Source organism: Pseudomonas tensinigenes (assembly GCF_014268445.2).
Classification (GTDB): Bacteria; Pseudomonadota; Gammaproteobacteria; order Pseudomonadales; family Pseudomonadaceae; genus Aquipseudomonas; species Aquipseudomonas tensinigenes.
On sequence record NZ_CP077089.1, the window covers coordinates 1,846,643 to 1,961,985 of the forward strand.

Annotated in this window: 92 protein-coding genes and 1 pseudogene (2 of these 93 running past the window's edge); 43 read left to right on the plus strand and 50 right to left on the minus strand. The window is 59.1% G+C overall.

The window, feature by feature from the left end; all coding sequences use genetic code 11:
- The 4 genes from HU718_RS08190 to HU718_RS08205 form a co-directional block, all read left to right on the plus strand.
- Nucleotides 1-13, plus strand: the 3' portion of a protein-coding gene (locus HU718_RS08190) for an MFS transporter (RefSeq protein ID WP_175555078.1). The gene continues 1,274 nt to the left of window position 1, outside the view; 13 of the gene's 1,287 nt are visible here — the last part of the coding sequence; the start codon falls outside the window, past its left edge; its stop codon occupies nucleotides 11-13.
- Between the two features lie 62 nt (nucleotides 14-75).
- Nucleotides 76-828 (plus strand): 5-oxoprolinase subunit PxpA, encoded by a 753-nt coding sequence (locus HU718_RS08195; RefSeq protein WP_186612714.1) that lies wholly within the window; start codon nucleotides 76-78, stop codon nucleotides 826-828.
- On the plus strand, nucleotides 825-1,529 hold the full coding sequence (gene pxpB / locus HU718_RS08200) for a 5-oxoprolinase subunit PxpB (protein ID WP_095119083.1): 705 nt from the start codon (nucleotides 825-827) through the stop codon (nucleotides 1,527-1,529). Before HU718_RS08195 ends, pxpB begins: the two co-directional genes overlap by 4 nt.
- Nucleotides 1,526-2,449 carry a 5-oxoprolinase subunit C family protein gene (locus HU718_RS08205; protein WP_095119082.1) on the plus strand — a complete coding sequence of 308 codons (924 nt, stop codon included), beginning with the start codon at nucleotides 1,526-1,528 and terminating at the stop codon, nucleotides 2,447-2,449. The genes pxpB and HU718_RS08205 overlap by 4 nt, the downstream gene beginning before the upstream one ends.
- A gap of 93 nt (nucleotides 2,450-2,542) precedes the next feature.
- Here the strand turns inward: HU718_RS08205 and HU718_RS08210 are convergent, their stop codons facing one another.
- The gene (locus tag HU718_RS08210; RefSeq protein ID WP_007911295.1) at nucleotides 2,543-3,721 is read right to left on the minus strand and encodes a vWA domain-containing protein; all 1,179 of its coding nucleotides are present in this window, start codon (nucleotides 3,719-3,721) and stop codon (nucleotides 2,543-2,545) included.
- 12 nt (nucleotides 3,722-3,733) lie between these two features.
- A complete protein-coding gene (locus tag HU718_RS08215; RefSeq protein WP_038358424.1) occupies nucleotides 3,734-4,579 on the minus strand; it encodes an AAA family ATPase in 846 nt (281 codons plus the stop codon).
- A 201-nt stretch (nucleotides 4,580-4,780) separates the two neighbouring features.
- On the opposite strand from HU718_RS08215, the pseudogene HU718_RS08220 reads away from it, so the two are divergent.
- Together HU718_RS08220 and HU718_RS08225 are read left to right on the plus strand one after the other, a co-directional pair.
- Nucleotides 4,781-5,001: pseudogene (locus tag HU718_RS08220) on the plus strand (DUF4160 domain-containing protein).
- Entirely contained in the window at nucleotides 4,989-5,486 is a 498-nt protein-coding gene (locus tag HU718_RS08225) for a helix-turn-helix domain-containing protein (RefSeq protein WP_186612716.1), read from the plus strand. The pseudogene HU718_RS08220 and the gene HU718_RS08225 overlap by 13 nt, the downstream one beginning before the upstream one ends.
- Here the strand turns inward: HU718_RS08225 and HU718_RS08230 are convergent.
- On the minus strand, nucleotides 5,483-6,559 hold the full coding sequence (locus HU718_RS08230) for an AsmA family protein (RefSeq protein WP_186612718.1): 1,077 nt from the start codon (nucleotides 6,557-6,559) through the stop codon (nucleotides 5,483-5,485). The two genes, HU718_RS08225 and HU718_RS08230, sit on opposite strands and share 4 nt — an antisense overlap.
- A gap of 127 nt (nucleotides 6,560-6,686) precedes the next feature.
- Between HU718_RS08230 and cysK the strand changes: the two genes are divergently transcribed.
- Together cysK and HU718_RS08240 are read left to right on the plus strand one after the other, a co-directional pair.
- The gene (cysK, locus tag HU718_RS08235; RefSeq protein WP_095119080.1) at nucleotides 6,687-7,661 is read left to right on the plus strand and encodes a cysteine synthase A; all 975 of its coding nucleotides are present in this window, start codon (nucleotides 6,687-6,689) and stop codon (nucleotides 7,659-7,661) included.
- A gap of 184 nt (nucleotides 7,662-7,845) precedes the next feature.
- Nucleotides 7,846-8,784, plus strand: coding sequence for an aspartyl/asparaginyl beta-hydroxylase domain-containing protein (locus HU718_RS08240; protein ID WP_038358439.1), 939 nt, complete (start codon nucleotides 7,846-7,848; stop codon nucleotides 8,782-8,784).
- Nucleotides 8,785-8,839: 55 nt separating this feature from the next.
- Here HU718_RS08240 and HU718_RS08245 read toward each other — a convergent pair whose 3' ends face one another.
- Nucleotides 8,840-9,040, minus strand: coding sequence for a hypothetical protein (locus tag HU718_RS08245; protein WP_127926226.1), 201 nt, complete (start codon nucleotides 9,038-9,040; stop codon nucleotides 8,840-8,842).
- Nucleotides 9,037-9,564 (minus strand): hypothetical protein, encoded by a 528-nt coding sequence (locus HU718_RS08250; RefSeq protein ID WP_186612720.1) that lies wholly within the window; start codon nucleotides 9,562-9,564, stop codon nucleotides 9,037-9,039. The genes HU718_RS08245 and HU718_RS08250 overlap by 4 nt, the downstream gene beginning before the upstream one ends.
- Nucleotides 9,565-10,014: 450 nt before the next feature.
- Between HU718_RS08250 and HU718_RS08255 the strand changes: the two genes are divergently transcribed.
- Entirely contained in the window at nucleotides 10,015-10,878 is an 864-nt protein-coding gene (locus HU718_RS08255) for a DMT family transporter (RefSeq protein ID WP_150708180.1), read from the plus strand.
- A 133-nt stretch (nucleotides 10,879-11,011) separates the two neighbouring features.
- Here HU718_RS08255 and HU718_RS08260 read toward each other — a convergent pair whose 3' ends face one another.
- Together HU718_RS08260 and HU718_RS08265 are read right to left on the minus strand one after the other, a co-directional pair.
- On the minus strand, nucleotides 11,012-11,920 hold the full coding sequence (locus HU718_RS08260; protein ID WP_186612722.1) for a DMT family transporter: 909 nt from the start codon (nucleotides 11,918-11,920) through the stop codon (nucleotides 11,012-11,014).
- A gap of 85 nt (nucleotides 11,921-12,005) precedes the next feature.
- Nucleotides 12,006-13,631, minus strand: coding sequence for a methyl-accepting chemotaxis protein (locus HU718_RS08265; RefSeq protein ID WP_150708182.1), 1,626 nt, complete (start codon nucleotides 13,629-13,631; stop codon nucleotides 12,006-12,008).
- Between the two features lie 398 nt (nucleotides 13,632-14,029).
- On the opposite strand from HU718_RS08265, the gene aceK reads away from it, so the two are divergent.
- The 5 genes from aceK (at nucleotide 14,030) to HU718_RS08290 (ending at nucleotide 22,372) form a co-directional block, all read left to right on the plus strand.
- Nucleotides 14,030-15,751, plus strand: a complete 1,722-nt coding sequence (gene aceK, locus HU718_RS08270) for a bifunctional isocitrate dehydrogenase kinase/phosphatase (protein ID WP_186612724.1) — start codon at nucleotides 14,030-14,032, stop codon at nucleotides 15,749-15,751.
- Nucleotides 15,752-16,028: 277 nt separating this feature from the next.
- Nucleotides 16,029-19,940: an ATP-dependent RNA helicase HrpA gene (hrpA, locus tag HU718_RS08275; protein WP_186612727.1), complete on the plus strand. Its 3,912-nt coding sequence runs from the start codon at nucleotides 16,029-16,031 to the stop codon at nucleotides 19,938-19,940.
- Between the two features lie 328 nt (nucleotides 19,941-20,268).
- Nucleotides 20,269-21,390: a beta-ketoacyl-ACP synthase III gene (locus tag HU718_RS08280; RefSeq protein WP_186612729.1), complete on the plus strand. Its 1,122-nt coding sequence runs from the start codon at nucleotides 20,269-20,271 to the stop codon at nucleotides 21,388-21,390.
- A 137-nt stretch (nucleotides 21,391-21,527) separates the two neighbouring features.
- The gene (locus tag HU718_RS08285; protein WP_102900295.1) at nucleotides 21,528-22,139 is read left to right on the plus strand and encodes an RNA polymerase sigma factor; all 612 of its coding nucleotides are present in this window, start codon (nucleotides 21,528-21,530) and stop codon (nucleotides 22,137-22,139) included.
- Complete coding sequence (locus HU718_RS08290) at nucleotides 22,133-22,372, plus strand: anti-sigma factor family protein (RefSeq protein ID WP_110720049.1); 240 nt, start codon at nucleotides 22,133-22,135, stop codon at nucleotides 22,370-22,372. Before HU718_RS08285 ends, HU718_RS08290 begins: the two co-directional genes overlap by 7 nt.
- 271 nt (nucleotides 22,373-22,643) lie before the next feature.
- On the opposite strand, the gene HU718_RS08295 is transcribed toward HU718_RS08290, so the two are convergent.
- Complete coding sequence (locus HU718_RS08295) at nucleotides 22,644-23,966, minus strand: putative porin (protein WP_186612731.1); 1,323 nt, start codon at nucleotides 23,964-23,966, stop codon at nucleotides 22,644-22,646.
- Nucleotides 23,967-24,249: 283 nt separating this feature from the next.
- Here HU718_RS08295 and HU718_RS08300 point away from each other — a divergent pair, with 283 nt between their 5' ends.
- Nucleotides 24,250-25,374 carry a GNAT family N-acetyltransferase gene (locus tag HU718_RS08300; protein WP_186612733.1) on the plus strand — a complete coding sequence of 375 codons (1,125 nt, stop codon included), beginning with the start codon at nucleotides 24,250-24,252 and terminating at the stop codon, nucleotides 25,372-25,374.
- Nucleotides 25,375-25,486: 112 nt separating this feature from the next.
- Here the strand turns inward: HU718_RS08300 and aqpZ are convergent, their stop codons facing one another.
- From aqpZ to HU718_RS08325, 5 genes are all read right to left on the minus strand, one after another.
- Nucleotides 25,487-26,182 carry an aquaporin Z gene (gene aqpZ, locus HU718_RS08305; RefSeq protein ID WP_064586473.1) on the minus strand — a complete coding sequence of 232 codons (696 nt, stop codon included), beginning with the start codon at nucleotides 26,180-26,182 and terminating at the stop codon, nucleotides 25,487-25,489.
- Nucleotides 26,183-26,463: 281 nt separating this feature from the next.
- Nucleotides 26,464-28,296, minus strand: coding sequence for an ABC transporter ATP-binding protein (locus HU718_RS08310; RefSeq protein ID WP_134177693.1), 1,833 nt, complete (start codon nucleotides 28,294-28,296; stop codon nucleotides 26,464-26,466).
- 88 nt (nucleotides 28,297-28,384) lie between these two features.
- The gene (locus HU718_RS08315) at nucleotides 28,385-28,942 is read right to left on the minus strand and encodes a peptidylprolyl isomerase (RefSeq protein WP_095119068.1); all 558 of its coding nucleotides are present in this window, start codon (nucleotides 28,940-28,942) and stop codon (nucleotides 28,385-28,387) included.
- A gap of 3 nt (nucleotides 28,943-28,945) precedes the next feature.
- Nucleotides 28,946-29,749 carry an alpha/beta fold hydrolase gene (locus HU718_RS08320; protein WP_186612735.1) on the minus strand — a complete coding sequence of 268 codons (804 nt, stop codon included), beginning with the start codon at nucleotides 29,747-29,749 and terminating at the stop codon, nucleotides 28,946-28,948.
- A gap of 14 nt (nucleotides 29,750-29,763) precedes the next feature.
- The gene (locus HU718_RS08325; protein ID WP_007914443.1) at nucleotides 29,764-30,687 is read right to left on the minus strand and encodes a PA3225 family LysR-type transcriptional regulator; all 924 of its coding nucleotides are present in this window, start codon (nucleotides 30,685-30,687) and stop codon (nucleotides 29,764-29,766) included.
- Nucleotides 30,688-30,736: 49 nt separating this feature from the next.
- On the opposite strand from HU718_RS08325, the gene HU718_RS08330 reads away from it, so the two are divergent.
- The 4 genes from HU718_RS08330 to HU718_RS08345 all read left to right on the plus strand — a co-directional run bounded on the left by HU718_RS08330 (nucleotide 30,737) and on the right by HU718_RS08345 (nucleotide 33,556).
- Nucleotides 30,737-31,051, plus strand: coding sequence for a 3-phosphoglycerate kinase (locus HU718_RS08330; RefSeq protein ID WP_150708189.1), 315 nt, complete (start codon nucleotides 30,737-30,739; stop codon nucleotides 31,049-31,051).
- Between the two features lie 229 nt (nucleotides 31,052-31,280).
- Nucleotides 31,281-31,880, plus strand: a complete 600-nt coding sequence (locus tag HU718_RS08335) for an FMN-dependent NADH-azoreductase (protein WP_150730644.1) — start codon at nucleotides 31,281-31,283, stop codon at nucleotides 31,878-31,880.
- Between the two features lie 270 nt (nucleotides 31,881-32,150).
- Nucleotides 32,151-32,573 carry a hypothetical protein gene (locus HU718_RS08340; protein ID WP_186612737.1) on the plus strand — a complete coding sequence of 141 codons (423 nt, stop codon included), beginning with the start codon at nucleotides 32,151-32,153 and terminating at the stop codon, nucleotides 32,571-32,573.
- A gap of 116 nt (nucleotides 32,574-32,689) precedes the next feature.
- Nucleotides 32,690-33,556, plus strand: coding sequence for a carboxylate/amino acid/amine transporter (locus HU718_RS08345; protein WP_150708190.1), 867 nt, complete (start codon nucleotides 32,690-32,692; stop codon nucleotides 33,554-33,556).
- Between the two features lie 106 nt (nucleotides 33,557-33,662).
- Here the strand turns inward: HU718_RS08345 and HU718_RS08350 are convergent, their stop codons facing one another.
- Nucleotides 33,663-34,961 (minus strand): mechanosensitive ion channel family protein, encoded by a 1,299-nt coding sequence (locus tag HU718_RS08350; protein WP_077571581.1) that lies wholly within the window; start codon nucleotides 34,959-34,961, stop codon nucleotides 33,663-33,665.
- A 191-nt stretch (nucleotides 34,962-35,152) separates the two neighbouring features.
- On the opposite strand from HU718_RS08350, the gene HU718_RS08355 reads away from it, so the two are divergent.
- Complete coding sequence (locus HU718_RS08355; RefSeq protein WP_007914470.1) at nucleotides 35,153-36,493, plus strand: DEAD/DEAH box helicase; 1,341 nt, start codon at nucleotides 35,153-35,155, stop codon at nucleotides 36,491-36,493.
- Between the two features lie 55 nt (nucleotides 36,494-36,548).
- Here the strand turns inward: HU718_RS08355 and HU718_RS08360 are convergent, their stop codons facing one another.
- The 4 genes from HU718_RS08360 to HU718_RS08375 form a co-directional block, all read right to left on the minus strand.
- A complete protein-coding gene (locus HU718_RS08360) occupies nucleotides 36,549-37,148 on the minus strand; it encodes a hypothetical protein (protein WP_150730646.1) in 600 nt (199 codons plus the stop codon).
- Nucleotides 37,149-37,160: 12 nt separating this feature from the next.
- Nucleotides 37,161-37,745, minus strand: coding sequence for a papain-like cysteine protease family protein (locus tag HU718_RS08365; protein WP_186612739.1), 585 nt, complete (start codon nucleotides 37,743-37,745; stop codon nucleotides 37,161-37,163).
- Between the two features lie 262 nt (nucleotides 37,746-38,007).
- Nucleotides 38,008-38,283, minus strand: coding sequence for a hypothetical protein (locus HU718_RS08370; RefSeq protein WP_186612741.1), 276 nt, complete (start codon nucleotides 38,281-38,283; stop codon nucleotides 38,008-38,010).
- Nucleotides 38,284-38,357: 74 nt separating this feature from the next.
- Nucleotides 38,358-39,092, minus strand: coding sequence for a DUF899 domain-containing protein (locus HU718_RS08375; protein ID WP_186612743.1), 735 nt, complete (start codon nucleotides 39,090-39,092; stop codon nucleotides 38,358-38,360).
- A gap of 175 nt (nucleotides 39,093-39,267) precedes the next feature.
- On the opposite strand from HU718_RS08375, the gene HU718_RS08380 reads away from it, so the two are divergent.
- A complete protein-coding gene (locus HU718_RS08380) occupies nucleotides 39,268-39,660 on the plus strand; it encodes a transcriptional regulator (protein ID WP_095119060.1) in 393 nt (130 codons plus the stop codon).
- A gap of 122 nt (nucleotides 39,661-39,782) precedes the next feature.
- On the opposite strand, the gene HU718_RS08385 is transcribed toward HU718_RS08380, so the two are convergent.
- From HU718_RS08385 to HU718_RS08395, 3 genes are all read right to left on the minus strand, one after another.
- Nucleotides 39,783-40,652 carry a DUF6279 family lipoprotein gene (locus HU718_RS08385; protein WP_186612745.1) on the minus strand — a complete coding sequence of 290 codons (870 nt, stop codon included), beginning with the start codon at nucleotides 40,650-40,652 and terminating at the stop codon, nucleotides 39,783-39,785.
- Between the two features lie 78 nt (nucleotides 40,653-40,730).
- Nucleotides 40,731-41,447: a TorF family putative porin gene (locus HU718_RS08390; RefSeq protein ID WP_122600180.1), complete on the minus strand. Its 717-nt coding sequence runs from the start codon at nucleotides 41,445-41,447 to the stop codon at nucleotides 40,731-40,733.
- Between the two features lie 207 nt (nucleotides 41,448-41,654).
- Nucleotides 41,655-41,843 carry a PFL_1563 family small protein gene (locus HU718_RS08395; protein ID WP_016985943.1) on the minus strand — a complete coding sequence of 63 codons (189 nt, stop codon included), beginning with the start codon at nucleotides 41,841-41,843 and terminating at the stop codon, nucleotides 41,655-41,657.
- A 341-nt stretch (nucleotides 41,844-42,184) separates the two neighbouring features.
- Here HU718_RS08395 and HU718_RS08400 point away from each other — a divergent pair, with 341 nt between their 5' ends.
- The 3 genes from HU718_RS08400 (at nucleotide 42,185) to HU718_RS08410 (ending at nucleotide 44,646) form a co-directional block, all read left to right on the plus strand.
- Nucleotides 42,185-43,021 (plus strand): CvfB family protein, encoded by an 837-nt coding sequence (locus HU718_RS08400; RefSeq protein ID WP_095119057.1) that lies wholly within the window; start codon nucleotides 42,185-42,187, stop codon nucleotides 43,019-43,021.
- 46 nt (nucleotides 43,022-43,067) lie between these two features.
- Nucleotides 43,068-43,472, plus strand: coding sequence for a DUF2177 family protein (locus HU718_RS08405; RefSeq protein WP_150708195.1), 405 nt, complete (start codon nucleotides 43,068-43,070; stop codon nucleotides 43,470-43,472).
- A 241-nt stretch (nucleotides 43,473-43,713) separates the two neighbouring features.
- The gene (locus HU718_RS08410; protein ID WP_186612778.1) at nucleotides 43,714-44,646 is read left to right on the plus strand and encodes a DMT family transporter; all 933 of its coding nucleotides are present in this window, start codon (nucleotides 43,714-43,716) and stop codon (nucleotides 44,644-44,646) included.
- Here the strand turns inward: HU718_RS08410 and HU718_RS08415 are convergent.
- Nucleotides 44,591-45,772: an MFS transporter gene (locus tag HU718_RS08415; protein ID WP_186612747.1), complete on the minus strand. Its 1,182-nt coding sequence runs from the start codon at nucleotides 45,770-45,772 to the stop codon at nucleotides 44,591-44,593. The two genes, HU718_RS08410 and HU718_RS08415, sit on opposite strands and share 56 nt — an antisense overlap.
- Nucleotides 45,773-45,876: 104 nt before the next feature.
- On the opposite strand from HU718_RS08415, the gene ptrR reads away from it, so the two are divergent.
- Together ptrR and HU718_RS29800 are read left to right on the plus strand one after the other, a co-directional pair.
- Nucleotides 45,877-46,770, plus strand: coding sequence for a putrescine utilization regulator PtrR (ptrR, locus tag HU718_RS08420; RefSeq protein ID WP_186612749.1), 894 nt, complete (start codon nucleotides 45,877-45,879; stop codon nucleotides 46,768-46,770).
- A gap of 142 nt (nucleotides 46,771-46,912) precedes the next feature.
- Nucleotides 46,913-47,041, plus strand: coding sequence for a PA1414 family protein (locus tag HU718_RS29800; RefSeq protein WP_007914492.1), 129 nt, complete (start codon nucleotides 46,913-46,915; stop codon nucleotides 47,039-47,041).
- A 104-nt stretch (nucleotides 47,042-47,145) separates the two neighbouring features.
- On the opposite strand, the gene HU718_RS08425 is transcribed toward HU718_RS29800, so the two are convergent.
- The 6 genes from HU718_RS08425 to speB all read right to left on the minus strand — a co-directional run bounded on the left by HU718_RS08425 (nucleotide 47,146) and on the right by speB (nucleotide 52,724).
- A complete protein-coding gene (locus tag HU718_RS08425) occupies nucleotides 47,146-47,394 on the minus strand; it encodes an acyl carrier protein (RefSeq protein ID WP_150692142.1) in 249 nt (82 codons plus the stop codon).
- Between the two features lie 43 nt (nucleotides 47,395-47,437).
- Complete coding sequence (locus HU718_RS08430) at nucleotides 47,438-48,163, minus strand: MBL fold metallo-hydrolase (RefSeq protein ID WP_186612751.1); 726 nt, start codon at nucleotides 48,161-48,163, stop codon at nucleotides 47,438-47,440.
- 86 nt (nucleotides 48,164-48,249) lie between these two features.
- Complete coding sequence (locus HU718_RS08435) at nucleotides 48,250-49,629, minus strand: sodium:solute symporter family protein (protein ID WP_150708201.1); 1,380 nt, start codon at nucleotides 49,627-49,629, stop codon at nucleotides 48,250-48,252.
- Between the two features lie 152 nt (nucleotides 49,630-49,781).
- Entirely contained in the window at nucleotides 49,782-51,284 is a 1,503-nt protein-coding gene (locus tag HU718_RS08440; RefSeq protein ID WP_186612753.1) for a purine-cytosine permease family protein, read from the minus strand.
- 56 nt (nucleotides 51,285-51,340) lie between these two features.
- Entirely contained in the window at nucleotides 51,341-51,763 is a 423-nt protein-coding gene (locus HU718_RS08445) for a YybH family protein (protein WP_016985932.1), read from the minus strand.
- Between the two features lie 10 nt (nucleotides 51,764-51,773).
- Entirely contained in the window at nucleotides 51,774-52,724 is a 951-nt protein-coding gene (gene speB, locus HU718_RS08450; RefSeq protein ID WP_003222717.1) for an agmatinase, read from the minus strand.
- Nucleotides 52,725-53,121: 397 nt separating this feature from the next.
- Here speB and HU718_RS08455 point away from each other — a divergent pair, with 397 nt between their 5' ends.
- A complete protein-coding gene (locus HU718_RS08455) occupies nucleotides 53,122-54,015 on the plus strand; it encodes a LysR family transcriptional regulator (RefSeq protein WP_007914510.1) in 894 nt (297 codons plus the stop codon).
- An 18-nt stretch (nucleotides 54,016-54,033) separates the two neighbouring features.
- Complete coding sequence (locus tag HU718_RS08460; protein ID WP_186612755.1) at nucleotides 54,034-54,630, plus strand: tRNA-uridine aminocarboxypropyltransferase; 597 nt, start codon at nucleotides 54,034-54,036, stop codon at nucleotides 54,628-54,630.
- Between the two features lie 114 nt (nucleotides 54,631-54,744).
- Here HU718_RS08460 and HU718_RS08465 read toward each other — a convergent pair whose 3' ends face one another.
- The 3 genes from HU718_RS08465 to HU718_RS08475 all read right to left on the minus strand — a co-directional run bounded on the left by HU718_RS08465 (nucleotide 54,745) and on the right by HU718_RS08475 (nucleotide 59,792).
- Nucleotides 54,745-56,106, minus strand: coding sequence for an HlyD family type I secretion periplasmic adaptor subunit (locus HU718_RS08465; protein ID WP_095119047.1), 1,362 nt, complete (start codon nucleotides 56,104-56,106; stop codon nucleotides 54,745-54,747).
- A gap of 10 nt (nucleotides 56,107-56,116) precedes the next feature.
- Nucleotides 56,117-58,276: a type I secretion system permease/ATPase gene (locus HU718_RS08470; RefSeq protein ID WP_186612757.1), complete on the minus strand. Its 2,160-nt coding sequence runs from the start codon at nucleotides 58,274-58,276 to the stop codon at nucleotides 56,117-56,119.
- Nucleotides 58,277-58,433: 157 nt separating this feature from the next.
- Nucleotides 58,434-59,792, minus strand: a complete 1,359-nt coding sequence (locus tag HU718_RS08475) for a TolC family outer membrane protein (protein ID WP_095119045.1) — start codon at nucleotides 59,790-59,792, stop codon at nucleotides 58,434-58,436.
- Nucleotides 59,793-60,324: 532 nt separating this feature from the next.
- Here HU718_RS08475 and HU718_RS08480 point away from each other — a divergent pair.
- The 4 genes from HU718_RS08480 (at nucleotide 60,325) to HU718_RS08495 (ending at nucleotide 76,021) form a co-directional block, all read left to right on the plus strand.
- Nucleotides 60,325-68,940, plus strand: coding sequence for a retention module-containing protein (locus HU718_RS08480; protein WP_186612759.1), 8,616 nt, complete (start codon nucleotides 60,325-60,327; stop codon nucleotides 68,938-68,940).
- 465 nt (nucleotides 68,941-69,405) lie between these two features.
- Entirely contained in the window at nucleotides 69,406-71,442 is a 2,037-nt protein-coding gene (locus HU718_RS08485; protein WP_225936845.1) for a hypothetical protein, read from the plus strand.
- Nucleotides 71,443-71,572: 130 nt separating this feature from the next.
- Nucleotides 71,573-73,507: a hypothetical protein gene (locus HU718_RS08490; RefSeq protein WP_186612761.1), complete on the plus strand. Its 1,935-nt coding sequence runs from the start codon at nucleotides 71,573-71,575 to the stop codon at nucleotides 73,505-73,507.
- Between the two features lie 225 nt (nucleotides 73,508-73,732).
- Entirely contained in the window at nucleotides 73,733-76,021 is a 2,289-nt protein-coding gene (locus tag HU718_RS08495; RefSeq protein WP_186612763.1) for an autotransporter outer membrane beta-barrel domain-containing protein, read from the plus strand.
- A gap of 85 nt (nucleotides 76,022-76,106) precedes the next feature.
- On the opposite strand, the gene HU718_RS29615 is transcribed toward HU718_RS08495, so the two are convergent.
- The 7 genes from HU718_RS29615 to HU718_RS08530 form a co-directional block, all read right to left on the minus strand.
- On the minus strand, nucleotides 76,107-80,636 hold the full coding sequence (locus HU718_RS29615; protein WP_225936847.1) for an immunoglobulin-like domain-containing protein: 4,530 nt from the start codon (nucleotides 80,634-80,636) through the stop codon (nucleotides 76,107-76,109).
- A gap of 464 nt (nucleotides 80,637-81,100) precedes the next feature.
- Nucleotides 81,101-81,460 (minus strand): DUF6124 family protein, encoded by a 360-nt coding sequence (locus HU718_RS08505; protein WP_102900463.1) that lies wholly within the window; start codon nucleotides 81,458-81,460, stop codon nucleotides 81,101-81,103.
- Nucleotides 81,461-82,013: 553 nt separating this feature from the next.
- The gene (locus HU718_RS08510) at nucleotides 82,014-86,060 is read right to left on the minus strand and encodes an immunoglobulin-like domain-containing protein (protein ID WP_217868264.1); all 4,047 of its coding nucleotides are present in this window, start codon (nucleotides 86,058-86,060) and stop codon (nucleotides 82,014-82,016) included.
- Between the two features lie 289 nt (nucleotides 86,061-86,349).
- Nucleotides 86,350-86,709 carry a DUF6124 family protein gene (locus HU718_RS08515; RefSeq protein WP_217868267.1) on the minus strand — a complete coding sequence of 120 codons (360 nt, stop codon included), beginning with the start codon at nucleotides 86,707-86,709 and terminating at the stop codon, nucleotides 86,350-86,352.
- Between the two features lie 612 nt (nucleotides 86,710-87,321).
- Complete coding sequence (locus HU718_RS08520; RefSeq protein WP_217868269.1) at nucleotides 87,322-91,305, minus strand: immunoglobulin-like domain-containing protein; 3,984 nt, start codon at nucleotides 91,303-91,305, stop codon at nucleotides 87,322-87,324.
- Between the two features lie 121 nt (nucleotides 91,306-91,426).
- Nucleotides 91,427-91,822 carry a YbaN family protein gene (locus HU718_RS08525; protein WP_102901778.1) on the minus strand — a complete coding sequence of 132 codons (396 nt, stop codon included), beginning with the start codon at nucleotides 91,820-91,822 and terminating at the stop codon, nucleotides 91,427-91,429.
- A 10-nt stretch (nucleotides 91,823-91,832) separates the two neighbouring features.
- Nucleotides 91,833-92,420: a UPF0149 family protein gene (locus HU718_RS08530; protein ID WP_016984205.1), complete on the minus strand. Its 588-nt coding sequence runs from the start codon at nucleotides 92,418-92,420 to the stop codon at nucleotides 91,833-91,835.
- Nucleotides 92,421-92,797: 377 nt separating this feature from the next.
- Between HU718_RS08530 and recQ the strand changes: the two genes are divergently transcribed.
- The 3 genes from recQ (at nucleotide 92,798) to HU718_RS08545 (ending at nucleotide 97,760) form a co-directional block, all read left to right on the plus strand.
- Nucleotides 92,798-94,927, plus strand: a complete 2,130-nt coding sequence (gene recQ / locus HU718_RS08535) for a DNA helicase RecQ (protein ID WP_186616395.1) — start codon at nucleotides 92,798-92,800, stop codon at nucleotides 94,925-94,927.
- 501 nt (nucleotides 94,928-95,428) lie between these two features.
- Nucleotides 95,429-95,863: a MarR family transcriptional regulator gene (locus HU718_RS08540; protein ID WP_016984207.1), complete on the plus strand. Its 435-nt coding sequence runs from the start codon at nucleotides 95,429-95,431 to the stop codon at nucleotides 95,861-95,863.
- 127 nt (nucleotides 95,864-95,990) lie between these two features.
- The gene (locus HU718_RS08545; RefSeq protein WP_186616394.1) at nucleotides 95,991-97,760 is read left to right on the plus strand and encodes a motility hub landmark protein FimV; all 1,770 of its coding nucleotides are present in this window, start codon (nucleotides 95,991-95,993) and stop codon (nucleotides 97,758-97,760) included.
- A 119-nt stretch (nucleotides 97,761-97,879) separates the two neighbouring features.
- Here HU718_RS08545 and HU718_RS08550 read toward each other — a convergent pair whose 3' ends face one another.
- Nucleotides 97,880-100,069, minus strand: coding sequence for a patatin-like phospholipase family protein (locus HU718_RS08550; protein ID WP_186616393.1), 2,190 nt, complete (start codon nucleotides 100,067-100,069; stop codon nucleotides 97,880-97,882).
- 71 nt (nucleotides 100,070-100,140) lie between these two features.
- Between HU718_RS08550 and HU718_RS08555 the strand changes: the two genes are divergently transcribed.
- The gene (locus tag HU718_RS08555) at nucleotides 100,141-100,428 is read left to right on the plus strand and encodes an Rdx family protein (RefSeq protein ID WP_038363724.1); all 288 of its coding nucleotides are present in this window, start codon (nucleotides 100,141-100,143) and stop codon (nucleotides 100,426-100,428) included.
- On the opposite strand, the gene HU718_RS08560 is transcribed toward HU718_RS08555, so the two are convergent.
- On the minus strand, nucleotides 100,422-101,315 hold the full coding sequence (locus HU718_RS08560; RefSeq protein WP_150708299.1) for a DMT family transporter: 894 nt from the start codon (nucleotides 101,313-101,315) through the stop codon (nucleotides 100,422-100,424). The two genes, HU718_RS08555 and HU718_RS08560, sit on opposite strands and share 7 nt — an antisense overlap.
- Nucleotides 101,316-101,497: 182 nt before the next feature.
- A complete protein-coding gene (locus HU718_RS08565) occupies nucleotides 101,498-102,262 on the minus strand; it encodes a helix-turn-helix transcriptional regulator (protein ID WP_186616392.1) in 765 nt (254 codons plus the stop codon).
- A 135-nt stretch (nucleotides 102,263-102,397) separates the two neighbouring features.
- On the opposite strand from HU718_RS08565, the gene HU718_RS08570 reads away from it, so the two are divergent.
- Nucleotides 102,398-103,213 carry a UDP-2,3-diacylglucosamine diphosphatase gene (locus tag HU718_RS08570; protein WP_007919701.1) on the plus strand — a complete coding sequence of 272 codons (816 nt, stop codon included), beginning with the start codon at nucleotides 102,398-102,400 and terminating at the stop codon, nucleotides 103,211-103,213.
- A 121-nt stretch (nucleotides 103,214-103,334) separates the two neighbouring features.
- Here the strand turns inward: HU718_RS08570 and HU718_RS08575 are convergent, their stop codons facing one another.
- Nucleotides 103,335-103,925 carry an HD domain-containing protein gene (locus HU718_RS08575; RefSeq protein ID WP_186616391.1) on the minus strand — a complete coding sequence of 197 codons (591 nt, stop codon included), beginning with the start codon at nucleotides 103,923-103,925 and terminating at the stop codon, nucleotides 103,335-103,337.
- Between the two features lie 14 nt (nucleotides 103,926-103,939).
- The gene (locus tag HU718_RS08580; protein ID WP_150795336.1) at nucleotides 103,940-104,251 is read right to left on the minus strand and encodes an Mpo1-like protein; all 312 of its coding nucleotides are present in this window, start codon (nucleotides 104,249-104,251) and stop codon (nucleotides 103,940-103,942) included.
- A gap of 164 nt (nucleotides 104,252-104,415) precedes the next feature.
- Here HU718_RS08580 and HU718_RS08585 point away from each other — a divergent pair, with 164 nt between their 5' ends.
- Nucleotides 104,416-105,477, plus strand: coding sequence for an AraC family transcriptional regulator (locus tag HU718_RS08585; RefSeq protein ID WP_202883842.1), 1,062 nt, complete (start codon nucleotides 104,416-104,418; stop codon nucleotides 105,475-105,477).
- On the opposite strand, the gene HU718_RS08590 is transcribed toward HU718_RS08585, so the two are convergent.
- On the minus strand, nucleotides 105,434-106,888 hold the full coding sequence (locus HU718_RS08590) for a TrkH family potassium uptake protein (protein ID WP_186616390.1): 1,455 nt from the start codon (nucleotides 106,886-106,888) through the stop codon (nucleotides 105,434-105,436). The genes HU718_RS08585 and HU718_RS08590 overlap by 44 nt on opposite strands.
- Nucleotides 106,889-107,009: 121 nt before the next feature.
- Here HU718_RS08590 and HU718_RS08595 point away from each other — a divergent pair, with 121 nt between their 5' ends.
- The gene (locus HU718_RS08595; protein WP_095122772.1) at nucleotides 107,010-107,576 is read left to right on the plus strand and encodes a nitroreductase family protein; all 567 of its coding nucleotides are present in this window, start codon (nucleotides 107,010-107,012) and stop codon (nucleotides 107,574-107,576) included.
- A gap of 267 nt (nucleotides 107,577-107,843) precedes the next feature.
- Here HU718_RS08595 and HU718_RS08600 read toward each other — a convergent pair whose 3' ends face one another.
- From HU718_RS08600 to HU718_RS08625, 6 genes are all read right to left on the minus strand, one after another.
- Nucleotides 107,844-109,184: a sensor histidine kinase gene (locus HU718_RS08600; protein WP_186616389.1), complete on the minus strand. Its 1,341-nt coding sequence runs from the start codon at nucleotides 109,182-109,184 to the stop codon at nucleotides 107,844-107,846.
- A gap of 177 nt (nucleotides 109,185-109,361) precedes the next feature.
- Entirely contained in the window at nucleotides 109,362-109,811 is a 450-nt protein-coding gene (locus HU718_RS08605) for a Spy/CpxP family protein refolding chaperone (RefSeq protein ID WP_016987938.1), read from the minus strand.
- Nucleotides 109,812-110,042: 231 nt separating this feature from the next.
- Nucleotides 110,043-110,720, minus strand: coding sequence for a response regulator transcription factor (locus HU718_RS08610; protein ID WP_016987937.1), 678 nt, complete (start codon nucleotides 110,718-110,720; stop codon nucleotides 110,043-110,045).
- A gap of 7 nt (nucleotides 110,721-110,727) precedes the next feature.
- Nucleotides 110,728-111,138, minus strand: coding sequence for an SH3 domain-containing protein (locus HU718_RS08615; protein WP_038363742.1), 411 nt, complete (start codon nucleotides 111,136-111,138; stop codon nucleotides 110,728-110,730).
- Nucleotides 111,139-111,248: 110 nt separating this feature from the next.
- On the minus strand, nucleotides 111,249-111,548 hold the full coding sequence (locus tag HU718_RS08620; protein ID WP_016987935.1) for a YciI family protein: 300 nt from the start codon (nucleotides 111,546-111,548) through the stop codon (nucleotides 111,249-111,251).
- Nucleotide 111,549: 1 nt separating this feature from the next.
- Nucleotides 111,550-112,149, minus strand: a complete 600-nt coding sequence (locus HU718_RS08625; protein ID WP_007919675.1) for a septation protein A — start codon at nucleotides 112,147-112,149, stop codon at nucleotides 111,550-111,552.
- Between the two features lie 87 nt (nucleotides 112,150-112,236).
- Here HU718_RS08625 and HU718_RS08630 point away from each other — a divergent pair, with 87 nt between their 5' ends.
- The 4 genes in view from HU718_RS08630 to scpB are tightly spaced (at most 13 nt apart) and all read left to right on the plus strand, a layout consistent with a single transcriptional unit that may run on beyond the window.
- Nucleotides 112,237-113,100 carry a PHP domain-containing protein gene (locus tag HU718_RS08630; RefSeq protein ID WP_134177735.1) on the plus strand — a complete coding sequence of 288 codons (864 nt, stop codon included), beginning with the start codon at nucleotides 112,237-112,239 and terminating at the stop codon, nucleotides 113,098-113,100.
- A gap of 13 nt (nucleotides 113,101-113,113) precedes the next feature.
- Nucleotides 113,114-113,743, plus strand: a complete 630-nt coding sequence (locus HU718_RS08635) for an L-threonylcarbamoyladenylate synthase (protein WP_034153313.1) — start codon at nucleotides 113,114-113,116, stop codon at nucleotides 113,741-113,743.
- Nucleotides 113,744-114,565: a segregation and condensation protein A gene (locus tag HU718_RS08640; protein ID WP_024012074.1), complete on the plus strand. Its 822-nt coding sequence runs from the start codon at nucleotides 113,744-113,746 to the stop codon at nucleotides 114,563-114,565.
- A gap of 11 nt (nucleotides 114,566-114,576) precedes the next feature.
- Nucleotides 114,577-115,343, plus strand: the 5' portion of a protein-coding gene (gene scpB / locus HU718_RS08645; protein ID WP_186616388.1) for an SMC-Scp complex subunit ScpB. 229 nt of this gene lie beyond the right edge of the window; only the first 767 of its 996 coding nucleotides appear in the window; the start codon lies at nucleotides 114,577-114,579; its stop codon lies off the right edge, out of view.

Consider the following 115,343-nt stretch of genomic DNA (forward strand, 5'->3'; position numbering starts at 1 on the left):
GGACGCGCAGTAACTGATAACCTGCGCAGCACAGTCCTACAGATAAAAAGACAAGCACCTACAGGAGTGTTCACCGTGAGCCGCCTGCTATTGAATTGCGACATTGGCGAGAGCTTCGGCAACTGGACCATGGGTCTGGATGTCGAGGTCATGCCCTTCATCGATTGCGCCAACGTGGCCTGTGGTTTTCACGCGGGTGATCCGAGCATCATGCGCAAGACCGTCAGCCTGGCGTTGAGCCACGGCGTGCAGATCGGCGCACACCCGGCTTATCAGGATCTGGTCGGCTTCGGTCGACGTTCCATGGCGTACTCGGCGCAAGAGCTGCAAGACATCCTGCATTACCAGATCGGCGCCCTCGACGGCATTTGCAAAGCCCAGGGCGGCCGTGTCAGTTACGTCAAACCCCATGGTGCGATGTACAACGACATGATGGCCAACCCGGCGCAATTGCGTGCGGTGATTCAGGCGGTGGCCGCTTATGACCGCAGCCTGCCGCTGATGCTGATGGCCACCCGCGACAACTCCGCTGCGCAGCAGATCGGCGATGAGTATGGCGTGACAATGTGGTTCGAAGCATTCGCTGACCGTGCTTACGACAGTGCCGGCAAACTGGTCTCGCGACAATTGCCGGGCGCGGTGCATCACGACCCGGGAAAAATCATCGAGCAAGCCCTGACCATTGCCCGGGGCGACAACCTCAGCGCCAGCGACGGCAGCGCCTTGCGCCTGCACGCCAACACCCTCTGCGTGCACGGTGACAACGCCAGTTCAGTAGCCGCCGTGCAACGCATTCGCGAAGCCTTGAATCAGCAGAGCGCCTCATGAACCCAAGGATTGAAGTGGTGGCACTGGATTGCCTGATGCTGCGTCTGTTCGATGAAATCGCCGAAGCCAACATGCCGTGGATGCTTGCTGCCAGTGAGCGTTTGCGTGCGGTATTCGGTGAGCAACTCATCGATCTGGTGCCGTCTTATACGACGTTGATGGTGCATTACGATTTGACCGCATTGAGTCCGAGTCAGGCGCGGGAATTGATCGCCGAAGCGTTGATCGATCTGTCACCGAATGCGCAAACCGCTGGCCAATGCCATGTGCTGCCGGTCTGGTACGACTTGAGTGTCGGCCCTGAGTTGAGTTTGCTGGCCGAACGCAGCGGTCTGGCGGTGGATGAAGTGATCCGTCGCCACAGCGGACGTGAGTATCAGGTATTCGCCCTTGGTTTCGCGCCGGGTTTCGCGTTTATGGGGTTGGTCGAAGAAGTGCTTGCCGCGCCTCGCCTGAACACGCCACGCAAAAAAGTCGCTGCCGGTAGCGTGGGCATTGCCGAACGGCAGACGGCGGCTTACCCCGTGGTCTCTCCCGGCGGCTGGAACCTGATCGGCCGCACCCCGGCCAAGTTGTTCGACCGCAATCGCGATGGCTACAGCCTGATGCAACCCGGCGACACCGTGCGATTCGAAGCGGTCAGTCATGCCGAGTTCGTCAATCTGGGCGGCGATGACACGCCACTGGAGGCGCAGGCATGAGCCGACTGAGGATTGAAGCGAGTACACCGCTGTGTCTGTTGCAGGACGCGGGACGTTTCGGCGTGCGGCATCTGGGCGTCACCCAGGGCGGCGCGGCGGATTGGTGCTCAGCGAGCTGGGCCAACTGGATGCTGGGCAACCGACTGGATGTGCCGGTCATCGAAATCACCCTTGGCGGGTTTGCCGTAGTCGCTGAAGACGATTGTTTGCTGGCGCTGGCCGGAGCTGATCTAGGCGCGCAGATTGATGGTCAACCGCTGGCGCCGTGGCGCAGTTTCAAGTTGGGTAAAGGACAGAAGTTGCTGTTCACGCAACCGTTGCTCGGTGCCCGGGCTTATCTGGCGGCGCCCGGCGGTTTCGAGGCGCCCAAGGTCTTGGGTAGTAGCGCGACAGTGGTGCGCGAGGCGTTCGGTGGTCTGGATGGCCTGGGCTTGCCGCTGGCCAAGGGGGCGGCGCTGAGTTATCGCGGTGAATCGCTGTCGCTTCGCGAAGTGCCTTTGGCGTTACGGCTGGATCTGAAATCGAATGCACCACTGGATCTGGTGCTCGGTGCGCAGATTGGCCAGTTCAGCGGGCAGAGTCTGTTCGATGCATTCAACAGTGCCTGGACGCTGGACAGCCGCGCCGATCGCATGGGCATTCGTTTGCTGGGCAAGGCGTTGGAATATCAGGGCCAGCCAATGATTTCTGAAGGAATTCCTCTCGGTGCGGTGCAAGTGCCGCCGGACGGCCAGCCGATTGTGTTGCTCAATGATCGGCAGACGATTGGCGGGTATCCACGATTGGGCGCATTGACGCCGTTGGCGTTGGCGCGGTTGGCGCAGTGCCTGCCGGGGGCGCAGGTGCGGTTGCGGCCGGTGGTGCAGGAAGTTGCGCACTGTGAGCACATCAAATATCTGCAGCGCTTCAGCAATAGCTAAAAGCTTCGCGAGCAGGCTCGCTCCCACAGGGTGAAATGCATTCCAATGTGGGAGCGAGCCTGCTCGCGAAGGGGCCATTACTGACAAAACAGATTATTTGGACAAAAACCGCATCCCTTCCTCAAGCCCGCGCAACGTCAACGGATACATCTGATCCTCGATCAGATCCCGTACGATGTTGGTCGACGAGGTATAGCCCCAGGTATCTTTCGGATACGGGTTGATCCAGATGAGCTTCTTGTACTTCTCCATGAAGCGCTGCATCCACACGTAGCCCGGCTCTTCGTTCCAGTGCTCGACACTGCCACCAGCCTGGGTGATTTCATACGGCGCCATGGCGGCGTCACCGATGAATATCACTTTGTAGTCGGCGCCGTACTTGTGTAGCAAGTCCTGGGTCGACGTGCGCTCTGAAGTGCGGCGCATGTTGTTCTTCCACACCGATTCGTAAACGAAGTTGTGGAAGTAGAAGTACTCCAGATGTTTGAACTCGGTCTTGCAGGCCGAGAACAGTTCTTCGCAGATCTTCACGTGCGCGTCCATCGAACCGCCGATGTCGAACAGCAACAACAGCTTCACCGTGTTGCGGCGCTCCGGGCGCATCTGAATGTTCAGCAGGCCCGCATCTTTGGCGGTGTGATCGATGGTGCCGTCGATGTCCAGCTCTTCTGCCGCGCCCTGACGCGCAAACTTGCGCAGTCGACGCAGGGCGACTTTGATATTGCGCGTGCCCAGTTCCACCGAATCATCGAGATTCTTGTACTCGCGCTGATCCCAGACTTTCACCGCTTTGCCCTGGCGCTTGCCAGCATCGCCGACCCGAATGCCTTCCGGGTTGAAGCCGCCGGAACCGAACGGGCTGGTGCCGCCGGTGCCGATCCACTTGTTGCCGCCGGCGTGGCGTTCCTTCTGTTCTTCCAGACGTTTCTTGAACTCTTCGATCAGCTTGTCCAGACCGCCGAGGGACTGGATCTGCGCGCGTTCCTCGTCGCTCAGCGAGCGCTCGAACTCCTTGCGCAGCCAGTCTTCGGGAATCAGCGCCTGCAAGTGATCGTCGAGCTTTTCCAAGCCATTGAAGTAGGCGCCGAACGCACGGTCGAACTTGTCGAAATGGCGTTCGTCCTTGACCAGAATCGCCCGCGACAAGTAGTAGAACTCGTCCATGTCGGCGAAGGTCACGCGCTGTTTCAGCGCGTTGATCAGGTCGAGCAGCTCGCGCACCGACACCGGCACCTTGGCTGCACGCATTTCATTGAACAGGTTGAGCAACATGGCATCAGCCTCTTAGCGGGTGCCGCGACGGCTCATGAACGCCAGGCGCTCAAGCAGTTGCACGTCCTGTTCGTTCTTCACCAAAGCACCGGCCAGTGGCGGAATTGCCTTGGTCGGATCACGTTCGCGCAACACCGCTTCGCCAATGTTGTCGGCCATCAGCAGCTTCAGCCAGTCGACCAGTTCCGAGGTCGACGGCTTCTTCTTCAGGCCCGGCACTTTGCGCACGTCGAAGAACACGTCCAGCGCTTCGCTGACCAGATCCTTCTTAATGTCCGGGTAGTGCACGTCGACGATTTTCTGCAGGGTCGGGCGGTCCGGGAAGGCGATATAGTGGAAGAAGCAACGGCGCAGGAAAGCGTCCGGCAGCTCTTTTTCGTTGTTCGAAGTAATGATGATGATCGGGCGTTTTTTCGCCTTGATGGTCTCGTCGATCTCGTAAACGTAGAACTCCATCTTGTCGAGTTCTTGCAGCAAGTCGTTCGGGAACTCAATGTCGGCCTTGTCGATCTCGTCGATCAGCAGAATGACCCGCTCTTCGGACTCGAAAGCCTCCCAGAGTTTGCCCTTTTTAAGGTAGTTGCGAACGTCGTGAACCTTTTCCGTTCCCAGTTGCGAGTCACGCAGACGGCTGACAGCGTCGTACTCATAGAGACCCTGATGCGCCTTGGTGGTGGATTTGATGTGCCAGGTGATCAACTTGGCGTTGAACGATTCGGCCAGTTGCTCGGCGAGCATGGTCTTGCCGGTGCCCGGCTCGCCCTTGACCAGCAGCGGCCGCTCCAGGGTGATGGCGGCGTTGACCGCCAGCTTCAGGTCATCGGTGGCGACGTAGGCCTGGGTGCCTTCGAACTTCATCTGCTAATCCTCGAACGGTAACGCCGACCTGAACGGGCAGGGCGGGGGCAAAATAATCGAATGCCCGACTATAACGCGCAGGCCGGTCGACTGTGAACGCAGACGGCTTATTCAGTCTCTGAATGGGGCGTCACATGTTGACTCAGTCTCGGCCGATGGCCAGTATTCAGGTATCGCCGATTTGGCGATAGCCTCTCGGTCATGACGACTAAATACCGATTTCGCGACAAATACCGCATTCAGTTGCGCGAGAAGGATCATCCGCCGCCCCATGTGCACCTTATCGGTGGCGGCGTGGATGTGATGCTGAGCCTTGAAACCGTTGGGGTGATGATGGGCAAGGCGCCGCCACTGAAGCGCTGGCGTGGGTCTCGGCTCATCAAGTGCAACTATTGGAGGACTGGAAACGATGTTACCCATGAAAAGGCCTCGCCTGTCAGCAGTGCAGGCACTGTCAGACTTTCGATTGGCACTGACCTTTATTGATGGACAGGAACTGACACTTGATCTCTGCCGGGATATTAAAGCTTATCCAGGGTTGCAGCCATTGCTCGATTCCAAGGTGTTTTTGACCGCGACATTGGATGACTATGGCTGGACTGTCGAATGGCTTGAACCCGATATACAGATTGGTGCAGATACACTTTACATGGATGCGCTAGCTCAAAACGCAGCCGATGAAAACACGCGAATCTTTATCGACTGGCGCGCCCGAACGGGACTGTCTCTTAGTCAGGCTGCCGAAGCGCTGGGTGTCAGCGCTCGTAGCATCAGTCGCTACAGTAATGGGCGCGAGGCAGTCCCACGTTCACTGGCGCTGGCTTGCCTGGGCTGGGATTCACTGCAACAAAGCTCAACACTGGCTGCAGAGGAGTCGGGTCGCTATATCGTCAACCGCAAAACCTAACCCGCATCAGGCTTCGGCCGCTCATACCGCGCATTGAATGCCTGTACGAAACCATTACGCAAAATCTGCAAAAAAGCTTCGAACGCGCTGATATTTTGCTGATGTACGTTGCCACTGAGCTCGACCTTGGTGGCGAACTGGTTTTTCGCCTGGTTCTTCAGCACGGTTTCAGTACCACCGACCAAAGCCTCCCAGACCGAGCGGAAGATGCTCTTGTTGTTGTTTTCCACGTCCTGCTGCCAGTTGAACACTTCGACGTCGCGCAGCAGTGGTTTGATGTAGCCGTTGACCTTGGCTTTTTTGGCTTGGGCTTCGATCACCACATCACCGTGGCCGGCGTTGAAGTCGAACTTGCCGTAGGCCGAGGCGAAGTCGTTCATGCTTTTGAGTTCGATGTCCTTGGCGCGCAGGCGGAATTCGAAGTCCTCGAAGTTGCTCAGAGGGTCGAACGTTGCGGTGGTTTCCAGCGGTGCATGCCCCAGCAGCAGGGCTTTGCCTTCAAAGCGGGCGTCGCGTTTGCCCTGTTTGTCGACCACGTTGGTCAGGTTGTAGATGCTCGCGTCGACGTTGGTCGCGTTCATGTTCACCGGCGGTTTTGAGTTGAAATTGCGAAAGCTGATCTTGCCGTCGTGAATCTGCACTTCGTCGAGGGTTATCGGCAGCAATTTGCCTAGTTGCGCACGCCAGTCAGTGCCCTGACCGGTCTGGGAGTTCTGCTTGTTGGCTCCGCCATCGACGAAATTGATTTCGGGATTGACGAATTTCACTTGCGCCACCACAGCATGGTCGTACCACAGCGAATGCCAGCTGACCGCAAGATCGATCAGCGGTGCATTGACGAACGGCACCGGCACCTTGCCGTCGACCTTGACGATTTTCAGGCCATTGATCTTGTAGGCGCCGCGCCACCACGCGAGGTCGACATCAGTGATCTGGCCGCGGTAATCACCCATGTCCGCCAGCTTGCCGTTCAGGTAGTCACGCACCATGTAGGGCAGGGCGATGTGCAGCGCGATCAGCAGCACAACGACGACGGCGAAAGTCCCTAGTGGCCAACTGTAGCGACGCTTCATGACGGCAATTCCCTGACGATGTAAGCGATTGACTGTTACGCCGCGCAGACGTTCGACCCGACTGGACTGCGCCAGGCAACAGGCATACCTTGGAAGGCTGAATTCAATGCTGCATAAGGACCCAGCCATGAGCCGTATTTTCGCTGACAACGCCCATTCCATCGGTAATACGCCGCTGGTGCAGATCAACCGCATCGCACCGCGTGGCGTGACCATTCTGGCCAAGATCGAGGGGCGCAACCCCGGTTATTCGGTCAAGTGCCGGATCGGCGCCAACATGATCTGGGACGCCGAGAGCAGCGGCAAACTCAAGCCGGGCATGACCATTGTCGAGCCGACGTCGGGTAACACGGGGATTGGCCTGGCATTTGTTGCCGCCGCTCGTGGTTACAAATTGATGCTGACCATGCCGGCCTCGATGAGTATCGAGCGCCGTAAGGTTCTCAAGGCCTTGGGCGCCGAGCTGGTGTTGACCGAGCCGGCCAAGGGCATGAAAGGCGCCATCGAGAAAGCCGCCGAGATCGTCGCCAGCGATGCTGACAAGTACTTCATGCCATCGCAGTTCGATAACCCGGCCAACCCGGCGATTCACGAAAAAACCACCGGTCCGGAAATCTGGAACGACACCGATGGTGCGGTGGATGTACTGGTGGCCGGAGTCGGCACCGGCGGAACCATCACGGGCGTTTCGCGGTATATCAAGAATACCCAGGGCAAACCGATCCTGTCGGTGGCGGTGGAACCGGTTTCCTCGCCGGTGATCAGCCAGGCGCTGGCGGGCGAAGAGATCAAACCGAGTCCGCACAAGATTCAGGGGATCGGTGCCGGTTTTGTGCCGAAGAACCTGGATCTGTCGATGGTCGACCGGGTCGAGCAGGTCACCGACGACGAATCCAAGGCCATGGCGCTGCGCTTGATGCAGGAAGAAGGGATTTTGTGCGGCATCTCCTGCGGTGCAGCGATGGCGGTAGCAGTGCGTCTGGCGGAGACGCCGGAAATGCAGGGCAAGACTATCGTGGTGATTCTGCCTGACTCGGGTGAGCGTTATCTGTCGAGCATGTTGTTCAGCGATCTGTTCACTGAACAGGAGACTCAGCAGTAATCCAGTTGATTCAGGTCAGCCGCGGTTCAGGATCGTTATGCTAATAAATGCTTTGTTGCGCAATTCTTAACACTGATTCTTGTGTAAGGCGGGTTTTGCCCGGCGCCGGTAGTGTTTATCATGGCCGGCTGCCATGCCGGGTAAAGGGCGTTGCGCAGCGTTGTCTTTATTCAAGGAGTTGTTGATGACCTTTTCGTTTGCCGCCAAGGCGTTTGTGCTGCTGCTCTTTTTGGGCAGCACGCTCTATGTGCATTTGCGCGGCAAGGCGCGTTTGCCGGTTCTGCGTCAGTTCGTCAACCACTCGGCGCTCTTCGCTCCTTACAACGCCTTGATGTACCTGTTTTCCGGCGTGCCGTCGAAGCCGTATCTGGATCGCAGCAAATTCCCGGAACTGGACGTACTGCGCGACAACTGGGAAACCATTCGCGACGAGGCCATGCACCTGTTCGACGAAGGCTATATTCGCGCGGCGGAAAAGAACAATGACGCCGGTTTCGGCTCGTTCTTCAAGAAGGGCTGGAAGCGTTTCTACCTCAAGTGGTACGACAAACCGCTGCCGTCGGCTGAAACCCTGTGCCCGAAAACCGTCGCGCTGGTCAGTGCGATTCCCAACGTCAAAGGCGCGATGTTCGCGCTGTTGCCGGGTGGCAGCCATTTGAACCCGCATCGCGATCCGTTCGCCGGCTCGCTGCGTTATCACCTCGGCTTGTCGACGCCGAACTCCGACGATTGCCGGATTTTCGTCGATGGTCAGGTGTACGCCTGGCGTGACGGCGAAGACGTGATGTTCGACGAAACCTACGTGCACTGGGTCAAGAACGAAACCGACCAAACCCGCGTGATCCTGTTCTGCGACGTCGAGCGTCCGCTGAGCAACCGCCTCATGACCCGCATCAACCGCTCGATCAGCGCCTGGCTCGGCCGTGCCACCGCACCGCAGAACCTCGACGACGAACGCGTCGGCGGGATCAATCAGGCCTACGCCTGGAGCAAGAGCTTCAGCGACAAATTCAGCGGCGTGGTCAAACAGTGGAAACGCCGTCATCCGAAGGCCTACCGCGTGATGCGGCCGGTGCTGGCAGTGGTGGTGTTGACGTTGTTGGGGTATTGGCTGTTTGGTTGAGGCTGGATGTGTAATAAAAACCGCTCCTTGTGAGCGGTTTTTTATTGCCTGCGAATCAGCGCCGTCCAGCGAGAACGTTGGGTTCATCTACGTCAATGCCATCGACAAGAACCTGCAGAAATCGTTGCTGGTTGGTGGATAACACTAAATCCCCCAGCTTTTCATCGGCTTTGCGTGATCCCTTTTTCGAGGGGGCTCGTTTAACAACCTTACGCATTTTTTTGCCCTCGCTGATCATTAATTGAACAGTTTTCACAATACTTTACCCTCCACTGCGAGCACAAGCCGGCCATCCAAATCAAATGTGAAGCCGAGCTGTCTATATTTCGGAATGGCTCCTTGCATGGGCTCCTGAACTTCAATCAATCTGCTGCCAATAATTTGGGCAAATTCGTCAATGGCCAGCATCGCCAACGCCGCGATACGGTTTTTAAGTGGATGCGCTTCCCCTGGCCTTCCCTCTAGTCGCACGATTCGAATTCGCTGACGGCTATTGTTTGGAATGACAAAACACAGCCCGCAGAGCTCTTGTTCAAACCAGATCGCGACATCCAGAGACAAGGGTTCTCGGGTCTTCCAGGTGACGACATCTCCCCAGGAAAAATGCGGGTTATCCCAAAGCTCAAAAGCACTCATTGCCTGAGCATCGATGGCTTCGAAGCGTACTTTCGAAAAGTCTGCTCCCTCATGAAAAAGCATTTTCTTGGTGGTGATACTAGCCGCCTTTCTCGCCTCTGACCGACACAACTGATAGCGCAGATAACTCCGTTCCCTTGGCATATGATTTCGAGCATTCCATGTCTCCCCATCGATAGGTGTAGCCGTTGCTCAACAGCCTATTCAGCTCCCATGTATCCGTCGCTACTGGCCCTTTGTCCAAATCATTGCAATCCATGTCGCCCGCTGGTTATAGTCGGCGCTCGTGAGCCGTACGGCTCACCCTCCAACCCCTCAAAAAAGATCTGCGCCAATGCCTGCATCCCTTATCAACGCGGTAGTCGATTCAGCGGTCAACGCTGGCGTCGTGCCGTGCGGGAATCAGCAGCCCCAGCAGATCAGTCATTACCCTCCACCTGTCAGTAGCACGCCGGTGTGCGCAGTCGTATCACCGCCGGGCGTTGGCGTTTCGGGCTGATCGGCAGTTTCTGCTGACCCCTGCGCCCGCCAGAAAAACCTACTGAATTTCAGCTTCGGCTGAGTTGGCTTCTTGCCTGACTACAGGTGGTATTCATGTTTGTCCTTTCGAAAAAATCCGCGCTCGCGGCGACGTCCACGAGCCTGTTCGTTCTGCTGTGGAGCAGCGGGGCGATCTTCTCCAAATGGGGGCTGGCCCACGCATCACCGTTTGCCTTTTTGCTGATTCGCTTTGTGATTGCCTTGTGCGGGCTGGTGCTGCTGGCGCCGTTGCTCAAGTTGAAGTTGCCCAAGGGCGGCCGGCCGATGTTGTTTGCGATTGCCACGGGCGTAGTGTTGTTGGGGGCCTACCAGATTTTCTATCTGCTGGCGCTCGACACCAAAGTCACCCCGGGGGTGATGGCGACCATCATGGGTGTGCAGCCGATTCTCACCGTGGTGTTGATGGAGCGGCAGCGCTCCGCGAGCCGGATGTTCGGGCTGGCGCTGGGGCTGGCTGGTCTGATCATGGTTGTTTACCAGGGCATCGGTCTGGCCGGGATGTCATGGGCGGGGATGCTGTTTGGTCTGCTGGCGCTGGCGAGCATGACGCTGGGCTCTATCATGCAGAAACGCATCACCGACAATCCCCTCGGTACACTGCCGGTGCAATATCTGGCCGGGCTGTTGTTGTGCGGGATTTTCGTGCCGTTTCAGCCATTCCACTTTGAACACAGCACAGGTTTTATCGTGCCGGTGTTGTGGATGGGGCTGGTGGTGTCGGTGCTGGCGACGTTGTTGCTGTATCGGCTGATCGCGCGGGGCAATCTGGTGAATGTCACCAGTTTGTTCTATCTGGTGCCGGCGGTGACGGCGGTGATGGATTACCTGATTTTCGGCAATCGCCTGGCGGCGTTGAGTTTGCTGGGAATGCTGTTGATCATCGTTGGGCTGGCGTTTGTGTTTCGTAAAACCAGTTAATAGATAGATTGGCGGCGCTTGTCCCGCCGCCTTCGCGAGCAGGCTCGCTCCCACATTGGAATGCATTTCAATGTGGGAGCGACGGTGCGACGATTCGACTTGCTCGCGAATACGGACGCCCAACGCCATGAATCTAGCGGGCTGTCACCTGCGAAGGTTTCACCACCGCCGGCTTCAACACCAACCACAACGCCAGCGCAATCAATACCCCGCCAAAAATGTGCGCCATCGATAACGGCTCATCCAGCAACAGCGCCCCCCACAACACCCCGAACGGCGGAATCATGAAGGTCACGGTCATCGATTTCACCGGCCCGATCGAACTGAGCAGGCGGAAGTAGATGATGTAGGCGAATGCCGTGCAACCGAGGCCCAGGCCCAACAGCGACAGCCAGACATTCCAGCCACCCCAACTGACCGGCGGCGCGGTGATCACGCTGTAGCCGAACAGCGGCAACAGGAACAACGTTGCGCCGAGCATGCTGCCCAGTGCCGACAATCGGCTGTCCAGTCCACCGGCCTGATCCAGCCAGCGCCGCGCGAGGAAACCGGCAAAGCCGTAGCAAGTGGTCGCGAGCAGGCAGGCGAGGGCGCCCAGCAACAGTTGCATGTCAAATGCCACGGGACCGGAGCGGGTCAGCACGCCAACGCCTAACAGACCGAGGAACACCCCGCCCAGTTTGGCTGCGGTGAGTTTTTCACTGAAGAACAACCCGCCAATCAGCACGCCCATCAGCGGCGTGGTGGCGTTGAAAATCGCCGAATAGCCGGCTGGCAGTACCTGAGCGGCGACCGAATACAGCGTTGCCGGAATCCCCGAGTTGATCACGCCCAGCAGCATCACGGTTTTCAGTTTGCCTTTGAAATCCCAGCGCACGCGCATCAGCCCGAGGATCACCAGCAGGCCAACGGCCGCAATCGATACGCGAAAGAACCCGGTCGGAATCGTGCCGATCGCTGGCGCGATAATGCGCATGAACAGAAAACTCGCGCCCCAGATGGCCGCCAGCGACAACATACGGAAAATATCGACAGGGCTCACGGCGGGTCTCCTTCCTTGATCGGGACGAGAGTGTTGCCGAGCGCCCTGACGATGGCAACCGCTATTCGGGCATTCAACTTTTTGCTCAGATCACAAAGCGTGTGACCAGGCCGTTGAGATCGACCGCCAGACGCGACAATTCCTGACTCGCGGCCGAGGTCTGCGTCGCCCCTGCGGCGGTTTGGGTCGAGAGGTCACGGATGGTCACCAGATTCTGATCGACCTCACGCGCCACCAAAGCCTGTTGCTCGGCCGCGCTGGCGATCACCAGATTGCGTTGGTTGATCTGCGAGATCGACGCGGTGATTTTCTCCAGCGCCTGGCCCGCGCTGTTGGCTCGGCGCAACGTCTGGCCAGCCTGCTCGGCACTGCTCTGCAACGCGCCAACAGTTGCCCCGGTGCCTTGCTGGATGCTGCTGATCATCAGCTCGATTTCTTCGGTGGAATTCTGCGTGCGTTGTGCGAGCGAACGCACTTCATCGGCGACCACGGCAAAACCGCGCCCGGCTTCACCGGCGCGTGCCGCTTCGATCGCCGCATTGAGCGCCAACAGATTGGTCTGCCCGGCAATCCCGCGAATCACCTCCAGCACTTTGCTGATGTCCTGCGCCTGAGTGGCCAGGCCCTCGGCTTGTTCAGAAGCACCGAGTACTGCATCGACCAGCTCCTGAATCGAACTGATGGTTTCGCTGACCTGTACATGGCCGTGCTTGCTGTCCTCGTTCGACGCAGCAGATGCCTCGGCGCTGGACACCGCGTTGGCAGCGACTTCGTCCACAGCCGTGCTCATCTCGGTGACCGCGGTGGCGGCTTGTTCGATCTGATCGTTCTGCTGTTGCAGGCCGCGGGTGCTTTGCTCCATCACCGAACTCATTTCCTCGGCCGCGGAAGCCAATTGCTGCGCCGACTCGCTGATACCGCGAATGGTCGAGCGCAGATTGCCCTGCATCTCGGCCAACGCATCCAGCAGATGCGCAGCCTCATCTTTACCGGTGCTGACGATCTGGCCGCTGAGGTCGCCGGCGGCAATGCGTCGTGCCACATCCAGTGCCTGATTGATCGGCGTGGTGATGCTGCGGGTCAGCAACCAGGCCAATAGCAAGGTGGCAAGCAGGGCGACCACGATGATCGACGCGACGATCCACAGAGCCTGCTGATACATCGCCGCAGCGGCTTCGGCTGCGGCATCCGCACCTTGTTGGTTGAGGGTGATCATCTGCTCTAGCGTCTTGTCGAGCACAGTGCCCTGCGGTGCCAGTTCATTGCTCAAACGCGTGGCAGCCTGCTCGTTCTGCCCCGCGTCAATCTGGCTGACAATCTGATCGAGAATGCTCAGGTATTTGCCGACGGCCGCGTTCAAGCCGTCGAGCATCGCTTGTTCCTGATCACTGGCGATCAAGGCTTTGTGATCGTTGAGGCGCTTGAGCAACTCATCGCGTTGCGCCTTGAGAATGCCTTTGCTTCTGTCGCGCACCGCGGGTTGGGTGACTGCGATCAGACGCAAGGATTCGAGGCGGATGCTGGCGATATTCGCCGCCGCGTCATGAATGCTCTCGATGCTGGGCATCCACGATTCTTCGATCACTGCCGCACTTTCGCGCAGGGTTTTCATTTGGCCCAGACCGAACAGGCCGACCACCACCAGCAGACTGGCCAAAACGGCAAAGCTCAAACTGGCGCGCAAACCTATGCGCAGATTCCGGATAGACATCAGTGTGCTCCTTGATCTTTGAGGGGGGGAGGTCGTCCTCGTCAGCGAGGATCTTGTTATGAGGCGGGTAATGGCGGGCTGTATATCAAAGTGCCATTATTTTGGTAAGACCAATCTGGCGTCGTCTCCGAGGGTGCGTGAATTTGCAGCAAAGCCACGGCCTAGACGCGTGTATTCGCTATTGGATGCGAAGCCCAGAGAATTCGCGGGCTGGCGCAGGAAGAGAGGCCGCACCGCTCAGGCGCTTAACTGACCGAACGGTCGATTAAAAAAACTTTGCAGAAACGGCGTTGGCGTACAACCCCGGCGCAGATTTGGCAGAAATTGCACTTCACCTGTGCGCACATCCGTAGCTAAGCTCAGGCACAGATTTCCAAACGCACGCCGAGGTCTTATCTATGCCGCAGCAATGGCCAGCCACCGACATCGCCCGCATGATCCTCGATGGCTTCGACGATTATCGCGAGCATTTCCGGCGGATCACCGACGGCGCCCGCGAGCGTTTTGAGCAGGCACGCTGGCAGGAGACGCAAACGGCGTCGGCGGCGCGGATCAATCTCTATGAAGAAAAGGTCGGCGAAACCATCGCCCGCCTGCGCGAGTACTTCGACGATGAAACGCTGATGAATGTCAGTTGCTGGCCGTTGGTGAAAAGCGCCTACATCAGCGTCATCGACCTGCGCTTCGACGATGAGCTGTCCGAGACCTGGTACAACTCGATTTTCTGCGGGCTGTTCAGCCACGACCTGATCAGCGACGGCTGCATGTTCATCCACACCACGCGCCCGAGCCTGCGCCGCGCCCGCGCTGCACAAACCCGCACATACAAGCCGCAGGGACAACTGTCGGGGATGCTCGCGAGCATTTTTGCCGACTACCGTTTCAGCGAGGATTACGCCGATTTGCCGGGTGACTTGCTCCGGCTCGAAGCGCAACTGCGCGAGAATCTGCCGGACTGGGTGTGCAAGGATCCTGAGCTCAGCGTCGAGCTGTTTTCCTCGGTGTTGTACCGCAACAAGGGCGCGTACCTGGTCGGACGCATCTACACCCGCGACGAGCAATGGCCGCTGGTGATTCCGCTGCTGCACCGCGAAGGGCGCGGGATTCAGATCGACGCGCTGATTACCGACGAAGCCGATGTGTCGATCATCTTCTCGTTCACCCGTTCGTATTTCATGGTCGACGTGCCGGTGCCGGCGGAATTCATCGGTTTCCTGCGGCGCATCTTGCCGGGCAAGCACATCGCCGAGCTGTACACCTCGATCGGTTTCTACAAGCACGGCAAGTCCGAGTTCTACCGCGCACTGATCAACCATCTGGCCAATACCGATGACCAGTTCATCATGGCCCCGGGTGTGCGTGGCATGGTCATGAGCGTGTTCACCCTGCCGGGTTTCAACACCGTGTTCAAAATCATCAAGGACCGTTTTTCGCCGTCGAAAAACGTCGACCGCGCCACGGTGATCGAGAAGTATCGGCTGGTAAAAAGTGTCGACCGGGTAGGGCGTATGGCCGATACCCAGGAGTTCGCCGACTTCCGTTTTCCGTTGAGCAAGTTCGATCCGGCGTGTCTGGCAGAGCTGTTGGAGGTAGCACCATCAACGGTGTCGGTGGAAGGCGAGACGGTGCTGATCCGTCACTGCTGGACCGAGCGGCGAATGACCCCGCTCAACCTGTATCTGGAAAACGCCAACGATGCACAGGTGCGTGAGGCGCTGGAGGATTACGGCCTGGCGATCAAGCAACTGGCGGCGGCGAACATCTTTCCCGGTGACATGTTGTTGAAGAACTTCGGCGTCACCCGGCATGGGCGGGTGGTGTTTTATGACTATGATGAAATTTGTTTCCTGACCGAAGCCAACTTTCGCCACATCCCTGCGCCGCGCACGCCTGAGGACGAAATGGCCTCTGAACCGTGGTATTCGATCGGGCCGCTGGATGTGTTTCCCGAGGAGTTTCCACCGTTCCTGTTTGCCGATTCCGGGCAGCGCAAGTTGTTCGATCAGTTGCATGGCGAGTTGTACAACGCTGATTACTGGAAGAGTTTGCAGGAGGCGATTCGGGCGGGGAAAGTCATTGATGTCTTTCCTTATCGGCGTAAAGGCCTCGATAACGAGTAGCTCTTTTAAAAAAACACCCTCACCCCAGCCCTCTCCCGGAGGGAGAGGGGGCCGACCGAGGTGTCTTGCGTCAAACGCCGACCTGAGAGACCCAGGCGATTATGGATTCGGTGATGCACGTTCAGGTCGGCGAAGCTGGCAAAGTTGACTCGATCGGTCCCCTCTCCCTCCGGGAGAGGGCTAGGGTGAGGGCCGCAATCCCCCTGACACGCCACAAATCCGCCAAATCTGCGACAATCCGCCCCCTGCATAAATAGACGACCGAATTGCCTACCCGATGACCGACGAATCGCCCTCCATCGACAAACTGCTGAAGAACCTCGATCACGCCATGCTCGCCGACCGTCACCGGCTGCGGCGGCAGTTGCTTGAGCTGCGCAAGAAACCCGACGAGGCCAAACTGGCCCAGTGGGTGACGCGCATGCAGGCGTCCTGTGATCAGGTGCTGGCGCGCAAGGCCAGCCTGCCGGTGATTCGTTACGACGACAGCCTGCCGATCGCCGCCAAGCGCGACGAGATCAAGAAGGCGCTGGAAAAGCATCAAGTGCTGATCATCGCCGGCGAAACCGGCTCGGGCAAAACCACCCAGTTGCCGAAAATCTGTCTGGAAATCGGTCGCGGTCAGCACGGTCTGATCGGCCACACCCAGCCACGTCGAATCGCTGCACGCAGCGTCGCCAGCCGCGTCGCCGAAGAGCTTGGCACGCCGCTCGGTGCGCTGGTCGGCTATCAGGTGCGTTTCGAAGATCAGAGCGATTCCAACACCCTGATCAAACTGATGACCGACGGCATCCTGCTCGCGGAAACCCAGAATGATCGCTACCTCGAACGCTACGACACGATCATCGTCGACGAAGCCCACGAGCGTAGTCTCAACATCGATTTCCTCCTCGGTTACCTGAAAACCCTGCTGCCACGTCGTCCGGATCTGAAAGTCATCATCACCTCGGCGACCATCGATCTGGAGCGTTTCTCCAAGCATTTCGATGATGCGCCGATTGTTGAAGTCTCGGGTCGTACCTTCCCGGTAGACACCTGGTATCGCCCGTTGACGCTGGAGCAGGACGAAGAGGGCAACCGCGTCGAAGATGACCTGACGGTGGATCAGGCGATCCTCGCGACCCTCGATGAAATCGCCGCTTACGAACGCAGCGAGCGTCGTAGCCCTGGTGATGTGCTGGTGTTCTTGCCTGGCGAGCGCGAGATTCGTGACGCCGCCGACATGCTGCGCAAGGCGCAACTCAAGCACACTGAAATTCTGCCGTTGTACGCGCGCTTGTCGCCGGCCGAACAGCAGCGGATTTTCCAGTCGCACCCGGGCCGTCGCGTGGTGCTGGCAACCAACGTCGCCGAGACCTCGCTGACCGTGCCGGGCATCCGTTATGTGATCGACAGCGGCACCGCGCGCATCAGCCGTTACAGCTATCGCGCCAAGGTGCAGCGTCTGCCGATCGAGGCGATTTCCCAGGCCAGCGCCAACCAGCGTAAGGGCCGTTGCGGCCGGGTCGAGCCGGGTATCTGCATTCGCTTGTACAGCGAAGAAGATTTTAATGGGCGCCCGGAATTCACCGATCCGGAGATTCTGCGCACCAACCTCGCCGCCGTAATCTTGCAGATGCTGCATCTGCGTCTCGGCGAGATCACCGCATTCCCGTTCATCGAGCCGCCGGATGGCAAGGCGATCAGCGACGGTTTCAACCTGCTGCAAGAACTCTCGGCGGTGGATCGCAACAGTCAGCTGACCCCGCTCGGTCGTCAACTTGCGCGCCTGCCGGTCGACCCGCGCATGGGCCGCATGCTGCTTGAAGCGGCCAAGCTCGGCAGCCTGCAGGAAGTGCTGATCGTTGCCAGTGCGATGTCGATTCAAGACCCGCGCGAGCGTCCGCCGGAGCGTCAGCAAGCGGCCGATCAGGCACACGCACAGTGGAAGGATGTCGATTCGGATTTCGCCGGTTTGGTAAATCTGTGGCGTGGCTTTGAAGAGCAACGCCAAGCGCTGACCGCGAGCCCATTGCGCAACTGGTGCCGCAAGAACTTCCTCAACTATCTGCGCCTGCGCGAGTGGCGCGATTCCCATCGCCAGTTGAGCCTGATCTGCCGCGACATGCAGTTGAGCCTGAATAAAGAGCCGGCGGATTATCCGAAACTGCACAAAGCGGTGCTGGTCGGTCTGCTCAGCCAGATCGGTCAGAAAACCGAGGACGGTGATTACCTCGGCGCGCGTCAGCGGCGTTTCTGGATTCATCCGTCGTCGGGCATTGGCAAGAAGCGTCCGCAATGGCTGATGACCGCCGAACTGGTGGAAACCACCAAGCTCTACGCGCGCATGGTCGCCAAGATCGATGCCGACTGGATCGAGCCGCTGGCCGGACATCTGATCAAGAAAAACCATTTCGAACCGCACTGGGAGAAGAAGCGCGGCCAGGTCGTGGCGTTCGAACAGATCACCTTGTTCGGGCTGATCGTGGTCGGCCGCCGCCCGGTGCATTACGGCCCGGTCGATCCAGTGGTTTCCCGTGAGCTGTTTATCCGCGAAGGTCTGGTGCGTGGCGAGATTCAGTCCAGAGCCAAGTGCCTGACGGCCAACCAGCAACTGCTGGAACAGCTCGACGAACTGGAGGCCAAGGCCCGGCGTCGCGATATTCTCGCCGACGAAGAAACCTTGTACGCGTTCTACGATGCGCGGTTGCCGGCGGAGATTCACCAGACCGCGACCTTCGACAGTTGGTACCGCATCAACAGCCAGAAGAACCCGCAACTATTGATCATGCGCGAAGAAGACGTGCTGGCCCGCGAGGCCAGTGAAGTCACCGCGCGCGATTACCCGGACACGCTGCACATCGGCGATCTTGAACTGGCGCTGACCTACCACTTCGAGCCCAATCACCCGCGTGACGGCGTGACCCTGCGCGTGCCGGCACCGCTGTTGCCGATGCTGCCGCCGGAGCGCTTGGAGTGGCTGGTGCCGGGGATGATCGAGGCCAAGTGCATCGCCCTTGTGCGCAACCTGCCGAAAGCGCTGCGCAAGAATTTTGTGCCGGTGCCGGACTTCATCAAGGCTGCCTTGCAGCGCATGACCTTTGCCGAGGGTTCGTTGCCGCAAGCGCTCGGTCGCGAACTGCTGCGCATGACTGGCGCGCGGGTCAGCGACGAGGCGTGGGCCGAAGCTGAGCAAGGCGTCGAGGGGCATCTGCGGATGAACCTGGAAATCGTCGACGGCCAGGGCAAGTTCCTCGGTGAAGGTCGCGATCTGGCCGAATTGACCGCGCGGTTTGCCGAAGCCAGTCAGGCCGCGTTGGCGGTGCCGCAGAGCGCGAAAAGCCAGCAACCGGTGGAGGCGAAAGTCTTCGCGCCGGTGGCTGAAAAGACTCAACAGAAGATCGCCGGGCTATCGATGACGGTGTATCCGGCGCTGGTCGAAGAGGGCGGCACGGTCAAGGAAGGGCGCTTCTCGACCCCGGCCGAAGCCGAGTTTCAGCATCGTCGCGCCTTGCAGCGGTTGTTGATGCAGCAACTTGCGGAGCCGGCCAAATTTCTGCGCGGCAAGTTGCCGGGGCAGACTGAATTGGGCCTGCTCTATCGCGAGCTGGGCCGGGTTGATGCGCTGGTTGAAGACATTCTGCTGGCCAGCCTCGACAGCTGCATTCTCGAAGGCGAAGACCCGTTGCCCCGAGATGGCGCCGGGTTGGCGGCATTGGCCGAGCGCAAACGCGGCAACTGGACCGAGCACGCCGAGCGCGTGGCCCGGTTGACGCTGGAGATTCTCAAGCTCTGGCACGGTCTGCAAAAACGCTTCAAGGGCAAGATCGATCTGGCGCAAGCCGTGGCGCTGAATGACATCAAGCAGCAGATCAATAATCTGGTTTACCCGGGGTTTGTCCGCGAGACGCCGATGCAGTGGCTCAAGGAGTTGCCGCGTTACCTGAAAGCGGTCGAGCAGCGTTTCGAGAAACTCGGTGCGCAGGTGCAGAAGGATCGCGTCTGGAGCGGTGAACTTGCCGGCCTCTGGGCGCAATACCAGACCCGCGCAGCGAAACATGCGCAGGAAGGCAAACGCGACCCGCAACTTGAGCTGTACCGCTGGTGGCTGGAGGAATACCGGGTCTCACTGTTCGCCCAGCAACTGGGCACCAAGGTCCCGATCTCCGACAAACGCCTGAACAAACAGTGGAGCCAGGTCGAACCCTGACCTTGAGCCGCACGCCATCCCCTGTGGGAGCGAGCCTGCTCGCGAAAGCGGTGTGTCAAACAAGAATCTGGTGACTGACACTCCCCCTTCGCGAGCAGGCTCGCTCCCACATTGGGATTTGGGTTGTGCTTGAGAAAGGCGCCAAAAGTCCGCGTTTATGGCAAACTTCGCGACCATAAACGCCGGTTTCGCGACCCAGAGCCTTCGGCCGTGGTGCGAGACGGAATAAAGCGATGCCAGGTTTGCGTCCCCCGGATGGGAATAGACCCTTTGTGTGTTGGTACGACGGTTCCAGCACTTTCTGCCTGAACAGATTAGAGAAACGACCATGCATAACGTCGTCATCAGCGGCACCGGCCTGTACACCCCGGCCAACAGCATCTCCAACGAAGAGCTGGTGCAGTCTTTCAATACCTACGTCGCCCAGTTCAACGCCGACAACGCCGAGACCATTGCCAGCGGCGAAGTCCAGGCCCTGACCGAATCCAGCGCTGCGTTTATCGAAAAGGCTTCCGGCATCAAGAGCCGCTTTGTCATGGACAAGGACGGTATCCTCGATCCACAACGTATGGCTCCGCGCTTGCCGGAGCGTTCCAACGACGAATGGTCGGTGCTCTGCCAGATGGCCATCGGCGCAGCCGAGCAAGCCCTGCAACGCGCCGGCAAAACCGCCGCTGACATCGACGGCGTGATCGTCGCCTGCTCCAACCTGCAACGTGCCTACCCGGCCATCGCCATCGAAGTTCAGGAAGCGCTGGGCATTCAAGGCTTCGGTTTCGACATGAACGTGGCTTGCTCCTCGGCGACCTTCGGCATTCAGGCGGCGGCCAACAGTGTGCAACTGGGCCAGGCCCGGGCGATCCTGATGGTCAACCCGGAAGTCTGCACCGGTCACCTGAACTTCCGTGACCGCGACAGCCACTTCATCTTCGGCGATGCTGCGACTGCAGTGGTCATTGAACGCGCTGACACCGCGACGTCCAAGCACCAGTTCGACGTGGTCAGCACCAAACTGCTGACCAAGTTCTCCAACAACATCCGCAACAACTTCGGCTTCCTCAACCGCGCAGCGGAAGAGGGCATCGGCGCCCGCGACAAGCTGTTCGTGCAGGAAGGCCGCAAGGTGTTCAAGGATGTCTGCCCGATGGTTGCCGAGCTGATCGGCGAGCACTTGGAAGAGAACAAGCTCAACGTCGGCGACGTGAAGCGCTTCTGGCTGCACCAGGCCAACCTCAGCATGAACCACCTGATTGTGCGCAAACTGTTGGGCCGTGAGGCCACCGAAGAAGAAGCGCCGGTGATTCTCGACACCTACGCCAACACCAGCTCCGCAGGTTCGGTGATTGCTTTCCACAAATATCAGGACGATCTGGCTGCCGGTTCGCTGGCTGTCTTGAGTTCGTTCGGTGCAGGCTATTCGATCGGCAGCGTCATTCTGCGCAAGCGTTGAAAAGAGGTTTAATTTCCTCTTAATCGCGCCGACTTTTCCTACATCCGAATCGGCTCAAACGCTGTAATTTTTCGGAAATGGCGGCAGGTGAGGACCTGCCGTCGTCATTTTCGGAATCGGCACAAGGAAATTTTTGGATGGCGGCTAACGACACCCAACTGCTTGCGCGCCTGCTGGCCGGTGAGCAACAGGCTTTCAAGGAACTGGTGACGACGTATCAGAGCGCCATGCGCGCGGTGGCGTATGCGATTGTCGGGCAGCGCCATGTCGAAGAAGTGGTGCAGGACGCATGGCTGTCCGTAGTGCGCCACATCGGCAGCTTCGAAGGTCGCTCCAGTCTCAAGACCTGGCTTCTGACCATCACCGCCAACTCAGCGAAAAGTCGCTATAAACAGAATCGCCGCGAAGTGTTGATGGATGATCTGCCATCGCCCCATGGCACGATCGACGACGACCGTTTTTCTCCCGGTGACGGCCATTGGCTGGTCGCCCCGTTCGCCTGGCACCAGGACACACCGGAAGCGCTGCTGACCGAAAGCGAATTGCGCGACTGTCTTGAGCACACCTTGTTGAATCTGTCGGAGCTGCAAAGCAGCGTTTTGCTGTTGCGCGAACGGCAGGGGCTGGAGCTGGAGGAAATCTGTAATCTTCTGGAGATCTCACTCTCCAATGTCCGCGTGCTGCTGCATCGGGCACGTTTGAAGGTCTTCGCGACCGTAGAACATTTTGAGGAGACAGGAGAATGTTGACCTGCAAGGAGCAAGTGGCACGATCCAGCGATTATCTCGATGGCCAGTTGAGCTTTCGGGAAAAGTGGATGGTGCGTCATCACCTGATGTTTTGCCCGAACTGCCGGCGTTTCATTCGCCAGATGCGTTTGATGCAAGCCACCTTGAAGGCGCTGCCGGAGCAACCGGTAGAAGGCATCGATGACCTGGCCGAACGCCTGGCCGAGCAACGACGAAAAGATAACCCCCTGTAGGAGCTGTCGAGTGAAACGAGGCTGCGATCTTTTGATCTTGTTTTCAGGATCAAGATCAAAAGATCGTCCGATCGCGGCCCGAGCCTTCGGCAGCTCCTACAGGGGGTTTTTGCATCCTGCAGAAATAACCCAGTGCGGGTGAAACGAACGGATGATGGGGATCGTCCCGCCCGCACCGGGCTATAAGAGAGTCAGCTGCAAGCGCCAAGTCTCAAGCTGCAAGTAATGCTTTGACTTGCAGCTTGAGGCTCGAAGCTTGCAATTGCTGTTTTTAGAACTTGGCTTCCGCATCCAGCTGCAGGGTGTTGGCGTCAGCGTCACGCTGGGTACGGCTGGCGAAGTCGGCCTTGGTCAGGAAGTACGTGGCGCCAATGGCGAAGTTCTTGTCGATGTCATAACCGACCTTGAACTTGTGCCCACGGGAACCGGTGGTGCCGTTGGCGAAGTCGGAGTCGGTGAAGGCGCCAACCACGGCATTACGCTGCACGTCACGATAGTTGTAATCGAGGTTCAGACCGAAGACTTTCGACTTGGCACCGAGCAGCCACGCGGTGTCCTGATCGGTCACGGCATCGTTGTTCTTCACGTACTGACCGTAGAACGACAGTGGCATCGGCAGACCGCCGATGTCGACCTGGCTGAACCCTTCATACAGACGGAATTCGTTGTTGGCCGAGTTGCCGTTGACCGCCAGCGCGCACGGTGTGGAAGTACCGGTGCAGCGGCTGTCTTCGTCGTTCTGGTAGGCGTAGACGCTGCCGCCCAAGGTGACTTTCAGGTTGTCGCTGATGTTGAAGCGGCTACCCAACTGGCCAGCGGTCAGACGCAGGTCGTGACGGAATTGCACGCCATCGCCGTCAACGTTGTCCTTGAGGTTGTAGTTACCCAGGCTGCCGAACAGTTCGGCGCTGCTGCCCAACGGGTATTTGTAGGTAACGGCCAGACCTTCCGGGTTGATGTCGCTATCCCAGATCACGTCGCCCATGCTGACCCACGGCTGAAGCATCTTGCCGCCGATGATGTGCAGGTTCTTGATCTGATCCGGGTGGTAGTCGATGTAACCCAGGTCGAGCCAGATCTGCTTCTTGTCGAAGTAGTTGTCCTGGTCCTGGTTGGTCGAACGGGCGTCATCGCCGCCGCCGGTGGCAATGCGGATGCCGGTGTCAACCTGCGGGTTGATCTCGGTGTAGGCACCCAGACGGGCACGGATGCGCTGACGATCCTTGTCGCGGCCGCCGTTGTTCGGCTCGCCGTCGATCTTGATGGTTTCCTGGCGGATACGCACATCACCCTTGAACTGGGTCTTGGCCGCCCAGGCCAGTTTCTGGTCGAAGACGCTTTGTTCGTTGGTTTTCTTCGCAACAGCAGCGACTTGTTCGTTGGTCTCTTGCTGCGCCTGCTGCGCGATTTGCTGAGCCTTCTGATCCTTGGCCAGTTCAGTTTGCAGTTCGATGTACTGCGCCTGGGAAATGGAACCGTTAGCCTTGAGCATGTCGAGCAGTTTGGCGTCGACTGCAGCACTGGCCGGAATACTCATGGCCAGCAACAAGCCACCGCACAGGGCCGCCGCAGTTTTCGTGGAAGCAAGACGCATAGCAATCTCCGAAGATGAGAGGGGATGGCACAGCCATCCGGGGCACAACCGACGATTCGAGCGTCGGAAAACAGTGTCCGGGTAGAACCCGGCGCTCTAAAAACAGGCGCCAGTATCGCGATGGTTTATGACAGAGCAGTGGCACAGTGATGGCAGGTTGATGACGATATCGATTCGCCCTGAACTATTGATCTAGAGCGCTGTCGGCCGATTGCGGGTGTGCAATGCCGCGCAATCGGCGATACTCGCCGGGCGCTGAAGTCCTGTTGTGGAGAGCTTGTTGATGCCGTTGCAACGCCTGCAAAACCTGTCGGAAATTGCCCCGGCAAGCTGGGATGCGCTGGTGCCTGAAAGCCAGCCATTTCTGCGCCATGCCTTTCTCAGTGCGCTGGAAGACAGCGGTAGCGTTGGCCCCCACACCGGCTGGCAACCGGAGCATTTGCTGCACGTCGAGGGCGATCGTCTGATCGCCGCGTTACCCAGTTATCGCAAGTGGCATTCCTACGGCGAGTACGTGTTCGATCACGGCTGGGCCGACGCCTGCGCCCGCGCCGGCATCGATTACTACCCGAAGCTTTTGACGGCTGTGCCATTCAGTCCGGTGAGCGGCCCGCGCTTGTTGGCGGCCAATGTCGAAGACGGTTTCGAACTGCTCAAGAGCCTGCCGGGCTATCTGGAGATCGAAGGGCTTTCCAGCGCGCACATCAATTTCACCGACGCTTTCACCGATGCTGCGATGGCCGAACAGCCGGGCTGGCTGCAACGCATTGGCTGTCAGTATCACTGGCAGAATCGCGGGTATCGCGACTTCCAGGACTTCCTCGATGTGCTCAGTTCGCGCAAGCGCAAGCAGATGCGCAAGGAACGCGAGCAGGTGGCGGGGCAGGGCTTTGAGTTTGAATGGCTGGAGGGGCGGGAGCTGGACGAGGCGCGGTGGGATTTTGTCTACGCCTGTTACGCCAACACCTACGCGGTGCGGCGCCAGACGCCGTATCTGACGCGGGAGTTTTTCAGTCTGCTGGCCGAGCGCATGCCCGAGGCAATCCGCGTGGTGCTGGCAAAACAGGGCTCACGGCCGGTGGCGATGGCCTTCAGTCTGGTCGGTGGCGACAGTTTCTACGGGCGCTACTGGGGGTGTCTGGCCGAGTTTGATCGGCTGCACTTTGAAACCTGTTTTTATCAGGGGATGGATTATGCGATCGCGCAGGGTTATCAGCGTTTCGATGCTGGCGCTCAGGGCGAGCACAAGCTGATTCGCGGGTTTGAACCGGTGATCACCCACTCTTGGCATTACCTGCGGCATCCGGGGTTGAAAGCGGCGGTAAAAGACTTCCTGCAACAGGAACGCGCCGGCATTCTCGCCTACGCCGAAGAAGCAAAAACAGCGTTGCCCTACCGCCAGGCATAGATCCCTGTGGGAGCGAGCCTGCTCGCGAAGGCGTCGTGTCAGTCGACATATACGTTACTGACACAACGTCTTCGCGAGCAGGCTCGCTCCCACAAAGGGATTTCATACGCCTTCAGGTTTCTTCCTTGCCCAGCCACCGATAGATCCCGCCACCGACCACCGCGCCAATCAACGGCGCGACCCAGAACATCCACAACTGCGCGATCGCCCAGCCGCCGACCATCAGCGCCGGTCCCGTGCTGCGGGCCGGATTGACCGAGGTGTTGGTGACCGGAATCGAGATCAGGTGAATCAGCGTCAGGCCCAAGCCTATGGCGATCGGTGCCAGTCCCGGCGGTGCGCGTCTATCGGTGGCGCCGAGGATGATGATCACAAACATCGCGGTCATCACGAGTTCAGTGACGAACCCCGCCGCCATCGAGTACTTGCCCGGTGAATGCTCACCATAACCGTTGGACGCCAGGCCAGCGGCGATGTCGAAACCCTCCTTGCCGCTGGCGATGTGGGCGATCAGCGCCGCCGCGAGAATCGCGCCGAGCACTTGGGCAATGATGTAAGCGGGCAACTCCTTGGCCGGAAACCGGCCGCCGACGAACAGACCGACCGACACGGCGGGGTTGAGGTGACAGCCGCTGATGTGGCCGATGGCAAACGCCATGGTCAGCACCGTCAGACCAAACGCCAGGGCCACCCCCAGCACCCCGATTCCCAAGGGTGAAGACGCGGCGATCACCGCGCTGCCGCAACCACCCAATACCAACCAGAACGTACCCAACAACTCAGTGACTGAACGTTTGAACAGAGACATGAGAGGCGTCCTTGATAGCCCTGCTATCGAGACTGCATCGAGTTGTGCATCCTTGCAGACTTACGACAGGCTCCGTTCCGGAACCTTGGCTGAGTACAGCAGGCTTTTTGCCGATTTCCAGCAAGCACAAAAAAACCGCCAGCACCCGTGGTTGGCGGGCTGTGGCGGTGATCGTTCCCACGCTCTGCGTGGGAATGCCTCAAGGGACGCTCCGCGTCCAGTGACGCGGAGCGTCACGGGCTGCGTTCCCACGCAGAGCGTGGGAACGATCTTGGGAGAGATCAATCGATGCCGACAAACCCCCCGGTCTGATGCGCCCACAACCGTGCATACAAGCCACGGTGAGCCAGCAATTCAGCATGGGTGCCGCTCTCGGCAATCTTGCCGTTCTCCAGGACCACCAGCCGATCCATCCGCGCAATGGTCGAGAGTCGGTGCGCAATCGCGATCACGGTTTTGCCCTGCATCAGGGTTTCCAGGCTTTCCTGAATCGCCGCTTCGACTTCCGAGTCCAGCGCCGAGGTGGCTTCGTCCATGATCAGGATCGGCGCGTCCTTGAGCAGCACGCGTGCAATAGCGATGCGCTGGCGCTGGCCACCGGACAACTTCACTCCGCGCTCACCAACATGCGCATCGAAACCCGTGCGACCTTCAGCGTCCGATAGCAGCGGAATGAACTCATCGGCGCGCGCCTTGTGCACCGCATCCCACAACTCGGCGTCGGTAGCATCCGGTTTGCCGTACAGCAAGTTGTCGCGGATCGAACGGTGCAGCAGCGAGGTGTCTTGGGTGATCATGCCGATCCGCGCACGCAGGCTTTCCTGACCGACTTCGGCGATGTTCTGGCCGTCGATCAGAATGCGTCCGCCTTCGACGTCGTACAGGCGCAGCAACAGGTTGACCAGCGTTGATTTGCCGGCACCAGACGGCCCGATCAAGCCGATTTTCTCGCCCGGTTTGATGTTCAGGTTGAGGTCGCCGATGATCCCGCGCTTTTTGCCGTAGTGAAAATCCACGTGCTCGAAACGCACTTCGCCACGGGCCACGTCCAGCGGTTTGGCCTGCTCGTGATCGGTGACGCTGACCGGTTGCGAGATGGTGCGCAGCCCGTCCTGAACCATGCCGATGTTTTCGAAAATGCCGGTGACCACCCACATGATCCAGCCGGACATGTTGACGATGCGGATCACCAGGCCGGTGGCCAAGGCAATCGCACCGACAGTGATCAGCGACTGCGTCCACAACCACAGCGCCAACGCCGTGGTGCCGACGATCAGCAAGCCGTTCATGGCAGTGATTACCACGTCCATGCTGGTGACGACGCGGCCGGCCATTTGTGCTTTGACGGTCTGTTCTTCGATGGCTTCCTTGGCGTAGTGCTGTTCGAAGTTGGTGTGGGCGAACAGCTTCAGCGTGGCGATGTTGGTGTAGCCGTCGACGATGCGGCCCATCAGTTTCGAGCGCGCGTCGGAGGCTTCCACCGAGCGCTCTTTCACGCGCGGTACGAAGTAATACAGCGCGCCGATGTAGGCGACGATCCACGTCAACAGCGGGATCATCAGGCGCCAGTCGGCTTCGGCGAACAACACCAGCGAACTGATCGCATAGATCACCACGTGCCACAGCGCATCGACCGCTTGCACCGCCGAATCACGCAGCGAGTTGCCGGTCTGCATGATGCGCTGGGCGATGCGCCCGGCAAAGTCGTTCTGGAAGAAATTCAGGCTCTGTTTGAGCACGTAGCTGTGGTTCTGCCAGCGGATCATGCTGGTCATGCCGGGGCTTAACGTCTGATGCACCAGCAAGTCGTGCAGGCCGAAGAAAATCGGCCGCAGGACGAGGGCAACCACCAGCATCCACGTCAGTTCGAGGGCGTGGTCGCTGAAGAAATTCGGGTTGGGTGTGCCTTGGGCCAGGTCGATGATACGGCTCAGGTAACTGAACAGTGCCACTTCGATCAATGCGGCGAACAGGCCAACGACGAGCAGGGCGGCAAAACTCGGCCAGACCTGCTTGAGGTAATAGGTGTAGAAGGGGAGAACGCGGTCCGGCGGAGACGCCGTCGGGGCTTCACGGAATATGTCGATCAGTTGTTCGAAACGGCGATAGAGCATCAGATAACCGCCCGGAGTACGGGCTCTCCTTTTATCGGTGTGAGCGGCGTGAGGTTGAACTCACGCCGCTCGATACGCCCTGTACAGCTTAGTCGATGACTTTGGCCGACTTGATGAATACAGGGTCGGCAGGTACGTCTTTCATGCCGCTTTTGGTGGTGGTCGGCGAGTTGACGATGATGTCGACCACGTCCATGCCTTTGACCACTTTGCCGAATACAGCGTAGCCGTCGCCTTGGTCGAGGAAGTCGTTGTCCTTGACGTTGATGAAGAACTGGCTGGTCGCCGAATCAGGTACGGAAGTGCGAGCCATGGACAAGGTGCCACGAACGTTAGCCAGACCGTTTTTGTGCTCGTTCTTGATCGGCGCCTTGGTTTCTTTTTGCTGCATCTGTTGAGTGAAACCGCCGCCCTGAACCATAAAGCCCGGGATCACGCGGTGGAAAATCGTGTTGTTGTAGAAGCCGCTGTTGACGTAATCGAGAAAGTTCTTGGTGCTGATTGGCGCCTTGACCGGATCCAGTTCGATTTCGATCTGGCCGTTGGTGGTGTCCAGCAGCACGTGCGGTGCTTTGACCGGCGTGGCTGCCATCAGGTTGGCGGCAAACAGCACAGTACCAGCGGCGAGGGCGAGTTTTTTCAGCATGGGTCAGTGATCCTGAGATTGAGTATCGGCTGCGGCGAGGAACTCCAGCAGCGTTTGATTGAAGCGTTCGGGTTGATCGAGCGGGGTGGCGTGGCGCGAATCGGCAATCACCACCAGCCGCGCATTCGGCAGCAGTCTTACATAGGTTTCTTTCAGTGCCACTGGTGTGTAATCACGGTCGGCGCTGATGACGAGCGTTGGACAGGTCACCCGGGAAAGTCGTTCCTGAACGCCCCAGCCAACAATCGCATCGAAGCTGGCGAGATAAGCACGTTTGTCGTTTTTTGCCCAGCGTTCGGCCATTTTCTGCCGCAGATCGGCTTGTTCCGGTTTCGGAAAAAGTTTGCCGCCGAGGGCTTTGCCGATGCTGGCGAGGCTGAGCACGCGCATCAGACTCCAGCGCTTGAACCACTGCCAGTAATCATCGCGGCTACGCAGTTTGACTTCGGGCGCGCTGTTGACGATGGTCAGGCTTTTCAGCATTTGCGGCTGATCGACGCCGAGCTGGAAGCCGATCATACCGCCCATCGACAGCCCGACGTAATGCACCGGGCCGAGACGCAAGTGCTCGATCAGCGCAACCATGTCGGCGCTGAAGCCGGCGATGCTGTAGCGCTCACGGGGTTTGTCCGAGCGCCCGTGGCCGCGAATATCCGGGACGATCACCCGATAGTGCGCGGCGAGCGCCGGGATCTGCATTTCCCAATCCAGCGTGCTCGAACCGAGCCCGTGAACCAGCAGCAACTGCGCGCCGTGGCCATATTCCTCGTAGTGCAGGTTGCAACCTTCGTGCTCGAAATACGCCATCGGTGAACTCCGTGTCAGGCTTGTTCAGGGGCGGCGAACGGTGCGTCCAGCGGCAAAGTGTCGAAGGTGCGCAGCAGTTCGATGAGGATTTGCGTGGCCGGGCCCAAGGGTTTGTCCTTGTTCGAATACAGATAGAAGCTGGAATTGCGGTTGCCGCCCCTGTCCAACGGTAGCAGCTTGAGCGAACCATCTTTCAATTCCCGCTCGATCATGTGCCGGGGCAGCCAGGCAAAACCGAGGCCGCTGCTGACGAACGTGGCCGCCGTGGCGAGGCTGCCCACGGTCCAGCGCTGCTCGGCGCCGAGCCAGCCGACGTCCCGCGGTTGCTGGCGGCCGGAGTCGCGAATCACCACTTGCATCTGGGTTTCCAGATCCTGAAAGCTCAGCTCGCGATTGAGCCGATGCAGCGGGTGATCGGGGTGGGCGACAGCGACGAACTCGACGTCACTCAATTCCGCGCCGAGGTAGCCGGGAATGCTCAGGCCGGTGATGGCCAGATCAGCCACGCCTTCAAGCAGCACTTCTTCAACACCTGACAATACTTCCTCACGCAGACGCACGCGGCAGCCGCGACTCTGCGGCATGAACGCGGTCAATGCGCGCACAATTCGCGCGCTCGGGTAGGCCGCATCGACTACCAGCCGCACCTCGGCTTCCCAACCTTGCTCCATATGGTGGGCAAGATCTTCCAGTTGGCTGGCCTGTTTCACCAATTGTCGCGAACGACGCAGCAACACGCCGCCGGCCTCGGTGAGCACGGCTTTGCGCCCGTCGATGCGCAGCAACGGCACGCCGAGCTGGTCCTGCATGCGGGCGACGGTGTAACTCACCGACGATTGCGAACGGTGCAAGGCCTCGGCGGCCTGGGCGAATCCGCCGTGGTCGACCACGGCCTGCAATGTTCGCCATTGATCCAGGGTCACGCGGGGCGCTTTCATCAATAGCTCCTCTTGTCCTAAGCTGGCCGTCCCTCATGGAGACTGCCGAATGAAAAAATTCTGTTGTGTGCTGCTGGCGCTGCTACCGCTGACTGCTTTTGCGTACCCGATCGATGTGCAGAAAGAACTCAACGGCATGAAGATCGACTACGAGACCTTCGACACCGATAACGACATCGGCTCGATTCGGGTGGCCAACTACGGTGATGTCGACGCGACGTGCAAAGCGGTGTTCAGCAATGGCCCGGAAGCGCCGCGCACCCGCACAATCGATGTACCGGCCGGCAAACATAAAAACGCCACGGCCAAGTTCACCCGCGAGATCATCAAGCTGCGCATCAAACTGAGCTGCACCCCGAAATAACAGCGTATTTACTGTGGGAGCGAGCCTGCTCGCGAAGGCGTAGTGTCAGTCGACACTTTCTCTGACTAATACACCGCCTTCGCGAGCAGGCTCGCTCCCACAGGGGTTAGGTGCATCTAAACGAATTATTCGATGCTTTGCAGCAATTATTTGCGCTTTTTCATCGATTCGACTCTGTTTAACCTTCACTCCATCGACCTACAACATTCTCGGATGGAGGCTACACACCATGTCCCGCGTTCTGATCATCGAAAGCAGCGCCCGCCAGCAAGACTCGGTATCGCGTCAACTGACCCAGACCTTCATCGGTCAGTGGAAAGCGGCGCATCCCAACGATCAGATCACCGTACGTGACCTCGCTGCGAACCCGGTACCACACCTGGACAGCAACCTGCTGGGTGGCTGGATGAAGCCTGCCGATCAGCGCAACGCCAACGAGCAATCGTCGCTGGACCGTTCCAACGAATTGACCGATGAGTTGCTCGCCGCCGACGTGCTGGTGATGGCCGCGCCGATGTACAACTTTGCGATCCCGAGCACCCTCAAGGCCTGGCTCGACCACGTGCTGCGTGCCGGTGTGACCTTCAAGTACACCGAAACCGGCCCGCAAGGTCTGCTCAGCGGCAAACGGGCTTACGTACTGACCGCTCGCGGCGGCATCTACGCCGGCGGCCCGGCGGATCATCAGGAACCGTACCTGCGTCAGGTCATGGGTTTCATCGGCATCAACGACGTGACGTTCATTCACGCCGAGGGCATGAACCTCGGTGGCGACTTCCAGGAGAAAGGTCTGAATCAGGCCAACGCCAAGCTGTCCCAGGTCGCTTGATATGTTAATCGCCAGATAATCGCTGGATGGTCTAGTGACCTGGCGCAACCCCTTCAAGGCTCTACGCGCATCGAACCTCCCTTTGCACTTGTTGCTCCTGAGTGCTGTAGCCCGATTGAACGCATTAGCGAGATCGGGCTTTTTTTTGCCTGCCGTTTCATCAAAAACACAAAAACAGAATTTTCCTACGTGATTCTCAGGTTGTCTGTCGGAAGGGGCATCCCTAGGCTTTGGCCTTGTCTGAACAGTCAGCGATCAAGGGAGATCACGATGCTCAAAAAAGTCATTGCCACTATCGCATTCATTTCGGCACCCGCTTGGGCGAGCCCGCCCCCGTTCACCGGCACCGATTACAGCGGGGTTTATGAATGCAAAGGCATGGACAGCCACATTGGCGAATTCAAAGGCACGGTCGACATGCAACTCAATGCCAGGCAAAGCACTGGGCATTACGGCGCTTACACCTTCAGGCTGACCCTGGCGGACAAATCCGTGTACGACGGTTTTGCCGCTGCCAATGCAGACTCATTGGCGATTTACTTTGCTCACACAGACGCGGCCCTGAAAGATTACGGTGTCGGTATCGCGCGGATGACCGCGGGCTCTGACGGCAAACTCGCTTTCAGCAAATACTATTACGGCCCTGAATACGAAGGCGGCGGTCACGGCATGGAAAACTGCGTCAAGGGCTGATTCCCCTGATTCCGTGGGGGCGGCCAAGGGCGTTCCCACGCATGCTGTCATTGCGCAGGGTTCGCGATCAGCCGTAAAACCCGCTATCGTCGCCGCCATTCGATTTCGAGGCGAGCATGGGCTATCTACTTTTTGTCACGCTGATTCAGGCGTTTTCCTTCAGCCTGATCGGCGAATACCTCGCCGGTCATGTCGACAGTTACTTCGCGGTGCTGGTGCGTGTGGTGCTGGCTGGTCTGGTGTTCATTCCGTTGACCCGCTGGCGGTCGGTCGAACCTTCGTTCATGCGCGGCATGCTGGTGATCGGCGCCTTGCAGTTTGGCGTGACTTACGTCTGTCTTTATTTGAGCTTCCGCGTGCTGACGGTGCCGGAAGTATTGCTGTTCACTATCCTCACGCCGCTGCACGTGACGTTGATCGAAGACGCCCTGAACCGGCGCTTCAATCCGTGGGCGCTGATTGCGGCGCTGGTGGCGGTGGGCGGGGCGGCGGTGATTCGCTTTGACAGCATCAATCCGGACTTCTTCATGGGCTTCCTGCTGCTGCAACTGGCCAACTTCACCTACGCCGCAGGGCAGGTGATGTACAAGCATCTGGTGGCGAAACACCCGAGCGACCTGCCGCATTACCGGCGTTTCGGCTTCTTCTACCTCGGCGCGCTGGCCGTGGTGCTGCCGGCATTCTTGATGTTCGGCAAAGCCAACTTCCTCCCGGAAGCTCCACTGCAATGGGCCGTGTTGCTGTTTCTCGGTCTGGTCTCGACCGCGCTGGGCATGTACTGGTGGAACAAGGGCGCATGCATGGTCAACGGCGGCACGCTGGCGGTGATGAACAACCTGCATGTTCCGGTGGGGTTGCTGCTGAATTTGCTGATCTGGAATCAGCATGAGGAACTGGGGCGGTTGTTCCTTGGCGGGAGTGTGATTCTGGCTGCCGTGTGGATCAGCCGACTGGGCATCCGAAAAAAACCGGTCGCTGCATAACCCCTGTGGGAGCGAGCCTGCTCGCGAAGGCGCTGGGTCAGATAAGTATGGGTCGACTGACACATTGCATTCGCGAGCAGGCTCGCTCCCACATTTGATCTTTGGGTTACATCAGGTGTTTCTGTGGTTCGGGAATGCTGGCCGCGCCGAGTACCGCTGGCAGCAACCCGGAACGCAAATCCCCACCACTCGGCTGTTGATACAGACTCAGCCCGAACTCCGGCAGCACCGCCAGCAGATAATCGAAAATATCCCCCTGAATCCGCTCGTAATCGGCCCACACCGTGGTGCGGGTGAAGCAGTAGATCTCCAGCGGAATGCCCTGCGCGGTGGTCTGCATCTGCCGCACCATGCAGGTCATGTTCGGCTGAATCTCCGGATGACTCTTCAGATACGCCAGCGCATACGCGCGGAAAGTGCCGATATTGGTCATGCGCCGGCGGTTCGCCGACATCGCCGCGACATTGCCCTGTGCCTCGTTCCACGCCTTGAGTTCGGCTTTCTTGCGGCTCATGTAGTCGGTCAGCAAGTGCACCTGGGAGAGTTTTTCTTCCTCGTCATCGCGGATGAAACGCACGCCGCTGGCATCGATGAACAGGCTGCGCTTGATCCGTCGCCCGCCCGATTGCTGCATGCCGCGCCAGTTCTTGAACGACTCGGACATCAGCCGCCAGGTCGGAATGGAAACGATGGTCTTGTCGAAGTTCTGCACCTTGACCGTGTGCAGGGTGATGTCGACCACGTCGCCATCGGCGCCGACTTGTGGCATCTCGATCCAGTCGCCTACGCGCAACATGTCGTTGCTGGTCAACTGCACGCTGGCGACGAACGACAGCAGCGTGTCCTTGTAGACCAACAGAATCACCGCCGACATCGCACCCAGACCGGACAGCAGCAACAGCGGCGAACGGTCAATCAACGTGGCGACAATGATGATCGCGCCAAACACGTACAAGACCATTTTCGCCAGTTGCACGTAGCCTTTGATCGAGCGCGTGCGGGCGTGCTCGGTGCGTGCATAGATGTCGAGCAGGGCATTGAGCAGGGCGCTGACCGACAGCAGCAGGAACAGAATGGTGAACGACAGTGCCACGTTACCGAGAAAGGTCATCGCGGTTTTACTCAGTTCCGGCACCAGATGCAGGCCGAACTGGATCACCAGCGACGGCGTCATCTGCGCCAGGCGCTGAAATACCTTGTTGTGGCGAAAGTCATTGATCCAGTGCAGCGACGGCTGGCGGCCGAGCATGCGGCTGGCGTGCAGGATCAGGTAACGCGCCACTCGTCCGAGCACCAGCGCGATCACCAATAACAAGGTCAGCGCAAGGCCGGCCTGCAACAGTGGATGCTGTTCGAGGGTGCCCCAGAGGTCTTGGGCGTTGAGCCAGAGCTGTTTGAAATCCATATGAGCAACGATTCTTCTGTAAGACGCGATGGGTGATTAGAGCATTTAAGCCGCTGTGTATTACCGTTGGAGACAAATCGAGCAACAAAAAAGCCACTGATTACGTCCGTTTGTATAAAGAAACTCGGCCTGAGCGCTCGAAACCGGTAACCTATGCAGCTGTTTTTTTGCATATCTTCGAGGTAGCACCCGTGTTTTCCCAATTCGCCCTGCACGAACGCCTGCTTAAAGCTGTGGCCGAGCTGAAATTTGTCGAGCCAACGCCTGTGCAAGCCGCGGCCATCCCGCTGGCGCTCCAAGGGCGTGATCTGCGGGTGACGGCGCAAACCGGTAGCGGCAAAACCGCCGCTTTCGTTCTGCCAATCCTCAATCGCCTGATCGGCCCGGCCAAGGTTCGCGTCAGCATCAAGACGCTGATCCTGCTGCCGACCCGTGAACTGGCCCAGCAGACCCTGAAGGAAGTTGAACGCTTTTCGCAGTTCACCTTCATCAAGTCCGGCCTGATCACCGGCGGTGAAGACTTCAAGGTCCAGGCCGCGATGCTGCGCAAAGTGCCGGACATCCTCATCGGCACCCCGGGCCGGATGATCGAGCAACTCAACGCCGGCAACCTCGACCTCAAAGAAGTCGAAGTGCTGGTGCTCGACGAAGCCGACCGCATGCTCGATATGGGTTTTGCCGAAGACGTACAGCGTCTGGTCGACGAATGCCCGAACCGTCAGCAGACCATGCTGTTCTCCGCCACCACCGGTGGTTCCGGCCTGCGGGACATGATCGGCAAGGTGCTGAACAACCCTGAGCACTTGCAGCTCAACGCGGTCAGCCAACTGAACTCGACCACCCGTCAGCAGATCATCACCGCCGACCACAATCAGCACAAAGAGCAGATTGTGAACTGGCTGCTGGCCAACGAGACCTATCAGAAGGCCATCGTCTTCACCAACACCCGCGCCATGGCCGACCGCATCTACGGTCGTCTCGTGGCTCAGGAATACAAAGCGTTCGTGCTGCACGGCGAGAAAGACCAGAAGGATCGCAAACTGGCGATCGACCGTCTGAAGCAGGGCGGCGTGAAGATTCTCGTGGCCACCGACGTTGCGGCCCGTGGTCTGGATGTGGATGGTCTGGATCTGGTGATCAACTTCGACATGCCACGCAGCGGCGACGAATACGTGCACCGCATCGGTCGTACCGGTCGTGCCGGTAACGATGGTCTGGCGATCTCGTTGATCTGCCACGGCGACTGGAACCTGATGTCGAGCATCGAGCGCTATCTGAAGCAGAGCTTCGAGCGCCGTACCATCAAGGAAGTCAAAGGCACCTACGGCGGACCAAAAAAGGTCAAGGCTTCGGGTAAAGCCGTTGGCGTGAAGAAGAAAAAGACTGACGCCAAGGGCGACAAGAAGAAAACCGCCGCCAAAACGCCGACCAAGCGCAAGAGCGCCAACCGTCCGAAGCCGGACTCGTTGGTGAGCAGCGACGGCATGGCCCCGCTGAAGCGCCGCAAGCCAGCAGAGCCTGCGGCTGAGTAAGTCGTTTCAGGCGCACAGAAAAAACCCGGACAGTGTCCGGGTTTTTTTTCGTCCATCAGTTGCCGAGCTGACCACTGGTGTCGGCATCAAAGCGCCGCTTGGCCTGATCGGCCGCCGGCTTCAATGCTGCGAGCAAGGCTGCCTCGCTGTACAACCGAGTGGTCGCCAGATCCTTCGGCGTTGGTTCAATCGGGATCAATACATCCTCACCGTCGGCATGCAGCCATATCGCCACAACATGCAGCGCCGAGACAAACAGCACGCGCAACTCAACGGTTTTGCCCTGCAGTTGCGGCGCTTGTTCTGCGAGTTTCAGCGCACTCACCGTCGCGGCGGCGTGATCGCCGTGGTTCAACGAAGCGAACTCGACATGCCCGCGCACCTCGGCCAATTGCGCATCGGCAATCGTCACGCCGTCGGCAAATACCAGATAATGCCAGTCGCCGATTCGCGCGTCTTGCAGACCTTTGCCTTGGCTCAGGTCCTCCAGGTTCAACGAGTAGCCGCGATAGGCCTCACTGAGGCTGATCTTCGCAGGTGCTGCGTTGGCGAACTGGCGATTGGCGCCGAAGCCCTGGGTTTGCAGCGCAGCTTGTAGCGCTGGGCGTAAGGTCTGTACGCCGTTGGAAGGCGCCTTTGGATAAGTCAGTTGCATGATGTCGCCCTCCTAGTTTTTGACTGTGAAGTAAGTGTGGGTCCAGTTGCCGCCGCCGTTATAGGCACGGGGAAACGCGTTCAGTGCGCGGGTCGAATAGCCGTAGATCGAGTCCGCGACCAACAGGTAATCGCCATTGGTGCCGTAGATCGTCAGGAAATGCGCCCCACCGCCGTACCAGGCGCAGCGCAAGCCGACCGGGCGGCCCATGCTGATCTGGTTCTGGATGGCCGACATCTGCAGCGAGCCCTGATTCATGCCGTTGTAGCTACGGGTGGTTTGCAGCGCCGAATCCAGATAGCCGTAAATGTTGCACGGCCCTGGCTGATTGCAGCAATTGCGATCGAGCTGGGTGCTGGCCACGCCGCACTGCGTCCAGTTGCCGGTGCCGTAATAGTTGCCGACCGAGGCGGACACGGCGGCCCAGCACCAGTTGGTCTGGGTCTGTTTCTGCATATTGAAGTTGAGGCTGCCGGCGGCGCGGGCGCTGAGCTGTTCAGCGGCTTCGACTTCGGCGAGTTGCGGGTCGAGCAGGTGACCGGCCAGGCACCTTGGCAGTGATTCGCCGGTGAATTGTGTTGCTGCTGTGGTTAACATTTTTCAATCCTCCATGAGTGAAAACAAGCGTCCAGCTTGTGAGGGTGTTGCGGTATTGCTGAGCGATCGGTGCTTAACGGTTGCCATCTTCTGTGGCCGGTTCCGATCTCCTTGCTCGAGGTAACCCTAGTCAGAGATATGCGTTAATGCAAATAAATAAATGCACAAATGCATTTCTAAGCGCAAAAAATCGCAGTCTGCAACAGCTCTTACAGGGTTTTGTGTAGGAGCTGCCGCAGGCTGCGATCTTTTGATCTTGCTGTTAGCCCTCGGTCTTCTTCTCGGCAGAATTCAGTTCTTTCAACCGCTGATCAATCAACTGGCACTTGTCCGGCAGATCCGCACTGGCCGTGCCCAGATCCATTTTTTGCAATTCAGCATTGATCTCCTTGGCCTTGGCCGGATTCTGCTCGGTCAGCTTCGAGACTTCCTTGGCCAGTTGTTCGCGCTTGGCGGTGGCTTCTTCCGGCGTGCAGGCCCAGACGGGCAGGGCGCAGGCCAGGGTGGCGGCGAGGGTGAGCTTGATCAGGGTTTTCATCGGGGCAGGCCTCAGTTCCGGTTAAGGCGGGTTAATCGGTTGAGGCCTTGAGCGGGAGAAAAGTTCATTGCTCATCACTCAGAGTGGCAGCAGCTCGACCTGGAATCGCCTTCATAACGATCATGATGCCGCACCCATTCCATGATCTCGTCCTCATTCCTGCCCTTGGGCGTGAGGTCTAGATAGTTGTAGGCACCGACCAGCATGTCGAGACCGCGAGCGTAAGTTGAGTAGGTGTGGAAGATGTCGCCCTTTGCATCACGATAAAACACGCTCAGCCCGGGCATTTCTTCCTCGGCGCTGTCAGTCTTTTCGTAGTTGTACGTAGCCTTTCCCGCCGCGACATCCTCAGCCCGTGCGCAAACGCCGAAGTCATAGTTGAAGTCGCAACCCTCTGACGACACCCAGTCAAACTTCCAGCCCATCCGCCGCTTGAAATCCTGGAACTCATTAAACGGTGCATGAGACACAGCAACCACGGCGATATCGTGATGCGCCAGATGCAGGTTGGCGCCATCGATGTGGTCACTGAGAAACGAGCAACCCTGGCAGCCTTCCTCCCATTCTTTGGCAAACATGAAGTGGTAAACCACCAATTGGCTGTGTTTACCGAACAGGTCAGCGAGTTTCAGCTCACCGTTGGGACTTTGGAAGTGGTAATCCTTATCGACTTTTACCCATGGCAACGCACGACGCTCGGCGCTGAGCCGGTCGCGTTCCTTGGTGAAAGCTTTTTCGTCGGCGAGATGTTGCTTACGGGCGGCGAGCCATTCTTCGCGCGATACCACCGGATGATTCTCAACGTTCATGATGATTTCTCCTGCGGGGTTGAAACCGTCTGTTTCAGACTAGTCGTTTAACCCTGCGGGAAATCGACAGACCGCCGGTCGGTCGGCTCGGCAAATGCGGCTGAACGGCTGCGAGCCACTCCGGTCACAACCTATGAACGCGCCATAAATCACGCGCACCGGAGGTTGTATCAGGATGACGACTTATAACTGGGATTTGATTGAACGCTTGCTGCATGAAGTGCAGAACAGCGCCGGCCATAGCTTTGCCCCACGGGCTTATGCCGAAGACTATGCGGCGGAGCAAGCCAGCGCGGGCGAGCCGATCGAGAACCTTGATCACCTGAAAACGCTGGCTTGCGACTATGAAAGACTGTTGCTCCTGCGCGGCTATATCGCACCGCGTCCGGATGAGGAGGGCAGCACCGGAAACAACTTTGTTCTGACGCCTCGCGGTTCCAGCTTGTTGAGCCTTATCGACAGCAGCATTCCCGGTAACGATCATCCGCGTCAGGTGCTGGATGAGCAGGAGGACGCGCTGGCCGAGGCGACGTTTGATGAAGTGGCATCTAAAGCTCAGATCGCCTGAGTTCAAAGTGATACCCATGTGGGAGCGAGCCTGCTCGCGAAAGCGGTACGTCAGTTACTTCAAATGTCACTGACAGACCGTATTCGCGAGCAGGCTCGCTCCCACATTGATCTTCGTTTTGTTCAGATTTTTTGCGCGGCCTTGAGGCATTTGAGGTCGTTGAAGTCTTTGCGCACCCCTTCGATCTTCTTCAACAACCGCTGACGCTGTTGCGGTGTACTTTCGGCCATCAAGTCCACCGCCAGCGAGCGTCCCTGCGCTTCAGTATCGGCGAAAGCCTTACGGTAATCCGCTGTCCATAAACTCTCGCGATTGACCAGAAGCGTCTCGATTCTCTGTGGGAATTCGGGACTTTTGCGTTGTGCGACGGCGGCACTGAATTGCTTCTGCCAATGGGCGCGGTTGGCGATCCATTGGGTGTACTGATCGCCCAACGCGGCCGACCAGGCCATGACCCGCTGTTCTTGAGTGGCGCTCAATGGCCCGAGCCAGTCATTCAAGCGTTTAACCATTCGCGCGCCACGCTCGGCGATTTGCTGATCAAGCGGTGGTTTGAGGTATTCCTGCTGACGCTTGCGCAGATCCTTGGCAAACGCGTCATTCATCTCGGCGACCTGTTTGTCATCCAGCCCTTGCAGCAACTCGATCGCCGACGGGGTGATCTCTCGAGCGGTTTCGGCAATGGCCTGCTTGGCTTCCGTAGTGCGCGCCTGCAACGCGGCATCGGTGATCTGATTGGTCTCGACCATTGTCTGTAGACGATCGAGCCAATCCAGATAACCCGGCAGTTGCGTGGTGCAATGCCAGTTCAAGTGATCCTTGAGCCGTTCGTTGAACCAGTCTTTCTGCTCGCCGTTCATGTCCAGGTAATCGCCGAGCGTCCACGGAATAATGACGTCGAGATTGCGGTACGCCAGGCCGACACGGCTGCAGGCGCCGAGGGCGAGGGTAAAGATCAGTAGCGTGGCGATGTGTTTGAACCAGCGAGACATGGGCGAATCCTTGCGTGAGCCTGGCTTCGAGGGACTGATTCCTATGTGAACGCAGAATGAACCCGGCAGTTCAGCCGATCAATAGAACGCGCGCGCAGCCTTGAGGGTGACAAGGCCGTCGCACTCGCTGTTGTGCCCGGAGTAGGCCGAACAATCGCTGCCGCTGAGACTGGAGTTGCTGTAGATCAGATCGAGATCGACGCCCATGAACGGCCGGGACAATTTCACTGACCAATCGGTAAAACTGCTGACATAACCACCGTCCACGGCGACGGGCGTGTTCAGTTGGTGGGTGGTGTATTTCATGCTGACGCCGATGCCGAATGGCTGGTTGCCGCCAAGATCGGCAAACAAGGTGTTGTTCTGTTTGTCCGGGTCGTTGCTGAAGGCCACGCCAAAACGACTGCCGAGCAAGGTCAGGCCACCGAACAGCTCTTGGCTGTCGAGGGTATCTACCTTGGGATAGCTGTAGTGGATCATGCCGACTTCGTAGCCGAGGGTCTGATCGAAAGGCTGTTTAAAGCCGACGTAGGAATCGATCTCGAGGTTCTTGCCTGGGCTGATGCCCATACTCGGTGCGTACTGGCCGACATAGAGGCCGCTGTCGTGGCTAAGGTCGAGGCCGCCGTGAAAAGAACCGACTGCCGCTGGTTTGACCAGGCCCTGAGCCATGCTACGTGTGGGCGTGGTGCCGAGTTTGAGGTCGAAGTCGCCGAGTTCACGCTGGAAAATCTGCGCGTGCGCGGTCGCACTGGCCAAAAGGCCTACGAGTAATAAACAGGATGTTCTGCGCATGCGTCACTCCATGAACAGCGAGGGCAGGGCGGCGGGCCTGCTGAAACGCTTGATCTAGACGCGTGCAAGGATACCGGCGAATGCTCGGCATTGAAGGCCGTTCGTCGATTTACAAGGATTTTTGTTTAAAGCGGGAGGGATGTTGCGCGGTGCCAGTCCAGACGCTTCGAAGCTCAAAGCGCCTCTGGACGGGTGTAAAACCGGGTATTACTTCTTGCCCAGGCTGATCTGCTTGGACGGGCCGAATGTCTGGCCACTGACGCCTTTGGCAATTTGCTGAATCTCGCCGCCAGACTTGAGGAACGCTGCGATCTGATCGTTGATCGATTCGCTGGTTTCAACGGCTGGAGCTGGCTTTGCTTTGCTGGTGGATGCTTTTACACGCATGGCGGCCATTAACCTGTAGAAAAGTAACTCGGCCAGGCATCGTACAGGAATAACTTGACAATTGCTTGGTAAATATCCCCCGGAATAACCCAGCGCAGTGCTGCATTATTCTCGATTGAATATTCGATATATCCGGCTAACCTGCTGTTTTAAATAAGAACATTTGGGCTGAGCGGCATTCAAATACTCAACCGCGAGCGGTGCTGCCTGCCAGACGAGCGGCACCTCAGCACAGCCGCACATAAGGAAAATCAAAGCGTTGCGCAGAATTCCGACGCGTGCGGATCTGCCGCCCGACGGCCACGCCAAAAACGGGTAGAATGCCGCCCACGCAATGAGGGTTTCGGAAAATGGCTTTAGTCGGGCGTTACAACAGTTTGCAAGTGGTTAAACACACTAACTTCGGTTTATATCTGGATGGCGGTGCCGACGGCGAGATTCTTTTGCCTAATCGTTATATCCCGAAAGATATTCCTACCGAAGATGAAGATTGGCTCAACGTATTTGTTTATCTGGACAGCGAAGACAAACTTCTCGCTACCACGGAAAAACCAAAAGTTCAGGTGGGTGAATTTGCCAGTCTGAAAGTCGTTGAAGTCAACAGCATCGGTGTGTTCCTCGATTGGGGGCTGCCAAAGGATCTGTTGCTGCCGTATTCCGAAGAAAAGCGCCAGATGACCGCCGGCGAATACTGCGTGGTGCATGTCTACCTCGACAAGCACACCCGCCGCATCACCGCCACTGCGCGTCTGGATCGCTACCTCGACAAGACCCCGGCCAACTACAGCCCGGGCCAGGAAGTCGATCTGCTGGTTGCCGAAGCCACCGACATGGGTTTCAAGGCGATCATCAACAACAAGCACTGGGGTTTGATCCACAAGAACGAAATCTTCAAGTTCATGCGCGCCGGCATGATCGAGAAGGGCTACATCAAGGAAGTCCGTGCCGACGGCAAGATCGCCCTGAGCCTGCAGCCGGTTGGCCAGGAAGCAGCGAGCAGCCTGAACTCGAAGATCCTCGCCAAGTTGCGCGACAACAGCGGTACGCTGCCGGTCAGCGACAAGAGCGATCCGGCGTTGATCAGCAGCCTGTTCGGCGTCAGCAAAGGCAACTTCAAGAAGGCCATTGGTGCGCTGTACAAGGAAGGCAAGATCGTTATTCACGCCGATCGCATTGAACTAACCTGAGCCTTGGGTGGCCCATGTTGCATGGGGCACACACGAGGTCGGGTCGATGAACAAAGCGCTGATTGCCTACGTTGCCACGCTGGTGACGTTTCTGCTGCTCGACGGTATCTGGCTCGGCCTGTTGATGGCGCCGACCTATCGCGAACTGCTCGGTTCGCTGATGCTCGAAAAACCGCTGCTGGTTCCGGCAGCGGTTTTTTATTGCCTGTATGTTTTTGGCTGCGTGGTGTTTGTGGTGCTGCCGGCCGTGACATGGCAATGGGCGGCGAAGCGGGGCGCATTGTTAGGGCTGATAGCTTACGGCACGTATGACCTGACCAATTGGGCGACGTTGCGCGGCTGGTCGGTGCAGGTGACGTTGATGGATTGGGCGTGGGGGACGTTTGCTACTGCTGTGGCTTGTAGCGTTGGGTTTTTGCTGGCGAGGCGGTTTGGCAAGTCTGCTCGGTAATGTGTGTTGGCAGTGCCGGCCCCTTCGCGAGCAGGCTCGCTCCCACAGGGGAACGCACGCCAAAGTGGGAGCGAGCCTGCTCGCGAATGGCGGCGTAGCCGACAGCCATTCACCCCTGACGCCACTGAAGCACAAAATGTCTTTTCCAGACGGCTTTTTCCCTCTGACTGATTGATAATCCCCGGCACTATTTTCTGAGCATTGGATGGCCTGCCATGTTTTGTGTGTTCGAGGTGCTGCGGTGATTGTCGAGCGGCGCAGTGCCGACAGTTTTGCCCTGCAAGTGATGATCGGCCTCTGCCTGATCTGGGGCGTGCAGCAGGTGATGATCAAGTGGGCGGCGCCGGACATTGCCCCGGTGATGCAAGCGGCAGCGCGCTCGGGGATTTCTGCGTTGCTGGTCGGCTTGCTGATCTGCTGGAAGGGCGGTTGGGATCAGGTCGGCAACACCTGGCGCGGTGGCTTGCTGGCCGGTGCGCTGTTCGGTCTGGAGTTCTTCTTCATCGCCGAAGGCTTGCAACTGACCACCGCCGCACATATGTCGGTGTTCCTCTACACCGCGCCGATTTTCACCGCGCTGGGCGTGCATTTTCTGCTGGCCAGTGAGCGCCTGCGACCGTTGCAATGGCTGGGTATTCTGCTCGCGTTCATCGGCATTGCAATTGCTTTCGCCGGCGGCGTGTCGTGGGACAACCTTGACCGGCGCATGCTGCTCGGCGATGCCTTTGGCGTGCTGGCCGGTGCCTGTTGGGGCGCGACCACCGTGGTGGTGCGCGCCTCGCGTCTGTCGGAAGCACCGGTGACGCTGACCCTGTTCTATCAGTTGATCGTCGGTTTCCTCGGCCTGCTCTTGATCGCGCTGTTCAGCGGTCAGATCACCCACGTCAGCCTGACCACTGTGGCGGTGGCTAGTGTGCTGTTCCAGGGCCTGGTGGTGTCGTTCTTCAGTTACCTGATCTGGTTCTGGCTGCTGCGTCGGTATCTGGCAGCCAACCTTGCGGTGTTTTCGTTCATGACGCCGTTGTTCGGCGTGACCTTCGGCGTGCTGCTGCTCGGCGAACAATTGAGCGTGAACTTCGTCATCGGCGCCGTGCTGGTGTTGCTCGGTATCACTTTTGTCAGCGCCGAGCAGTGGCTGCGTCGGCGTTTGCGCAGGGCGCTGGGCCAGCGCTAGTCGACTGCATCGCCAGGCCGCCAGCGATCAGCAAGCCGCTGCCGGCGATTACCAGTGCCAGATGCAGGCCGCCGCTGAAATGGCTGCTCAGCGCCGCCAGCAACGGGCCGCTGAGTTGGCCGACGGCAAAGCAGGCGGTCAGCATCCCGGCGTTGCGCTGGGTGGCGTGCGGCGCCAATTCCCGCGAGCGCTGCATGACCAGTTGCATGCAGGCGAGGAATGGCGTGCCGCACAGGATCACTCCCAGCGCGAGGCCAATGCCGCTGCCCAGCAGGCAAGCGAACACACCGGCCGCTTGCAGGCACAAAGTCGCCATCAACCAGTGCCGTGTAGTTTCAGGATCATGCCGACGCAAGCTCACCAGCACCACACCGATCGCTGCACTCAAACCAAAGCACGGCCAGAACAAATCGGCCTGCCACTGCCCGTGGAACTGCGCATTGGCCATTTGCGACAGGAAGGTCGCCGGAATGATGTACCCAACGCCGTAAAGCGCATAAATCAAGGCCAGCCGTCCGATGCCCCGATTCGATGGACTGACTGGCGCTGCAACCATCGTCGCCGTTGCGACCGGCGTTGGCAGCAGTCGCCAGACCCCCAGCATCATCACCAACGCAGCCGCTGCATAAATCAGCCACAACGTTGCGGACGTCTGATTCAGCAGATGTGAGACCAGCGCCAACAACCCTGTCAGAAAGATCCCCAACCCCGGTCCGGCAAACACCAGTGCGCCTAATCTCGGACGACCTGCTGCTGCCGCCAATGGTTGACTCAACGAAGTGATCATCACCAGCACCCAGGCACTCGCCACCCCGGTGCCGAAGCGCAGCAGCAAGTGCGACCAGAAGCCATTGGCCCAGAACGACGCCAGCGTCAGCAGCACGCACAACCACAGGCCGCCATGCAGGCGCCGCTGAACCTGCTGCGGGCGATGCGCAAACATCGCGTCCACCGCGCCGAGCAAGTAGCCGAGGTAGTTGGCCGCCGCAATCAGACCGGCGGCCGTCAGGTCGATCTGGCCTTCGCTGAGCAGGTGCGGCATTTGCGGGGTGAGGGCGAAACGCCCGATGCCCATGGCCATCATCAGGGCAACGAAGCAAGCGGATAAGCGAATCAGGGGCGACATGGTCGGGATTCCTTGGAAGGATCAATGACCGTCAGGCTAGGACTGATTGACTTTCTTTAAAATTGAATAATAGTGAGTAACTTGTTCTGTTGTGGAGAAAGGTTGTGGAGTTCAGCCAATTGCGGATCTTTCAGGCCGTCGCCGAAGAAGGGTCAATCACCCGCGCAGCCGAACGCTTGCACCGAGTGCCGTCGAACCTGTCGACGCGGCTCAAACAGCTGGAAGAGCAACTCGGTGTCGAGCTTTTCGTTCGTGAGCGTCAGCGTTTGCAACTGTCGCCTGCGGGAAAAGTCCTGCTGGACTACACCGGCAAACTGTTCGCCTTGCGCGATCAGGCCAGTGCGGCGGTGATGGGCGGGCAGCCGGCGGGGGACTTTGTGATGGGCACCATGTACAGCACGGCGGCGATCCATCTGCCGGCACTGCTGGCGCAGTATCACAAGCAGTATCCGGCGGTGAATCTGCAGGTGCAGTCGGCGCCCAGCGGGGAGTTACTGGAAGGTTTGCTCACCGGTCGTCTTGATGCCGCGTTGGTCGATGGACCGCTGGAACTGGCCGGGCTCGACGGCGTACCGTTGTGCGAAGAGCGGCTGGTGCTGATCACTGAAATCGATCATCCGCCGGTACGCAGTGCCCGCGATGTCGAAGGGCGCTCGGTGTTCACCTTTCGTCGCGGCTGTTCCTATCGCATGCGTCTGGAAGCCTGGTTTTCGCACTATCAAGCGACCATGGGCCGGGCGATGGAGATCGAGTCGTATCAAGGCATGCTCGCCTGCGTGATTGCCGGCAGTGGCGTGGCCCTGATGTCGGAATCGATGCTGGCCAGTCTGCCGGGACGCGATAGCGTCGCGGTGCATCCGTTGGCCGAGCCATTCGCGGCTGCGACAACATGGCTCATGTGGCGCAAGGGCATGCTCGGCGCCAACCTCAATGCCTGGATCGAGGTTCAGCAGGCCGTCTATCCTGCGGCTCAGATCGAAACCCGGGAAACAGCCTGAACCAATGGCGGCCTATTCTGTTCAATTCAGTAACAGATCATTGCGGATTTGGCCGAGCATTACGTAGGACTTCGGACTATTATCAGTGCGAAGCGACCTCAGAATTCCGGCCGCTCTGCACCACCCTGAAGGGGGCATGACGATGAAAGAGAAAATTCAAAACTGGCTGCACGATTTGGGTGTTGCCCTCGGTTTGATCGAACCGCCTCTGCAACCTGTACCGATCCGCACCGATGATGAGCAGCGCCGCCGTCAACAACGGCGCCGGTAACGCCCCCGATCCGAGATCAAGGATTCAAGATCAAGAGATCGCAGCCTTCGGCAACTCCTACACGGATTAATGTAGGAGCTGCCGAAGGCTGCGATCTTTTGCTTTTAATGACGGCCGATCTCAAGCAAAAACCGGCTCAAGTCGTTCGCGGTCTTCGCGGTCTTGAGCATGCGGTCTTCCTCGGCGGTGAACGCCGTCAGTCCGAATTCATCTTCCAGATGAAAGATCAGATCTTCGATATCGGCTTTCTCCAGGCCTAGTTGGGCCAAGCTGGTGTTGTCGTTGAATTCGCGGGTTTCCAGCAGACGCCGGATATATCGGTGCACGGCGGCACGCACGGCAGCTCTTCTCATGGCAGATTTTTCTGATTGTTGTTGTGCTTGAGTGAAGCAGGCCTCAGGCGTGGCCGCGCAACCACTCGTCAATCATCGAGCGCAAATGCTCCCCGGAAAAACTGCCGAAATGCCCGCCATGCACCGTGCGGATCGGCAACGCCTGCAAACGCCGCAGACTGCTGGCGTAATCCTCAAGATTGGAGTGGTAGGCGTCTTCGATCAGCGGCCCGTCGTAGATGATGTCGCCACTGAACAGCGTCTCAGTCGCCGCTTCATACAGGCTGATGCCGCCCGGCGAATGCCCCGGTGTGTGCAGCACTTGCAGCGTGCGATTGCCCAGATCGAGCACATCGCCGTCCTCGATAAACCCGGTCGCCGGCGCGGCTTTGACCCGGTATTCGGCGTAGCACAACGGGCAGTCCGGGTGCGCCTCGAACATGTCATCGCCGACAAACGCGCGGCTCAAATCATTCTCGCCATCCGGCGCCGCAAGGATGTCCGCTTCGGCGCGATGCACCAGTCGTTCGGCGAATTCATGATGGCCGGCGATATGGTCGAAATGGCAATGACTGGCGACCGCCACCAATGGGCGCTCGGTAATCCATGGCAACTGCTCGCGCAGGCTGACCAGCCCCGATCCGCTATCGAGCAGCAAGTCTTTGTCGCGACCCTGAACGTGCCACAGATTGCAGCGGTAGAACGGTCGAATATACGGCTCATGAATCAGCCGGATGCCATCGCTCAGGTGCTGCACCTCAAACCACTGATCGCGAGAAACAATCTTCATCAGTACTTTTCTCCCGGCGTAAAAAAACGAGTGTGGCAACCGACGCCACACTCGTCGAAGAAAGCATCAAGTCGTTATGTTTCAGCTTAGATCGCGCGAGCCACCGAGACAGGACGGCGCGAGGCGAGGCTCACCACCACAAAACTCACCAGACCCACAGCCAGGCTGTAGTAGATCGGCGTGTTCGCATCCAGACCGTCCTTGAACATGAACAGCAGCGCCGTGGCAAAACCCAGGCCCATGCTGGCGATGGCGCCGGCGGTGGTCGCGCGTTTCCAGAAAATTGCACCCATCAACGGAATCAACATGCCGCCCACCAACAGGTTGTAAGCGAGAGTCAGCGCACTTATCACGTCGTTGACCACCAGCGCGATACCCAGCACGACAATACCGGTGAGCAAGGTGAACAGACGGTTGATGCCCAGGCTCGACTGTTTGCCGCCACGCAGTTTCGGCAGCAGGTCTTCAGTCAGCGTGGTGGCAGCGGCGAGCAGGCCGGCGCTGGCGGTGGACATCATCGCAGCGAGTGCCGCAGCGATCACCAGACCCCGGATACCGTCCGGCAGCGACAGTTTGACGATGGCGGCGAAGGCGTTGTTGACGTTGTCCAGATCCGGGATCAGCACGTGCGCGGCCATGCCGATCAGCGCGCAGGCCAGGCCGTAGAGGATGCAGTAGATGCCGGCGATGCTGCCGGCGTATTGCGCGACTTTGGCGGTCTTGACGGTGAACACCCGTTGCCAGATGTCCTGACCGATCAGGATGCCGAAGAAGTAGATCATGAAGTAGGTGATGATCGTGTCCCAGCCGATGGTGGTGAAGCTGAAGGCGGTCGCCGGCAGTTTCAGCACCAGTTCGTCCCAACCGCCGACGCGGTACAGGCAGATCGGCAACAGGATGAACATCAGGCCCACGGTCTTGATGATGAACTGGACGATGTCGGTCAGGGTCAGCGACCACATGCCGCCAATCGCCGAGTAGATCACCACCACGCCACCACCGACGAGTACCGAAACCCAGAATGGCAGGTCAAACAGCACTTGCAGCACGGTGCCGATCGCGAGGATCGAGGTCACGCCGATCATCAGTGCGTAGGCCAGCATGATTGCCGCGCTCGCCGAGCGGGCCATCGGGTTGTAGCGTTTTTCCAGGACCTGGGTAACGGTGTAGATCTTCAGTTTCAGCAGCGGTTTGGCGAGGAACAGGTTCAGCGCAACGATGCCGCAACCGAGGGCTGCGCACAGCCAGAAACCGGAGATGCCGTGCACGTAACCGAGACGCACGGTGCCGACGGTGGACGCGCCACCGAGTACGGTCGCGGCCATGGTGCCCATGTACAGGCTCGGGCCGAGGTTACGGCCGGCAACGAGAAAATCCTCGTTGGTCTTGGCCTTGCGCATGCCGAAGTAGCCGAGCAAGAGCATGCCGGCGGCGTAGATGAGGACGACGAATAAATCCAAAGCCATGATGGCGTGTCTCCGATTGTCTTTTTTATGTGAGGCTGAATTCGAATCTCACTGTGGGAGCGAGCCTGCTCGCGAAGGCGATCTGTCAGTCACATCAATGTTGAATGTGCTGAAGTCTTCGCGAGCAGGCTCGCTCCCACAGGGGATCTGCGTCAGGCGGCCTGGCGCAGTTCAGGTTTTTCCACGATTTGGCTGCGGGCATCCTTCGGGCCGAACACTTCGCGCGGTTCCGGGAACAGGCTCAGCAGCGTCAGGTACACCACCGAGGCCAGGCCCAATGTCACCGGCAAACTGATGTCGATGCCTCCGGCCATTTCACCCAGCGGGCCAACGAACTGCCCCGGCAGATTGACGAAGCACAAGCCGACCGCCGCGCTTGGGATCCACGCACCCAGACCGCGCCAGTTCCAGCCGTGGCTGAACCAGTAGCGACCGCCCTGTTCGCCGCGGGTGAACACTTGCAGGTCATCCGGGCAGTAGAAGCCGCGACGCACCAGCAAGCCGATGATCATGATCACCATCCACGGCGTGGTGCAGGTGATGATCAGCACGGCGAAGGTCGACACGCTTTGCACCAGGTTCGCCGCAAAGCGCCCGATGAAGATGAAGGCAATCGACAGCACGCCGATCAGCAGCGTCGCTTTCACTCGCGAGAGAACACGCGGGAACACGCTGGACATGTCCAGCCCGGTGCCATACAGCGAGGTGGTGCCGGTGGACATGCCGCCGATCACCGCAATCAGGCACACTGGCAGGAAGAACCAGCTCGGCGACACCGCCAGCAAACCGCCGACATAGTTGTTCGCCGCGATATAGTCCGGTGCCTTGATCGCGACGATGGTCGCGGTGCTCAGGCCGAACAGGAACGGGATGAACGTGGCGATCTGCGACAGCACCACCGCCGCCATGATCCGTTGTTTCGATGTGTCACGCGGGATGTAGCGCGACCAGTCGCCGAGGAACGCGCCGAAGGAAATCGGGTTGCTCATCGCCACCAGCGCAGCGCCGATGAACGCCGCCCAGAAACCCGGCTGACCGAGGCTGACGGTGCCGGCGTAATGCGCGTCGAAAGGACCGGCGAAGGCGAAGAGGCCCAGCAGGAATAACAGGCTGGCGCTCCACACCGCGATCTTGTTCACCCACAGCAAAAAGCGGAAGCCGTAGATGCACACGGTCAGCACCAGAATCGCGAACAGGCCGTAGGCCAGGCCCAAAGTCAGGTCGGTTTCCGGCAGACCGATCAGGCGTTTCGCACCACCGATCAGCGCATCCCCCGAACTCCACACCGAGAGCGAGAAAAACGCGATAGCGGTCAACAGCGACAGGAACGAACCGACGATCCGCCCGTGCACGCCGAAATGTGCACCGGACGACACGGCATTGTTGGTGCCGTTGAGCGGGCCGAACAGGCCCATCGGTGCGAGGATCAGCGAGCCGAGCAGCACGCCCAGCACAATCGCCCAGACGCCGGCCTGAAAAGACAGACCGAACAGCACCGGGAAACTGCCGAGCACGGCGGTGGCAAAGGTATTCGAACCACCGAAGATCATCCGGAACAAATCCGTCGGGCCTGCGCTGCGTTCGTGGTCCGGGATCTGTTCGACCCCGTGGGTTTCAATCTGCGTAAGGCTTTGGTCGTTGTTGTTGTTATTCATGATCTGCTCCGATCATAAAGGCGCGCCTCATCGTGCGTGAGGTGTCACCTGTTTGGCTAAGGGGATGGCAGCCCTTCCGGCATTGCGGACAAATGTTCGTGGCAGGCCAGCCAATGGCCTTGTTGTTCTAGGCTCGACGTTTGTTTCTTGAAAACAATCGTCTCGCGCTCCTGGCTGAAGTGTTGCTCCCCTTGCATGCGCAGCTCGGTGGCCACGTCATGGATGAAAATCGCCACGTCACCTTGCAGGCTGACGAAGGCGTTGCTTGAGGTGCACGCCAGCACCTCGAAGCCATCCTCGGCGCGCCAGTTGTCCCACAAGGCCTGATAGGCATCGCGCGACAGCAGCGGCTGTTCGAGGGTGTAAAACACGAAACTCGCATCGGCGCTGAACGCGCCGAAATAAGCTTCGCGATCGTTACGGGCGAAGGCGGACACCAGGTCGGCGGCCGCTTGCAAAACCTGATCACGTGCGTTCATGACCCGACCCTCAGCGATGGACCACGCCAGGCAGTACGCAGAGCATTTCGTACAGCAGGTTGGCGGCCAGCAGCGAGGTGTTGCCGGTGGTGTCATAAGCGGGCGAGACTTCTACCAGATCGCAACCGATCAGGTCGAGGCCTTGGCAGCCGCGAACGATTTCAATCGCCTGAATGGTCGTCAGACCACCGATTTCCGGGGTGCCGGTGCCCGGTGCCCAGGCCGGGTCGATGCCGTCGATGTCGAAGCTGAGGTACACCGGACCACCGCCGACTTTCTCGCGCACTTCGGCCATCAGTGGCGCCAGCGACTTGTGCCAGCACTCTTCGGCTTGAACCACGCGGAAGCCTTGATCGCGGCTCCAGTTGAAGTCATCAGCGGTGTAACCCTGGGCGCGTAAACCAATTTGCACCACGCGATCGCAGTCCAGCAGACCTTCTTCAACGGCGCGACGGAAGGTGGTGCCGTGGGCGATCTTCTCGCCAAACATGTGATCGTTGACGTCAGCGTGGGCATCGATGTGCACCAGACCGACCTTGCCGTGCTTTTTATGAATCGCCCGCAGGATCGGCAGGGTGATGGTGTGGTCGCCACCCAGGGTCATCGGGATCACGTTGTGCTCGAGGATGTTGTCGTAGGCTTCTTCGATGATGCGCACGGCGTCGAGCAGGTTGAAGGTGTTGATCGCCACGTCACCGATGTCGGCCACCGACAGCGAGTCGAACGGCGCCGCGCCGGTCGCCATGTTGTACGGGCGGATCATCACTGATTCGGTGCGGATGTCGCGTGGCCCGAAGCGGGTACCGGGGCGCAGCGAAGTACCGATGTCCAGTGGCACGCCTACGAAAGCAGCGTCCAGGCCGGCAGCGGTCGGTACATGGGGGAGTCGGAGCATGGTGGCGATGCCGCCGAAGCGCGGCATTTCGTTGCCGCCCAGTGGTTGGTGAAGAATCTTGTCCACGGGTAAGGCCTCATCGTCTTTGTTTTATTTATGTCGGCGCACCGTTGAGCACAGGTTCGGACGCCGCTGTGGGGCCGATGATGCGAAATGTAGTGCGGGGAAAGAATCGCTACGGGCAAAAACTTAGTTCAGATTTTTCTAAACTAATGGTGGTGGGCGGATTAGACTTTGCGCTCTTGGGATTCTTGCCTGGCTGAACATTGCCGCCCCTCACCCCAGCCCTCTCCCAGAGGGAGAGGGGGCCGATCTCCATGGCTTTTGAATCCTGAGTTCGACTCGATATCACAGGTCGATGCGCATCCTGAGAGCACCGCGGTCGGCTCCCTCTCCCTCCGGGAGAGGGCTGGGGTGAGGGAAGGTTCTATCAGGCAACACATCTCTAAAGCCCGGAGCAGACATGGCCAACGCTTTACCCGACCTGAAACTATTACGCATCTTCGTCAGCGTCGTGCGTCATCAGGGTTTCGCCAACGCACAGCAGGAACTCAACCTGTCGACCTCGGCGATCAGCACCTACATGAGCCAGCTCGAAGCCGCGCTCGGCCTGGTGCTGTGCCATCGCGGGCGTGGCGGGTTCAGCCTGACCAGCAAGGGCGAGCTGTTCCATCAGGAAACCCTGCGCCTGCTCGCCGAGCTCGAAGGTTTCGAGCAATACGCTGCAGCGCTCAAGGGCGAACTGCGCGGTACGCTCAACCTCGGGGTGATCGACTCCACCGTCAGCGACAAGGCTTTGCCATTCGCCGAAGCCATCGGCGCCTACAGCCAGGAACACCCGGCAGTGCATTTGCACCTGTCGGTGATGAGCCCCTACGAATTGCAACTCGGCGTGCAGGACAACCGTCTCGATCTGGCCATTGGTGCGTTCTCCACGCGCATGAGCGGTCTGATCTACATGCCGCTGTACCGCGAACAACACTGGTTGTATTGCAGTAGCCGGCATCCGTTGTTCAACGAGCGGCGCATACCCGAGCAAGTCATCACCCAGCAACGCATGGTCGGGCGTGGGTACTGGAGTCAGGCGGAACTCGCCCGCCACGGCTTCAAACACAGCGCGGCGACGGTGGAAAGTATGGAAGCGCAGCTGATTCTGGTGCTGTCCGGTGCCTACATCGGTTACTTGCCGGAGCACTATGCTCAGGCGTGGGCCGATAAGGGTGATTTGCGCGTGTTGCTGCCGGCGACCTTCGGTTATCAGGCACCGTTTTCGATGATCATGCGCCGGGGCCGCAGCCGCGAGCCGCTGATCCAGACCTTCCGCGATTTGCTCAAAGCACAGCTCAATCAGGCTTAGCTTGTAGGGAAAAGAAGTATGTCCAGACCTCAATGCCCGCGCTGCCTGCGCCCACAAACCCATTGCCTGTGCCCGCTGATCCCGAGCCTCGACAGCCGCACGCGAGTGTTGCTGTTGCAGCATCCGAGTGAGGTCAATCATGCGTTGAATACCGCGCGGTTGGCGGCTCTGGGGTTAAGCAATGCCGAGTTGATTGTCGGTGAGGTATTCGAGGATTTGTCGGCGCTGTTGAACCGTCCGGGGTATCGGGCGCGGTTGTTGTTTCCCGCCGATGATGCGCAGCCGATACAGGCTTACGGCGAGTCCGATGAACCACTGTTACTGGTCGTTCCGGATGGCACTTGGCGCAAGGCGCGCAAGATGTTGCACCTTAATCCGCTGCTGGCGGCGCTGCCACGAGTGACGCTGGCCGAGGGCGGGGTGTCGCGGTATCGCTTGCGCAAGGCACCGGGGCCGGGGGCGTTGTCGACGATCGAGGCGATTGTGCAGGCGTTGCAGACGCTGGAGGCGCCGGCGTCATTTGAACCGTTGCTCAAGCCGTTCGAGGCGTTGATCGAGGGGCAGATTGCGGCGATGGGGGAGGAGACGTTTCAGCGTAATCATGGCGACAAATGATCGTTCCCACGCGCAGCAAAGGAATGCATCCAGTGACGCTCTGCGTCACAGTCGCAAAGGGACGCGGAGCGTCCCGGGCGGCATTCCCACGCGGAGCGTGGGAATGATCATTGACTAGCGCTCGCGCATCGCCTCGGTCCGCGCTTTCAGCACGGGTTTGAGCAGATAATCCAAGACGCTTTTCTCCCCGGTAATAATGTCCACCGTCGCCACCATCCCCGGAATGATCAGCAACGGTTTCACATCCCCGCCCAAATGGTTTTTATCGGTTCGCACCTGAATCAGATAGAAACTGTTGCCCTTGTCATCGGTAATCGTATCGGCACCAATCAGCTCCAGTTTGGCACTCAGTCCACCGTAGATCGTGTAGTCGTAGGCACTGAACTTGACCATGGCTTTCTGGCCCGGATGCAGGAACGCCACATCCTGCGGCCGCACTTTGGCCTCAATCAGCAGGTTGTCTTCCAACGGCACGATTTCAACCATGTCGCTGCCCGGTTGCACCACGCCGCCGATGGTGTTGACCTTCAATTGCTTGATCACCCCGTGCACCGGTGAGGTCACGGTGGTGCGGGTGACGCGGTCGTCGATGGCGATGCTGGTCGCGGTGATTTTCGACAGATCGGTGCGTTTCTCATTCAGCTCTTTGGCGGCCTCGGAGCGGAAGGTTTGCTCGGACTCGTCGATCTTGCTGCGGATCTCGGCAATCGCCGATTCGGCGCGGGGGATAGCCAGCGTCGTGGCGTTCAATGAACCGCGGATTTCCACTGCGCTGCGCTTGAGGCGGAGGATTTCCACGGGTGACACCGCACCGGTTTTCACCAGCGGTTCGGACATGTTCATCTCTTGCTGCAGCAGCGCCAGACTCGAGCTGAACTGACCTTGCTTGGAGCGAAACTCGGCGAGTTCCTGAGTCTTCTGCCGCAGTTGTTCGCTGAGCGTGCGCTGCTCGCTGGCCAGCCGGCGCTGACGTTGTTCGTACAGCGAACGCTCGTCTTCGGCGACTTGCGGCGCCTTGGCGATGACTTCATCGGAGAGCTTGAACGGCCGGCCCTCGGCCTCCGCTGACAGCCTTTCGACCTGCGCCGTCAACGCATAACGATCCGCCTCGCTTTCGCCCTTGTTCGAGCGAAATCGCGTGTCATCCAGGCGCAGCAGGGTGTCGCCCTTGTTCACCATCTGCCCTTCACGAAAGAAAATTTCGGTGACGATGCCGCCCTCAAGGTTCTGGATCACCTGAATCTTGCTCGAAGGAATTGCCTTGCCTTCGCCCATGGTCACTTCTTCGAGCACGGCGAACTTGGCCCAGACCACCGCGCTGATCAGCAGCGCCGCCGCCAGCCACACGGTGATCCGCGACCAGCGCGGCGAATCCTGCAAGGAAGCGCCGGCAGTTTCCGGCATGAATTCGGCTTCGGCGCTTTTGCCGAAACTGTCGAAGTAGCCGCGCTCTTTGCTATCGGAGGAAGCAGACATTGGGTAACTCCTAGACCGCTGCCGAGCCGACACGGCCCTTGCGCAGTGCATCGATGACCGCTTCTTTCGGACCGTCGGCGACGACCCGGCCGTTGTCCAGCACCAGCAACCGGTCCACCAGGCTCAGCATCGAGGTGCGGTGGGTGACCAGCAGCAGTGTCTTGCCTTGCACCCAGCCGTGCAGCTTCTGCCGCAGCAAGTCTTCACTGCTGTTGTCCATGGCACTGGTCGGTTCGTCGAGCAGCATGATCGGTGGATCGAGCAACAACGATCGCGCCAGCAACACGGCTTGGCGTTGACCGCCAGAAAGCAATTGCCCACGTTCACCCACCGGTCGATCAAAACCTTGCGGATGCTGACGAGCGAGTTCGGTAACGCCGGTCAGTTCGGCCACTTCGAGCATGCGTGAATCGCTGATGTAACGCGCGCCGAGGGTGAGGTTGTCGCGCAAACTGCCGGCCAGCAACGGCAGATCGTGGGCGACGTAACCGATCTGTTGGCGCAGGTCGGCGACGTCGAGTTGTCTCAGGTCGAGGCCGTCGAGCAGTAGCTGGCCTTCCTCAGGTTCGTAAAAGCCCATGACCAATCGCGCCAGGGTACTTTTGCCCGAACCGCTGCGGCCGATGATGCCGACCCGCTCACCGGGTTTCAGGCTGAAACTGACATTGCTCAGCGCCGGGGCATTCTGGCCGTTGTAATGAAAGGTCACGCCGCTGACGTCCAGCGCACCTTGCAGTTGCGTGCGTTCCAGCGGCCGCTGTTTGCCGTCGCGTTCCTGCGGCAGGGCCATCAGCGCGTCGGTGCTCTTCATGGTCAGTTGCGCTTGCTGATAGCGGGTGATCAGCCCGGCAATCTGTCCCAGCGGCGCAAGCACGCGGCTGCCGAGCATGTAACTGGCGACCAGCGCACCGACGCTGAGGTTACCGGCGATGATGCTGTAGACCCCGGCGACAATCGTCGCCATCCCCGAGAACTGTTGAATGAACAACGTGCCGTTGGTGGCCAGCGCCGACAGATTGCGCGCGTGGCTGTCGAGACGGGTGAGGGCGCCGTGGGTGCTTTCCCATTTGTGCTGGCGCTCGCTTTCGGCGCTGCAGGCCTTGAGGGTCTCCAGGCCACCGAGGGTTTCGATCAGCACGGCCTGACGTTCGGCGCCGAGGCTCAGGCTCTTTTGCACGGTGTCACGCAGACGTACCTGAATGATCATCGCGAAGATAATGGTGATCGGAAACGCCAGCAGCGGAATCACCACCAGCCAACCGCCGAGCAGGCCGATCACCACCAGCATCAGCACCACGAAGGGCAGGTCGATCAGGCTGGTCAGCGTCACTGCCGTGAGAAATTCACGCAGGCCCTGGAAGTCATGAATGCTCTGGGCGAAACCGCCGATGGTCGCCGGCCGTGCCTTCATCGACATGCCGGTAATGCGCTCGAATAAAGTCGCGGAAAGGATCACATCGGTTTTCTTGCCGGCAGTGTCGAGCAGGTGCGCACGCACCACCCGCAAGACCAGTTCGAAACCGGTGCCGATCAACAGTCCGATCGACAGCACCCACAAGGTCGAGGTGGCCTGATTCGGCACCACGCGGTCGTAGGTCTGCATGACGAACAGCGGCACCATCAGGCCTAAAAGGTTGATCAGGAAACTGGCGAGAATCGCATCGCTATACAACCATTTCGACAGCTTCAGGGTGTCGCGAAACCACGCATGCACCCGTGGCACCAGCGGTGAACGGAGGTCTTCGAGTTCGTGGCGCGGACGGGCGAACAAGGCCTGGCCGCTGTAGTGCTCGCCGAGTTCTTCGCGGCTGATCCATTGCTCGCCGCCGTCGGCTTCGCTGGGCAGGATCAGCGCTTTGCCGTCGTCGCCGAAGCGCCGTAAAACAGCAGTGCGACCGTCGTTGAGCAGCAGCAGGATCGGCAGATTAAGCGGTGAGATGTCTTTCAGATCACGCCGCAGAATCCGCGCCTGCAACCCGGCCCGGGCAGCGGCGCGGGGCAGCAGATCGAGGCTCAGGCGCTGTTTGTTCAGCGGCAGCCCGGCACTCAGGCTGGCGCGGCTGACCGTTGCGCCATGCAGTTTGCAGAGGATCAACAGACCGTCGAGTAACGGATCATCGAAGCTCAGCCGCGGATCGATCCCGGTATGGCCGGGTTCCATGCTGGTCATATTGATCGCCTCTGTTGAACGGGCACGGGAATCCACACATTGATCGTTCCCACGCTCCGCGTGGGAATGCAGCCCGGGACGCTCCGCGTCCCAAAGCGGACGCAGAGCGTCCATTGAGGCATTCCCACGCAGAGCGTGGGAACGATCAACAGGGGACTTATTTCAGTTCGGGCAGGCGCGCTTCGTTTTTCACTTCGGTCGCAGCGATCGCATCGGCCGGCAGCACCACCCTTTGTTTGCTCAGCAACTGGCCCATGTTCGCCAGCACGCGGTACATCGAATATTCCTCGGTGTAGCGGATTTCGGTGTAGCGACGGTTGGCGTTGTAGAGCTCGTTTTCACTGTCGAGCAAGTCGAGCAAAGTCCGTTGGCCGAGGCCGAACTGATCCTGATAGGCCGCGCGTACGCGTTTGGTGGTTTCCGCGTATTCGCGGGCGGTCGGGGTCTGTTTCTTCGCGTTTTCCATGGCGTTCCACGCCAGGCGGATGTTCTCGTTGAGCTGGCGCAGGGCGTTGTTGCGGATGTCCATCGCCTGATTGATGTCGTGGGCATTGGCGGCCAGTCGGGCCTTGTCGCTGCCGCCACGGAACAGGTTGTAGTTCATCACCACCCCCACGCGCCATTCGTTGTCGTGGCCTTCATCGCCTTGCACGTTGTTGTTCGCGCCGACGGCGGCTTCGGCATCGAAGCGCGGGTAGAACGGCGATTTGGCGACTTCGTACTGGCTCTCGGCCGATTGCACGTCAGCCTGGGCGGACTTCAGATACGGGTTGTTGTCGACCATGCTCTGTTGGGCTTCACGCAATTCGGTCGGCAGTTCGCCACGGGTCGAGGCCGGGGTTTCCAGCTCATCGGGCATCCGCCCGACCACGCTGTAGAAGTTCGATTCGGCGTCGGCCAGATCGACTTCGGCGGTGTCGAGGTTGTTTTGCGCCAAGGCCTTACGGGCTACCGATTGGTCGGAGTCAGCGGTGCTGCCGACGCCACGCTCGGTGCGCAGACCGATCTGGTCGTTGACGCGCAAGTGCGCCTGCAGGTTGTTCTTGGCCAGGGTCACCAGCTCGCGACGTTTGAGCACTTCGAGGTAGACCTCGATGGTGCGCAGGGCGAGATCCTGGGCGGTGCCTTGCGCGTAATACGCGCGCGAATTGGACACGCCCTTGGTGCGCTCGACTTCGTTGGCGGTGTTGAAACCGTCGAACAGCATCTGCCGCAGACGCAGTTCGGACTGGGTGTAGTTGAGGATTTCGGTGTGGTGATTACCGAAGGCCCGAGTGTTGGTGTTGTCGCTGTAGCCACGGCCATACGCGGCGTTCAAATCGACGGACGGATAGAAGCCGCCCTTGGCCACTTTGACTTGTTCATCAGCCGACAGGCGGGCGTCCACGCGCGAGGCCAGTTCCGGGTGAGTGGCGATGGTGCTTTGAATCGCCTCGGTGAGGTTCATGGCCTGGGCTTGAGAAGTGCAAGCCATGGCCAGCAAAACCGCGCTGCAGAGGGGGGTTAGAACGCGCATGGGTGCATCTCCCTGAGTCCTGATGGTGTGTTACTGTCGCCAAATATTTGACGATATTTTTAGGTGTATGCGTTTCACTCTTGTAACAACAGAGCTAAGAACATCCTGAAGCGTAGCTAAGAAAAAATTTTCATAAGGCTTATGCCGAAAAAAACTTATGCGCTTTGTAAAAACCGGCACATTGTTCAGCACGAAAGCCTTTGTTTTATGCGCTTTAGGGAGCGCAAAAAGGCTTGAGGAAAGTTCCACTCACTTTGCGACATACGGCGAAGTACTGCTGAAGGGGAGGGACGCGTAGCAGCTGAGGGGCGACAGATTTTTGTCACTCGAGTGATTCATCAGCGTTACGTAGCGTTAGCGGGCGTATGGCTTTGATCAGGATGCGGAAGTGCTTGATAGCACTGATGTTTCCGAAAGAGGCCGCCTGCAAAACGAACTGTTGAAGGTGCGAGCGTCACCTACGACAACCCGATTGAGCCATGGGCTGCTTCGCTTACCAGTGCCGACGGTGGTCGGCAGCGGAGGATTTCACATGGCAACGCTCATCGGCACAGTCACTAAAGTCATTGGCCAGGTTTTCGCCCAGTCAGCCGACGGTACTAAACGCGCACTGGTTGAGGGGGATCGCCTGTTTGCCGGCGATCAACTGATCACCGGCGCAGAAGGCGCCGTCGCCGTTCATCTGCAAAACGGCCAGGAACTGACCCTCGGACGCGGCAGCAGCATGACCATGACCGGTGAACTGCTGGCGGGTCAGGCGGCGCATGTCAATGCCGCGGAGGCCGTGACCCCGAGCGACGCGCAATTGACCGACGTCGAGCAGATCCAGAAAGCCATCGCCGCCGGTGACGACCCGAGCAAAACCGCTGAAGCCACCGCGGCCGGTCCGAATGCCCCGGGCGGCGCACCGGGCGAGGCGGGCGGCGGCCACAGTTTTGTCCTGTTGACGGAAGTCGGCGGACGCGTCGATCCGATCATCGGTTTCCCCACCGCCGGGTTCGGCGGTATTCCTGAATTCCCTGAAGAACGCCACAACGCGGTGATCGACAACGGCGATGACACCCCGGCTGTGGTGGTGCCGCCACCGGTGAACAATCCGGTGACCCTCACCGGTCTGAATGTGGCGGGCGGTGAACTCAACGTCAATGAAGCCAATCTGCCTGACGGTTCGTCGGCCAACCCCGGTGCACTGACGCAAAGCGGCAGTTTCACCGTGTCGGCACCGGACGGTCTGACCAGCCTGAGCATCGGCGGCATCAACGTTATCGTTGGCGGTGTGCCGATCGGCTTCCCGCAATCGATCACCTCGCAGCTGGGCAACACCCTGACCATCACCGGCTACAACCCGGCGACTGGCGTTGTCAGCTACAGCTACACCCTCAACGGCAACGAAACTCATGCGGCCGGCGACGGCGTGAACAATCTCAGCGAACAGTTCACCGTGATTGCCGGCGACAGCAATGGCGACACTGCGACCGGCACGCTCGACGTCAACATCACCGACGATGTGCCAAAAGCCTTTGATGACAACAATGGCACGGCGTCTGAAACGCAGCTGACACTGACCGGCAATGTGTTGACCAACGATGTGCAAGGGGCTGATCGTGTGCCCACCGGGCCCGTCACCCCAGGCACTTTCACCGGCACTTACGGCACTTTGGTGCTGAACGCCAACGGCACTTACACCTATACGCTGAACACCAACGATGCCGACTTCAAAAACCTGCACGGTGGCGGTAACGGCACGGAAACCTTCGCCTACACCATCACCGATTCCGATGGCGATACCAGCACTGCCAACCTCGTCCTGCAGATCCACAACAATGACGATCCGGTTGTCATCAACGGCCTGAACGTCGAAGGCGGGGAGCTAACGGTCTACGAGAAAAATCTCGGCGACGGCAGCGCACCGGATTCCACCGCGCTGACGCAGAACGGTACGTTCACGATCACAGCACTCGATGGCGTCACCACGCTGACTGTCGGTGGCATAGCCGTCGTCACCAATGGCGTAGCGGCAGGCTTCCCGCAATCCGTGACCACTCCACTCGGCAGCACGCTGACCATCACCGGGTTCAACGCCACCACGGGCGTGGTCAGCTACAGCTACACCCTGGTCGACAACGAAACGCATCCAGCCGCCAACGGCGCGAACAATCTGCCTGAGCAGTTTGCCGTCACCGTGGTCGATGATAATGGCAGCACTGCCAACGGCACGCTCGACGTGAACATCACCGACGACGTGCCCAAAGCCTTTGATGACAGCAATGGCACGGCGTCTGAAACGCAACTGACACTGACCGGCAACGTGCTGACCAACGATGTGCAGGGCGCCGACCGCGTGGTGACCAATGAAAGTGCCGGGCCGATCACCGCCGGAACATTCACCGGGACTTACGGCACCTTGGTCCTCAACGCCAACGGCACGTATACCTACACGCTGAACACCAATGACGCCGACTTCAAAAACCTCCATGGCGGCGGTAATGGCACAGAAACCTTCGCCTACACCATCACCGATTCCGACGGTGACACCAGCACCGCCAACCTTGTCCTGCAGATCCACAACAACGACGATCCGGTGATCATCAACGGCCTCGACGTCAATGGCGGTGAACTCACCGTCTACGAGAAAAACCTCAGCGATGGCAGCGCTCCCGACTCCACCGCGCTGACCCAAAGCGGCACGTTCACCATCACTGCACTCGATGGCGTCACCACCCTGACCGTCGGCGGCATCGCCGTCGTCACCAACGGCGTTGCCGCAGGCTTTCCGCAATCCGTGACCACTCCGTTGGGCAGCACACTGACCATCACCGGTTTCAACGCCACCACCGGCGTGGTCAGCTACAGCTACACCCTGGTCGACAACGAAGCGCATCCAACCGCCAATGGCGCGAACAATCTGCCTGAGCAGTTCGCCGTCACCGTGGTCGATGACAACGGCACCACCGCCAATGCCACCCTCGACGTGAACATCGTCGACGATTTGCCAAAAGCTGTGGATGACAGCAACACCGGCACTGCGTCGGAAACTCTGCTGACCCTGACCGGCAACGTCCTGACCAACGACGTGCAAGGCGCCGACCGCGTACCGAGCGGGCCGGTCACTCCGGGCACTTTCACCGGGACTTACGGCACCTTGGTCCTCAACGCCAACGGCACGTATACCTACACGCTGAACACCAATGACGCCGACTTCAAAAACCTCCACGGTGGCGGCAACGGCACGGAAACCTTCGCCTACACCATCACCGATTCCGACGGTGACACCAGCACCGCCAACCTTGTCCTGCAGATCCACAACAACGACGATCCGGTGATCATCAACGGCCTCGACGTCAACGGCGGCGAACTCAGCGTTTACGAGAAAAACCTCAGCGACGGCAGTGCGCCGGATTCCACCGCGCTGACCCAGAGCGGCACGTTCACCATCACTGCACTCGATGGCGTGACGACCCTGACTGTCGGTGGCATTGCTGTCGTCACCAACGGTGTGGCCGCAGGTTTCCCACAATCGGTCACCACTCCGCTGGGCAGCACACTGACCATCACCGGTTTCAACGCCACCACCGGCGTGGTCAGCTACAGCTACACCCTGGTCGACAACGAAGAGCATCCAAACGCCAACGGCGCGAACAATCTGCCTGAGCAGTTTGCCGTCACCGTGGTCGATGACAACGGCACCACCGCTAACGGCACCCTCGATGTGAACATCGTCGACGACTTGCCGAAAGCCGTGGATGACAGCAACGCCGGCACCGCGTCGGAAACCCTGCTGACGCTGACCGGCAACGTCCTGACCAACGATGTGCAAGGTGCCGATCGCGTACCGAGCGGACCGGTAACTCCGGGCACCTTCACCGGGACTTACGGCACCTTGGTCCTCAACGCCAACGGCACGTATACCTACACGCTGAACACCAACGACGCCGACTTCAAAAACCTCCACGGTGGCGGCAACGGCACGGAAACCTTCGCCTACACCATCACCGATTCCGATGGCGATACCAGCACCGCGAATCTAGTGCTGAACATCCACAACAATGATGATCAGGTCTACCTCAATGGCCTCGACGTCAACGGCGGCGAACTGACGGTCTACGAGAAAAACCTCAGCGACGGCACCAGCCCAAACACCCCGGCGCTGACCCAGAGCGGCACCTTTACCGTGACTGCCCTCGATGGTCTGCAAACCCTGACCGTGGGCGGCATCAACGTGGTCACCGGTGGCGTGGCCGCAGGCTTCCCGCAATCGATCGTCACGCCGCTCGGCAGCACGTTGACCATCACCGGTTACAACCCAGCCACCGGCGTGGTCAGTTACAGCTACACCCTGGTCGACAACGAAACCCATCCAAACGCCAACGGCGCCAACAGCATCACCGAGAACTTCAACGTCGTCGCCACCGACACCGATGGCAGCACGGCCAACGGCCAGATCAACGTCAACATCGTCGATGATTTGCCCAGCGCCCATCCTGATGCCGCATCGGTGGCGGAGGGCGGCACGGTCAGTGGCAATGTCCTGAACAATGACATCGGCGGCGCCGACGGCCCGGCCGTAACCGGTGCGGTGGTCGGCGTGCGCGCCGGCGCCGACACTTCGACCTCGGCCATCGGCGGCCTCAACAGCAACATCAACGGCACCTACGGCTACCTGACCCTGGACGCCAACGGCAACGCCGTCTACCACAGTAATCCCAACGCCGTGAACGGCCCGGGCGCAGTGGATGTGTTCACCTACACCGTGCGCGATTCCGACGGTGATGAAAGCACCACCACCATCACCATCGATGTCGCCAACAGCAAGCTGTGCGCGACCAGCGACACCGACGTCACCGTTTACGAAAAAGCCCTCGACCTGACCAAGGACGGCGCGGATCTGGCCGCCGGTACAGTCACTGGCAGCGACCCGACCAACACCGGCGAAACCGCGTCCGGCACCTTGGTCGGTTCGGTCGCTGGTGCGGTCGGTGCAATCAGTTATGCCTTGGTCGGCAGCGCCACCGGCAACTACGGGCAGATCGTTCTCAACCCCAACGGCACGTACACCTACACGCTGACCTCGCCGGCGAGCACCACGCCGCATGCCGACGATGGCGCCAACAGCCTGAGCGAAACCTTCACCTATCAGGCCACCGATTCACTGGGCAACATCGTTACCAGCACCATCGTTGTGAGCATCGTCGATGACGTGCCAAAAGCTGTGCATGACAACAACGCCAACAGCGCCTCGGAAACGCAACTGACCCTGACCGGCAACGTGCTGACCAACGATGTGCAAGGCGCCGACGTGGTCGCAACCGGACCGAATGCCGGGCCGATCACCGCCGGCACCTTCACCGGCACTTACGGGACGCTGGTGCTCAACGCCAACGGCACGTACACCTACACGCTGAACCCCAACGATGCCGACTTCAAAAACCTGCACGGCGGCGGTAACGGCACCGAGACGTTCACCTACACCCTGACCGATGCCGATGGCGACACCAGCACCGCCAACCTGGTGCTCAACATCCACAACAATGACGATCCGGTGCTGCTCAACGGCCTCGACGTCAATGGCGGCGAACTCACCGTCTACGAGAAAAACCTCAGCGACGGCACCAGCCCCGACACCCCAGCGCTGACCCAGAGCGGCACCTTCACCGTCACTGCGCTCGATGGCTTGCAAACCCTCACCGTTGGGGGCATTGCCGTGGTCACCAATGGTGTCGCCGCAGGCTTCCCGCAATCCGTCGTCTCGCCGCTGGGTAGCACCTTTACCGTCACCGGTTACAACCCGGCGACCGGTGTCGTCAGTTACAGCTACACCCTGGTCGACAACGAAACCCACCCGAACGCCAACGGTGCCAACAGCCTCACCGAGAACTTCAATGTGGTGGCGACGGACACCGATGGCAGCACCGCCAACGGCCAGATAAACGTCAACATCATCGACGACCTGCCGACTGCCAAACCCGACACCGGCTCGGTGGCGGAGGGCGGTACGGTCAACGTCAGTGTGCTGGGCAATGACGTCAGCGGTGCCGATGGCGCCGCGACGGTGGTTGGCGTGCGCGCCGGCAGCAACACCGGCACTTCGGCCATCGGCGGCCTCAACAGCAACATCAACGGCAACTTCGGTTACCTGACCCTCGATGCGGCCGGCAACGCCGTTTACCACAGCAACCCGAACTCGGTGAGCCCACCGGGCGCCACCGATACCTTCACCTATACCATCCGCGACAGCGACGGCGATGAAAGCACCACGACCATCACCATCAACGTCGCCGACTGCAAACTGGTAGCCTCGGTCGATCAGGACGTGACGGTCTATGAAAAAGCCCTCGACCTGAGCAAGGACGGCGCGGATCTGGCCCCCGGTACGGTCACCGGCAGCGACCCGAGCAACACCGGCGAAACCGCCACCGGTACGCTGGTCGGCGCGGTCACCGGCGGCACAGGCGCGATCACCTACACCCTGGTCGGCAGCGCCACCGGCAGCTACGGGCAGATCCAGCTCAACGCCGACGGTACCTACACCTACACGCTGACCTCGGCACCGAAAACCTCGCCGGGTGCCAACGACGGGGCGAACACCCTCAGCGAAAGTTTCACCTACAAAGCCACCGATGCACTGGGCAACAGCACCACCAGTACCCTCGTGGTCAACATCGTCGATGACGTGCCAAAAGCCGTGGCGTCGGATCGTTCGGTGGCAGCGGTGGAAATCGATTCCAACCTGCTTATCGTCCTCGACATCTCCGGCAGTATGGCCGACGCCTCGGGTGTGCCGGGCCTGTCGCGGCTGGACCTGGCCAAGCAGGCGATCAGCGCCTTGCTCGACAAGTACGACGACCTCGGCGATGTCAAAGTCCAGCTCGTTACCTTCAGCAGCAACGCCACTGACAGAACCTCGGTATGGGTCGATGTCGCGACCGCGAAAACCATTCTCGCCGGGCTGACGGCAGGCGGCGGCACCAACTACGACGCCGCTGTCGCGGTGATGCAAACCGCGTTCAACACCTCGGGCAAACTCACCGGGGCGCAGAACGTCGGTTACTTCTTCTCGGACGGCAAACCCAACGAAGGCGACATCAACGCCGCTGATGAAGCGGCGCTGAAAAACTTCCTCGATGCCAACAACATCAAGAATTACGCGATCGGCCTCGGCAGCGGCGTGAGCAACGCCAACCTCGACCCGCTGGCCTATGACGGCATCAGCCACACCAACACCAATGCGGTGGTGGTCACCGATCTCAATCAACTCAACTCGGTGCTGTCCGGCACTGTGCAGGGCGCACCGGTCACCGGTTCGTTGCTGGGTGAGGGCGGCACCTTTGGCGCCGATGGCGGTTTCATCAAGTCCATCGTGATTGACGGCACCACTTACACCTACGATCCGAAAGCCCTCAGTGGCCAAGGCTCGTTGACGCCAAGTGGCGGCACCAATCACGGCACCTTCAACACCGCCAACAACACGTTGAGCATCGCCACCAATAATGGCGGCACGTTGCTGATCAACCTCGACAGCGGCGACTACACCTACACCTCGCAGAAAACCACGGCGGTGCTGATCACTGAGAACATCGGCTTCACCGTCAGCGACAACGACGGCGACCTCGCCAGTTCGACGCTGACCGTGAAAGTCATTCCCAACGCGCCGCCGGTGGCGGTTGACGATCACGTCATCACCAACGTGCTGTCGGGCAACATTGTGGTGCCGGGCGAGCTGTTGCTGGCCAATGACACCGATCCGAATGGCGACACGCTCAACGCCACGCCCACCAGTTTCAACACCGGCTGGATCTCGAAAGCGGCGGACTTCACCGGCACTGGCGCGATCAACTTCACCGGCACCAACGTCAACACCGCCGCCAACCAGAACCTGGCCAACGTGCGTAATTCGTTCAGTGCCAACGCCGCGACCATGACCGCCGTGCTGGTGGTCAGTGGCTATCTCGGCGCAGTGACCAACAGCAACGCCAACGACGAAGACCGCATCGCCGTCAACCTGCGCCAAGGCGAAACCCTCAATCTGGATCACAACCTGGCGGCCGGTCACGTCACCATGGAGTACTCGATCAACGGTGGCGCCTACACAACCCTGGCTGACGGGCAAACCCTCACCGCTTCAGCCGATGGCGTCTATCAGATCCACATCACCAACATCGCCAATCCCAGCGGCGGCGGTAACCCCAACGCAGCGGAAAACTATCAGCTGACCATGACCCTCAACTACGCCGGGGCGCACGACATCACTCCGGACTTCCACGGCAGCTACACCGCCAACGACAACCATGGCGGCAGCGACACCGCCAACGTCAGCATCAGCTATCAGGATGGCCACACCCTCACCGGCACCTCGGGGGATGACGTGCTGGTGGCCGGCAGCGGCGACAACATCATCAACGCCGGCGACGGCAACGATGTGCTCAGCGCAGGCTCAGGCAACAACGAACTGCACGGCGGTGCCGGCAACGACTTGCTCTACAGCGGCCCGGGCAACGATTTGCTCGACGGCGGTACTGGCATCGACACCGCCAGCTACGCCCACGCCACTGCCGGGGTGACGGTCAACCTCGGCCTGCTCGGTGCGCAGAACACCCTCGGCGCGGGGACGGACACCCTGACCGGCATCGAAAACCTCGTCGGCTCGAACTTCAACGACACCCTGACCGGCGACAACAATAACAACGTCATCAACGGTGGTCTGGGTAACGACATCCTCAACGGTGGCGGCGGTGACGACCTGTTGATCGGCGGCATGGGCAACAACACCATGACCGGTGGTTCAGGCGCCGACACCTTCCAGTGGCTCAAGGGCAACAGCGGCCACGACCTGATCACCGACTTCACCCCCGGCACCGACAAGCTCGACCTGTCGCAACTGCTGCAGGGTGAAAACGGCACCACCGCCTCGCTGGATGACTACCTGCACTTCACCGTCACCGGCAGCGGCGCCTCGGTGCTCACCAGCATCGACGTCAGCGCCATGGCCGGTGCAACCCCGAACCAGACGATTGATCTGGCCGGCGTCAATCTGGCCAGCCACTACGGCGTGACGCCGGGGGCGGGTGGGGTGGTGGCTGGCGGGCATGACACGGCGACGATCATCAGCGGGATGCTGAATGATCATTCGTTGAAGGTGGATACGGTGTAAGCGACGCCTGAAACGACAAAACCCGCCGTCCCGTTCAACCGGGGCGGCGGGTTTTTTCTGCCTGGAGGCAGGGCGTTGTTCTTTCGTCAGTCTTCGCGAGCAGGCTCGCTCCCATATTGGAGCGCGTTTAACTGTGGCAGCGAGCCTGTTCGCGAAAGCGCCCGATCTGACTCCGAAAAACTCAGCGGTTGATCACAGCTGCATCAACACGGCGGATTCTGGCGTAGCTGTAAGCGATGACGCGAGGTCGTGTAGCTCGATTTGTTGCCTTCACGTTTCTGATAAGCGCACATGTTCAAGCCCCCTGTGCATGAGCATTGATTCCGACGAACGGTAGCAATACCTGTAATTTCTGACAGTAGGCAGCACCCGCCATTGCGCATTAAATCGAACCCATGCAGCGGCGGTATCACCCTGTTGATACCCGCACACCAACGATTGGTTAATTGTCGCGGAGCGTCTTACATGCAGCCCCCGGAACACACACAAGACCCGCACAGTGCAAATCCGCAACCATCGGAAGTCACCGCTTTGCCGGTTCCGCGAGTGCCGGTCATTCTCAAAGACGAACTCGGTGAAGAAAGCCCCGACGGACTGTTGCCGCGTACGGAGTTGAACCGTGATCTGCAGTTGATTGTTCCTGAGTGGAACTTCACGACCGATCCTCTTCTCGGGCCCGATATTATCAAAGTGGGATTCCGCCTGCTTGGGAATGACTTTCGCGAAGTCAATGAATTTAAGTTCCCTATTCCCATCGAACCTGGGGACAAATACGTATCAGTCCCTAGGGACTATATGGACAGTGGCATCTACGACCTGTCTTACATCCTGATCCAGGGGGGCAACCCTGCTGAGTCCGCAAAAAAACGTATTACCGTGGACACGGTGGCCCCGAACTATGGTCAGGAGCCCGTCTTGCTGGAAATGCTGGATGTCGTCGGCAGTATCACCGACGACTACTTGAAGGAGCATGGGCAGGTTCGTTTTAAAGTTTGCAGTTATGCGGGAATTAAAGCCCGGGACAGAGCGATTTATTTCTGGACCGATACGGATACACCTTCCGGCTCGGAAACAGATATTGGCGAACAGGAATTCAGTCAGGCAGACATTGACCGTGATGAACTGTTTATCACCGTGCGCGAACAGGATATTCGTGACCGGGGTGAGGGGCCCCGTTATATCTATTACCGTCTACGAGACTGGGCGGGTAATAAAGGCCCCAGATCAGAACTGTTGGGGCTGTTTGTCGATCTGCTCCCGGGGCCCGGAAATCTCAAGCCGCCTCGCGTGCCGTTGTCGGACCGAGGGTTGATTGACCGCCAGCATGCCCGCGAAGGTGCGGTGGCTCAGGGAACCGTGACGGTAGAAATCGATCGTTATGACAATCCTGGTAGTGACAACGACATTCTGCTCGACTGGAATGGCACACCGCTGGCGCCGGTGCCGGTTGATCCTTCCCGCTTTCCCGTGGTCGTGCCAGTGCCTTGGTCAGCCCTGACAGCCAAGGGGCTGGGGCCCTTGACGGCGTCGGTGACTTACAAAGTGCGGCGTCCTTCAGGCCCCACGCCATCCTCTCTGGAAACCAGGGTCCCGGTAGATTTGACCCTCGCCGGACAGGACCATGCCAATGCCCCGGCATTACTCAACCCGACTCTGGCAAAAGTGGAAATATACGGCGTCAATTCGAAAGTCCTCAACACGTTGACGTCGGATGATTTTGGCGAGCCTGCCGAGGGGGTTCTCGCGCTGTTTGATGCGCCACTCGCCGGGCAGACCATCAGCCTGTTTTGGGGGGCGATCACCACACCTGCAGCGCAATATATCGTTCAGCACGGTGATGTAGCCGGTAAGCGCGTGCCGTTCACCATTCCCTGGTCGATCATTGACCAGGATCGGGAGAACCCTGCATTACCGGTCTATTACACGACCAGCAACAACGTCAACCTGCAACAGGCTCTGACAACCTCAGTCAATGTATCGATTGTGGTGATCGAAAACCTGAAGGAGCCATCCTTTCCGCATGCGAGCAGGGACGGTGTTCTTGACTGTTGTGCATGCCCGCGACTCTGGAAAGGGGTCTGGGTAAAAATCGAGGGGAATACCGCCTTCGACAAAGATGATGTTGTGACTCTGCATTGGCAAGGATGTGAAGGACTGAATGGCTCTGAACCTATTCCCGGAGTGACAGACAAGTTCCCCACGATATTGAGCGACGCGCAAGCGCGTGATGGTTTTGAAGTGCACGTTGCGGACTTTGAACGTCTGATTGCCCCTATGGTGAATGATGGCTCTGCACTGTGTCATTACACACTTAAGAAAGCCAAGGGCGGAGTGGGTAGTTCAAAAGAGGAGTTCGTCATTATCAATAGAACCCTGCCCAGCAGTATTGTCTGTTCCGATAAGGAGGGCGAGGATCACTGCGGTTCGCCCTGCGAGCATTCCGGGTGGGGTGAAAAGTTTGCAGAGTATTCGTCTGCGAAGTTGCAAGGCTTATTGAAATAAGCAGTTCTTGAGTTCCACGTTTCTCGTGTCTGACTTGAGTAGTGTCTGTTAATTGCAAGAAGTTTAACCAGTGCCAAACGTATGCCTGCGTTGTTGCGTATGCGTGGGCGTCTTCTCCAGGAGCGATAAAATGACCGTTTATAAAAAACTCACCCCCGCACAGCAAAGTCGACTGGATTACCAGAAGATCCGCTTGGCAGCCCCGAAGATGGATGCATTTCCGCCTGAAATTCACCCCGATAATCTCTTGCTGCCTGATCAACCGGGTGATGGCAAGAATCAGGTTCATCGCTCAATACAGGGCTTGCCACTGAAAATAAATATTCCTCGGTTTTCAGAAGCCGGTGCTACGCCCTCGGTGGACGGATTTATTGAATTGACGTGGAATGGCAAGAGGTTGCCGGAAACGCGTTTTACCTACCGCACGCCAATTGACGCTGCCATTCTCCTAATCGAGATGAGGCTGCCGGCCAACCTGACCGACAAAGAGGGAGAACATGAACTGAGCTATTACCTCAATCAAGGTGGGAACATCGCTAAGGTGACACCCGTGCCGATTAATGTTGACAGCACCCCGCCACTGACGGAAACGGAGGTAATTGTTCCAGCTGAAGTAGACCGTGACGGTATCACTAAAAAATATCTGGACGATATTGGTCATGTGCTGATAAGGGTTCAGGAATATCAACTCCACATGCTGAATGACAAGGTTGAATGTTTTATCGGTCGTTCCTCCGCTTTGGCGACGAGGATTGGAACAGTTGATCGCACGGATCTGACTCTGCCTTTGGAATTTAAACTGACCGCCGAAATGCTGGACGGTGAAGAGGGTGTAAGGGCTATTTATTGGAAAGTGACGGATCGCAAGGGAAATGCGAGCCTTGAGTCACCTTATAAACGATTGAACGTCACGCTGACCGACCCTCCTGCGGATTTGCAGCCGCTGGATATTCCCCTGTATATCGACAGCCTGATTGATCTGGCGGATGCTCAGGAGCCGGTAGGCGTCGGAATTAAAGATGAATATACCCACTTCCTTCCGGGTGATCAGTTGGAAGTCACCTGGGATGGCCTGTTACAGCCGGCGGTCCCGATTTCCGGTTTTCCTTTTTATGTCGATGTCCCCTTCCGCAATGTCTTCAACAGCAATGCCGGCCCGAAGACTGTTACAGCCAGTTATCAGATAAAACGCGGGGGTGCTGCCCATCCTGTTAATCCGGTCGAGCTGAACAATATCAGCGTGGATTTGCGCAAGCCAGGCACGCCAATAGATCCCGACAAGCCAGGCAACCCTAACCCCGATCTGCCAGAACTGTCAGTGCAGGGAGCCGCTGGAGGTATTCCTAATCAGCTGAGGGAGGGCGACAACGTGGATTCGGTAGTTATAACGGCTACGCTCTATACCGCGGCCAAGGAGAATGACCAGATACAGCTTTACTGGAAAGGTGAGCCGGTAAGCGAGGCAGACGGCGGGGTTGTAAAAATCGGTACTACGCTTCCAGCCGACTTGCGATTTACTGTTCTATGGAAGGTTTTCGACGACGCAGGCAATGGTAATCCTATCAAGACCCATTATGTAATCAGCCACGATGTAAACGATAACGTAGATGTTTCGCTCGCGACGGATGTTGATGTACTCATTCGTGACGGTGTCGTCCCGGAGGTGAAGTTCCAACACCTCGATGAAGACTTCGGCTTGCTGAATTGCGGTTCTTTGCGACCGGATACCGTTGCCGGCACAGTAGTCGAAGTGTTGGTCTTGGGGGGCGAGCCCCAATTGGAAGGTCAGGAATTGACGTTCACTTATCAAGGTTACGTTGACAACGGAAGCACGATTAAACCCGGTACTGAAGCCAAAGTTACATACAAACCAACTAGTCAGGAAGCAGCTGCCGGGTTCATTGTAAGGATTCCCTATGATCCGGCGGTACTGGCTACGGAAAACGCTTGGGGAGGCATAATTTACTCGGCTGTAATTGACGGGCGCGACACACCCTCCGTACAACATGTGGTGAGGGTTTATATGAAAGATCCGGGGACGGGTGGCACATGCCCGCTGCCTTGAGTAGGCGCTGAAGTTGCCAGGGAAGGTACTGTACGTACCTTCCCTTTTAAATGTTTAACAAGTAGCCGGTGAGAAGTGGTTACGAATTATTTTACGGACTTTTACCCTGCAAAAGTCAGAAAAATCCTACGTTGGTTGGGGTGTGGCAATCGGTATCGTACGACGCTGAATTATCTGGCGGGTAAACAAATTTGCCGGAGTTAATTAAACGAAGGATAGTCAATCATGAAACCCGAAGTCTTTTCATTCTGCAGAGTCGCTTCCACCGGAAGCTTTCGAATGCTGGTAGCGATACCGGCATTTTTTATGTTGGGTTCTCCCGCGTTGGCGGTCATCGTCGATAACAGCACGCTGGATGTAGATTCGACAGTGCCGGCCACTGATTATCTGGTGCGCAATAACGGGGTACTGAATCTGACCCGGGCCAGTACTCAAAACCTCAACGTGGTTTCCGGATCGACATTGAACATCAATGGCGCCACGGTGAATGCTGAACCTGGCATTGAGGGGATTTCCATCTCGGACAGTCGAGGCACTCTTGTGCAGGCCAATGTCACCAGCGACTGGATAGGAATGATGGTCAATCGGTCTTTCTCCTCGACGCAGGGGTCGACTGTCACCGCGACTGACAGTCAATTCAGGGGGGGCGAAGCCGGGATACAGATAACCGCGTTGAGCCACCTGACACTGATCGGCAGTGAAGTCACGGGGCAGGCCGCGGGCAGTGTCGGCTTGAATATGATCGGCGGTGAGGTGCACGCTACTGACGGTACTCGTATCAGCGGCGAACGGGCGGGGGTACGGATGGTCAACGACTCGTCCGTTTCAGGCAGTAGCAATACGCTGGTACTGGACGGTGCCAGTGTTGAGGGGCGCAACGGGCCGGCCATAGAAGTTGCCCGTGGCGCAAACGTCAGCATCGAGGTGCTGAACAACTCCACTCTGCAGGGTAGCGCAGATCAATTACTGGTGGTTCAAGAGGCTTCGACCGCCGCTGTAACGGTTGGCAGCAGTACGTTGAATGGCAACTTTGCAGTGACGGGTTCCAGCACGGCTGATTTCATCTTCGACCGAGGCCATATGACCGGAGACGTGCTGGTTGAGGACGGCTCGACGGCCAGCGTCACCCTGCAGAACCAGTCGCAATTCACCGGCAGCCTGGACAAGGTCGCCGGCGTCAACATCAACGACAATTCAAACTGGACCCTGACCGGCGATGACTCTGTTGGCGCAATGCGCATGGAAGCAGGACGAGTTACTTTCGGCGCGGCGCAAGAGCCCGCGACCTACTATCGACTGACGATCGGTTCGCTCGCCGGTACCGGTACGTTTGAGATGAAAGGTGATTTTGCCAGTGGTGAGAGTGATTTCCTCAATGTTCTTGGTCAGTCAGAGGGGCAGTTCGATCTCGCTGTGAAGGCTTCGGGGCTGGATGCGTTGTCGCCGCAGCAATTGACGCTAGTGCGTACCGGCACCACCGACGGTGCGAATTTTGCGCTGGCCGGCGATCAGCGGGTGGATGTCGGGACCTGGTCTTATGGGTTGGCCAGTCGGGAAATCGAGGGGGGAGCGAAGGAGTGGTTTCTCGACCCGACCACCGAAGTCATCAGCCCCGGCGCGCGCTCGGTACTGGCCTTGTTCAACACCGCGCCGACCGTGTGGTACGGCGAGTTGTCGTCGTTGCGCAGCCGCATGGGAGAGCTGCGTTTCAATGGCGGACAGTCCGGTGGCTGGATCCGCACGTACGGCAACAAATACAACGTGGCCGACGGTTCGGGCGTGGGCTACCAGCAGTCGCAGCAGGGCCTGTCCCTTGGCGCTGACGCCCGAGTGGGTGAAAGCCAGGTACTGGTGGGCGTGCTGGCGGGCACCAGCGAGTCCGATCTGGACTTGAACCGTGGCACCTCGGGCACGGTGAAAAGTTACTACGTCGGCCCCTACGTGACCTGGCTCGACAGCGATAGCGGTTATTACTTCGACGGCGTGCTCAAGTTCAACCGCTTTCGCAACGAGTCCAAGGTCCGCCTGAGTGACGGCAGCCGCACCAAAGGCGATTACGATAACTGGGGTATGGGCGGTTCGGCGGAATTCGGTCGTCATATAAAACTGGCAGACGGCTACTTCGTCGAGCCTTTCACACAACTGTCGGCGGTGCAGATCCAGGGTAAACGCTACACGCTGAACAACGACATGCAGGCCGATGGCGATCGCATGCGCTCTCTGCTGGGCAAGGCCGGTGCCACGTTCGGGCGCAACTTCGGTTTCGGTAACGGCGCTGTCGCGCAGCCTTACGTGCGCGCGGCGATCGCTCATGAGTTCGCCTCGAACAACGAAGTGAAGGTCAACAACAACGTGTTCAACAATGACTTGTCGGGTTCCCGGGCGGAGTTTGGTGCGGGGGTGGCGGTGGCCATGTCGGCGCAATGGCAGGTGCATGCCGATTTCGACTACGCCAAAGGCGAGCATATCGAGCAGCCTTGGGGGGCGAATGTCGGGGTGAGGTATAGCTGGTAAGTAATCGCGTCATATTTTTTATTAAACGTTAATAAAAAACGCCTCGCAAAATTGCGAGGCGTTTTGCTGAAGCCATCGGAGTGCACTATGCGACCCCGATCCCAAGAGGATATTGGGCATAGTGCTGGACGTGGGCCTCCTGCCCCGTCACGAGATTTTTCATATAAAGGCGCAAGAACGGAAGATTTGCTGCAACGTTGGTTGACCAATAATAACCATTGCCCATAGGCCAACGATTTCCGTATAGGTTGAAGATTTCTCTCAGTTGAGCGAGGGGCGTCGGGTAAGTCCCTTTCGCATAGGCTCGTCTCGTAATAGTGTGATAGTCGCCGTTGCCCAATCCAAAGCATTGTAAGACGCCGGTCACTTCTACTTCGTAACCTGGAGCAGTGGTCGTTCCATCAGTCACTTTGATTTGTGCTCTGCCCTTGCCTCTGACCGTGACAAGGCCAGTACCGTCTACAACGGCCACTCGTTCATTGCTGGAAGTGTAATGATAATTAGAATTTGGATTTCCTCCGGACGCCCGATGATGAGTCGACGTGCCCGGTCCAAAAGGCGGGAGTACTTTAGGATGCTCCGGCAGTAAATATATCTTACCGCTCAATAACACTTTGGTGGTGTTGAACACCAGCGGCGGAATCGGCGAAATGACCGAAAAACGGCGAGACACCGTATCCTGTCCGGTACTGATGGCCTTGGCTTTGACTTCATGTTGGCCAAGGCCTACCGGCAATGTCGTACTCCAAATGTTGCCGACCGCGCGCACTGTGTGCTTCGGGTTGTCGTTATCGTAAATCTGGACCTGGCGGTTGGGTGTGACGGTGCCTCGCAGGGTCACCGAAGTACTTTTGGTCTGCCCACCCGGTTGAACCTCACTTATGCCGTCATGGACCGATGTCAGTGTGGGGGCGATGTGGGCGGCGACGGAAAAGTTCCTTGGTTCACTGTCCACCGGAACAGCACCATACAATGCTCTGGCAATAATGCTGTGGGAGGTGATCGCCAGACTGGTGACCTGCGCCGTCCACGTTTTGTTGGCCGTGACGTTGATCGGTGAGCCAACGGGCACGCCGTTGTTGTAGAGCTGTATCTGTTCTCTCGGAGTGGCTCCACCGCTTAAGGTGACCGTACTGTCATACGTGATTGCGCCTTGCGCAACCGGGCCGACGGAGTCGACGGCGGCCGTGATCGTCGGAGAAATAAAGGCAGCCACGGTAAACACCCGGGGCGGGGCTGACTCCGGATTACTGCCGTATTCGGCCCTCGCGATCAGACGGTAGATATTCAAGGTCAGATTGTTGAAGACATAATCCCAATCGCCACTGGGCTTGACGTCCACGGTGGTGATTGGCTTATTGACGTCGAGCAGGGTGATTTTCTCGTTGGGGCTGGCTTTGCCGGTCAGAGTAACGGTTCGGTAATAAGTGGTGCCATCCATGGGGACGTCACTGCGGATATCGCTCACCCGTGAAATCGTCGGTGTCACGGCCTGAGCCACCACGAAGGTTCTGGGGCTGCCCACCGGCGGATCAATATCGTATAGCGCCTCGGCGGTGAGGCTATAAGTCTTGATCTTCAGATTGTTAAGGCGGTGACTCCATTTGCCCTGCTCGTCGACATCCAGGGTAATGGCCGGCGCATCGGCGCCGAGCAAGCGCACTTGCAGGTTGGGGGTCGCGCTGCCTTCCACGAAGACACTGTTGTCATAAGTGGTGGCGCCCGGTTGGACGGGGCCTCGCGAGTCGGTGATGGCGAGGACTTCGGGTGTTTCTGCAAATTTGACGGTAAAGGTTCTGGGCGTGCTGGATACAGGATCAGCGTCATAAAGAGCCTTGGCGGTGATGCTGTAGTTTCTCTCCGTCAAAATGCCGATCTTGCGGCTCCAGATGCTGTCCGTTCCGACTTTTGCAGTTCCCATTGAAGTGGAAATTGCATCGAACAGCTCAATGGTTTCCTCTCGGGTGGCAGTGCCGGTGATGGTGACTTCATTATCGCGGGTTTTACCACCTTCTTCGATGTCACTGCGTGAATCCGACACTCGGGTAATGACCGGAGTGATGTAGTCATAGCGGGTTCTGATAGTCAGTGGCAACCGGGGAAAAACATAAGCGCGATCTTCCACACCGTCACCATCGAATGCCACTTTGCAAACGACGGTGGCCGGGGTGGAGTGACCCAGTTTCATCAGTTCGCTTTTGAGCAGTGTTTCATTGAGGCCGTTGCTTATTTGCGTCGGTGTTATTTCCTTGCCGTCAATGATCTTGATGATGTGCCGGGTACCGGATGCGGTTTCTCCCTCAAGTAACAACCAGATGACTTGTTTCGGTGCAATGTAATACCACGTTGGGACTAAAACTTTCGCATCGCCGCTGAATGTCATCAGATCCAGAACGTTATTCGCTGCTTGGGGGACTTGCGGGCGAGGCAACTGATTTTCCGGGTCGGAAAACCCTGAAATGTAAAGATCCAGTGTTTGCGAAGGCGTCGTGATGGTATAGCGCGTTACCTCATATTGAACCGTGACGCGTCTGTCGATGTTTGCACCCACCACTGTAGCTGGCAGGTGGAATCGAACAGTGCCGCTCGAGTGCCCTGGCAGCTCAAGATCCTCGGATGTGCCCGCTCCCGGCGAGCCCAGCCACTTCAACCCGATCATGTCCTGCTCGGACTTCATGCTCGGGTAACCTACGCTCACATCGACGCCCGTCAACCCACTCATCGGGTCCAGTGTTCCGTCAGGCGCCTGAATAACATCGGGCGGCGGCAAATCCCCCACCAACTCACCAATGAGCAGATCCAGCGTGGCCGAATATTCATGTCGTCCGTTCGAGGCGCGCAACACCGAATAACGCACTTTCACGTACTGCCCGATGTTCGACGTGACATATTCCTTGTCGACTCTGAAGCGCACAGGCTGGCCTTCACTCACAGTGGTGATCGGCACCCAGTCGCTGGTACTGCCGAAGGGGTTGGGGCTTCGCCAGTAGTACGTCAGCACATCGCCTCTGAAGGTTTTCGCCTCGCCGATCAGCACATGAACGCTGTCGAACACCTTCGACGGATCAAGCACATCCCCCGGCGGCTCGGCCTCCTCGACAACAGGTTTGGGCAGCGTTGCCCGGATCTTCTCGACTTTAGCCAGCAAGCGCTCGGACTCCGTGATAGCGAGAAGACCCGGTGCATCGTTGGCGACGACATAGGAAAGGTCGAGCGTGCCGTTATCAAGCACACTGATGTGTTCATCATTGATGTAGAACGTCACCACGCCTTCCTTGGCTTCGTTGTCGCTGACGATATGCGGAACCTCGTGCTCATACTCGTCGCCATTGGACCGGGTGCCATACCATCTCAGGCAGATCAGATCGCCGTTTTTCATGCCGTAGCGCACATCGACAGTGGCGTAGGGCTCGTCCGGTTCGAGGGTGTCGCCGATCAGTTCGCGAAGGGTCGGCTCGGGCAACATGTTGACGTCGCCCACTACAGTCGCAATGGTCCGCTCGGAAGACAGCGGGTCGCCACCGTCCTTTTTGTAGAGAATATAAGAGGCGTCGGCTCTGCCCAGAGCGAGGGCCCTGATCAAGTCATAGGGCACCTTGATTTCCAGCACCGCGGGAATGTTGTCGATCTCGCGGGTTGCGCTGCAAACGATCGGTTCAGCGTTGCCTGGCGGTTTACCGATGAAGGTCATTTCCACGTTGTCGCCCAGACTGAAGTCCTTGGGGTTGACGTGGATCTGTACTGTTACCGGCAGCTTGTTCAAATCCCGGATGGTAATGACTTTATTGACCGCTTCCTTGAAGATTGGCGGTTCCAGGCGCCAGCCGCCGGCGTCCACGTCAATGTAGGTGCGTTTGGAATGGCGGTCGGCCCAGTTCCACACTTCATCATTGATGTCGTATTTGATTTCCCGTTTCAGGCCATCGCCGGCGCGGAGAATGTGTTCCTGTTCGATGCGGATTTCGATCGGTTGCTTCTTGTCGGCCTGGTCTTGGGTAATGAGGTGCGCGGGTAGCGAATAGTCGCCTACCTGCAATCTGACTTTATCGTTTCGCGTGCAGCACACGTAGTGAGGGATTGTGACCGGCACCCCGTTTTTTGCCCATTCGGCGTCTATGACGCCCTGTTCGACCAGCTCGGGCGGCAACTGCACGATGTTCAGTTCTGAATGGCCGTCGGGCAAATGGGGTGCCTTGTCACGATTTCCCGGCTTGTAAAGCTTGATCAATACCCGCAAGGACGCCGGCGGTGGATCGGGCTGAGTCTCGCCCACGCGGGTCAGTACATAATGGCAATTCTCAGCCCACCCCGACTCTGCCGGCGTCGGCAAATAGAAGAACACCCGCTGATTGACTTCGTCGGCCGCTACGAATCGTTCGAGCACTTTCTCGTTGTTCCAGTGGATCTCGAGTTTGTCCCCCTCTTTCATGGGGGGCAGATAAGGATTGATCACGCAAAGCAGGCCCTGCGGATCGTCGGTGGCGACATTGATGTTGATACCGCCATCGCCGTCTTGCGTCGGTTCGAGCATCCCTGGAATCAGCAGCGGGCGCAGTACCAGTGTGTCATTGCCTTCCCTCAGGGGAGGGAAGCGGAAGAGTGTGTGAGAAGGCATCAGGCAAGACCTCTTGAAGAGCGCGCAGGCGTCGTGTGGTAGTCGAATTCATCGAGAGGCGGGGTGCTTGCAAGCGCGGGGTGGATGGCGAACATGGGCGTGCACTCCGTGTCGGGTGATGGAGTGATTGAACCTGTGTTGAAGGGTTTGCACACCTGTCAAGTCTGACAGGTTTCGTGTGTTATCCGACGAGTGGTCGTCTGTGGCCTGGACGAGAAAATGTTGCTGTCGAAACGGCAAAAACCGCTGTCCCGATTCAACGGGGCAGCGGTTTTTTATGCCTGAAGACATGTGCTGGCTGTGAGGTCGCCTTCGTCGGATCGCCGCCCGGAGCAAGCCTGCTCCCACAGGTTCGGCGGTGTGAACACAGCCTGGTGATCGACACCGATCCCTGTGGGAGCGAGCCTGCTCGCGAAGGCGTCAGCCGCCCCGACTCAGCACTCAAGGTGCGTCACAGAGGCGCGCTACTGCGGCAACTCCAGATTATCCATCACCCGATTCACCGCCAGCTCGCCGAGCATGATCAGCTGTGCAATCCCCAACAAAGTACGACGCTGCGACGCGGGTATGAGGTGGGCGAAGTCATGGGCGATGGTTCTGGCTGAGGCGAGCGTTTCGCTGGCATCGGCCAGCAGTTCCTCGTTTTTGAAGTCCGCGGTGACGGCGTACATCCGGCGGGTTTTGCGTGGCGGTGGGGTGGAGCCGGGTGGGCAGAGGTAGTGATCGAGGGCGCGGTCGGCGGCTTCGTGGAGTTTTTTTGAATCGAGGGATTCGTAGGGCGAAGTTGGGTCGGTTTCGGGTGGGTTTGGCGTTGGTTTGATCATGGTGAAGCTCCTGAATTTATGGAGCCACTCTTTCTCTGTCGCTAAACAGGTGAAGGTGGCAGCTGTACGCAGGTTAGCGAACCGGTCTCAGGCACACCGGTAGACCCAAAGGTCTCCCGCATACAGCCGCCATAACGTAATTGCGGGCGAAGAGTCCCACAACGAAGCCACGAACGCTGATGCACTGAGTTGGTCCGGGTCGCTAAACCCGATCGCTGATTCGTCAGCGACCGATCCACAATAGAACCCGACCCCAAAGCGCACAAGCCGGCGGATTCTGGCTTGGCTGTAGGCAATGGCGCAAGGATTTGTAGCCTTGAGACCGTATCTGCAGGTGTCTTTTAAACTCATTGTTTAAAAAGCAAGGGCCGCTGCCTTATGCAGCTCTCTGGAGACGTAAATCCCTGTAGGTGCTGCCGGAAGCTGCGGTGCTTTGGCATTTCAAGAATGGTTAAATAAAACCGTCCCCAAATTGGCTTTTCCTTCGGTTAACTATCACTGATCGATGTTTACTCAAGTAAGTGCGCGGTTTTTACGGCAGATTTACATTAGGTTATTTAATTCCATATGTTTGTACATTTATTGCCGATCCGATCCCGAGCGAATTAATTATGTAAGAGAAAGTGTGGTATTCAGGAGCATAAAATCGCCCTACAACATATTGAGTTTGAGGCACTCCACCCACCCACCAGCTCTGCCCCCAGAAAAAACTATTCGGGTACGTTGAGTAGCCGCTCGCAAGCAGAGATCTGGCATCTGCTTCAGTAGGCAGGCGAGTACCTGAGGCGGCGATCGCAGCATTAGTTCTTTCCCAGGCATTTGAACCAACTGAAGTCGGATATCCAGAGTGGACTTCTATCCAAACTTTAGCGTTTATGACCATCACGCTATAGCTTGCAAGGTTATTTGCAGAATCCGTAACTTCAATTATCGCAGTACCATTTCCTGAAGCAACTACTTTTCCGTTTTGTTTATCCACTATGGCCGCGTCAGTATTTTTTGAAGTGTATGAGTAGGGTGGAACTCCGCCAACTATTGGCTGCGTATGGGTCGCCATTGCCGGTGGAGTAGGGGGCGGATTTCCTTGAATAACGCTATAGCCAGTGACATCCATCGTTTTATCCGGTCCTGCATTCAATGCGCGCGTGACAGTCAGATTGCGTACTTGCGAATGCACCGGACTGCTGTGGTAAAGGGATTTGGCATAAAGCCTGCGACCGCCTACATCGACTGTGATTGTGCACTCCCATTCGCCTGTGGCGACATCTGCCTTCGCTATGCCCTTGCGCACAGCACTTGCGCCGTTGCCATCATAAATTTCGACATCCTGCCCCTTACTGGCAGTACCTTTGAGCTTCAGCGTGGTGCTGACGGTTGTTTGTCCTTCGGATACTTCTACGTCCCTGTCGTCCAGCACATTCACGAGCGTTGGGGCGATCACTGCTGTCACTGTCAAAGTCCAGACCGCCGATTCGACACCCGTGCCATACAAGGCCCTGGCCTTGAAGTTGTGCACTGTCAGGCTCAGGTTTTTCACTTCCAGTTCCCATTTGCCGGTGGTGGCATTCACCAGCGCTTTGCCTTTCGACGCCGCCCCGTCAAAAATCTCTACGTTCAGGCGTGGCGTCCCGGTGCCGGTCAACTTGATGCTGGTATCGAGGGTCACGGTGTTTTTGGGTATTTCCACTCCTTTGGAGTCCTTCACCGAGGTAATGGCAGGGATCACTGCATTCGAATACGTGAGGATTCTGCCGGCTGATTCCTGGCCGGACCCATAATCTGCTTTGGCCTTGAACGTACGAGTCCCAATGGCGGTCAGCGTGGCGGTATATGTCCAGATGCCAGTGCCGTCGACCGGGTGCTTGCCCCTTGACGCGGCGCCTTCGAATACCTCGACCTGCTGATTGGGCGCGGCGGTACCGGTCAAGGTTACAACGGGATCGACCGTACCACCGTCGTGCACAATTTCTGCGCCTTTGGAGTCTTTCACCGAGGTGATCTCCGGTTTCACATCTTCCACAGCCTTGACCTTGTATGTCTTCACCGGCCCGACAATCGCGTCCGCTTCGACCTGACTTGAGGTCAGTGCCAGTTTGTAATGCAGCTCCAGATCTGTGTCGTGCCCCAGATCCTTCAAATAACTGTAGGGGATGACCTGCTCATATTTTCCGGTGTCGATCCAGGCCTGATAGACCGCGGAGCCCGGTACTTTCCACACCACGCGATCATGCTCATTTCCTTGAGCATTCTTGCCCTTGAGCACCAGCCGCACGGGGTGACCAGCTTTCATGAACGCCCACACCCCGGCGCGGAATGTCGCGCCCGCCGTGACCTTGCTCAGATCCAGCTCATCCCCCTCGGCCTGCACGATGCTGAGCTTGTCCAGCTCCGCAGCGGGCAGCGGTGTGACTGTCACCGTGAGCGCTAGCGATGGGAATTTGTGGGTTCCCTGCGTTACTTCGTATTGGAGCGTGAAAGTTTTCGCCGTGTTGCCGATGTTGGCGGCAATCGCTTCCGGCGGGATCAGAAATTCAACGCTGCCACTGGCGACCCCCGATTTGGGCGCGATGGTCGGAGAGCCGGCGCCGGGCGTACCGCTCATGGTCAGTTGAATGCTGTGTTTGTCGCTCATGCCGGTGTAGGCCACGACTACCCGGCCACCGGTTTGGGCGTTGAGCGGTGCCAGAGTCACAGCGGCGCCGCTGCCTTGCGCTTGCGGCATCTGCGGCAGTGGCAAAGGATTTTCCAGCGCCACCCCGACATCGAACTTCAACGGCTCGGCATAACTCGTCCCGCCGGCGGCGCGTTTGATCTCGTACCGGGCGATCACCGATCCGCCTTCATTGCCCTTGATCAGCTCGGCCCCGATGGGGAAGGGCACCGGTTGGCCGGCGGTGAATTCGTTCAGCTTGATCGAGTCGGTATATTCGCCGGTGATCGAACCGTGCCAGAACATGAAGACTTCATCGCCTTTGACCGTTTCGGTGTACACCACCGTCAGGGTGGTGCCGGCGGTGTCGGCGGGCAGGACGCCGTTCACCACGCCGGCCACTTCCGGTTGCGGCAGTTCCAGGCGGGCCTCGCCGACTTGCAGGATCGCAGTGTGGATCGACTCGCGAATGGCGCGGGTGGTCTCGTACGGGTCCAGCGTGGCGAGCACCGTCTCGGCGATCAATTGCTGGTAGTAGAACTCGGCCTTGCCGCCGTTGACCGGGGCCAGGTGTTTGCCGTCGATGTTGTACAGCAGCGGTTGGGCCGCGACGATGTCGTTACGGGTGATAAGGCGCGTCGGCAGGTCAGGCAGGTAGGGCTTGAGGCCTGGCGTGGTGCCGAGCATGAATATCTTGAGGACCTGGCCTTCGGCAAAGGATTTGTCGAAGGGGATTTCGACACGCACCTGGGGCAGTGCGGGATCCAGTGCTCCGGAGTTCTCGTCCAGCATTTTCGGCGCGGCCAGCCGTTGGACTTCGCCGATGGCGCGGATGAATTGGCCTTTGGAACGTAGATCAGGGGATGCGTCGGCCTTTTCCAAGCGGTACGACAAGGTGATCTGCGACTTGGCCAACTGGCGCAGCACGGCGTTGGGAACCTTGTCGTCAGTAACGCTCGGCACGCTTGTCAACGCCGCGCCTTCTACTTCCAGATCAATCGGTGGCCCTTCGACCGGTGTGCCCTTGATCCTGATGTAGGGAATGTCACCGACCGTGAACTTGCTGGTATCCGTGGCGATGATTTGCACGGTGCCGTCGGCGTCGCCCAGCTTGTCGACGTCCAGCACGTTGTTCAGTGTTTCCTTGAGCAACGGCGCCCCCAGCCGTGTTGCATCCACCGCCACCACGATGCGTTGCTCGGCACTCCAGTCCTCGGAGCGGTTAAAGACGCAGTCGTACACCTCGAAAACCACGGCCACGCCGGACGTTTCCGCATCACCGGCCTCTCGGATGATCGCTTCCGTGATGCTGATGATGATCGGCGCCTTGCCTTCGGCCTGTTCCTGAGTCAGCGCAGCACTGAACACGTAGATGCCGCCCCAGCTGAGACGACAGACATCGCCCGCCGCCGCGAAGGGGTAGGGCGGTGTGCCGTCAGCCTTGCCAATGCTGATCGGCACGCCAGCGGCGACGTTGTCCTTGTCGATGCCGCCGTCAACGATCTCCTTGGGAATCGTCATGATCAGCTTGGAGTGCCCGCCATCATCGTTGTCGTCATCGCCGCCGGGGCGCGTGAGTTTGACCAGCACCTGCATGACTTCGGACGCTTGATCCATGCCGCCCAGGGGCTTGACCACATAGGACACCGCAAAACGGCCATCGACCATGTGCCGGGACGGCACGAACATGCGCAACTGCGTATTGACCTCGGTCGCGTCGACAGTTTCCACCCAGACGTTCTGCCCGGTGCCCCAAAAGATCGTCAACCTGTCGCCTTGCGCCATGTTCCCCCACGGCCCGGCCTGGCACAGCAGACCGTTAAGGGGAAAGTTGCCCAGCGCGGCCGCGATGTTGATGCCCCAGATGTCGGGATCCTGCGATACCGGGTCCTTGCTGCGACCGGGGATGTTGAGTTCTGTGAGGGCGAGAGGCTGATCAGGCGTCGACATGGCATAGGCTCCGTGCGGGAAGGGGACGGAGTGATTGAACGGCTAAACGGCAAATTGCGCACCTGTCAGATCTGACAGGTGCACGGGGGTATCCGACGAGCGGTTGTTTGCTTTTTCTTGCTTGAGCGATGTGGGGGCTTTGAAGACGCCTTCGCGAGCAGGCTCGCTCCCACAGGTTCGGTGGTGTGAACACAGCCTGGTGATCGACACCGATTCCTGTGGGAGCGAGCCTGCTCGCGAAGGCGTCAGCCGCCCCGACTCAGCACTCAAGGTGCGTCACAGAGGCGCGCTACTGCGGCACCTCCAGATTATCCATCACCCGATTCACCGCCAGTTCGCCGAGCATGATCAGTTGTGCAATCCCCAACAAAGTACGACGCTGCGACGCCGGTATGAGATGGGCGAAGTCATGGGCGATGGTTCTGGCTGAGGCAAGTGTTTCGCTGGCATCGGCCAGCAGTTCCTCGTTTTTGAAGTCGGCGGTGACGGCGTACATCCGGCGGGTTTTGCGTGGCGGTGGGGTGGAGCCGGGTGGGCAGAGGTAGTGATCGAGGGCGCGGTCGGCGGCTTCGTGGAGTTTTTTTGAATCGAGGGATTCGTAGGGGGAGGTGGGGTCGGTTTCGGGTGGGTTGGGTGTTGGTTTGATCATGGTGAAGCTCCTACAAGGTGGAGCCGCTAAAACCCGTCGCTAAACAGGTAAGGTGGCGGCTGGACGCAGGTTAGCGAACCGGGTGTAGGCGCCCGGCAGACCCGAAGGTCTCCCGCGCACAGCCGCCATAACGCAAATTGTAGATAAGCATCCACAGTCGAGTTTGGAGCGCTGGTGCGCCTACAAAGATTCAGGTCGCTAAACCCGATCGCTGATTCGTCAGCGACCGCACCACAATAGAACCCGCCCCCAAGGCGCACAAGCCGGCGGATTCTGGCGTAGCTGTAGGCAATGGCGCAAGGATGTGTAGCCTGTAAGACGTGTCTGAAGGTGTCTTTTAAACGCCAGCGTTTAAAAGGGATTTTGCGCTGACTTCACTGGCCCCTTCGCGAGCAGGCTCGCTCCCACATTTGGAACGATCGCGTTTTCCTGTGGGAGCGAGCTTGCTCGCGAAAGGGCCATCCCGGTCAGCAGAAAAACCTCGATAAGCCCCACTGTTTAAATCACTGATTAAATAAATCCGTCCTCTTTGTGGGTCCCCTTTGTGCTGCTAACTCCGCTGCCTTAATACGACAGAACCATTTTTATTGGCTCATCCTAAGACTGTTAGATTCATATGAGATAAATTGCCCGCAAGTTAGGCCAAGTTGCACCGCCACTGCCCGCACTTGAATGCGTCCAGTTTGCCGTGTAGATAAAGCCCGGTCCATGAGGCCCTGGGGAAGTTGATAAGGCGGACGCAACAGTCACTACCCAGTATGCTTTGGGGGATCCGTCCGAGATGAGGATGCCAGTGTAAAAAAACTCTCTAACATTTGAATCGTAGGGGAGCTGGATGGGACGGTACGCATGACTCAACGCTGTAATGATCTTTATTATTTCCGCAGCGTTTTTATGGTCGATCATAGTTCCCCCTACGGCGCTTATGCCAGCCGCGGCTGCTATAGACGTTGGAAATGTCTGCGCAGTTATTGCTAGTTCATAAACATGGGATGTCCTCACCTCGAAACTTATGGCCGCACTCATTGAATCTTTAACAGAGATTATTGTTGTGCCATTTCCGGTGCTACGGACAACACCTCTATCATCGACTGAAGCAATGGTTGGGTCTTCTGATTCGTATGTGTAGGGAGGAGTTCCTCCGCACGCGGCTCTACGCTCCATCGTCCCAATAGAATCGGCAGTTCGCGACCAGCGATTTTGCGGATCAGTCAAGACTACATTAGTACCATCCAAAATAAGGGGAGTGGTGTCGACGCAAAGTTTCGGCGTGGCCATGATGGTGTATCTCCTGATGGGGGCGGTCACCGCTTGATTTTCGTTGGTACTGCCGTCGTAGCTGATTTTGAATTCAATCCTTAACTTGGAACCGTCCTTCAGTGTGCGCAATTCCTCAACAGGGGCCAGTGGTAACAATCCATTCAGGTCGCCAGACTCCACAGTGACGCCGTCATAAAACAGTCGCTCATACGGATTGTCGTTCTCATCGATTCCGCTGTAGCGCAGCCAGACTTTCTGGCCGACGGCAATCAGTGGCCACTTGGCGATGCGCGTGCGGGCATCGTCGGCAAGATCGGTGAGATCCACCTCCTCGTCGGTAGCTCCATCGATGGTCGGGGTCGGCAGCTCGGCAGCTTCCGTCGGGATCGCCTGCACGTTGAGAACAAACTCCCCCGACTTCGTCGAGGCACCGTTACGAATTACGGTGTAGAACACAGTCACCGCCTTGCCCAGATTGAAGGCCACCACCGTGTTGGGGATGGGGATATCCTTTTCGCCCACCGTTCCCACTTCCACCGCTGTCGAAGTGTGCGAACCGCCGGCCGGGGTGCCGGCCGCGCCGGTCCAGGTGACGCTGATCTGGTCGGTGCTTGCCATGCCGGTGTAGTGCGGAACGACCACGGTCAGCTTGTCCTTGGCGGCGAACGGATTCAGGCTGTTGCTGCCAGCGGCTTCTTTGAGTGACGGTTGCAGTGGTGTCGCGAAAGCCTTGATCGTGTACGTCTTTATTGGCCCGACAATCGCGTCCGCTTCGACCTGACTCAAGGTCAGTGCCAGTTTGTAATGCAGCTCCAGATCTGTGTCGTGCCCCAGATCCTTCAAATAACTGTAGGGGATGACCTGCTCATATTTTCCGGTGTCGATCCAAGCCTGATAGACCGCGGAGCCCGGTACTTTCCACACCACGCGATCATGCTCATTTCCTTGAGCATTCTTGCCCTTGAGCACCAGCCGCACGGGGTGACCAGCTTTCATGAACGCCCACACCCCGGCGCGGAATGTCGCGCCCGCCGTGACCTTGCTCAGATCCAGCTCATCCCCCTCGGCCTGCACGATGCTGAGCTTGTCCAGCTCCGCAGCGGGCAGCGGTGTGACTGTCACCGTGAGCGCTAGCGATGGGAATTTGTGGGTTCCCTGCGTTACTTCGTATTGGAGCGTGAAAGTTTTCGCCGTGTTGCCGATGTTGGCGGCAATCGCTTCCGGCGGGATCAGAAATTCAACGCTGCCACTGGCGCCCCCCGGTTTGGGCGCGATGGTCGGAGAACCGGCGCCGGGCGTACCGGTCATGGTCAGTTGAATGCTGTGTTTGTCGCTCATGCCGGTGTAGGCCACGATTACCCGGCCACCGGTTTGGGCGTTGAGCGGTGCCAGGGTCACACTCGCGCCGGTGCCTGTGGCTTGCGGCATCTGCGGGAGCGGCAAGGGGTTTTCCAGCGCCACCCCGACACTGAATTCCAGCGGATTGGCATAGCTGGGTTCACCCCCCGCCGCGCGTTTGATGTAATACGACGCCGTGACCGTGCCGCCTTCATTGCCCTTGATCAGCGCGGCCTTGATGGTGAACGGCACCTCTTTGCCGGCGCTGAATTCGTTCAGTTTGATCGAGTCGCTGTCGGTGCCGGTTTTCGAGCCGACCCACTGTCTGAAGACCTCATCGCCCTTGACCGTGTTCAGATAAATCACGGTCAAGGTGGTGCCGTCGGTGTCGGCCGGCAGCACGCCGTCGACCACGCCGGCCACTTGCGGCTCCGGCAGTTCCAGGCGGGGTTCGCCGACTTGCAGGATCTCGGCGTGGATCGATTCGCGGATGGCGTGGGTGGCGTTGACCCGGTTCATCGTGCCGAGCAGCGAGTCTTCGATCAGCAGTTGGTAGTACAGCTCCAGTTTGCCGCCGTTGATGGGCGTCAGGTGCGCCGCACCGGGGACGTTGATGCGCAGCGGCTCTTTGGCCTCGATGTCGCCGTTGGTGATCGGGCGCAGCGGCAGGTCGGGCAGGTACGGGGTCAGTTCCGGGCGGGTGCCGAGCCAGAACAGCCTGATCGCCTGGCCGGCGGCGAAGGAGGTGTCGAAGGGGATTTCGATGCGCACCTGGCTCAGCGTCGGGTCGAGCGCGCCTGACACGGCGTCCAGTGCCACTGGGGCTTTAAGCCGCTGCACCTCGCCGATGGCGCTGATGAACTGGGTCCTGGCGCGCAGGTCGTCGGAGGCGTCGTGCTTTTTCAGGCGATAGGACAGGGCAATCTGGGTCTGGGCCAGTTGGCGCAGCACGGCGTTGGGCACAGGAATTTCGGGGATGCTGGGCACGCTGAGGAGGACTTTTGCCGGTAACTCAAGATTGATCGGTGCCCCTTCTTTCGGGGTGCCTTTGATCCGTACAAAAAGGGTGTCGCCGACCTCGAAGTCTTTTGGGGCTGGATGGGGGCGGTTCATGGCCACAACCTGCGCCGTGCCGTCGGCCTCGCCGAGTTTGTCGACGTCCAGTTTGTTGTTCAGCGCCTCCTTGAGCAGCGGTGCGCCCAACAGGGTCGTGTCGAGCGCCACCACTACGCGTTGTTCGGCACTCCAGTCCTCGGAGCGGTTATCGACCACATCGTAAACTTCGAAGGCCACGGCCAGACCGGCGTCGCCGGAATCGCCGCCCTCCTTGATGGTGTCTTTGTCGATGTGCACGATGATCGGTGTCTGACCCGTTGCCTGTTCGTCGGTCAGCGGATCACTGAGGACAAACACGCCGCCCCAGGTCACCTGAATCACGTCGCCGACGGCGGCATTTGGATAAGGCGCCGCGCCAGCGGTGCCGATGGTGATCGGCACGCCAGCGGCGACGTTGTCCTGATCGATGCCGCCGTCGAGGATTTCCCGGGGGATGCTCATGACAAGTTTGGAGTGGCCGGGCTCGTCATTATCGTCATCGCCACCGGGGCGGGTGAGTTTGACCCGCACGTTCATCACTTCCGAAGGCAGCTCGGGCGTCTGGTTCAGGCGGGTGACCGCGTAGGATACCGCAAACTGACCCTCGTCAATGCGTGACGCGGGCACAAACATCTGCAGTTGGGTACCGACTTCACTGCGGTCGATGGTCTCCTGCAGCACCTGCTGGCCGGCGCCCCAATAAATCACCAGCTTGTCGCCCACGCCCATCGGGCTCCACGGCCCGGCGCGGCACAACAGGCCCTGACGTGGAAAGTTGTCTCGCGCGGCGGCCAGGTTGATGCCCCAGACCTTGGGCGTCTCGGACACTGGCCCGGTGCGGCCGGGGATGTCGAGTTCCTTGAAGATCAGGGGGGTGTTGTCGGGCTGTCGGGTGGTGGACATGGGGGACTCCAAGGCGCATGGCGGTGGAGTGATTCAACGCTGGATGGGGGATTTGCGCACCTGTCAGATCTGACAGGTCAAGGCTGTTTTCCGACGATCGGTAGCCTCGTTCGCCGCCCGCTCAGGATTTACGCAGCGTTTTCTGGCGCGCGATATAGACCGTCACCAGCACCGCACTGGTCAGCATGAAGCCTCGCGCCCACGGTAGCGGCACCAGATAGCACGAGAACAGAATGCTGGCCCACATCAGCCCGATCGCGTAGATCTTGCCCTTGAGCGGAATGCCGTTGCCATCGAGGTAGTCACGAATCCATGGTCCCAGTCGTGGGTGTTCGACCAGCCAGCGATAGAAGCGCGGAGAGCTGCGGGCGAAACACGCCGCCGCGAGCAGGAGAAAAGGAGTGGTGGGCAAAACAGGCAGGAAAATCCCGATCACCCCCAATGCCACGCTGAGCCAGCCGATGGCCAGCAGGATGTAGCGCAACATCAGGGGGCGGTTGCCTATGGGATTGTCCATAGGCCGGATCTTAGTGGTGACGTGGCTTGAGGATCGCCGGTTTTTCATCAGGCGCCTGGCACAGCAGGTACAGCGCGGTCAGGGCTTCCGGGATCTGCACGATCATGTCGTCCATCAGGTTGGCGTCTTTGGCGATGTCTTCGAATTCCGGCTGTTCGTCGAACAGGCCCGAACCGACCATGATCGGCAGGAGCATTTCGCTGACTTCTTCTTCGGCGGTTTCGAACCAGGCCGCTTCACGCAGGAACACGCCTTCCATGAAGCCGATGCACCAGCCGCGCAGTTCGGAATCATCCGGCTCGTCGCCCAGATCCAGTTCGCATGGCAGTTCGAATTCTTCATCCGAAGCCAGTTGACGGGCGATGTGCGCCTTGAGGCCGATCAGGGTGGCTTCGATCTCTTCGCGCTGGGCGTCGCTGCTGTAATGCGGCTCTTCGGCGAACAGGGCGTCGATCCACTCACGCTCCGGTACGTCTTCTGCGCAGATCGACAGCGCGGTGAGGTAGCCGTGAGCGGCCACGTAATCCAGCGCCTCGTCATGCAGCTCGTCGGCGTCGAGGAAAACTTGCAGGCGGGTCAGTTGCTCAGCGAAGGACATTACGGGGCTACCTTGGGGAATAAACAATGCGGGAATTCTAGGCCTTCTTGCGCGCTCAAGCCAGCCGCATGGCAGATTTGACCTGCCATACCCTGCATACACCCTGTAGGAGCTGCCGAAGGCTGCGATCTTTTGATTTGCTTTTAATAAAGACAAGATCAAAAGATCGCAGCCTTCGGCAGCTCCTACACAGGTATCAGCGATTGTATCGACGGGTGTCGCCCTGCGCAGGGGAGGCCTCGGGTATACTGCCGCGTTTTGCGATCCCTGCCCGCATTGCGCGTGTCACGTAATGCGTTCTTACGTTTTGTTTAAGCAGCCGTGGCTGTCCTGAACCAGCCTGTGCAGGGATGTTTCGGTAGATTTTTGGAGTTTTTATGCTCGAACAGGCTCAACGCGTCCTCAAGGACATCTTCGGCTACGACAGTTTCCGTGGCCGTCAGGGTGCAATCATTGAGCGCGTGGCCAGCGGTGGTGATGCGCTGGTGCTGATGCCTACCGGTGGCGGCAAGTCCCTGTGCTTCCAGGTGCCGGCTTTACTGCGCGATGGCCTGGCGGTGGTGGTGTCGCCGCTAATCGCGCTGATGGACGATCAGGTCGCCACCCTCGAAGAGCTCGGAGTGGCCGCCGCCGCGCTGAACTCCACCTTGAGCGCCGAACAGCAGCGCGATCTCGCAGCGCGGATCAAGCGCGGTGAAGTGAAGATGTTGTATCTGGCGCCGGAGCGTCTGGTGCAGCCGCGCATGCTGTCTTTCCTGCAAGGTCTGAACATCGCCCTGTTCGCCATCGACGAAGCGCATTGCGTATCGCAATGGGGTCACGATTTCCGTCCGGAATACCTGCAACTGGGCCAGTTGGCCGAGATGTTTCCCGACGTGCCGCGCATCGCCCTGACCGCCACCGCCGACAAGCGTACCCGCGAAGAAATCGTCACCCGTCTGCATCTGCAGAATGCCGAGCGCTTCCTGTCGAGCTTCGACCGTCCGAACATCTTTTACCGCATCGTGCCCAAGGAGCAGCCGCGCAAGCAGTTGCTGGCGTTTTTGGCCGAGCGACGCAGCGACGCGGGCATCGTCTATTGCCTGTCACGCAAGAAAGTCGAGGAAGTCGCGGCGTTTCTCAGTGAGCAGGGCTTTCCGGCGCTGCCGTACCACGCCGGTCTGCCGAACGATCTGCGTGCCTTCAACCAGAAGCGCTTCCTCAACGAGGAAGGCTTGATCATGGTCGCCACCGTGGCGTTCGGCATGGGCATCGACAAGCCCAACGTGCGCTTCGTCGCCCACCTCGATCTGCCGAAATCCCTTGAGGCGTATTACCAGGAAACCGGGCGCGGCGGCCGTGACGGTCTGCCGGCGGATGCGTGGATGGCCTACGGTCTGCAAGACGTGGTGATGCTCAAGCAGATGCTGCAGAACTCCGAAGGTGACGAGCGGCACAAGCGTCTGGAGCAACACAAGCTCGACGCCATGTTGTCGTTGTGCGAAGAAACCCGTTGCCGTCGTCAGACCCTGCTCGCGTATTTCGATGAAGACATGCCCGAGCCGTGTGGCCATTGCGACAACTGTGTCGACGGTGTGCAGACCTGGGACGCCACCGAACCTGCACGTCAGGCCTTGTCGGCGATTTTCCGTACCGGTCAGCGTTATGGCGTCGGTCATCTGGTCGACGTGCTGTTGGGCAAGGACAACGAAAAAATCCGCAGTTTCGGCCATCAGCACCTGTCGGTGTGGGGCGTCGGCAAGGCGTTGAGCGAGAGCGAATGGCGCTCGCTGTTCCGTCAACTGGTCGCGCGCGGTCTGGCGGATGTCGACCACGAAGGCTATGGCGGCCTGCGTCTGAATGACAGTTGCCGACCGTTGCTCAAGGGCGAAGTCACGCTGGAGTTGCGCCGCGATCTCAAACCGCAGGTCACCGCCAAAACCGCCAGCAAGAGCCCGGCCAGCCAACTGGTACGCGGCGAAGAGCGCGAACAGTGGGAAGCCCTGCGCGCGCTGCGACGCAAACTGGCCGAAGAACATGGTGTGCCGCCGTACGTCATCTTCCCCGATTCGACGTTGCTGGAAATGCTCCGCAGCCAACCGACTTCACTGGCAGAAATGGCCCGGGTCAGTGGCGTTGGCGCGCGCAAGCTGGAACGCTATGGCGATGCTTTCCTCGAAGTGCTCGGCGGCGAGGTCGAGGCGCCGAAAGCGGTGGCCGACGTGCGCCACGAGCTGATCACGCTGGCTCGCGCGGGGATGACGCCGTTGCAGATCGCCGGTCAGCTGCAGTGCTCGGAGAAGAACGTCTACACCATGCTCGCCGAGGCGATCGGCAAGCAGCAGTTGTCGCTCGAGCAGGCGCTGGATTTGCCTGAAGAGTTGATGGGCGAAGTGCAGGACGCGTTTCTTGATGGCGAGGGCGAGTTGCCGTCGGTCGCCGAGGTTGCGGAGCTGTTTGCCGGGCGTGTGCCGGAGGGCGTGCTGTATTGCGTGCGGGCTGCGTTGCAGTCGGAATTCGAGATGTAATTTTGCCGTACCCTCACCCCAGCCCTCTCCCGGAGGGAGAGGGGGCCGATCGAGGTGTCTTGCGCCATACATCGACCTGAATGACCGAGTCGATTATGGATTCACCAAAGCACGTTCAAGTCGCTGAATATCCCGAGCATCCCCCCATTCAGTCCCCTCTCCCTCCGGGAGAGGGCTAGGGTGAGGGCCTGCCAATTCTGGATTCAGCAGAGCACTTCCAAGTCGCTGAATATCTAAAGCATCCCCCATTCAGTCCCCTCTCTCTCCGGGAGAGGGCTAGGGTGAGGGCCGTCCAACTCTGGATTCAGCAAAGCACTCCCAAGTCGCTGAATATCTAAAGCATCCCCCATTCAGTCCCCTCTCCCTCTGGGAGAGGGCTAGGGTGAGGGACCTCAAGATGTAACGATTCAGTACAGACCGCCACTTGCCTATAACTGCAGCTCATGCTTAGCTGGCTAATAATTAGATTTTCTTTATTTTCAGTCTAACCGTGAGTGTTTTATGCCGTTAACCGATCAACACCGCTTTGGCATGCAACTGGCCCAGATGTCCCGTGGCTGGCGTGCCGAACTGGATCGCCGACTGGCCGGGCTGGGTCTGTCCCAGGCGCGCTGGCTGGTGCTGCTGCATCTGGCGCGTTTTGAAGAAGCGCCGACCCAACGAGAGCTGGCGCAGAGCGTTGGCGTCGAAGGGCCGACCCTTGCACGCTTGCTCGATAGTCTGGAAAGCCAGGGGCTGGTGCAACGCCAGTCCGTGATGGAAGACCGCCGGGCGAAAAAAATCGTTCTCTGCGCACCGGCGCTGCCGCTGATCGAGCAAATCGAAACCATTGCCACACAGCTGCGTCACGAGTTGTTCGAAGGCGTCGACGAGGCGGATTTGAAGGTGTGCATGCGAGTTCACGGGCACATTCTGGGCAACCTGGAAAAATCTTGAGGCACATCCCCGTGCCGTATCTTTGAGAGATCGCGCTGAGCCGACTATAAGAACTACTGGGCAATATCGTGTTCGTACCGGATGTGCGAACGCATAGAAGTCGGTTTTGCTTATTTAAGGGATGCTCATGCTCGCAAGTCGGCACGTGGTACTGCGCGGTGGCGCCAAATGGCTGCTGGTCGTCGGTGTTTTCAGCTATTCGGCCTGGTCGATGGCCTTGGGGCTGGGTGATATTACTGTTCATTCAGGCCTTAATCAGCCACTCAAGGCTGACATCGCGTTGGTCGATGTCGGCGGGCTGACGCAAAACGATCTGGCGGTGCGTCTGGCCACGGCGGATGAGTTCGCCGAGGCCGGGGTCGAGCGAGTGTTCTTCCTCAACGACCTCAAGTTCATTCCGATCCTGCATGGCAATCGCCAGATGATCCGGGTGACCTCCAGTAAACCGGTCAACGAACCCTTCTTGAATTTCCTCGTGCAGCTCAATCAGCCCAATGGCCGTTTGCTGCGCGAGTACACGGTGTTGATCGATCCACCGGGTTCGCCGGGTATCGTGCCGGCCACCGATGAGCCGGATCCACTTGCGCAATCCTCCGGTTTTCCTACTGTCGAGCCTGCCGTGGCTGCGCCGCAGGCAGCTCAAGGCAAGCGCGATACCTTGCCAAAGCCTGCCACCCCGCCCGCCAACGATGCGCTGGCCGAGCAATTGGCCGCCAGTGTGTTGCTGGGCCAGCAACTGCAGAAGACTGTCGACGAACTCAATGCAAAACTGCAGACACAGGATGTGCAGATTGCCGACGGCAAGAAGCAGATCGCTGACCTGCAAACGCGCCTGGTCGAACTTCAGCAAGCGCCGCCACCGACTGTAGTGACACCCGTACCGGTTTCGCCCCCTGTTGTGACGCCGGTCGCGTCCGGCGATGACGGTTTGAACTGGCCATTGCTCGGTGGCTTGTTGCTGTTGCTGGGGGCACTGGCCGGGTTGTTTGTACACCGTCGACGGCTACAACAGACACCGGCTGACGAACCGCAGCCGCTCTTGCAGCAGGGCAGTGAGCCGGATTTGCCTGAAGCCGATAACGCAGGATCAGTCAGCGCTTCTGTCTCTGCCCAACATCGTGAAGAACCGGCGGCGGGTGATGTGCTGGAAGCAGTAGGGATCTATCTGGCCTATGGCCGACTCGGCGAAGCTGCCGGGCTGCTGCGCGATGCTTTGCACAAAGAGCCGGAGCGCACCGATATCGGTTTGCAGTTGCTTGAAGTACTGGGGCGCCAGGGTGACAGCGCCGCGTTTGAACAACAGGAAAGTCATTTGCGTGAGCTGGGCGTGGCTGTCCAGACGTTGCAGGATGTGCGCGCTCGACATCCGAAACTGGCAAGTGCCGCGCTGTTGGCCGGCGCGCCGCCGGTCATTGCGGCGGCCCCCATTGTCGTTGCACCACAGCTGCCGGAAGATGATTTCGAGTTGAATCTGGGCGAGCTGTCGATGGATTCCAGTTGGGATCTGGAGGACAGTCGCCCGGCCTCAACCGAACCATCGGCTGATACCTCGGCGCTGGGTTCCGGCCTGCGAGTACTGCCTCAGGATTTCGAGTTGCCGGAGGCGACCAGCGCAGACGCTGAGCTTGAGTGGATCCCCGAACCGGAGGCCGAGCCGCTGGATGAAGATTTTCTCAATGAATTTGCCGATACCGAGCCGTCACTGGCGTTGCAACCGCTGGACTTGCAGGAACCGGAGCCGGTACACGACGACAATTCCGGCAAGCTCGAACAGGCGCAGACGTGCATCGATGACGGTGACATCGACAGTGCAATTGCGTTGCTCAATGAGTTGCTCAAGGAAGGGGATGAGCCGTTGAAGCAAACGGCGCGGACGTTGCTGGCGGGGATTCGCTGAACCCGATGGTTTTGCGGTGTATTTTATGCCGCTATCGCGAGCAGGCTCACTCCTACAGGGGAACGCATTCCAATGTAGGAGTGAGCCTGCTCGCGATAGCGATTCGTCAGGCGACCTGATCAGAAGGTCTGCCCCAGATTCAGATAAACCGCCTGCTCATTCGCATCATTCAACCCATAACTGAAATTCAAAGGCCCCAGCGGCGTGTCGAAACCGATAAACACGCTGGCGGCGTTGATGTAGCCACTGTCGAACTCATTGTCGTTGTTCCACGCCCGCCCACGCTCCAGCGAGGCGCCGGCATACAGCGGGAAGTCCAGCGGCAGATAAGAGCGCGGCGTCAGACGGCGGTAGTACACCGCGCGCATCAGGCTGATGTTCTGTCCGGAAATCGCGTCCTCACGGAAACCCGACAACTGTCGCGCACCGCCGAGCAGGAAACTCGATGTCACCACGTTGGCGTCGTCCAGCGTGCGCCCGTAGCGCCCACCGAGAATCAGCGTATCCGGGCCATGGCTCATGGCTTTGTCGATTTTAAAGTCCCACTGCCGATAACGCGTGTCCGACCCCAGGCCCGGTTCAAACTGCGTCAGCGTCAGGCTGACGTCCTTGCCTTCGTGAGGGAAGTACACGTTATCCAGTGAGTCGTACGAATACTTCAGCGCATAGAAACCTTCGTTGAAGTTTTCACTCGGCAGATCCTGATCGCCAATGCGTACATCGGCCTTGCCCCACGCCTCACCGACGCCGAAACGTACTTCGCCGTTGTTGCCGATCTGTCGACCGAAGTTGAGGCCGAAACCGTAGCGCTCGACGCGGTACTGCGCGATCGGATCGTTGTCGAGCACCGCTTCAACGTTCTGCGCTTCGAACGAAGCATACGGCGCGACGAAGTAGCGCGAACCAACGTCGAGCGGTTGATAGAACTCGGTGTACAGCTCTTGTTTGTCGCCAATTTGCGCGCGGGTCAGCCATTCCGCGCCGAGGCGATTGATGCCGTTGATGCGATAGCTGGCACCGAGGTTGAAGGCGCTGTCGCCACGCATGTCGTCGGACAGGTTGAGGCCGACCCGCAAGTAATCGGTGCCGCTGCGTTTGCCCCGAGCGCTGATCACCAGGGTGTGATCCTCGCCCTTGTGCACCACGCGGTATTGCACCTGCTCGAAGTAGTCGAGGCCATACAAGGTGCCCATGTCCGAGTGCAGGCGCCCCAGATCCAGCGGCTCGCCGATGTGCTGGCGGATGTAATAGCGAATGACATCGTCGTCGACCTTCGAGTCGTTCTCGACGCGGATCGCGGTAATGATCGGCGTGCGCTGCCCCGGCGAGCGCGCGGCATTGAGTTCGGCATCCTGGGATTCGTCGGGCTTGAGCTGAGCAAGGCGCGCATCGAGGATCCGGGTTGCGCGGTAACCGGCGTCGATCATCTCCTGAGCCTTGCCGAAATCGGTGACACCGAACGCCGCCAGTGCGGGCTGAATCAGCACATCTGAGGATTTCAGCGCGGCCAGTTGTTCTTCGGAGTTACTGCGGGTCATCAGGGTGATCGACTGGTTCAGCACGTCGACCACGGTGGTCAGTTGTTTGCGATTGCGCAGCGGTGTGCCGATATCGACGACGATGGCCACGTCGACGCCCATTTCTCGTGCCACATCGAGAGGAATGTTGTCGGTCATGCCGCCGTCGACCAGTAGCCGGCCATTGAGTTCGACCGGGGCGAACACCGCCGGGATCGACATGCTCGCGCGGATCACCTGCGGCAAGTGGCCTTTGCGGAACACCACTTTTTCGCCATTGGAAATGTCGGTGGCTACGGCGCGGAACGGGATTGGCAGTTTGTCGAAGTCGCGGGTGTCGCTGGTGTGCGCCAACAGGCTTTCCAGCAGCAGCGCTAGGTTCTGGCCCTGAATCACGCCCAGTGGCAGGCCGAGGCTGCCGTCGTCGCGAAAGCTCAGCTTCTGTTTGACCAGAAAGTCGCGGTCATCCTGCTTGCGCCGAAACGGCACGTCTTCGCGCGGTGGGGCGTCGGACAGCGCGGCTTGCCAGTCAATGTTCAGCGCGAGTTTTTCCAGTTCATCAATCTTGTAGCCCGAGGCGTACAGACCGCCGATCACTGCGCCCATGCTGGTGCCGGCGATCGCATCGATCTTGATGCCTTGCTCTTCGAGCGCCTTGAGCACACCGATGTGCGCCAATCCGCGCGCAGCGCCGCCGGACAGCACCAGACCGACTTTCGGTCGCGGCGCCTCACTGGCATGGACAAGCAGAGGAAGGAAACCAAGCAGCAGGCAGAACAGCAGACGGCGCATTGTGAGTCTCGGGGCAAGCGTTAAAGCCGGCTATTATAGCGGCGCCCTCTGTCTCAGGAGTTTCAGCAAACATGACTGTCGCAAAAGCAGAAGTTGTCATCACCTATTGCACTCAGTGCCAGTGGCTGCTGCGCGCCGCGTGGCTGGCGCAGGAGCTGCTCAGTACCTTCGGCGATGACCTCGGCAAAGTCTCGTTGGTGCCAGGCACCGGCGGGGTATTTCACATCACCTGCGCCGGCGTGCAGATCTGGGAACGCAAGGCCGACGGTGGGTTTCCCGAGGCCAAGGTGCTGAAACAGCGGGTTCGTGATCAGATCGACCCTGAGCGCGACCTCGGCCACAACGACCGCACTCAGTGAGACGCGGCCTCGGCGGCGACGGTTTTCTTGGTGGCGCTGCCGGACATCCGCGCGGAAACGACGATGGCGATGATGATCAGTGCGCCGCCCATCAACATCCGTAGCGTCGGGTTTTCGTTGAACAGCAGCCAGGCAATGGTAATGCCGTAAACCGGCTCCATGGCAAACACCACCGCCGCCGTGCGTGCTTTGATCACCGCCAGACTGGCGACGAACAGGCTATGAGCGACGCCGGTGCAGAACACCCCGAGCAGGGCGATCCAGAGCCAGTCCAGTGCCCGCACTTCGCTGAGTTGCGGCGCCGCAACCGGCAGCAGACACAACGCCACCACGACGTTTTGACACAACGCTGCCTGCACCGCCGGTATGCGTCCGGAGCTGGCGCGATTGGTCAGCGACAGCAGCGAAAACAGCAGCCCCGAAAGCACCGACCAGAGCAAACCGATGGTCGCGCCGCTGCCCAGATCGAAGGCCGGGGTCACCAGAATCAGGCCGATGCTGACCAACACCACCAGCACAATTTCATTGGCACGGATGCGTTCGCGGAAAATCAGCCCTTCGAGAATCACCGTGAAGGCCGGGAAACTGGCGAAGCCCAATGTTGCGATGGCGACACCGGCGATCTTCACCGACAGGAAGAAACTCACCCAGTGCCCGGCCAGCAGCACGCCGCTGAGGGCGAGCCGCCGCCAATCCACGGCCTGAAGTTTCTGCCAGCCGTGCTGACTGGCAAAACGGGCGAAAAATGCCAGGGCGAGCACGGCGAACGCGGCGCGACCGAAGACGATCACGGCGGGGGACGCGGCAGCGAGTTTGCCGAACACACCGGTCAGGCCAAACATCAAAGCGCCTATATGCAGAGCGCCAAGGGCGGTACGCGGAGTCATTGCAATCCTTAATCCAGACACGGTTTCTTGTGATGATCGTCCCCATGCTCTGCGTGGGAATGCCTCTAGGGACGCTCTGCGTCCAGTGACGCGGAGCGTCACGGGCTACATTCCCACGCGGAGCGCGGGAACGATCAATTAGTCCATTGAACCGCGTCTCGGCCTACAAGTCTGTCGGCAGACTATCGTCTTTTGTCGCAGGAATCGCGCCGAAGCTGGCCGGGTGATGCACCGAACTCACGTAGGACCGCGGCCGAGAAGGCACTCTGCGAGCTGTAGCCGACGCGACTGGCAACTTCGCCGATCGGCAGGGCTGTGTCGCGCAGCAGTTGCACCGCGAGATGCAGGCGCCGACTGCGGATGTAATCCATCGGCGTCTGCCCGCATTCGGCCATGAACCGTACATGCAGGCGCGCGCTGGACAACCCGGCCACGCGCGCCAGATCGGCGACTTGCAGCGGATAAGCGGCGTTTTGCTCAATGTGCGCATCCAGCGCGGCGTAGGGCAGGCGACGTGCGACGAGTTCGCCAGGTTGCGTGTGATTGAGACTGGCCAGCAGCAATACCGCGCCTTGCTGCGCGATCAACGGATCGCTGACCGGACTGTTCGCCAGCCAGCTGACCAACTGGCTTTGCCCCGCATCGAGTGACAGTCGCGCCGGCAGGTCGAGCAAGCGTTGGCTGGCCTCGGCGTGCTCACCCAGCGAGTCCTTCACCCATTGCCCCTCAGGGATGTCGAGGACCAGACAGCGGCTGCCGTCGGGACTGCCGCAGGCATGATGAGCGCCGGACGGAATCACTACGAAACTCTGCTGACGCACCTGACTGCCACAACCCTCGACCTCGAAATCCAGTGCACCGGACAGGCCGAACACCAATTGCGCGTGCTCGTGGCTATGCGCGATCAAGTCGTGGGTGTACTGACGCAGGGTGAGGATCGGTCGCATGGCAGGTTGTCTCCGAAGTGGCCGTCAGTCTACACCGGCGCACACCGGATGCGTTGTCACAGGACTGACTCACGCCTGTCATGGTCGATTAACCGGGCAGGCGCAGAGTGGCGAAAACATCGCAGAGGGTTGCCCATGACCAGCGCCGAGCTCGCCAGACCCAGTCGCAAACAACGGGTGCGAACCCTGTGGATCTCCGACGTGCATCTGGGCACGCGCGATTGCCAGGCCGAGCACTTGTCGCAATTTCTCAAGGGCTACCATGCCGACAAGATTTATTTGGTCGGCGACATTATTGACGGCTGGAAACTGCGCGGCGGTATGTACTGGCCGCAGGCGCATACCAACGTGATCCGGCGTTTGCTGACCATGAGCAAGCGCGGCACCGAGGTGATTTACGTCACCGGTAATCACGACGAATTCCTGCGTCGGTATTCCAAGCTGATACTGGGCAATATCCAACTGGTCGACGAGGCGGTGCATGTCACCGCCGATGGTCGGCATCTGCTGGTGATTCACGGCGATCAGTTCGATGTCATCACCCGTTATCACCGCTGGCTGGCCTTCCTCGGCGACTCCGCCTACGAATTCACCCTGACCCTCAACCGCTGGCTCAACCATTGGCGGGCGCGGTATGGCTACGGTTACTGGTCACTCTCGGCGTACCTGAAACACAAGGTTAAGACGGCGGTGAGTTTCATCAGTGATTTTGAAGAAGCCATTGCCCACGAGTGTGTGAAGCGCGAGTTGCATGGTGTGGTGTGCGGGCACATTCACCATGCCGAGATCCGCAAGGTGGGGGAGGTGGATTACCTCAATTGCGGTGATTGGGTGGAGTCGTGCACAGCGCTGATCGAGCATTGGGACGGCACGATCGAGCTGTATCGGCTGGCGGATGCGCAGGCGCGGGAGGCGGAGCTCAAGGCGGCCAAAGTCGCCGAACTCGCCTGAGCGAAAGAGAACCCTGTGGGAGCGAGCCTGCTCGCGAAAGCGATAAATCAGGCAAAGCCGTGTCGCCTGACACTCCGCATTCGCGAGCAGGCTCGCTCCCACATTTTGGATTGTGGCGTTCTCAGGCGGGGCTGTGTTCCTCCATTGCAGCTTTGTAAATCGAGTTCTTCGGCTGCGCAAACAACCGTTCCATCATCGGCTCAAAGAAGCTCAACGGCAGCGCGTCATAGCCCGGATCAAACGCCGCCGCATCGTATTTGGCACAAAACTCGGCGGTCGCTTGATACTGCGGATGGTCGGCGAACTGCTCGCGCAGATGCCGATCCATGCCCAGGTGATGAAAGAAGTAATACCCCTGAAACACCCCGTGCTTCTCGACCATCCACAGATTCTCGGCACTGACGAACGGCTTGAGAATCGCCGCAGCAATGTCCGGATGGTTATATGAACCGAGCGTGTCACCAATGTCATGCAGCAACGCGCAAACCACGTATTCCTCGTCGCGCCCGTCACGAAACGCGCGGGTGGCGGTTTGCAGCGAGTGGGTCAGGCGATCCACCGGAAAGCCGCCGAAATCGCCTTCGAGCAATTTCAGGTGAGTCATGATCCGCGAGGGCAACTGTTTGGCGTAGGCACTGAAGTCAGCGGCGATGATCGCCCAGTCTTCCTGCGTACCGTCCTTCATATGGGTGAAGCGGGCATTGGCATTCATTGGCTGACCCTCATTCAGAACGCCACGCGACCCAGAATCATGTCGCGGTACATGACGAAGTCGCCGAGCAGGCTGTACAGCGGGTGCTGGAAAGTCGCCGGTCGGTTCTTTTCAAAGAAGAAGTGCCCGACCCAGGCAAAGCTGTAACCGGCCAGCGGCACCGCCAATAGCAGCAGCCAGGCGCCTTTGGCGATGGTCATCGCCAGAATGAAAATCACCAGTGTCGTGCCGATGAAGTGCAGACGCCGGCAGGTGCTGTTGCTGTGTTCGCTGAGGTAATACGGATAGAACTCAGCGAAGCTGCTGAAATGCTTGATGTTTTCCACGACCGCGTTCTCTGTGGTTATTGTTCTGGCGACGAGTTGTGCTGCGGGTAGCTTATTTGAGTCTAGAGTGATCATTGGCGTGGGCCAGTGACAATCGGCGCCACTTTAGTATCCTTCGCAAATCAGGCCGTAACATGCGGCCCCTCATGTAAAAGAAAAACGCCATGAGCGAACGAACGACTTCTGCAAGCTGGGCGATGGGGATTGTCAAAGCATTGGAGATGGACGGCCTGGATTGCCGGGTTCTGTTCAAGCAGCTGGGGCTTGATTACACGGCTCTGGATGATCCGGATGCGCGCTTCCCGCAAGATTCCATGACCCGGCTGTGGCAGCGGGCAGTCGAACTGTCCGGTAATCCGGCGATTGGCCTGAACATGGGCAAAGTGGTGCGACCGGCGTCGTTTCATGTCGCCGGTTATGCGCTGATGTCGAGCAATACCCTGGCCGAAGGCTTTCAGCGGCTGGTGCGTTATCAGCGGATTATCGCCGAAAGTGCCGACCTGAGCTTCCGTCTGCTGGAAGAAGGTTATGCGCTGATTCTGACCGTGCACGGCGACCATCTGCCGCCGACCCGGCAAAGCGCCGAAGCCTCGCTGGCCTGTGCGCTGGGCCTGTGCGGCTGGTTGACCGGGCGCACGCTGCATCCGGTCAAAGTGCTGGTGCAGGGCGCCGAACCCGACGACCTGGAACCCTACAAACAAGCCTTTCATGCACCGCTGATGTTCAACGCACCTTACGATGCGCTGATTTTCGAGCGGGCCGACATGGAAGCCCCGTTGCCTACGGCCAACGAGGCGATGGCGCTGTTGCATGACCGGTTTGCCGGGGAATACCTGGCGCGGTTTTCCGAAAGTCGCGTGACCCACAAGGCGCGACAGGTGCTGTGCCGGTTGCTGCCACAAGGCGAACCGAAGCGCGATACCGTGGCGCAGACTCTACATTTATCGCAGCGTACCTTGCAGCGGCGCTTGCAGGAGGAGGGCACCAGTTTTCAACAGTTGCTCGATGACACGCGCCGCGAACTGGCCGAGCAGTATCTGGCGCAACCGCGCATGACCTTGCTGGAAATCGCTTACCTGTTGGGTTTTGCCGATCCGAGCAACTTCTTTCGCGCGTTCCGCCGCTGGTTCGACACCACGCCCGGCGATTACCGGACGCGGTTGTTGCAGGCGCCGAGCGCGGTCAGTGACGCCAAAAGGCCGGAATACACAGTACAAACACCGTAATGATCTCCAGTCGGCCGAGCAGCATGCCGAACGACAGGATCCACTTGGCCGCGTCCGGCAGGGTGGCGAAGTTGCCGGCTGGGCCGATGGTTTCGCCCAGGCCCGGGCCGACGCCGGACACGGTGCTGGCGGCGCCGGTCAGCGCGGTCATCCAGTCGACACCGAGCAGCGACAGCAGCAGGGCGATCACGCAGATGGTGATGGCGAAGAAGAACGAAAAAGTCAGAATCGAACGGACGATTTCTTCGTCGAGGCGATGGCCGTTGTACTTCTGCTTGATCACCGCGCGCGGGTGAATCAGCTGATTAAGGTTGGCCTTGAGCAGGATGTAGGCGACCTGGAACCGGAAAATCTTGATCCCGCCAGCTGTCGACCCGGAACAGCCACCGACAAAGCCCAGATAGAAAAACAGCATCAGCGAGAAGTTGCCCCACAGGCTGTAGTCGCCAAGGGCAAAACCGGTCGTTGTGACCACCGACGTCACGTTCAGCGCCACGTGGCGTAGCGCCTCCAGCCAATGCAGGTTGGTCGTCCACCAGTACCAGGTGCCGAGCACCAGCCAGGTCACCAGCAACATGCCGAGCAAACCCTGCACTTGCTGATCCTTGATCAGCGCCTTGCGGTTGCCGCGCAACGTCGCCACGTACAGGGTGAACGGCAGGCTGCCGAGAATCATGATGACGACTGCGACCCAGTGCACCGCCGGTTGCGTCCACTTGGCCAGCGACTGGTCGGAGGTCGAGAAACCACCGGTGGAAATCGCCGACATCGCGTGGTTGATCGCGTCGAACGGGCTCATCCCGGCCCACCAGAACGCCAGGCTGCCGAGGATGGTGATGCCGACGTAAGCCGCCACGATCAGCCGCGCTACCATGTGCGAGCGCGGCATGACCTTTTCCGAACGGTCCGAGGATTCGGTCTGGAACAGGCGCATGCCACCGATGCGCAGCAGCGGCAGAATCGCTACCGCCATGCCGATAAAGCCGATCCCGCCGATCCAGTGCAGCAACGAGCGCCACATCAGGATGCCCGGGGACATGTCGTCGAGATGATTGAGCACGGTCGAGCCGGTCGCGGTGATGCCGGACATGCTTTCGAAAAACGAGTCGGTGTAGCTGATGTGCTGGGTCAGCAGAAACGGCAGCGCGGCGAAAATGCACACCACCAGCCAACTGCTGACCGTCAACAGGTACATGTCGCGCGGGCGCAGGTGAATGTGTTCCGGGCGGCCGGGAATCACCAGCGCGAGGCCGGCGACGAAGGTGATCATGCTCGCCCAGAGGAACGACGGCAGGTCGCTGGTGCGTTCGAAAATCACCAGAGTGGCCATCGGCACGACCATGGCCACGGCCAGGGTGATCAGGAAGATGCCGATGATGAAACCAATGATCCGTAAGGTCGGCAACGCCATGAAGTCCGCTCGGGCTGATGTGGGAAGGGCGCCATTCTACCCGTGGGGCAGGGCATGTAAACCGGCATCCTGTTGGCAGATGAAGCTAGAATAGCCGCACATTTTTCTCAGGAGGTGGCCGATGCAGGCTCTCGACGCGTTGCTCAACCGTGTTTCCGTTCCACGACTGGTCGAACCGGCCCCCACTGCCGAGCAGCGCGAAGCCCTGTTTGGCGCAGCGTTGCGCGCGCCGGATCACGGGCACTTGCAGCCGTATCGCTTTCTGACCGTCGAAGGCGCAGCGCGCGAGCAAATGGGCGAGTTGCTGGCCGAGGCTGCACAGCTGCAGGAAGGCGAAGTCACCGAAGCGATGATCGACAAGGCGCGCAACGGCCCGCTGCGGGCGCCGCTGGTGGTTGTGGTGATCGCTAAATTGCAGGAGCACGTTAAATATCCTAAGGCCGAGCAGTTGCTGGCGGCGGGGTGTGCGGCGCACGGTATTTTGCTGGCAGCGTATGCGCAGGGGATTGGTGCGGTGTGGCGTACGGGGGATCTGGCTTATTCGCAGCACGTGGCCAAAGGTTTGGGGCTGGGGGAGGGTGAAGAGGTGATTGCGTTTCTTTACCTTGGCACGCCGCAGAAGGAGCCTCGCGTAGCTGAGAAGGTCGACCTGAGCGAGTTCGTTAGTGTCTGGCCTGGTAAAGCCTGAAGATCAAAAAGCCCCTCACCCTAACCCTCTCCCAGAGGGAGAGGGGACTGATTGGGGGATGCTGTAGAAGTACGCCGACCTGAAAGTGCTCGGCTGAATCCAGAGTCGATAACGGCTCCGATGCATTTCGAGCCCAGAGTCGACGACGGTTCAAGTATCTTCAGTCCATAATCGACTCGGTTCTTCAGGTCGATGTATGACGCAAGACACCTCGGTCGGCCCCCTCTCCCTCCGGGAGAGGGCTGGGGTGAGGGTCGCTTTTAGCTCTTAAAGTTGCACCACCGCTCCCGGCACCAATGGCAATTCCAGACTCGCAATAAACCCGCCCTGCGGATGATTGGCCAGCATCAAACTCCCACCATGACGCTCCGCCGCTCGCCGCGCAATCGCCAGGCCCAGACCATGTCCCGCCGCCGTCTGCCCCGGCGCGCGATAAAACGGCTCGCCCAACTGACTTAAATGTTCGGCCTGCACCCCCGGCCCATGGTCGCGCACGCTGACGATGATTTTCTCGCCCTGACGCGAAGCCTGCATTTCAATCGCTTGACCCTCCGGGTTGAAGCGTTGAGCATTACGCAGCAGATTATCGACGGCACGCTCGATCATGGTCGGCCAGCCCTTCAGGTTCAACTGCGGTTCGGCATCAAGTCGGACAATCTGCTCGGGCGATCCAAGCTTCGCATCCTTCTGCAACGTGCCGAGCAACGCATTCAAATCCACCTCTTCAGCGCTGGCGTTGTCGGCATCGACGCGCGCCAATACCAGAATTTCACTGATCAACGCCTCCAGCCGATCACACTCGCGGGTCAGTCGTGGCCAGAGTTTCTCGCGTTCTTCGGGGTTGGCCCGTTCCGCCAGCGCCAAGGCAATGCGCAGCCGCGCCAGCGGCGAGCGCAATTCGTGAGACACGTCGCGCAACAGCTGCCGCTGGCTGCCAATCAGGCTTTGCAGGCGTGCGCCCATGCGGTTGAAATCGTTGGCCAGTACGCCGAACTCATCGCGACGGTTGGCCAGTTTCGCCAGGCTGTTCTGCTGATACGTGGTCTGCCCCAGATCATGCACCGCGCCGCGCAAACGGCTGAGCGGGCGGGTGATGGAGAAGGTCACCAGCAAACTGAACAGGGTCAGCACCACCAGCGCGATGCCCAGAGCGCTCAGTGGCCAAAGCAGACTTTCGCGGTGCCAGGAGTCGAGTTCCGGGTGCGGTATGCGGTAGATGAACAGGTAGGTGTCACCGGTTTTTTCACTGGTGAACTCATCGGTCAGGCGCCGCCATGGCAGGCGCCGGTCATCATTGTTCTGGCGTGCCTCAAATGCGGCGGCGCGGCGCGGGAAGGTGCCACGCACCACCGGGTCGCCGGATTCGTTGAGCACCTGAACGTCGATGTGATATTGGCGTTTGCGCTGTTCGAGAATGTCCTGGGCGGCTTCTTCGCCCTGAGCTTCGTAGGTTTGTGTCCATTCGCCGGCGAGGGTGTTGAGGCCCGGATGGCGGCTGAGGATCCACGCGTCCTGATTGAGCATATGTCCGAGCAGAATGGACAACCCGGCCACCAGAGCGATGGCCAGCCAGAAGCTCGCGAGAATACGCCAGAACAATGAACGCACAGAAAATCCTCAATCAAACACAAATCTAAAATGTGGGAGCGAGCCTGCTCGCGAAAGCGGTGAGTCAGACAAGTATCCGTTGACTGACACACCGCTATCGCGAGCAGGCTCACTCCTACATTGGATCGGTGGAAAAAGACCCGACGGTGTTTAGCCGTCGGGTCCGGGGTCAGAACATTATTGCGCCTTTTGCGCCTGTTGCGCTTTCCACGCCTTGAACTCGGCCCATTCGGCGCGACGCTCGGCCTGTTTCTTCTGGATCTCGTCGAATTTCTTCTGTTGATCCGGTTTCAACACGGCGCGGACATCGGTCTCGGCTTTCTTGTGGTTGGCGGCCATCTCGTCCTTCATGGCTTTCTGGTCAGCCGGCGAGAGTTTTTCCAGGTACTTGTCGACCACTTGCTTACGCTCGTGCATCTGCTCGCCCATGATCTTGCGGATCTGCTCGCGTTGTTCGCGGGACAGGTCGAGTTGGCTGTACGGACCTTTGCCGTGCATGCCGTGCATCTGACCGCCGTGGCGTGGGCCGTCAAGCGGGCCACCCATCGGGCCGCCGTCTTGCGGCATGGCCATGGCGACGGTTGGCAGAGCGGCAGCGAACATCAGAGCGATAAGAGTCTTGCGCATGGTGTATCTCCTTGTCTCGTTCCCGGTACGTTCCGGATGAGTTCAGATTACGGAGATCAAGGTCAGCGGCGGTCAGCACTGCGTAAAGCTTCGGTAAAGACGCTTCGCGTCCAGCCTTACACATACCCTGTGCAGGAGCTGCCGAAGGCTGCGATCTTTTGATCTGTCTTTTAAAAACAAGATCAAAAGATCGCAGCCTTCGGCAGCTCCTACAGTGGGAATGGGCGCGGTTCAGAGGCTATAGAAGTAACCGCGGCTGCGCAGGGCGACGATCCGTGGACGCCCGTCGGGGTGCGGGCCGATCTTTTTGCGCAGGTTGCTGACGTGCATGTCGAGGCTGCGGTCGTACAGGGTCAGCTTGCGGCCGAGGGCGAGCTGCGCCAGTTCCTGTTTGTCCAGCGGCTCGCCGGGTTGTTTGAGCAGGGCTTCCAGCAGGCGACTTTCGGAGACGGTGAGAGTCAGTTCTTTCTCATCAATGCTGACGACGCCGCGCACCGGGCTGAAACTCAGGTCGCCCAGTTCGAGTTGCGTCGACACCGCCGCCGGATGACTGCGGCGCAACACGGCGCGCAGACGGGCGGTCAGCTCACGTGGGTCGCACGGTTTGGCCAGATAATCGTCGGCACCCAGTTCGAGGCCGAGGATACGGTCCAGCGGCTCGCCGCGGGCCGACAGCATCAGCACCGGCAGGTCGGCGTGGTCGTTGCGCAGTTGCTTGAGCAGTTCCAGACCACTGCCATCGGGCAGCATCACGTCCAGCACCACTGCCGCCGGAGCTGTTTCGGCCAAGGCCTTGCGCGCACTCTGGCCATCGTGGCAGGCGCGCACATGGAAGCCTTCCTGGCTCAGCCAGCTACTCAGGAGTTCGCACAACTCCTGGTCATCATCAATCAGTAACAGCTCGCTCATGACTCACTCAATTTAGCCATTGCCGACGTTTTCGGCTTGCTCCACTGGCAAAGATACCGCAGAGCAGCGCCAATAGCGCTACTCCGGCGCCCGTGACGAACCACTGCTGCTGATCGGTCAACAGACGCGGCAGCGGGCTGGCCTGGGCTTCCTTGAGTTGCAGCTTGAGACGCTGGTTCTCCTGGCGCAACCGGGCAAGCTGGGCGCTTTCGCGGGTGTTGTCGGCATTTTGCAGTTGTTTGCTCAGTTCTTCCCGCTGCTGCTCGCTGGCCTTGAGGCGCTGCTGCAACTCGGTGATCTGGCTGCCGGCGCTTAACGACAATGGCGTGGAGCTGCCGCCTTCGGTGGTTTCCTCACCATGGGCGGGCGCCATGATCGACAACGTGACCAACATCAGACACAACGGACCCTTGCGCATCGCGACACCTGTTTCCAAATGGATATTGGGCAGGTTGTCGGCAGGCAAACGAGAATAATGAGCGATTGAGAACGCGATGAACCGAGAAGGTTCATCGCGTGGGGATAGCGTTACGGCAGGACTTGCTTGAACGGCTTGACGATCACATTGGCGTAGACGCCGGCGGCAATGTACGGATCGGCATCGGCCCATGCTTGTGCAGCGCTCAGCGAATCGAATTCGGCGACGATCAGGCTGCCGGTGAAACCCGCTGCGCCCGGATCATTGCTGTCGACGGCCGGGTGCGGACCGGCCAATACGATGCGGCCTTCGCCCTTGAGCGCTTGCAGGCGTTCCAGATGCGCAGGGCGCGCGGCCAGGCGTGCTTCCAGTGAGTTGGCGACGTCGGTGGCAATGATGGCGTAGAGCATGTCAGTCCTCGGTTTTTGGTGTTGTTGTGGTATCGGCATCGTGCAGATGGCGCGACAGGTAAATGCCCTGTGCGACCAGGAATACCAGGGTCATGCCCAGGCTGCCGAACACCTTGAAGTCCACCCAGTAGCTCTGGAAGGTGAAGGCGACGAACAGGTTGGCGGCTCCGCAGAACAGGAAAAAGGCGATCCAGGCGATGTTCAGGCGGGTCCACACCGGATCCGGCAGGGTCAGCGCGTGGCCCATGATGCGTTTGATCAACAGGCGATCGCCGATGAAGTGGCTGCCGATGAAGGCGACGGCAAACAGCCAGTTGACCACCGGCGCTTTCCACTTCAGGAAGGTTTCGCTGTGGAAGGCCAGCGTCAGGCTGCCGAACACCAGGCAGGCGATCAGGGTCAGCCATTGGCTCTTTTCCAGCTTGCGCTGTTTGATGAACAACGCGCCGTACACCACCAGGGAACTGATGATCAGCATCGCCGTGGCACTGTAAATACCGCCTACAGTGACTTCATGGCCAGCGATGTCGACGACCCGTGGATCAAGTTTGTAAACGATGAAGAACAGCAGAAGCGGGATGAAATCGATGAATTGTTTCACAGTGAGAGCCAGAAGCTGGATGTGGCGGCATAATAACAAACATATGGGCGCGCGATAGCGCCAGCTGATTTGAGGTTACAACTCCCCGTGAATGTTGATTTGCACTGCCATAGCACGGCCTCCGATGGCGCCCTGGCGCCTGCGGTTCTGGTTGCGCGTGCGTTCGAGAACGGCGTGCGAGTCCTGGCGTTGACCGACCACGACACCCTCGAAGGCCTCGCCGAAGCGCGTACGGCCGCCAATGAATTGGGTATGCAACTGGTCAACGGCGTTGAGTTGTCCTGCACTTGGGGCGGCGCGACCATTCATGTGTTGGGCTACGGTTTTGATGTCAATGCGGCGCCGCTGGTCGAGGCAATTGCCAAATTGCACGATGGCCGCTGGCTGCGGTCGGAAGAAATAAGCCGCAAGCTCGCCCTCAAGGGCATGCCCGGTGCCCTCGAAGGCGCCCGGCAGGTGCAGCAGGAACTGGGCGACAGCGGCAACGCCCCGGCCCGTCCGCATTTTGCCGACTGGATGGTGCGTGAAGGGTTTGTAAAGGATCGCGCCGAGGCATTCCGCAAATGGCTCGGCGCCGGCAAGCTGGGTGACGTCAAGTTGCACTGGCCGACGCTGGAAGACACCGTTGGCACACTGCGCGCCGCCGGTGCCTGGGTCAGTCTGGCGCATCCTTGGCATTACGATTTCACCCGCAGCAAGCGCCGAAAGCTGATTGCCGACTATATTCAAGCAGGCGGGCATGCAATCGAGGTGGTCAATGGCCATCAGCCTGCGGAACAGGTCGGCAGCCTGGCAATCCTTGCCCGTGAGTTCGGTCTGCTGGTCAGCGCCGGCAGTGACTTCCATGGCCCTGGCGGCTGGTCCGAGATCGGCCAGTACCGGCCGGTTCCCGAGGACCTTCCACCCCTGTGGTGTCGGTTCAAACATGACACAGATATTGCCGCCGTCTGAACAGGTAGAGAATGTGAGTCAATTTTTCCAGATACATCCGGAAAACCCGCAAGCGCGCCTGATAAAACAGGCGGTCGAGATCATCCGCAAGGGCGGGGTGGTGATTTATCCCACGGACTCTTCCTACGCGATCGGTTGCCAAATCGGCGATAAAACCGCGATCGAGCGTGTTCGTCGCCTGCGTCAGCTCGATGAAAAGCACAATTTCGCCCTGATCTGCAGCGACCTGTCGCAACTGGGCAACTACGCCAAGATCGACACCGGCACCTTCCGTATTCTCAAGGCGCATCTGCCGGGGCCGTACACCTTTATTCTCAACGCCACCCGCGAAGTGCCGCGTCTTTTGCTGCATCCGAAGAAGCGCACCATCGGCCTGCGCGTGCCGAGCCATCCGATCGCGCTGGCGCTGCTGGCCGAACTCGGTGAGCCGCTGATGAGCGTGACCCTGATCATGCCCGGCGATGAAGACCCGCTCAGCGATCCGTACGAAATGCGTCAATTGCTTGAACATCAGGTGGACTTGATCGTCGACGGCGGCTTCGGCGGTATTAAAGCTTCGACGGTGATCGACCTCACCGGCGATGACCCGGAAGTGGTCCGCGTCGGTTGCGGCGATCCGACGCCGTTCATGGTCGAGGCCTGAATGTCCGCAGTGGAAACCGTTGTCGATCCCCAGGCCGGCGCTCAGCAGGAACTGCCGTTTGCCATGGTCTATGGCCAGGCGGTCATGGAAATGCCGCTGGATCTGTACATCCCGCCGGATGCGCTGGAAGTCTTTCTTGAAGCCTTCGAAGGTCCGCTCGACCTGCTGCTGTACCTGATCCGCAAACAGAACATCAACATCCTCGACATCCCGGTGGCGGAAATCACCCGCCAGTACATGGGTTATGTCGAGCTGATGCAGTCGGTGCGTCTGGAGCTGGCCGCCGAATATCTGGTGATGGCCGCGATGCTCGCCGAGATCAAGTCGCGCATGCTTCTGCCGCGTGCCGAAACCGTCGAAGACGAAGAAGACGATCCGCGCGCCGAACTGATCCGCCGCTTGCAGGAATACGAGCGTTTCAAGGCTGCTGCTGAAGGCATCGACGGCTTGAGCCGCGTCGGCCGCGATGTCATCGTGCCCAAGCTCGACGCCCCGGAAGCCCGCGCGCGCAAGCTGTTGCCGGATGTCGCGCTGGAAGAAATTTTGATGTGCATGGCCGAAGTGCTGCGCCGTGGCGATATGTTTGAAAGCCACCAGGTCAGTCGTGAAGCACTGTCCACCCGCGAACGCATGAGCGATGTGCTGGAACGGCTCAAGGGCGGCGGTTTTGTGCCGTTCGTCGAGCTGTTCACTGCTGAAGAAGGCAGGCTGGGTGTGGTGGTGACCTTTATGGCGATCCTTGAACTGGTCAAGGAATCCTTGGTCGAGCTGGTGCAGAATGAGCCGTTCGCCGCGATCCACGTGCGAGCCCGAGCCGAATAACGAGTCGAAACATGAACCTGACTGAACCCCGCGAGCTGGCACCCCTGCTTGAAGCCTTTCTGTTGGCCTCGGGAAAGCCGCAATCCCTTGAGCGCCTCTTTGAACTGTTTGAAGAGGGCGAACGCCCCGAGCCTGCAGTTTTCAAGAAAGCCCTGACCCTGCTCGGCAAGTCCTGCGAGGGCCGTGCTTTCGAACTCAAGGAAGTCTCGTCGGGCTATCGTTTGCAGATCCGCGAGAAGTTTTCGCCGTGGGTCGGTCGCTTGTGGGAAGAGCGCCCGCAGCGCTATTCCCGTGCGCTGTTGGAAACCATCGCGCTGATCGCCTATCGCCAGCCGATCACCCGTGGCGAGATCGAAGACGTGCGCGGTGTGGCGGTGAACAGCAACATCGTCAAAACCTTGCTTGAGCGTGAGTGGATCCGCGTCGTCGGTTACCGCGATGTGCCGGGCAAACCGGCGATGTTTGCCACCACCAAAGGCTTTCTCGATCACTTCAACCTGAAGAACCTCGAAGACCTGCCGCCGCTGGCCGAACTGCGCGAGATGGAAACTGACCCGGTGCTTGATTTCGACGATGCGCCGGTGCCGCAGAACTTGCAGGAACTGGCCGACGCCAGCGCCGAGCCGGAGGAGGAGAAGGAAGAGACCAGTTTCCATACGTTGTTGCTGGAGCTGGACAGCATGGAAGAGGGGATCAAGACCGACTTCGACGATTTGCTGCGGGATGCGGTGGATGGTGAGGCACCGACGGTTGATGCAGAAACCGAGACTGAGCCTGC

Coding starts and splice junctions, on each gene's coding strand:
- HU718_RS08335 (WP_150730644.1), top strand. CDS start 31,281: ATGTCCCGCGTTCTGATCATCGAAAGCAGCGCCCGCCAGCAAGACTCG.
- HU718_RS08330 (WP_150708189.1), top strand. CDS start 30,737: ATGAAAAAATTCTGTTGTGTGCTGCTGGCGCTGCTACCGCTGACTGCT.
- HU718_RS08230 (WP_186612718.1), bottom strand. CDS start 6,559: ATGAAGCGTCGCTACAGTTGGCCACTAGGGACTTTCGCCGTCGTCGTT.
- pxpB (WP_095119083.1), top strand. CDS start 825: ATGAACCCAAGGATTGAAGTGGTGGCACTGGATTGCCTGATGCTGCGT.
- HU718_RS08380 (WP_095119060.1), top strand. CDS start 39,268: ATGACGACTTATAACTGGGATTTGATTGAACGCTTGCTGCATGAAGTG.
- HU718_RS08575 (WP_186616391.1), bottom strand. CDS start 103,925: ATGAATGCCAATGCCCGCTTCACCCATATGAAGGACGGTACGCAGGAA.
- HU718_RS08340 (WP_186612737.1), top strand. CDS start 32,151: ATGCTCAAAAAAGTCATTGCCACTATCGCATTCATTTCGGCACCCGCT.
- HU718_RS08250 (WP_186612720.1), bottom strand. CDS start 9,564: ATGCCAAGGGAACGGAGTTATCTGCGCTATCAGTTGTGTCGGTCAGAG.
- HU718_RS08215 (WP_038358424.1), bottom strand. CDS start 4,579: ATGAAGTTCGAAGGCACCCAGGCCTACGTCGCCACCGATGACCTGAAG.
- HU718_RS08240 (WP_038358439.1), top strand. CDS start 7,846: ATGACCTTTTCGTTTGCCGCCAAGGCGTTTGTGCTGCTGCTCTTTTTG.
- HU718_RS08400 (WP_095119057.1), top strand. CDS start 42,185: ATGGCTTTAGTCGGGCGTTACAACAGTTTGCAAGTGGTTAAACACACT.
- cysK (WP_095119080.1), top strand. CDS start 6,687: ATGAGCCGTATTTTCGCTGACAACGCCCATTCCATCGGTAATACGCCG.
- HU718_RS08425 (WP_150692142.1), bottom strand. CDS start 47,394: ATGAGAAGAGCTGCCGTGCGTGCCGCCGTGCACCGATATATCCGGCGT.
- HU718_RS08405 (WP_150708195.1), top strand. CDS start 43,068: ATGAACAAAGCGCTGATTGCCTACGTTGCCACGCTGGTGACGTTTCTG.
- HU718_RS08475 (WP_095119045.1), bottom strand. CDS start 59,792: ATGCGCGTTCTAACCCCCCTCTGCAGCGCGGTTTTGCTGGCCATGGCT.
- HU718_RS08530 (WP_016984205.1), bottom strand. CDS start 92,420: ATGTCCTTCGCTGAGCAACTGACCCGCCTGCAAGTTTTCCTCGACGCC.
- HU718_RS08205 (WP_095119082.1), top strand. CDS start 1,526: ATGAGCCGACTGAGGATTGAAGCGAGTACACCGCTGTGTCTGTTGCAG.
- HU718_RS08225 (WP_186612716.1), top strand. CDS start 4,989: ATGTTACCCATGAAAAGGCCTCGCCTGTCAGCAGTGCAGGCACTGTCA.
- HU718_RS08385 (WP_186612745.1), bottom strand. CDS start 40,652: ATGTCTCGCTGGTTCAAACACATCGCCACGCTACTGATCTTTACCCTC.
- HU718_RS08465 (WP_095119047.1), bottom strand. CDS start 56,106: ATGTCTGCTTCCTCCGATAGCAAAGAGCGCGGCTACTTCGACAGTTTC.
- HU718_RS08295 (WP_186612731.1), bottom strand. CDS start 23,966: ATGCGTCTTGCTTCCACGAAAACTGCGGCGGCCCTGTGCGGTGGCTTG.
- HU718_RS08570 (WP_007919701.1), top strand. CDS start 102,398: ATGACCAGCGCCGAGCTCGCCAGACCCAGTCGCAAACAACGGGTGCGA.
- HU718_RS08430 (WP_186612751.1), bottom strand. CDS start 48,163: ATGAAGATTGTTTCTCGCGATCAGTGGTTTGAGGTGCAGCACCTGAGC.
- HU718_RS08545 (WP_186616394.1), top strand. CDS start 95,991: ATGCTCGCAAGTCGGCACGTGGTACTGCGCGGTGGCGCCAAATGGCTG.
- HU718_RS08210 (WP_007911295.1), bottom strand. CDS start 3,721: ATGTTGCTCAACCTGTTCAATGAAATGCGTGCAGCCAAGGTGCCGGTG.
- HU718_RS08285 (WP_102900295.1), top strand. CDS start 21,528: ATGGCGGCTAACGACACCCAACTGCTTGCGCGCCTGCTGGCCGGTGAG.
- HU718_RS08395 (WP_016985943.1), bottom strand. CDS start 41,843: ATGGCCGCCATGCGTGTAAAAGCATCCACCAGCAAAGCAAAGCCAGCT.
- HU718_RS29615 (WP_225936847.1), bottom strand. CDS start 80,636: ATGCCTTCTCACACACTCTTCCGCTTCCCTCCCCTGAGGGAAGGCAAT.
- HU718_RS08520 (WP_217868269.1), bottom strand. CDS start 91,305: ATGTCCACCACCCGACAGCCCGACAACACCCCCCTGATCTTCAAGGAA.
- HU718_RS08320 (WP_186612735.1), bottom strand. CDS start 29,749: ATGGCGTATTTCGAGCACGAAGGTTGCAACCTGCACTACGAGGAATAT.
- HU718_RS08370 (WP_186612741.1), bottom strand. CDS start 38,283: ATGAAAACCCTGATCAAGCTCACCCTCGCCGCCACCCTGGCCTGCGCC.
- HU718_RS08375 (WP_186612743.1), bottom strand. CDS start 39,092: ATGAACGTTGAGAATCATCCGGTGGTATCGCGCGAAGAATGGCTCGCC.
- HU718_RS08495 (WP_186612763.1), top strand. CDS start 73,733: ATGAAACCCGAAGTCTTTTCATTCTGCAGAGTCGCTTCCACCGGAAGC.
- HU718_RS08605 (WP_016987938.1), bottom strand. CDS start 109,811: ATGCGCAAGACTCTTATCGCTCTGATGTTCGCTGCCGCTCTGCCAACC.
- HU718_RS08445 (WP_016985932.1), bottom strand. CDS start 51,763: ATGAACGCACGTGATCAGGTTTTGCAAGCGGCCGCCGACCTGGTGTCC.
- HU718_RS29800 (WP_007914492.1), top strand. CDS start 46,913: ATGAAAGAGAAAATTCAAAACTGGCTGCACGATTTGGGTGTTGCCCTC.
- HU718_RS08550 (WP_186616393.1), bottom strand. CDS start 100,069: ATGCGCCGTCTGCTGTTCTGCCTGCTGCTTGGTTTCCTTCCTCTGCTT.
- HU718_RS08345 (WP_150708190.1), top strand. CDS start 32,690: ATGGGCTATCTACTTTTTGTCACGCTGATTCAGGCGTTTTCCTTCAGC.
- HU718_RS08555 (WP_038363724.1), top strand. CDS start 100,141: ATGACTGTCGCAAAAGCAGAAGTTGTCATCACCTATTGCACTCAGTGC.
- HU718_RS08390 (WP_122600180.1), bottom strand. CDS start 41,447: ATGCGCAGAACATCCTGTTTATTACTCGTAGGCCTTTTGGCCAGTGCG.
- HU718_RS08615 (WP_038363742.1), bottom strand. CDS start 111,138: ATGCGCAAGGGTCCGTTGTGTCTGATGTTGGTCACGTTGTCGATCATG.
- HU718_RS08610 (WP_016987937.1), bottom strand. CDS start 110,720: ATGAGCGAGCTGTTACTGATTGATGATGACCAGGAGTTGTGCGAACTC.
- HU718_RS08470 (WP_186612757.1), bottom strand. CDS start 58,276: ATGACCAGCATGGAACCCGGCCATACCGGGATCGATCCGCGGCTGAGC.
- hrpA (WP_186612727.1), top strand. CDS start 16,029: ATGACCGACGAATCGCCCTCCATCGACAAACTGCTGAAGAACCTCGAT.
- HU718_RS08350 (WP_077571581.1), bottom strand. CDS start 34,961: ATGGATTTCAAACAGCTCTGGCTCAACGCCCAAGACCTCTGGGGCACC.
- aceK (WP_186612724.1), top strand. CDS start 14,030: ATGCCGCAGCAATGGCCAGCCACCGACATCGCCCGCATGATCCTCGAT.
- HU718_RS08620 (WP_016987935.1), bottom strand. CDS start 111,548: ATGCTCTACGCCATCATTGCCACCGACGTCGCCAACTCACTGGAAGCA.
- HU718_RS08565 (WP_186616392.1), bottom strand. CDS start 102,262: ATGCGACCGATCCTCACCCTGCGTCAGTACACCCACGACTTGATCGCG.
- HU718_RS08265 (WP_150708182.1), bottom strand. CDS start 13,631: ATGTCTATCCGGAATCTGCGCATAGGTTTGCGCGCCAGTTTGAGCTTT.
- HU718_RS08280 (WP_186612729.1), top strand. CDS start 20,269: ATGCATAACGTCGTCATCAGCGGCACCGGCCTGTACACCCCGGCCAAC.
- HU718_RS08455 (WP_007914510.1), top strand. CDS start 53,122: ATGGCCAACGCTTTACCCGACCTGAAACTATTACGCATCTTCGTCAGC.
- HU718_RS08595 (WP_095122772.1), top strand. CDS start 107,010: ATGCAGGCTCTCGACGCGTTGCTCAACCGTGTTTCCGTTCCACGACTG.
- HU718_RS08560 (WP_150708299.1), bottom strand. CDS start 101,315: ATGACTCCGCGTACCGCCCTTGGCGCTCTGCATATAGGCGCTTTGATG.
- HU718_RS08590 (WP_186616390.1), bottom strand. CDS start 106,888: ATGGCGTTGCCGACCTTACGGATCATTGGTTTCATCATCGGCATCTTC.
- HU718_RS08540 (WP_016984207.1), top strand. CDS start 95,429: ATGCCGTTAACCGATCAACACCGCTTTGGCATGCAACTGGCCCAGATG.
- HU718_RS08325 (WP_007914443.1), bottom strand. CDS start 30,687: ATGAAAGCGCCCCGCGTGACCCTGGATCAATGGCGAACATTGCAGGCC.
- HU718_RS08415 (WP_186612747.1), bottom strand. CDS start 45,772: ATGTCGCCCCTGATTCGCTTATCCGCTTGCTTCGTTGCCCTGATGATG.
- HU718_RS08310 (WP_134177693.1), bottom strand. CDS start 28,296: ATGCTCTATCGCCGTTTCGAACAACTGATCGACATATTCCGTGAAGCC.
- HU718_RS08525 (WP_102901778.1), bottom strand. CDS start 91,822: ATGGACAATCCCATAGGCAACCGCCCCCTGATGTTGCGCTACATCCTG.
- aqpZ (WP_064586473.1), bottom strand. CDS start 26,182: ATGTCTCTGTTCAAACGTTCAGTCACTGAGTTGTTGGGTACGTTCTGG.
- HU718_RS08510 (WP_217868264.1), bottom strand. CDS start 86,060: ATGTCGACGCCTGATCAGCCTCTCGCCCTCACAGAACTCAACATCCCC.
- HU718_RS08505 (WP_102900463.1), bottom strand. CDS start 81,460: ATGATCAAACCAACGCCAAACCCACCCGAAACCGACCCAACTTCGCCC.
- HU718_RS08480 (WP_186612759.1), top strand. CDS start 60,325: ATGGCAACGCTCATCGGCACAGTCACTAAAGTCATTGGCCAGGTTTTC.
- recQ (WP_186616395.1), top strand. CDS start 92,798: ATGCTCGAACAGGCTCAACGCGTCCTCAAGGACATCTTCGGCTACGAC.
- HU718_RS08515 (WP_217868267.1), bottom strand. CDS start 86,709: ATGATCAAACCAACACCCAACCCACCCGAAACCGACCCCACCTCCCCC.
- HU718_RS08440 (WP_186612753.1), bottom strand. CDS start 51,284: ATGAATAACAACAACAACGACCAAAGCCTTACGCAGATTGAAACCCAC.
- HU718_RS08640 (WP_024012074.1), top strand. CDS start 113,744: ATGTCCGCAGTGGAAACCGTTGTCGATCCCCAGGCCGGCGCTCAGCAG.
- HU718_RS08315 (WP_095119068.1), bottom strand. CDS start 28,942: ATGCTGAAAAAACTCGCCCTCGCCGCTGGTACTGTGCTGTTTGCCGCC.
- HU718_RS08585 (WP_202883842.1), top strand. CDS start 104,416: ATGAGCGAACGAACGACTTCTGCAAGCTGGGCGATGGGGATTGTCAAA.
- HU718_RS08460 (WP_186612755.1), top strand. CDS start 54,034: ATGTCCAGACCTCAATGCCCGCGCTGCCTGCGCCCACAAACCCATTGC.
- HU718_RS08435 (WP_150708201.1), bottom strand. CDS start 49,629: ATGGCTTTGGATTTATTCGTCGTCCTCATCTACGCCGCCGGCATGCTC.
- HU718_RS08360 (WP_150730646.1), bottom strand. CDS start 37,148: ATGCAACTGACTTATCCAAAGGCGCCTTCCAACGGCGTACAGACCTTA.
- HU718_RS08300 (WP_186612733.1), top strand. CDS start 24,250: ATGCCGTTGCAACGCCTGCAAAACCTGTCGGAAATTGCCCCGGCAAGC.
- HU718_RS08485 (WP_225936845.1), top strand. CDS start 69,406: ATGCAGCCCCCGGAACACACACAAGACCCGCACAGTGCAAATCCGCAA.
- HU718_RS08290 (WP_110720049.1), top strand. CDS start 22,133: ATGTTGACCTGCAAGGAGCAAGTGGCACGATCCAGCGATTATCTCGAT.
- HU718_RS08365 (WP_186612739.1), bottom strand. CDS start 37,745: ATGTTAACCACAGCAGCAACACAATTCACCGGCGAATCACTGCCAAGG.
- HU718_RS08490 (WP_186612761.1), top strand. CDS start 71,573: ATGACCGTTTATAAAAAACTCACCCCCGCACAGCAAAGTCGACTGGAT.
- HU718_RS08255 (WP_150708180.1), top strand. CDS start 10,015: ATGTTTGTCCTTTCGAAAAAATCCGCGCTCGCGGCGACGTCCACGAGC.